Origin of the sequence: Sphingomonas sanxanigenens DSM 19645 = NX02, from assembly GCF_000512205.2 — a bacterium.
GTDB classification, from domain to species: domain Bacteria; phylum Pseudomonadota; class Alphaproteobacteria; order Sphingomonadales; family Sphingomonadaceae; genus Sphingomonas_D; species Sphingomonas_D sanxanigenens.
On the sequence record NZ_CP006644.1, the window covers coordinates 1,575,411 to 1,690,753 of the forward strand.

At 66.7% G+C, this 115,343-nt stretch carries 102 protein-coding genes, 1 pseudogene and 1 riboswitch (1 of these 104 only partly in view); of the genes and pseudogenes, 72 read left to right on the top strand and 31 right to left on the bottom strand.

Translation table 11 applies throughout. From position 1 onward, the window contains the following. Positions 1-141: 141 nt before the first annotated feature. The 8 genes from NX02_RS07285 to NX02_RS32275 all read left to right on the top strand — a co-directional run bounded on the left by NX02_RS07285 (position 142) and on the right by NX02_RS32275 (position 14,014). Positions 142-1,779: a sensor histidine kinase gene (locus tag NX02_RS07285; protein WP_025291535.1), complete on the top strand. Its 1,638-nt coding sequence runs from the start codon at positions 142-144 to the stop codon at positions 1,777-1,779. Positions 1,780-2,230: 451 nt separating this feature from the next. Then, positions 2,231-2,806, top strand: a complete 576-nt coding sequence (locus tag NX02_RS33550) for a helix-turn-helix domain-containing protein (protein ID WP_039996469.1) — start codon at positions 2,231-2,233, stop codon at positions 2,804-2,806. A 12-nt stretch (positions 2,807-2,818) separates the two neighbouring features. After that, a complete protein-coding gene (locus tag NX02_RS07295) occupies positions 2,819-4,510 on the top strand; it encodes a putative 2OG-Fe(II) oxygenase (RefSeq protein WP_158013951.1) in 1,692 nt (563 codons plus the stop codon). Positions 4,511-5,114: 604 nt separating this feature from the next. Next, positions 5,115-8,066 carry a TonB-dependent receptor domain-containing protein gene (locus NX02_RS07300; protein WP_025291538.1) on the top strand — a complete coding sequence of 984 codons (2,952 nt, stop codon included), beginning with the start codon at positions 5,115-5,117 and terminating at the stop codon, positions 8,064-8,066. A gap of 58 nt (positions 8,067-8,124) precedes the next feature. Beyond that, positions 8,125-10,776 carry a M14 family zinc carboxypeptidase gene (locus tag NX02_RS07305; protein ID WP_025291539.1) on the top strand — a complete coding sequence of 884 codons (2,652 nt, stop codon included), beginning with the start codon at positions 8,125-8,127 and terminating at the stop codon, positions 10,774-10,776. 77 nt (positions 10,777-10,853) lie between these two features. Then, positions 10,854-12,464 carry an amidohydrolase gene (locus NX02_RS07310; protein ID WP_245648794.1) on the top strand — a complete coding sequence of 537 codons (1,611 nt, stop codon included), beginning with the start codon at positions 10,854-10,856 and terminating at the stop codon, positions 12,462-12,464. A gap of 138 nt (positions 12,465-12,602) precedes the next feature. Then, entirely contained in the window at positions 12,603-13,841 is a 1,239-nt protein-coding gene (locus tag NX02_RS07315) for a threonine ammonia-lyase (protein WP_025291541.1), read from the top strand. Beyond that, positions 13,838-14,014: a hypothetical protein gene (locus NX02_RS32275; RefSeq protein WP_158013952.1), complete on the top strand. Its 177-nt coding sequence runs from the start codon at positions 13,838-13,840 to the stop codon at positions 14,012-14,014. Before NX02_RS07315 ends, NX02_RS32275 begins: the two co-directional genes overlap by 4 nt. Here NX02_RS32275 and NX02_RS07320 read toward each other — a convergent pair. Beyond that, entirely contained in the window at positions 13,966-14,421 is a 456-nt protein-coding gene (locus NX02_RS07320) for a nuclear transport factor 2 family protein (protein WP_025291542.1), read from the bottom strand. The genes NX02_RS32275 and NX02_RS07320 overlap by 49 nt on opposite strands. Before the next feature lie 253 nt (positions 14,422-14,674). On the opposite strand from NX02_RS07320, the gene NX02_RS07325 reads away from it, so the two are divergent. From NX02_RS07325 to NX02_RS07370, 10 genes are all read left to right on the top strand, one after another. Further along, positions 14,675-16,426, top strand: a complete 1,752-nt coding sequence (locus NX02_RS07325; RefSeq protein ID WP_025291543.1) for an N-acyl-D-amino-acid deacylase family protein — start codon at positions 14,675-14,677, stop codon at positions 16,424-16,426. A 28-nt stretch (positions 16,427-16,454) separates the two neighbouring features. Continuing rightward, positions 16,455-18,206 (top strand): N-acyl-D-amino-acid deacylase family protein, encoded by a 1,752-nt coding sequence (locus NX02_RS07330; protein ID WP_025291544.1) that lies wholly within the window; start codon positions 16,455-16,457, stop codon positions 18,204-18,206. A gap of 296 nt (positions 18,207-18,502) precedes the next feature. Further along, on the top strand, positions 18,503-20,806 hold the full coding sequence (locus tag NX02_RS07335; protein ID WP_047099752.1) for a TonB-dependent receptor: 2,304 nt from the start codon (positions 18,503-18,505) through the stop codon (positions 20,804-20,806). Between the two features lie 29 nt (positions 20,807-20,835). After that, entirely contained in the window at positions 20,836-22,065 is a 1,230-nt protein-coding gene (locus tag NX02_RS07340; protein WP_039997247.1) for an MFS transporter, read from the top strand. 113 nt (positions 22,066-22,178) lie between these two features. Then, a complete protein-coding gene (locus NX02_RS07345; protein ID WP_025291547.1) occupies positions 22,179-23,372 on the top strand; it encodes an amidohydrolase family protein in 1,194 nt (397 codons plus the stop codon). Positions 23,373-23,490: 118 nt separating this feature from the next. After that, on the top strand, positions 23,491-24,426 hold the full coding sequence (locus NX02_RS07350) for a LysR family transcriptional regulator (RefSeq protein ID WP_025291548.1): 936 nt from the start codon (positions 23,491-23,493) through the stop codon (positions 24,424-24,426). Between the two features lie 92 nt (positions 24,427-24,518). After that, complete coding sequence (locus NX02_RS07355) at positions 24,519-25,523, top strand: Rieske 2Fe-2S domain-containing protein (protein ID WP_162232666.1); 1,005 nt, start codon at positions 24,519-24,521, stop codon at positions 25,521-25,523. Positions 25,524-25,606: 83 nt separating this feature from the next. Beyond that, positions 25,607-26,413: an acetoacetate decarboxylase family protein gene (locus tag NX02_RS07360; protein ID WP_025291550.1), complete on the top strand. Its 807-nt coding sequence runs from the start codon at positions 25,607-25,609 to the stop codon at positions 26,411-26,413. Beyond that, positions 26,413-27,270: an SDR family NAD(P)-dependent oxidoreductase gene (locus tag NX02_RS07365; protein WP_025291551.1), complete on the top strand. Its 858-nt coding sequence runs from the start codon at positions 26,413-26,415 to the stop codon at positions 27,268-27,270. Before NX02_RS07360 ends, NX02_RS07365 begins: the two co-directional genes overlap by 1 nt. A gap of 11 nt (positions 27,271-27,281) precedes the next feature. Beyond that, on the top strand, positions 27,282-28,652 hold the full coding sequence (locus NX02_RS07370; RefSeq protein ID WP_025291552.1) for an MFS transporter: 1,371 nt from the start codon (positions 27,282-27,284) through the stop codon (positions 28,650-28,652). Between the two features lie 90 nt (positions 28,653-28,742). Here NX02_RS07370 and NX02_RS07375 read toward each other — a convergent pair whose 3' ends face one another. Then, positions 28,743-29,636, bottom strand: a complete 894-nt coding sequence (locus NX02_RS07375; protein ID WP_025291553.1) for a Coq4 family protein — start codon at positions 29,634-29,636, stop codon at positions 28,743-28,745. 171 nt (positions 29,637-29,807) lie between these two features. Between NX02_RS07375 and NX02_RS07380 the strand changes: the two genes are divergently transcribed. The 3 genes from NX02_RS07380 to NX02_RS07390 all read left to right on the top strand — a co-directional run bounded on the left by NX02_RS07380 (position 29,808) and on the right by NX02_RS07390 (position 31,998). After that, a complete protein-coding gene (locus tag NX02_RS07380) occupies positions 29,808-30,233 on the top strand; it encodes a nuclear transport factor 2 family protein (protein ID WP_039997251.1) in 426 nt (141 codons plus the stop codon). A 111-nt stretch (positions 30,234-30,344) separates the two neighbouring features. After that, a complete protein-coding gene (locus tag NX02_RS07385) occupies positions 30,345-31,016 on the top strand; it encodes an SDR family NAD(P)-dependent oxidoreductase (RefSeq protein WP_025291555.1) in 672 nt (223 codons plus the stop codon). A 109-nt stretch (positions 31,017-31,125) separates the two neighbouring features. Continuing rightward, the gene (locus NX02_RS07390) at positions 31,126-31,998 is read left to right on the top strand and encodes a 3-hydroxyacyl-CoA dehydrogenase family protein (protein ID WP_025291556.1); all 873 of its coding nucleotides are present in this window, start codon (positions 31,126-31,128) and stop codon (positions 31,996-31,998) included. Here NX02_RS07390 and NX02_RS07395 read toward each other — a convergent pair. Genes NX02_RS07395 through NX02_RS07405 form a run of 3 tightly spaced genes read right to left on the bottom strand, consistent with a single transcriptional unit; the run spans position 31,995 to position 36,056 of the window. Further along, complete coding sequence (locus tag NX02_RS07395) at positions 31,995-32,762, bottom strand: SDR family NAD(P)-dependent oxidoreductase (RefSeq protein ID WP_039996471.1); 768 nt, start codon at positions 32,760-32,762, stop codon at positions 31,995-31,997. The two genes, NX02_RS07390 and NX02_RS07395, sit on opposite strands and share 4 nt — an antisense overlap. Beyond that, positions 32,753-33,676 (bottom strand): SDR family NAD(P)-dependent oxidoreductase, encoded by a 924-nt coding sequence (locus tag NX02_RS07400; RefSeq protein WP_025291558.1) that lies wholly within the window; start codon positions 33,674-33,676, stop codon positions 32,753-32,755. Before NX02_RS07400 ends, NX02_RS07395 begins: the two co-directional genes overlap by 10 nt. Continuing rightward, a complete protein-coding gene (locus NX02_RS07405) occupies positions 33,648-36,056 on the bottom strand; it encodes a TonB-dependent receptor (protein WP_025291559.1) in 2,409 nt (802 codons plus the stop codon). The genes NX02_RS07400 and NX02_RS07405 overlap by 29 nt, the downstream gene beginning before the upstream one ends. Positions 36,057-36,406: 350 nt before the next feature. Here NX02_RS07405 and NX02_RS07410 point away from each other — a divergent pair, with 350 nt between their 5' ends. Continuing rightward, positions 36,407-37,174, top strand: coding sequence for an SDR family NAD(P)-dependent oxidoreductase (locus NX02_RS07410; RefSeq protein ID WP_025291560.1), 768 nt, complete (start codon positions 36,407-36,409; stop codon positions 37,172-37,174). Between the two features lie 21 nt (positions 37,175-37,195). Here NX02_RS07410 and NX02_RS07415 read toward each other — a convergent pair whose 3' ends face one another. From NX02_RS07415 to NX02_RS07435, 5 genes are all read right to left on the bottom strand, one after another. Further along, complete coding sequence (locus NX02_RS07415) at positions 37,196-37,960, bottom strand: helix-turn-helix domain-containing protein (protein ID WP_025291561.1); 765 nt, start codon at positions 37,958-37,960, stop codon at positions 37,196-37,198. A 190-nt stretch (positions 37,961-38,150) separates the two neighbouring features. Then, positions 38,151-38,966 carry an SDR family NAD(P)-dependent oxidoreductase gene (locus NX02_RS07420; RefSeq protein ID WP_025291562.1) on the bottom strand — a complete coding sequence of 272 codons (816 nt, stop codon included), beginning with the start codon at positions 38,964-38,966 and terminating at the stop codon, positions 38,151-38,153. Next, complete coding sequence (locus NX02_RS07425; RefSeq protein ID WP_025291563.1) at positions 38,966-39,415, bottom strand: nuclear transport factor 2 family protein; 450 nt, start codon at positions 39,413-39,415, stop codon at positions 38,966-38,968. Before NX02_RS07425 ends, NX02_RS07420 begins: the two co-directional genes overlap by 1 nt. Further along, on the bottom strand, positions 39,412-40,578 hold the full coding sequence (locus NX02_RS07430; protein WP_025291564.1) for a sulfotransferase family protein: 1,167 nt from the start codon (positions 40,576-40,578) through the stop codon (positions 39,412-39,414). The genes NX02_RS07425 and NX02_RS07430 overlap by 4 nt, the downstream gene beginning before the upstream one ends. 20 nt (positions 40,579-40,598) lie before the next feature. After that, entirely contained in the window at positions 40,599-41,372 is a 774-nt protein-coding gene (locus tag NX02_RS07435) for an SDR family NAD(P)-dependent oxidoreductase (protein ID WP_025291565.1), read from the bottom strand. Positions 41,373-41,544: 172 nt separating this feature from the next. On the opposite strand from NX02_RS07435, the gene NX02_RS07440 reads away from it, so the two are divergent. The 21 genes from NX02_RS07440 (at position 41,545) to NX02_RS07540 (ending at position 61,561) form a co-directional block, all read left to right on the top strand. Next, a complete protein-coding gene (locus NX02_RS07440) occupies positions 41,545-42,336 on the top strand; it encodes an SDR family NAD(P)-dependent oxidoreductase (RefSeq protein WP_025291566.1) in 792 nt (263 codons plus the stop codon). Positions 42,337-42,339: 3 nt separating this feature from the next. Further along, a complete protein-coding gene (locus tag NX02_RS07445) occupies positions 42,340-43,101 on the top strand; it encodes an SDR family NAD(P)-dependent oxidoreductase (RefSeq protein WP_025291567.1) in 762 nt (253 codons plus the stop codon). A 160-nt stretch (positions 43,102-43,261) separates the two neighbouring features. Next, positions 43,262-44,503, top strand: coding sequence for an NADH:flavin oxidoreductase (locus tag NX02_RS07450; protein WP_025291568.1), 1,242 nt, complete (start codon positions 43,262-43,264; stop codon positions 44,501-44,503). After that, entirely contained in the window at positions 44,493-45,269 is a 777-nt protein-coding gene (locus NX02_RS07455) for an SDR family oxidoreductase (protein WP_025291569.1), read from the top strand. The genes NX02_RS07450 and NX02_RS07455 overlap by 11 nt, the downstream gene beginning before the upstream one ends. Continuing rightward, positions 45,266-46,357 carry a DUF1214 domain-containing protein gene (locus tag NX02_RS07460; RefSeq protein WP_025291570.1) on the top strand — a complete coding sequence of 364 codons (1,092 nt, stop codon included), beginning with the start codon at positions 45,266-45,268 and terminating at the stop codon, positions 46,355-46,357. Before NX02_RS07455 ends, NX02_RS07460 begins: the two co-directional genes overlap by 4 nt. Then, on the top strand, positions 46,350-46,820 hold the full coding sequence (locus NX02_RS07465; RefSeq protein WP_025291571.1) for a nuclear transport factor 2 family protein: 471 nt from the start codon (positions 46,350-46,352) through the stop codon (positions 46,818-46,820). The genes NX02_RS07460 and NX02_RS07465 overlap by 8 nt, the downstream gene beginning before the upstream one ends. Next, positions 46,817-47,971, top strand: a complete 1,155-nt coding sequence (locus NX02_RS07470; protein ID WP_025291572.1) for an acyl-CoA dehydrogenase family protein — start codon at positions 46,817-46,819, stop codon at positions 47,969-47,971. The genes NX02_RS07465 and NX02_RS07470 overlap by 4 nt, the downstream gene beginning before the upstream one ends. A 12-nt stretch (positions 47,972-47,983) precedes the next feature. After that, on the top strand, positions 47,984-48,688 hold the full coding sequence (locus NX02_RS07475) for an EthD domain-containing protein (RefSeq protein ID WP_025291573.1): 705 nt from the start codon (positions 47,984-47,986) through the stop codon (positions 48,686-48,688). A 104-nt stretch (positions 48,689-48,792) separates the two neighbouring features. After that, a complete protein-coding gene (locus NX02_RS07480) occupies positions 48,793-49,296 on the top strand; it encodes an SRPBCC domain-containing protein (protein WP_025291574.1) in 504 nt (167 codons plus the stop codon). Next, positions 49,293-49,763 carry a nuclear transport factor 2 family protein gene (locus tag NX02_RS07485; protein ID WP_025291575.1) on the top strand — a complete coding sequence of 157 codons (471 nt, stop codon included), beginning with the start codon at positions 49,293-49,295 and terminating at the stop codon, positions 49,761-49,763. The genes NX02_RS07480 and NX02_RS07485 overlap by 4 nt, the downstream gene beginning before the upstream one ends. Further along, positions 49,760-50,299, top strand: a complete 540-nt coding sequence (locus NX02_RS07490; protein ID WP_025291576.1) for a nuclear transport factor 2 family protein — start codon at positions 49,760-49,762, stop codon at positions 50,297-50,299. Before NX02_RS07485 ends, NX02_RS07490 begins: the two co-directional genes overlap by 4 nt. Next, positions 50,296-50,679 carry an EthD domain-containing protein gene (locus tag NX02_RS07495; RefSeq protein ID WP_025291577.1) on the top strand — a complete coding sequence of 128 codons (384 nt, stop codon included), beginning with the start codon at positions 50,296-50,298 and terminating at the stop codon, positions 50,677-50,679. Before NX02_RS07490 ends, NX02_RS07495 begins: the two co-directional genes overlap by 4 nt. A gap of 140 nt (positions 50,680-50,819) precedes the next feature. Further along, the gene (locus NX02_RS07500; RefSeq protein WP_047099753.1) at positions 50,820-52,628 is read left to right on the top strand and encodes a peptide MFS transporter; all 1,809 of its coding nucleotides are present in this window, start codon (positions 50,820-50,822) and stop codon (positions 52,626-52,628) included. After that, on the top strand, positions 52,618-54,027 hold the full coding sequence (locus NX02_RS07505; RefSeq protein WP_025291579.1) for an amidohydrolase: 1,410 nt from the start codon (positions 52,618-52,620) through the stop codon (positions 54,025-54,027). Before NX02_RS07500 ends, NX02_RS07505 begins: the two co-directional genes overlap by 11 nt. Beyond that, positions 54,024-55,340: an amidohydrolase family protein gene (locus NX02_RS07510; RefSeq protein WP_025291580.1), complete on the top strand. Its 1,317-nt coding sequence runs from the start codon at positions 54,024-54,026 to the stop codon at positions 55,338-55,340. The genes NX02_RS07505 and NX02_RS07510 overlap by 4 nt, the downstream gene beginning before the upstream one ends. 75 nt (positions 55,341-55,415) lie before the next feature. Further along, positions 55,416-56,132 (top strand): DUF2490 domain-containing protein, encoded by a 717-nt coding sequence (locus NX02_RS30620; RefSeq protein WP_025291581.1) that lies wholly within the window; start codon positions 55,416-55,418, stop codon positions 56,130-56,132. 238 nt (positions 56,133-56,370) lie between these two features. Beyond that, positions 56,371-56,468, top strand: a riboswitch (glycine riboswitch). A gap of 158 nt (positions 56,469-56,626) precedes the next feature. Continuing rightward, positions 56,627-57,766 carry a glycine cleavage system aminomethyltransferase GcvT gene (gcvT, locus tag NX02_RS07520; protein ID WP_025291582.1) on the top strand — a complete coding sequence of 380 codons (1,140 nt, stop codon included), beginning with the start codon at positions 56,627-56,629 and terminating at the stop codon, positions 57,764-57,766. After that, positions 57,763-58,134 (top strand): glycine cleavage system protein GcvH, encoded by a 372-nt coding sequence (gene gcvH, locus NX02_RS07525; protein WP_025291583.1) that lies wholly within the window; start codon positions 57,763-57,765, stop codon positions 58,132-58,134. Before gcvT ends, gcvH begins: the two co-directional genes overlap by 4 nt. Positions 58,135-58,137: 3 nt before the next feature. After that, positions 58,138-59,496, top strand: a complete 1,359-nt coding sequence (gcvPA, locus tag NX02_RS07530; protein WP_025291584.1) for an aminomethyl-transferring glycine dehydrogenase subunit GcvPA — start codon at positions 58,138-58,140, stop codon at positions 59,494-59,496. Further along, positions 59,493-61,061 (top strand): aminomethyl-transferring glycine dehydrogenase subunit GcvPB, encoded by a 1,569-nt coding sequence (gene gcvPB, locus NX02_RS07535; RefSeq protein ID WP_025291585.1) that lies wholly within the window; start codon positions 59,493-59,495, stop codon positions 61,059-61,061. The genes gcvPA and gcvPB overlap by 4 nt, the downstream gene beginning before the upstream one ends. Beyond that, a complete protein-coding gene (locus tag NX02_RS07540; protein ID WP_025291586.1) occupies positions 61,058-61,561 on the top strand; it encodes a GNAT family N-acetyltransferase in 504 nt (167 codons plus the stop codon). Before gcvPB ends, NX02_RS07540 begins: the two co-directional genes overlap by 4 nt. Positions 61,562-61,642: 81 nt before the next feature. On the opposite strand, the gene NX02_RS07545 is transcribed toward NX02_RS07540, so the two are convergent. Continuing rightward, positions 61,643-63,748: a TonB-dependent siderophore receptor gene (locus NX02_RS07545; protein WP_025291587.1), complete on the bottom strand. Its 2,106-nt coding sequence runs from the start codon at positions 63,746-63,748 to the stop codon at positions 61,643-61,645. Positions 63,749-63,882: 134 nt separating this feature from the next. Here NX02_RS07545 and NX02_RS07550 point away from each other — a divergent pair, with 134 nt between their 5' ends. Further along, positions 63,883-66,420, top strand: a complete 2,538-nt coding sequence (locus tag NX02_RS07550) for a PepSY domain-containing protein (RefSeq protein ID WP_025291588.1) — start codon at positions 63,883-63,885, stop codon at positions 66,418-66,420. Between the two features lie 18 nt (positions 66,421-66,438). Here the strand turns inward: NX02_RS07550 and NX02_RS30625 are convergent, their stop codons facing one another. Together NX02_RS30625 and NX02_RS32280 are read right to left on the bottom strand one after the other, a co-directional pair. Next, entirely contained in the window at positions 66,439-66,942 is a 504-nt protein-coding gene (locus NX02_RS30625) for a GNAT family N-acetyltransferase (protein ID WP_025291589.1), read from the bottom strand. Between the two features lie 31 nt (positions 66,943-66,973). Continuing rightward, positions 66,974-67,714 (bottom strand): LysE family translocator, encoded by a 741-nt coding sequence (locus tag NX02_RS32280; RefSeq protein ID WP_025291590.1) that lies wholly within the window; start codon positions 67,712-67,714, stop codon positions 66,974-66,976. A gap of 76 nt (positions 67,715-67,790) precedes the next feature. On the opposite strand from NX02_RS32280, the gene NX02_RS07565 reads away from it, so the two are divergent. Beyond that, positions 67,791-68,276 carry a hypothetical protein gene (locus NX02_RS07565; RefSeq protein ID WP_158013953.1) on the top strand — a complete coding sequence of 162 codons (486 nt, stop codon included), beginning with the start codon at positions 67,791-67,793 and terminating at the stop codon, positions 68,274-68,276. Between the two features lie 58 nt (positions 68,277-68,334). Here NX02_RS07565 and NX02_RS07570 read toward each other — a convergent pair whose 3' ends face one another. Further along, complete coding sequence (locus tag NX02_RS07570) at positions 68,335-68,733, bottom strand: RidA family protein (RefSeq protein ID WP_025291592.1); 399 nt, start codon at positions 68,731-68,733, stop codon at positions 68,335-68,337. A 126-nt stretch (positions 68,734-68,859) separates the two neighbouring features. On the opposite strand from NX02_RS07570, the gene NX02_RS07575 reads away from it, so the two are divergent. The 4 genes and pseudogenes from NX02_RS07575 to NX02_RS07585 form a co-directional block, all read left to right on the top strand. Then, positions 68,860-69,492 carry a TetR/AcrR family transcriptional regulator gene (locus tag NX02_RS07575; RefSeq protein ID WP_025291593.1) on the top strand — a complete coding sequence of 211 codons (633 nt, stop codon included), beginning with the start codon at positions 68,860-68,862 and terminating at the stop codon, positions 69,490-69,492. Positions 69,493-69,592: 100 nt separating this feature from the next. Further along, a complete protein-coding gene (locus NX02_RS33270) occupies positions 69,593-69,859 on the top strand; it encodes a hypothetical protein (protein ID WP_084717645.1) in 267 nt (88 codons plus the stop codon). A 330-nt stretch (positions 69,860-70,189) separates the two neighbouring features. After that, on the top strand, positions 70,190-71,521 hold the full coding sequence (gene ltrA / locus NX02_RS07580; RefSeq protein WP_047099727.1) for a group II intron reverse transcriptase/maturase: 1,332 nt from the start codon (positions 70,190-70,192) through the stop codon (positions 71,519-71,521). A gap of 127 nt (positions 71,522-71,648) precedes the next feature. After that, positions 71,649-72,251 (top strand): annotated as a pseudogene (locus NX02_RS07585) (glutathione S-transferase family protein); the annotation flags it as partial. 23 nt (positions 72,252-72,274) lie between these two features. Here NX02_RS07585 and NX02_RS07590 read toward each other — a convergent pair. Then, positions 72,275-74,278, bottom strand: a complete 2,004-nt coding sequence (locus tag NX02_RS07590) for a calcineurin-like phosphoesterase C-terminal domain-containing protein (RefSeq protein ID WP_039997260.1) — start codon at positions 74,276-74,278, stop codon at positions 72,275-72,277. Positions 74,279-74,663: 385 nt separating this feature from the next. Between NX02_RS07590 and NX02_RS07595 the strand changes: the two genes are divergently transcribed. Beyond that, the gene (locus tag NX02_RS07595) at positions 74,664-77,672 is read left to right on the top strand and encodes a TonB-dependent receptor (protein WP_025291596.1); all 3,009 of its coding nucleotides are present in this window, start codon (positions 74,664-74,666) and stop codon (positions 77,670-77,672) included. Positions 77,673-77,845: 173 nt separating this feature from the next. After that, entirely contained in the window at positions 77,846-78,571 is a 726-nt protein-coding gene (locus NX02_RS07600) for a DeoR/GlpR family DNA-binding transcription regulator (protein WP_342671310.1), read from the top strand. Here the strand turns inward: NX02_RS07600 and NX02_RS07605 are convergent. From NX02_RS07605 to NX02_RS07615, 3 genes are all read right to left on the bottom strand, one after another. Further along, complete coding sequence (locus NX02_RS07605) at positions 78,504-79,895, bottom strand: POT-type proton-dependent oligopeptide transporter (protein ID WP_158013954.1); 1,392 nt, start codon at positions 79,893-79,895, stop codon at positions 78,504-78,506. The two genes, NX02_RS07600 and NX02_RS07605, sit on opposite strands and share 68 nt — an antisense overlap. Positions 79,896-80,101: 206 nt before the next feature. Continuing rightward, entirely contained in the window at positions 80,102-80,410 is a 309-nt protein-coding gene (locus NX02_RS07610) for an alkylphosphonate utilization protein (protein WP_025291599.1), read from the bottom strand. A gap of 31 nt (positions 80,411-80,441) precedes the next feature. Further along, on the bottom strand, positions 80,442-80,687 hold the full coding sequence (locus NX02_RS07615; RefSeq protein ID WP_039996472.1) for a helix-turn-helix domain-containing protein: 246 nt from the start codon (positions 80,685-80,687) through the stop codon (positions 80,442-80,444). A gap of 235 nt (positions 80,688-80,922) precedes the next feature. Between NX02_RS07615 and NX02_RS07620 the strand changes: the two genes are divergently transcribed. The 3 genes from NX02_RS07620 (at position 80,923) to NX02_RS07630 (ending at position 81,899) form a co-directional block, all read left to right on the top strand. Continuing rightward, positions 80,923-81,156: a hypothetical protein gene (locus NX02_RS07620; RefSeq protein ID WP_025291600.1), complete on the top strand. Its 234-nt coding sequence runs from the start codon at positions 80,923-80,925 to the stop codon at positions 81,154-81,156. A gap of 4 nt (positions 81,157-81,160) precedes the next feature. After that, the gene (locus NX02_RS07625) at positions 81,161-81,388 is read left to right on the top strand and encodes a hypothetical protein (protein WP_025291601.1); all 228 of its coding nucleotides are present in this window, start codon (positions 81,161-81,163) and stop codon (positions 81,386-81,388) included. A 118-nt stretch (positions 81,389-81,506) separates the two neighbouring features. After that, positions 81,507-81,899, top strand: coding sequence for a reverse transcriptase-like protein (locus NX02_RS07630; protein WP_025291602.1), 393 nt, complete (start codon positions 81,507-81,509; stop codon positions 81,897-81,899). Here NX02_RS07630 and NX02_RS07635 read toward each other — a convergent pair. The 5 genes from NX02_RS07635 to NX02_RS07655 all read right to left on the bottom strand — a co-directional run bounded on the left by NX02_RS07635 (position 81,894) and on the right by NX02_RS07655 (position 85,571). Beyond that, positions 81,894-82,313, bottom strand: coding sequence for a hypothetical protein (locus NX02_RS07635; protein WP_025291603.1), 420 nt, complete (start codon positions 82,311-82,313; stop codon positions 81,894-81,896). The two genes, NX02_RS07630 and NX02_RS07635, sit on opposite strands and share 6 nt — an antisense overlap. Before the next feature lie 186 nt (positions 82,314-82,499). Continuing rightward, positions 82,500-83,333, bottom strand: coding sequence for a Coq4 family protein (locus NX02_RS07640; protein WP_025291604.1), 834 nt, complete (start codon positions 83,331-83,333; stop codon positions 82,500-82,502). Then, positions 83,330-83,593 (bottom strand): hypothetical protein, encoded by a 264-nt coding sequence (locus tag NX02_RS07645; RefSeq protein ID WP_025291605.1) that lies wholly within the window; start codon positions 83,591-83,593, stop codon positions 83,330-83,332. The genes NX02_RS07640 and NX02_RS07645 overlap by 4 nt, the downstream gene beginning before the upstream one ends. Continuing rightward, entirely contained in the window at positions 83,590-83,802 is a 213-nt protein-coding gene (locus tag NX02_RS07650) for a hypothetical protein (RefSeq protein ID WP_025291606.1), read from the bottom strand. Before NX02_RS07650 ends, NX02_RS07645 begins: the two co-directional genes overlap by 4 nt. Further along, complete coding sequence (locus NX02_RS07655) at positions 83,799-85,571, bottom strand: N-acyl-D-amino-acid deacylase family protein (protein WP_245648796.1); 1,773 nt, start codon at positions 85,569-85,571, stop codon at positions 83,799-83,801. Before NX02_RS07655 ends, NX02_RS07650 begins: the two co-directional genes overlap by 4 nt. Positions 85,572-85,617: 46 nt before the next feature. On the opposite strand from NX02_RS07655, the gene NX02_RS07660 reads away from it, so the two are divergent. Continuing rightward, positions 85,618-86,211, top strand: a complete 594-nt coding sequence (locus NX02_RS07660; RefSeq protein WP_025291608.1) for a TetR/AcrR family transcriptional regulator — start codon at positions 85,618-85,620, stop codon at positions 86,209-86,211. A gap of 221 nt (positions 86,212-86,432) precedes the next feature. Here NX02_RS07660 and NX02_RS31370 read toward each other — a convergent pair whose 3' ends face one another. Continuing rightward, entirely contained in the window at positions 86,433-87,593 is a 1,161-nt protein-coding gene (locus NX02_RS31370; protein ID WP_245648797.1) for a PDZ domain-containing protein, read from the bottom strand. A gap of 18 nt (positions 87,594-87,611) precedes the next feature. On the opposite strand from NX02_RS31370, the gene NX02_RS07665 reads away from it, so the two are divergent. The 6 genes from NX02_RS07665 to NX02_RS07690 all read left to right on the top strand — a co-directional run bounded on the left by NX02_RS07665 (position 87,612) and on the right by NX02_RS07690 (position 93,054). After that, the gene (locus tag NX02_RS07665) at positions 87,612-88,256 is read left to right on the top strand and encodes a DUF938 domain-containing protein (protein ID WP_025291609.1); all 645 of its coding nucleotides are present in this window, start codon (positions 87,612-87,614) and stop codon (positions 88,254-88,256) included. 83 nt (positions 88,257-88,339) lie between these two features. Beyond that, complete coding sequence (locus NX02_RS07670; protein ID WP_039996474.1) at positions 88,340-88,681, top strand: DUF779 domain-containing protein; 342 nt, start codon at positions 88,340-88,342, stop codon at positions 88,679-88,681. A gap of 59 nt (positions 88,682-88,740) precedes the next feature. Beyond that, positions 88,741-90,138, top strand: a complete 1,398-nt coding sequence (locus NX02_RS07675; protein ID WP_025291610.1) for an ethanolamine ammonia-lyase subunit EutB — start codon at positions 88,741-88,743, stop codon at positions 90,136-90,138. After that, positions 90,131-90,859: an ethanolamine ammonia-lyase subunit EutC gene (gene eutC / locus NX02_RS07680; protein ID WP_025291611.1), complete on the top strand. Its 729-nt coding sequence runs from the start codon at positions 90,131-90,133 to the stop codon at positions 90,857-90,859. The genes NX02_RS07675 and eutC overlap by 8 nt, the downstream gene beginning before the upstream one ends. Before the next feature lie 201 nt (positions 90,860-91,060). After that, positions 91,061-92,668, top strand: a complete 1,608-nt coding sequence (locus NX02_RS07685; RefSeq protein WP_025291612.1) for a hypothetical protein — start codon at positions 91,061-91,063, stop codon at positions 92,666-92,668. Further along, positions 92,665-93,054: a DCC1-like thiol-disulfide oxidoreductase family protein gene (locus NX02_RS07690; protein WP_025291613.1), complete on the top strand. Its 390-nt coding sequence runs from the start codon at positions 92,665-92,667 to the stop codon at positions 93,052-93,054. The genes NX02_RS07685 and NX02_RS07690 overlap by 4 nt, the downstream gene beginning before the upstream one ends. 7 nt (positions 93,055-93,061) lie before the next feature. On the opposite strand, the gene NX02_RS07695 is transcribed toward NX02_RS07690, so the two are convergent. Next, positions 93,062-93,982 (bottom strand): DMT family transporter, encoded by a 921-nt coding sequence (locus tag NX02_RS07695; RefSeq protein ID WP_025291614.1) that lies wholly within the window; start codon positions 93,980-93,982, stop codon positions 93,062-93,064. Between the two features lie 267 nt (positions 93,983-94,249). Here NX02_RS07695 and NX02_RS07700 point away from each other — a divergent pair, with 267 nt between their 5' ends. From NX02_RS07700 to proS, 5 genes are all read left to right on the top strand, one after another. Further along, entirely contained in the window at positions 94,250-95,395 is a 1,146-nt protein-coding gene (locus NX02_RS07700; RefSeq protein ID WP_025291292.1) for an acyl-CoA dehydrogenase family protein, read from the top strand. Between the two features lie 26 nt (positions 95,396-95,421). Beyond that, a complete protein-coding gene (locus tag NX02_RS07705; RefSeq protein WP_025291293.1) occupies positions 95,422-96,474 on the top strand; it encodes an enoyl-CoA hydratase/isomerase family protein in 1,053 nt (350 codons plus the stop codon). Between the two features lie 47 nt (positions 96,475-96,521). Then, positions 96,522-97,295 (top strand): enoyl-CoA hydratase-related protein, encoded by a 774-nt coding sequence (locus tag NX02_RS07710; RefSeq protein ID WP_025291294.1) that lies wholly within the window; start codon positions 96,522-96,524, stop codon positions 97,293-97,295. A gap of 26 nt (positions 97,296-97,321) precedes the next feature. Beyond that, a complete protein-coding gene (mmsB, locus tag NX02_RS07715) occupies positions 97,322-98,215 on the top strand; it encodes a 3-hydroxyisobutyrate dehydrogenase (protein WP_025291615.1) in 894 nt (297 codons plus the stop codon). Between the two features lie 97 nt (positions 98,216-98,312). Then, complete coding sequence (gene proS, locus NX02_RS07720) at positions 98,313-99,842, top strand: proline--tRNA ligase (protein ID WP_025291616.1); 1,530 nt, start codon at positions 98,313-98,315, stop codon at positions 99,840-99,842. Positions 99,843-99,893: 51 nt separating this feature from the next. Here the strand turns inward: proS and NX02_RS07725 are convergent, their stop codons facing one another. Next, on the bottom strand, positions 99,894-100,073 hold the full coding sequence (locus tag NX02_RS07725; RefSeq protein ID WP_025291617.1) for a hypothetical protein: 180 nt from the start codon (positions 100,071-100,073) through the stop codon (positions 99,894-99,896). A gap of 144 nt (positions 100,074-100,217) precedes the next feature. Between NX02_RS07725 and NX02_RS07730 the strand changes: the two genes are divergently transcribed. The 3 genes from NX02_RS07730 to NX02_RS07740 all read left to right on the top strand — a co-directional run bounded on the left by NX02_RS07730 (position 100,218) and on the right by NX02_RS07740 (position 107,083). Continuing rightward, positions 100,218-102,215: an autotransporter assembly complex protein TamA gene (locus tag NX02_RS07730; RefSeq protein WP_025291618.1), complete on the top strand. Its 1,998-nt coding sequence runs from the start codon at positions 100,218-100,220 to the stop codon at positions 102,213-102,215. After that, entirely contained in the window at positions 102,212-106,393 is a 4,182-nt protein-coding gene (locus NX02_RS07735) for a translocation/assembly module TamB domain-containing protein (protein WP_025291619.1), read from the top strand. The genes NX02_RS07730 and NX02_RS07735 overlap by 4 nt, the downstream gene beginning before the upstream one ends. Before the next feature lie 204 nt (positions 106,394-106,597). After that, positions 106,598-107,083 (top strand): CHAP domain-containing protein, encoded by a 486-nt coding sequence (locus tag NX02_RS07740; protein WP_245648798.1) that lies wholly within the window; start codon positions 106,598-106,600, stop codon positions 107,081-107,083. A gap of 34 nt (positions 107,084-107,117) precedes the next feature. On the opposite strand, the gene NX02_RS07745 is transcribed toward NX02_RS07740, so the two are convergent. Next, the gene (locus NX02_RS07745) at positions 107,118-107,942 is read right to left on the bottom strand and encodes a S1 family peptidase (protein ID WP_039996476.1); all 825 of its coding nucleotides are present in this window, start codon (positions 107,940-107,942) and stop codon (positions 107,118-107,120) included. Positions 107,943-107,946: 4 nt separating this feature from the next. After that, entirely contained in the window at positions 107,947-108,360 is a 414-nt protein-coding gene (locus NX02_RS07750) for a DUF350 domain-containing protein (protein ID WP_025291621.1), read from the bottom strand. Between the two features lie 180 nt (positions 108,361-108,540). Here NX02_RS07750 and NX02_RS07755 point away from each other — a divergent pair, with 180 nt between their 5' ends. The 3 genes from NX02_RS07755 to NX02_RS07765 all read left to right on the top strand — a co-directional run bounded on the left by NX02_RS07755 (position 108,541) and on the right by NX02_RS07765 (position 113,449). Beyond that, positions 108,541-109,455 (top strand): dioxygenase family protein, encoded by a 915-nt coding sequence (locus NX02_RS07755; RefSeq protein WP_025291622.1) that lies wholly within the window; start codon positions 108,541-108,543, stop codon positions 109,453-109,455. Between the two features lie 359 nt (positions 109,456-109,814). Next, on the top strand, positions 109,815-112,193 hold the full coding sequence (locus NX02_RS07760; RefSeq protein WP_025291623.1) for a TonB-dependent receptor plug domain-containing protein: 2,379 nt from the start codon (positions 109,815-109,817) through the stop codon (positions 112,191-112,193). After that, entirely contained in the window at positions 112,193-113,449 is a 1,257-nt protein-coding gene (locus tag NX02_RS07765) for an aminotransferase class V-fold PLP-dependent enzyme (protein ID WP_025291624.1), read from the top strand. The genes NX02_RS07760 and NX02_RS07765 overlap by 1 nt, the downstream gene beginning before the upstream one ends. Positions 113,450-113,498: 49 nt before the next feature. On the opposite strand, the gene cobO is transcribed toward NX02_RS07765, so the two are convergent. From cobO to NX02_RS07780, 3 genes are all read right to left on the bottom strand, one after another. Continuing rightward, on the bottom strand, positions 113,499-114,110 hold the full coding sequence (cobO, locus tag NX02_RS07770) for a cob(I)yrinic acid a,c-diamide adenosyltransferase (protein ID WP_025291625.1): 612 nt from the start codon (positions 114,108-114,110) through the stop codon (positions 113,499-113,501). An 87-nt stretch (positions 114,111-114,197) separates the two neighbouring features. Next, entirely contained in the window at positions 114,198-114,701 is a 504-nt protein-coding gene (locus NX02_RS07775) for an EF-hand domain-containing protein (protein WP_025291626.1), read from the bottom strand. A 14-nt stretch (positions 114,702-114,715) separates the two neighbouring features. Continuing rightward, positions 114,716-115,343, bottom strand: the 3' portion of a protein-coding gene (locus NX02_RS07780) for a DUF4198 domain-containing protein (protein ID WP_025291627.1). The gene runs 161 nt beyond the window's last position; only the last 628 of its 789 coding nucleotides appear in the window; its start codon lies beyond the right edge, outside the window — the gene reads right to left on this strand; its stop codon occupies positions 114,716-114,718.

The following is a 115,343-nucleotide window of genomic DNA, read 5'->3' on the forward strand; positions in this document are numbered from 1 at the left end:
CGCTGCCGCGCCCAGGTGGCGATAGACGATGGTATCATCCGGCATGTTGACGCTCGACGCTGGCAGCGCGCTTCGCCATGATCGGGGATTGGTAAAAAATCGGGTAACGGGGTGATCGTGCGGCCGGGGGCGTATCGGTGGATGACGGGGGCCGCGGCGCTGTGCGCGGCAGCGGCGGTGTTCGCCGTAGACATGGTTGCCGGGTTCGACGTGTCGGTCGCCATCCTCTACGCCGTCGTGCTGGCGATCGCCGCGCTCGGGCAGAGCGAACGCGGCATCGTGCTGGCGGCGGCGGGATGCATGTTCCTGGCGGGACTGGGCTGGGCGGCGGTGCATGGATCGTCGCCCGATCTGGCCAGCGTGCTGCGGCTCCTGTTCGCGGCGACCGTGATCTGCCTGACCTGCGCGTTGCTGGTCGGCCGGAAGAATTTGCAGGCGCTGCGCGAGGCGCTGGAGCGCAGCCGCGCCGAACTGCTCGATTTCAACGCGACGCTCGAGCATCGCGTCGAGGAGCGGACCGCCGATCTGCTGCGCACCGAGGCGCGCTATGCCAGCCTGTTCGAGGTCAGCAGCATCACCTTCGCCGAGCAGGATCCGGGCGAGGCGATCGCGATCGTCGCCGATCTGAAGCGTCAGGGTGTCACCGATCTCGCCGTCCATTTCGCAAAGCATCCGGCACTGCTCGACCGTTGCGTGGCGGCGTTCCGCACCGTGCGCGTCAACAGCGCCTGCGCGCGGATGCTGGGCTATGACAGCGTCGAGGAACTGGTCGCGGTGCCGACCGCGTCGCTCTCCGACGACATCGCCAGCGTCGTCCTCCGCCAGCTCGAGATGGTGTTCTACGGCCGCGCGCATATCGAGGGCCGCACCGTGCTCAACGCGCGCGACGGGCGCTGCGTGCCGATCTTCTACACGGTCAACCGCCTGCCCGACGAGCGCCAGCTTTCGAGCCATCTCGACCTGACCGGCCAGGAACGCATCGAGGAGATGCGGCTTGCCGCGCAGGATGAACTGGCGCGCGCCAACCGCGTCGCCACCGTCGGCGCCTTTTCCGCGTCGATCGCGCATGAGCTCAACCAGCCGATCACCTCGATGGTGATGGACGCGCAGACCGGGCTGCGCTGGCTGCGGCGGGCCGAGCCCGATCCGGACGCGGCGATCCGCATCCTCGAACGGCTCGCCCGCACCGCCCAGCGGATGGCCGCGATCGTCGAGCGCACGCGCGACAGCGTCGCCAACGGGGGCAATCGGCGCGCGGTGCCGGTCGATCTCGGCGCGCTCGCCGCCGACACGCGCGACCTGCTGGAACGCGATGCGCGGCGCCGGGATGCGGTGATCGTGCTGGCCTGCGATGCCGAACTTCCCGCGGTGTCCGCCGATCCCGTCGTGCTGCAGCAGGTGCTCGTCAACCTGCTGACCAACGCGATGGACGCCATGCTCGACACCGTGGGGGAGCGCGTGGCGACGCTGTCGATCGCCATGGTCGACGGCCGGGTCGAGGTTTCGGTCGCCGACCGTGGCACCGGCATCGCCGAGGCGGACATGGACCGGCTGTTCCAGCCCTTCTTCACCACCAAGCCCGACGGGGTCGGCATGGGGTTGCAGATCTGCCGATCGCTGATCGAGGGCTATGGCGGCACGCTCACCGCGTCCAATCGGCCCGAAGGCGGCGCACTCTTCACGTTCGCGCTGCCGGTGGGAGCACCGGCCGGCGATATCGGCCGATCATCCGCCGATCGGCATCCGATTGTTTCCGCACGATGTTCAGATCAGCCGTAAAAAGCTAAAACGTAGCCGTTAAATTCTGCTTTAAAGATCCTCTTCCCTTCGGTCCTTCGAGATGCGGCAAGTGTCTCGATGTGTAATGGCGTTCGAACATTGAAGGTGGAGGGTTGCCGACGACTGCTCGTTCGGCGGGAATCAGTCGAAAATCACGCGACTCTGCGCGGGGTGCGGGCAAATCGCGCTGCGGGATTGATTCGACGCACCGTGCCATTTAGGAATCGATGTTCCGGTGGATTTGTGGCCGGCGCCGCCTCGACATGCGCCTGCCGCCAGTTCCTCGTCGCATAGGGGGTCGGGCGGTTTCGGTGTCTCCGGCAAGCACCGTGCCCGCCGGACCTTCGGCAACCCGGTTGCCCTTGCGCGGTCGATAGGCCGGAACCGACGAGTCGTATGGCGTATCCGGCGCGCGTTCCTGCGCCGGGCCTTGAGGATCAGCGACATCTCCATGACCAAAGCGCGTATGAGCCCGCCGGCAATTGGCCCCCTTCTCCAGAAACTGCGAAAGGAAAGAAGCCTTACCCTCGACAAGCTGGCCGCGGCGTCGGGCGTCTCGCGATCGATGCTCTCGCAGATCGAGCGGGGCGAGGCGAACCCAACGCTGGCGACGGTCTGGCACCTCTCGCAGGCGCTGGGCGTGGAGATCGTCGATTTCGTCGGCGGCCAGTCTGCCGAGCGGCGATCGAACATCGAGGTGACGGCCGCCTCGTTCGTGCCCGAAATCCGCAGCGATGACGGCAAATGCGTGATGCGCATCCTGAGCCCGGCCAACGAGGTGGGGCGCACCGAACTCTATCTGCTCAAGGTGGCGCCGGGCGGCACCTTGCAATCCAGCGCGCATGCGCGCGGCGCGTTCGAGCATCTCTCGGTGCTGGAGGGCGAACTCGTCATCGGATCGGGAGATGCGATGGCGGTGATTGGCGTGGGCGGCATCGCGCGCTATCCCGCGGATGTGCCCCATGTGATCCGCAACACCGGAATCGCGGACGCCCAGGCGCTGCTCGTCGTCACCTTGCCGGCCTGACCGGGCGACGCGGTGCAGCCAGGGCTTCCCGACCAGTTGGCGCGCGCGAGCGCGCTGTTGAACGCGCGGCGTTTCGCCGAGGCGGCGGCGCTGCTCGCGCCGCTCGCCCGTCTGCATGCGCGCGTCGGCGCGGTGCGGCACCTCAACGGCGCGGCGCACGCGGCGCTGGGGGATATGGCGGGTGCCGAGCGTGAACTGCGCGCCGCAATGACGCTCGAACCGGCGCGGCATGAGGCGGTGCTGCTGCTGGCGCAACTGCTCGGCGCAGCCGGCCGGCATGAAGACCTGGTGGCATTGACCGATGCGCTGGCGGCGCTGCCACAAGCGCCGGCCGGCGTGTTCGATCTGCGCGCGCGCGCGTTCGAGGCGCTGCACATGCAGGATGCGCGCGTCGCTGCCCGACGCCGGATCGTGGCGCTGCAGCCGGGGCGATCGGTACCCGAGCATAATCTGGCGGCGGCGCTCGGCGACGCCGGCGATGCCGAGGAGGCGGTGCTGCTCGCAAGGCGCGCACTGGGCGCCGCCGACCGGCCGGAAACCTGGCTGGTGCTGGGGCGGGCGCTGCAATCGATGGGCCGGTTCGACGAGGCGGAGCAGGCGCTGCGCGCCGCTGCCCAGCGCCGCCCGGGCTATGTCGATGCGCTGCGCGACCTGGCGCAACTGATCTGGATGCGCGGCGGCGACCTGGCGACGGCGCGGGCGGTGCTGGCGCGCGACGGTTGCGCGCCCGCGGTCGCGGCGCGGCTGCGCGCGGTGGAGGCGCGGCTCATCGAAACCGCGGGCGACGGCGTGGCCGCCTATGCGCTCCTCGCGCGCGAGGGCACGGGCGGCGATGCGGTGGCCGAACTCACCGCTGCGCATCTCGCCATGGCGTTCGATCCCGGGCAGGCGCTCGTTCACGGCCGCCGCGCCGAAGCTGCGGCGCCGGACGATCCCGCGGTCGAGCGCAAGATGATCGAACTCGAACTCGCCGCCGCGCGCCCCGAGGCGGCACTCGCGCGGCTCGATCGCGCGATCGTCCGCCAGCCGCTCGACCAGGGGCTGGTGGCGCTGCAATGGATCGGCTGGCGCCTGCTGGGGGATTCCCGCGCTGCGCTGCTCTATGATTATCGGGCGTTCGTCGGCGCCGCCATGCTCGATTGCCCGCCGGGCTGGACGCGGCTTGAGGATTATATCCGCGATCTGGCGGTGGCGCTGCGCGCCGCCCACGGGCTCCAGCGCCATCCGCTCGATCAGTCGCTGCGCCACGGCACGCAGACCACCGCCGAACTCACCCGATCGCGCGACCCCGCGATCCGGGCGTTCACGATCGCGATCGATGGGCCGATCCGCCGCTATATCGAGGCACTCGGCGCCGGGACCGATCTCGTGCGCCGCCGCCGCGCCCGCGATTATCGGCTGAACGGGCTGTGGTCCGTCCGGCTGCAACCCGGGGGCCATCATGTCAGCCATGTCCATCCGCGCGGCTGGATATCCTCGGCCTGTCATCTCGAACTGCCCGAGACCGATCCGGGATGCGAAGACGGCTGGCTGACCTTCGGGGAACCCGGCATCCCGGTGCGTCCGGCGCTGCCGGCCGAGCATCGCGTGCGGCCGGTTTCCGGCCAGCTCGTCCTCTTCCCTTCCTATATGTGGCACGCGACCGTGCCGTTCCGCTGCCCCGGCAGCCGGCTGACGATCGCGTTCGACGTCGTTCCGGCCTGATACAGGGAATGTTCCGCGGCTCGGCCGCGCCTGGAGGGCACGGATTCAGGCTCCGAGTCGCGCGTGATTCGTTTCATGCAGTTGTAATTTTATTGCGCTGCGGCGCGGGAGAGCATCGTTCGCGAACGCAAAAGGCGCGTCCTCCTGTTTCCTGTGGAGAAATTTCCAATATTTCGGACACGGACCGCGGAAAACAGTGGACAAGACGTTTTTTTGAGACAAGCTTGGGTTGTGAGGAGCGAAACCAGTCGGGGTTATGACTGGCAGTGCGCTCCCAAGTGAAACCTGTTCTGTGTCGATAAACATTCAATGATGTTGTCCAACGGGGTTGGTCGGCAAGCGATGAAATTCGCGCCGGTGAAATCATAAATCAAAAAAGTTCTTCGAGAGGAGGGCTGTTGTGGGCGCACCTTTAAGGGGGAGCTGTGCCATGATCACGATATCTTCTGATACTTGCCGTTTGTCTGCAAAAAATCTTGGCAAGATGAAACTGCTCAAGTCAGTCAGCGGCATTGCCTTTGCCGTTTGCGCCGTTCCGGCGGTTGCGCAGCAGGCCGTCCCGGCAACGGAGGCGCCACAGGACTCGCTCGGAGCGCCCTCCACTATGTCGGAACAGGGGCCGATCGACCCGGGTGCGGAGCCCGCGCGCGAGGAGAGCGGGGACATCATCGTCACAGGGTCGCTGATCGCGCGCCCCGACTATAAATCCAACAGCCCGATCGTCTCGGTCGGCCGGGAATCGCTGGAGGCGACCGGCGAAATCACGGTGGAACGCGCGCTTTCGCAGTTGCCGCAGTTTACCGGCGGCTTCGGTCAGTCGAACACGTCGAGCACCGGCACCGGCCTCAATGGCGGCCAGAGCTATGCGACGCTGCGCGGTCTCGGATCCAAGCGGACCCTGCTGCTGCTCGACGGCAAAAGGCTGCAGCCTTCGAACCCCGATGGTTCGGTCGATCTCAACATCATTCCCGAAGCCTTGATCGGCAATATCGAGGTGATCACCGGCGGTGCTTCCACGGCTTATGGTTCGGATGCGACCGCGGGCGTGGTGAACTTCCGGCTCAAGAACAATTTCACCGGGCTGACGCTGGGCGCGCAGACCGGCATCTCCAACTATGGCGATGGCGCCACCTACCGCCTCACCGCCACCGCCGGCGGCAAGTTCGACGATGGCCGCGGCCGCGTGCTGCTGTCGCTCGACTATTCCAAGCGCGATCGCGCCAAGCGCATCGACCGCCCCTGGTATTCCAACCGCCTGCCACAGACCGGCAACGCCGCCAGCTACCATGGTTCCGCGGTGTTCGCGGGCAATGAGCCGACGCTGGCGGCGGTCAACGATATCTTCGCGGGGCGCTATGGCCTGAATCCGCTGACCACCAGCAATGGCAGCCTGCTCTATTCGGGCGGTGCGCAGATCGGCTTCAACACCGACGGCACCTTGTTCACCGCCAATGGCGTGCCGGCGCTGAATTTCCGCGAACCGGAAACCGACGATGCCTATCTGGTGAACTCGGGCAACACGATCTACGGCCCCTCGCAGCAGATGAAGTTCGGCTTCACCGGTGGCGACGTCAGCAGCAACATGGAACGCTACCAGGCGTTCGGCCGGTTCGATTATGAACTGACCGACGCGATCAAGGCGTTCGGGCAGTTCAGCTATACGACATATGAACAGAATGCGATCGTCAACACGACATTGTCCAACAATGTCTATCTGCAGTCGATGCCCTACAACAACCCGTTCGTGCCCGACGATCTCGCCTATATCCTGGCATCGCGCGCGAACCCGACGGGCGATTTCCAGTTCCACAAGGCGTTCAACGCGGTGGGCAATCGCGGCCAGATCTACGAATATGATGTCTGGCAGTTCATGGGCGGGTTCTCTGGGGAATTCGGCTTCAGGGACTGGACCTGGGAGGTCTATGGCAGCACATCGCGCTCCATCTTCAAGAACACGCAGACCGGCGGCATCAGCCAGAGCCGCCTGACCGACCTTACCTACAGCCCGACCGGCGGCACGGACATCTGCGAGGGCGGTCTCAACCTGTTCGGCAACCTGCCGATCTCGCAATCCTGCATCGACTATATCACCCGCGACACCTTCAACGAGACGGAGATGAAGCAGCATATCGCTTCGGCGACGATGCAGGGCGGCCTGTTCGACCTGCCCGCCGGCGAGATGCGCTTCGCGCTGGGCGCCAGCTATCGCAAGAACAGCTTCTCCTACGATCCCGACGACGCGCTCGACCAGCCCGATGGCACCAGCGACATCATCGGTTTCTCGGTGCTGCGGGCATCGGCGGGCGAAGTGACGGTGAAGGAGGTGTTCGCGGAACTGCTGGTCCCGGTGCTGCACGATCTGCCGCTGATCCAGTCGCTCAACCTCGACCTCGGCTATCGCTATTCGGACTATAATTCGATCGGTGGCGCCAGCACCTACAAGGCCGACATCGACTGGACGGTGTTCGACTGGGTCCGCGTGCGCGGCGGCTATAACCGCGCGATCCGCGCGCCGAGCGTCGGCGAACTGTTCGCGCCGGTTTCGACCGGCAGCATCAGCATCGGCAACCCCGGCGCCAATGTCGTCAGCGGCGACCCGTGCGACATCCGGTCCTCGTTCCGCCTCGGACCGAACGGGGCGCAGGTGCGCAACCTCTGCCTTCAGCAGGGGGTGTCGCCGGCGATCATCGACGGCTTCATCGGAACGCAGCAGATCTTCCCGCTGACCGGCGGCAATCCCAATCTGGAAGAGGAGACGGCGGATACCTTTTCGGCGGGCGTCGTACTCAGTTCTCCATCGGACCATCCGCTGCTGAGCGGGCTGCAACTCTCGGTCGACTGGTACAAGATCGACGTGAAGGACGCGATCGGCGTGCTATCGGTCGTCCAGTCCGTGCAATACTGCTTCAACGTCGGCGGCGCGAATCCCACCTATGATCCCAACAACTATTATTGCTCGCTGCTCGCCCGCTCGCCGCAGGGGCCGCTGGAGCCGCCGACAACCCAGCCCTTGCTGAACCTCGCCACTTTCGGCGTCAGCGGCGTCGACGTCCAGTTCGACTGGACCGCGCGGCTCAGCGATTTCGGGCTTCCCGAAGATGCCGGCCGTATCGGCTTCCGCACCGTCGTCTCCTATCTCGACAGCTTCAAGATCCAGGCGCTGCCGGGCGCACCCACCTATGACTATGCCGGCACGATCGGTGCGTCGGTGGAAACCAATGCCGGCATCACCCACCCGCGCTGGAAGGCGAACACCTCGCTCAACTACGGCAATGACGATTTCAGCATGACCTTCACCTGGCGCTTCATCGACAAGATGAAGAACAGCACCTTCGTGACGTCGCCCACGACCGCGCCGCCGGGGATCAAGAGCTACAACGCCTTCGATCTCAACGCATCGATCAACCTGCCGGAGGAGTTCGCGATGCGGATGGGCGTGACCAACCTCTTCAACAAGGCGCCGCCGTCCTACGGCAACACGCCGCAGACCTATGACGGGAGTTCGTACGACATCGCCGGGCGCTTCTTCTTCGCGTCGGTCACCAAGAAGTTCTGACGAGACGTCGCAAATTGCCGGCCGGTGGCCCGGCGCATCCAACGAAAAGGGACAGGATATGGGCAACAGAAAGAGCCGGGCGACCCATCGCCTGATGGTGACGGTGTCGGCGTTCAGGATGTGCGCGGGTCCGCTGGCCGCTGCCGCGGGGCTGGGGGCTGCGGTCGCGCCGCAGGCGGTGCTGGCACAGGCCGCGGCGCCGACGCCTGAAAGCTTCTTCGGGCACCGCATGGGCGCCGACCGCAAGCTGCTCGATTACGACAAGCTGATGGCCTATTACCGGCAACTCGCAGCGACCAGCGATCGCATCAAGATGGTCGAGATCGGCAAGTCCGTCGAAGGCAAGCCCTTCGTCGCCCTGTTCATCTCCGCCCCCGAGAATCTCGCCCGGCTCGAAGAGTATCGGCAGATGAACGCCAAGCTCTCCGACCCCCGCGGGGTCGCGCAGAGCGAACTGGATCAGATCGTGCGCGACGGCAAGGCGATCATCGTCCAGTCCTATGATCTTCACTCCAGCGAGATCGGTTCCTCGCTGACCGCGGTCGAATATACCTATGACATGGTGACGCGCACCGATGCGGTGGCGATGGGGGTGATGAACAACGTCATCACCATCGTCTTGCCGTCGATCAATCCCGACGGTCACCAGATGATCTACGACTGGTACACCAAGTCGCTCGGCACGCCGTTCGAAGGCGGGCCGATGCCGTGGATGTACCAGAAATATATCGGCCACGATAATAACCGCGACGCCTTCATGCTCAACATGCCGGAATCCCAGAACCTTGCGAAGATCCTGTTCCGGGACTGGATTCCGCAGGCCTATATCGATCATCATCAGATGGGCGCCTATTCGGCGCGCATCTCGATCCCTCCTTATGCCGATCCGGTCCGACCGGGCGCCGATCCGCTCGTGTGGCGCGAGATGATCTGGTTCGGTTCGCAGATGGGTTACGACCTGTCGGCGGCGAAGCTTTCGGGGGCGGCGGGCGATGCGATCTATTCCGGCTGGGGCCATTTCGGGTTCCACTGGATCACGCCGTTCCACAATACCGCGGGCATGCTGACGGAATCCGCCAGCCTCAATCTGGCGACGCCGCTCTACGTCCATCCGGACCAGCTGCAAGGTGGCCAGCGCAACATGCCGGACAATTCGCCGCAGATAAACATGCCCGATCCCTGGCCGGGCGGATGGTGGCGCGCGCGGGACATCGTCGATCGCCAGAAAGTCGCGTCGTGGTCGCTGGTCGAACTCGCTTCGAAGAACCGCGAGACGGTGCTGCGCAACGCCTATCTCAAGGCACAGCGCCAGACGCAGCGCGGGCTGGAGGGTGAGGTCAAAGCCTATGCGATCAGCATCGACCAGCATGATCCGCTGACGATCGGCAAGATGGTCAACGCGCTGCGGCTGCAACAGGTGGATGTGCTGCAGGCGCCGGAGGCGTTCGTCGCCGACGGCCGTTACTATCCGGCGGGCAGCTATGTCGTGCCGATGAACCAGCCCAATCAGGGGCTCGTCCGCTACCTGCTCGGCGAGACGCATTATCCCGACAACGGCTACACCCGTGACAAGGATGGCGCGCCGATCCGGCCGTACGACATGTCGACCGATGCGCTGACCGAATTCATGGGCATCGCGTCCGATCCGATCGGCACGCCGATCACCGCCGCGCTGACGCCGGTGGGCGGCAATGCGATCAAGCCGGGAACGGTCGCTTCGGCGGGCACCTATCGGCTCGACGGCGCGCTCAACGACAGTTTCCACGCCGCCAACCTGCTGATGCGCGCCGGCGCGACGGTGAAGCGTGTCACTGCGGCGAGCGCCACCGCCAAGCCGGGGGACTTCCTCGTCACCGGCGCGACGACGGCCACGGCGCAATCGATCGCGGCGCGCACCGGCGTCAGCTTCGCATCGGGCGACGGCGTGGCGGCCACCGACGCCCCGCTCAAGGCACCCCGCATCGGCTTGTTCAACCGCTATCGCGGCGGCAATATCGACGAGGGCTGGACGCGCTTCCTGCTCGAACAATATGGCTACAACCAGAAGCAGTTGATGGACGCCGAGATCAAGGCTGGCGGCCTCATCAAGAAATATGACGTCATCATCCTGCCGGCGGACGCCACGCATCTGATGACGGGCGAAGCGCCGCCGCCGGGCGGCCGATCCGAATATATGCCCGATCAGAACATGATCCCGCCCGCCTATCGCAGCGGTTTCGGCGACGAGGGCGTCAAGGCGCTGGAGGATTTCGTGAAGGCCGGGGGCCGGCTGATAACGTTCGGCGAGGCGGGCGACCTGCCGATCAAGAAGTTCAAGCTGCCGATCAAGAATATCGTTGCCGGCAGATCGACCAAGGAATTCTGGTCGCCGGGCTCGACGCTGAAGATCAAGGTCAATGACGCCGATCCGCTCGCCTATGGCATGCCGAAGGATGCGCTCGCCATCTTCATCATGGGCAGCCAGGTCTATGAAGTCGCGCCGACGCCGAAGAATGATCAGGTCGATATCGTCGCGACCTATGCAGACGGCAATGTGCTCCGCAGCGGCTGGCTGGACGGCGAGAAGCTGATTGCGGGCAAGGCGGCGATGGTCTCGGTGAAGCATGGTGCGGGCGAGGTTGTGCTGATCGGCTTCAGGCCCCAGCATCGCGCCCAGGCGCATGGCACCTTCAAGCTCCTGTTCGACAGCCTGATCAAACCCGCAGGCTGATCGGACCGGCGCGGCGACACTGTCGCCGGAAAGTGTCGCCGCGCCGGCAATATGTCGTGTTCCCCGGGGGAGTATCCATGATGACGTCGTTTCGTTTCTGCCGCGCCGCCGGCGTGGCCTTGACCGCGCTGGCTCTCGTATCGGTGGCGCCGGTTCATGCGCAGGAAATCACGCCGGAGAAGCTCGCCGCGCTCAAGATCGATGCCGCCGCACGCGTCGACGGCAAGGCCAAGCTGATCCAGGAGATGGTGGATTCGATCTTCAGCTTCGGCGAACTGGCGATGCAGGAGGTGGAGACCTCCCGCTACGTCACCGAGATCCTCGAGAAGAACGGCTTCAAGGTCACCCGCGGCGTCGCCGGCATGCCGACGGCGTGGACGGCGGTATGGAGCAACGGCACCGGCGGCCCGACGATCGCGGTCGGTTCAGACATCGACGGCATCCCCAAGGCCAACCAGAAGCCCGGCATCGCATGGCGCGAGCCGATGGTGCCCGGCGCCCCCGGGCATGGCGAGGGGCATAATTCGGGGCAGGCGGTGAATGTCGCCGCCGCACTCGCGGTCAAGGAGATCATGACGCGCGAGAAGATCGCCGGCACATTGATGCTGTGGCCGGGCGTGGCGGAGGAGCCCGTCGCTGCCAAGGCGTTTTTCGTGCGTGACGGCGTCTTCGCCAATGTCGATGCGGTGTTGTTCACCCATGTCGGCTCCAACCTGCAGACCAGCTATGGCCAGCCGAGCGGCACCGGCGGCGTTTCCGTGCTCTACACCTTCAACGGCGAGTCCGCGCACAGCGCCGGTGCGCCATGGCGCGGGCGCAGCGCGCTCGACGCGGTCGAGCTGATGGATGCGGGCTGGAACTTTCGCCGCGAGCATCTGCGCCCTGAACAGCGCTCGCACTATGTCATCAAGGACGGCGGCGATTTCCCCAACGTCGTGCCTTCGGTCGCAACCGTCTGGTATTATTTCCGCGAGCAGACCTTCGAGAATATCCGCAAGAACTACGAGATCGGCAGCAAGATCGCGCAAGCCGCGGCGATGATGACGGATACGACCGTCACCAGCCGCATCATCGGCACCGCGGCGCCGCAGCATATGAACAAGCCGATGGCGGAGGCGGCTTATGAGAATATCAAGCGCATCGGCCTGCCGACCTGGACGCCCGAGGAACAGACCTTCGCCAAGGCGGTGCAGAAGCTGGTCGGCGGCAAGGAAACCGGGCTCGACACCGAACTGAAGCCGTTGACCCCGCCCGATCCGGAGCCCAAGAGCGGCGGCTCCGACGATATCGGCGACGTTTCCTGGACCAAGCCGACGATCACGATCCGCTTCCCTTCGAACATCCCCGAATTGCCCGGTCACAACTGGTCCAACGCGATCGCGATGGCGACGCCGATCGCGCACAAGGGCGCCGTGGCGGGATCGAAGGCGATGGCGATGACGATCCTCGATCTGATGACGACGCCCAGGCTGCTGGCGGAGGCCAAGGCCTATTATACCGACGTGCAGACCAAGGACGTGAAGTATCAGCCGATCCTGACCAACGAAAAGCCCTATATCGAGATGAACGGCGATATCATGGGAGAATTTCGCGAACGCATGCGGCCGCTTTATTATAATCCGAAGAAGTACAAGACCTATCTCGAGCAGATCGGCGTGACCTGGCCGACGATCGTCAAGCCGAACTGATGCGATGATCCAGCCCATCCCCTTCAGGGAACGGGCTGGGGTGGGGGGAATTGATCACTGGCTCCGTCCTTTGTCGGACGGCCCCCACCCCCGATCGCTTCCTGAAGCGGAGGGGAGACTGGCTGGAGCAGCAATCCGATGAGCGTATCGATCTCCGATGTCCGTCGGGCGCGCGTGCGGCTTGGCGATGCGATTGCGCGGACTCCGTTTCTGCTCTCGCACACCTTGTCCGAACTGGTCGGTGCCGAAATCTGGCTGAAGTTCGAAAACCTCCAGTTCACCGGATCGTTCAAGGAACGCGGCGCGCTCAACAAATTGCTGACGCTCGACGATCATGCCCGCACCCATGGCGTGGTCGCGGTGTCCGCTGGAAATCATGCGCAGGGCGTTGCGCTTCACGCCCGTCGCCTCGGCATCCCGGCGACCATCATCATGCCCTCCACCACGCCGACGGTGAAGGTCTCGCGCACCGAGAGCTTCGGCGCGCGCGTCGAACTGATCGGCCGCAGCTTCGACGAGGCGAGCGCGGAGGTGGCGCGCTTCGTCGCGCGTGGGCTGACCTTCATCCACCCGTTCGACGATCCCGATGTGATGGCGGGGCAGGGGACGGTCGCGCTGGAGATGATCGAGCAGGGGCCGCCGCTCGACATGGTTGTGGCCGCGGTCGGCGGCGGCGGGCTCATCGGCGGCGTCGCAACGGCTTTCAAGAGCGAGGCGCCGGCGACGCAGGTGGTGGGCGTCGAGACCGAACTCTATCCCTCGATGGCACGGGCGATGGGGCGGCATGACGGCCCGGTGCCCGGCGGCGCCACGATCGCCGAGGGCATCGCCGTTACCGAGCCCGGGCACCTGACCCGGCTCGTCGCGCGCGAACGGGTCGACGGCATCGTCGTCGTGCGCGAGGCGCAGATCGAGGAGGCGGTGGCGCTGCTGCTCCAGATCGAGAAGACCCTGTGCGAGGGCGCCGGTGCCGCGCCGCTCGCCGCGCTGCTGACCGATCCGGCGCGTTTCCGCGGCCGGCGCGTCGGGCTGATCCTGGGTGGCGGCAATATCGATGTGCGGCTGCTGACCGCGATGCTCCAGCGCCACCTCGTCCGCGCCGGCCAGCTCGTCCGCTTCCGCGTCGTCACGCCCGACAATGCGGGCTTTCTGGGCACCGTCGCGACGCGGATCGGGCAGCTGGGCGGCACCATATTGGAGGTCGACCATGATCGCGTGTTCGAGGACGGCTCCGCTCAGTCCGCCAGCATGATCTTCACGGTCGAACTGCCCGATCGCGCGCGCGGCGGACGGATCCTGCGCGTGCTGAACGGAGAGGGGTTCCGCGCCAGCCTCGTCGAGACGCACACCCCATATCCGATGAGCGCCGTCGCATGATGACGCGTGCCGCCGCGATAACGATGCTGGCACTGCTCGCCTTGATCCTGCTGTTGACCCTGTCGGGCGGCAAGGATGCGGACGACGGCACCAGGAAGAGCGGGCCGGCGGCGACGACCGCCGTTCAGCCCGCCACCACCGCCGACGGTCCCTCCGTCAGCGCCACCGTGTAGACCCGCCGCGCGACGCGCCATCCGGCGTCCGTCCGCACCAGATCGTCGGCATATTGGCCCCACATCGAATAGAGCGCGCCTTCATGCGCGCCGCGGCCGCGGTGGACGGCGTAGTAATGGACTCTTGCCGTCGCGCTGTCGCCGTCGGTGCGGATGCGGAAGTTGAGCACATTGTGGTGCGTCGCGCCGCAGCTCGATTGCGGGCCGAGATTGGCGTGCATCGAGGCGATCAGGCTGGCCCGGTTGGGGCTGATCACGCCCGGCCCCAGCGCCTGCGTGTAATCGCCCACGGCATCCTCGGTGAACACCTCGTCCATGCGGTCGAAATCCTTGGAATCGACGATCTCGCAGTAGCGCACATAGACTTGGGCAATCGCATCCTTCTCGATCAGGTCGGCCGACGACATTCGATTCTCTCCCGTTCTGATTGCGTAGTGTTTGGCGGCATTGCTTGCCGTTGCGGCGGATCGGGTTCACCTGATATGTGATTCTGCGTCGCCAGATGATCCCATTGGCTGCGCATCATGGGCCGCTTTCTTGCCGCTTGTCCAGCCGGGGGATAGCCTGATCGCGATCGGAAAACGGGCGGTGGGATCGGCGAAGCGCATGCCGGGCCGCGCAAGTCGGCCCGTGCCGGCAGCAGGATCACAGGAGAGAGCAATGGCAGCCATGTTAATCAAGGGCGGTACCATCATCGACGGAACGGGTGCGGATCGCCGGGCGGGCGATGTGCGCGTGGTCGATGGATGGATTGCCGAGGTGGGCGAGGATCTGGCCGCGCAGGCGGGCGACGAAATTTTCGACGCCAGCGGCTGCATCGTCTCGCCCGGCTTCATCGAGGGGCATACCCATTATGATGCGACGATGTGGTGGCAGCCCGATCTCGATCCGCTGCCCGGCGTCGGCGCCACCACCGTGATCACCGGCAATTGCGGCTTCACCGCCGCGCCGATGTCCGACGACAGGGATGCGCAGCTGGAGATGGTCAAGATCTTCAGCTTCTTCGAGGATATCCCGCTGGAGCCGTTCCTCAAGCATGTGCCGTGGGATTGGCGCACCTGGTCCGAATACAAGGCGTCGGTCAAGCAGCGGGTGAAGCTGCCGCTCAACAACGCCGCCTTCGTCGGCCACATCGCGATCCGCATGGCGGCGCTGGGTCTCGAAGCCTGGGAGCGGCCGGCGACCGCCGAGGAGCGGCAGGTGATGGCGGCGATGCTGGACAATGCGCTTGCGAATGGCGCGCTCGGCCTGTCGACCAACCTGCTCGACCATGATGGCGACAACCGGCCGATCCCGACGCTGGTGGCGGACGATGCCGAGTTCGAGGCGCTGTTCGACGTGCTGGAACGCTATCCCGCCACCACCTTCCAGTGCATCATCGACGTGGCGCTGATGCGTGATACCGGCCCGGCACAGACCGACCGGATGGCGAAGCTGCTCAAGGGCCGCAACGTGCGCACCCAGCTCACCGGCGCGATCCCGACCGTCGCCTACCAGAAATATCTGTTGCAGCCGATGCGCGACCGGGTCGAGCAGATGCGCGCCGACGGCATCGATGTGTGGCCGGGCTATGCGCATGTGCCGCTGACCGGCCAGCTCAGCCTCTACAAGTCGCTGATCTTCGCCCAATCCAACGATTATGTCTGGCACGAGGTGGTGAAGGCCGACGGCGCCGAGGCCAAGGAAGCGCTGTTGCGCGATCCCGCTTGGCGGGCGCGGGCGCGCGAGAGCTGGGATACGCAATGCTATCCGCAGTCGCCGATGAACAACCCCAAGATGCTGCTGCTGACCAAGCTCGGCTCCGACAATGGCGAAGGGCCGTTCTGCACCTTGCAGGATTATGCCGAGGAACTGGGCCTGCACCGTTCCGACGCGATGGCCGAATGGCTGCTGAAGAATGGCGTGCTCTCCACGGTGCGCATGGCACCGTTCGACATGGACGACGAGGTGGTCGTCGACATGATCCGCGACCCGAGGACGGTGGGCAACATCACCGATGCGGGCGCGCACCTGCAGATGCTGTGCGGCGGCGGCGAGAACCTCGTCTACCTCACCAAATATGTCCGCGATCAAAAGGCGATCAGCCTCGAGGAGGCGGTGCATTCGATGACCGGCAAGCTCGCGGGCCATTTCCACCTGACCGACATCGGCGAGATCAAGCCGGGCAAGCGCGCGGACATCGTCGTGTTCGATTTCGACGAGATCGAGCAGCACGACATGGAGAAGGTCTACGACGTCACCGACGGCAAGGGCGGCATCACCTGGCGCTACACGCGCAAGGCAGCGCCGATGAAGCTGACGATGGTCAACGGCGAGCCGATCTTCCGCGACGGTGCCTATACCGGCGCCAAGCCCGGTGCCTTCCTGGAACCCGCCAACGACAGCCAGCCGACCGCCATCGCGGCGGAATGACCGGACACAACAGAAACGGAGAGTGATTATGACGGATATGCTCATTCGCGGAGGCCGCGTCATCGACGGCACCGGATCGGCTGCCTATGATGCCGACGTCCGCATCGCCGGCGACCGCATCGTCGAGATCGGCAGCGGCCTGCAGCCGGCGGCGGGCGAGGAGGTGTTCGATGCGGCGGGATGCTATGTCACCCCCGGCTTCATCGAGAGCCACACCCACTACGACGCGACGATGTGGTGGCAGCCCGACCTCGATCCGCTGCCCGGCAACGGCGCGACCACGGTGATCCTGGGCAATTGCGGCTTCACCGCGGCACCGCTTTCGAAGGACAAGGCGGCGCAGCTGGAGATGATCAAGATCTTCAGCTTCTTCGAGGATATCCCGCTGAAGCCGTTCCTCGAGCATGTGCCGTGGGACTGGGAGACGTGGTCCGAGTATCGCCAGTCGATGGCGCGCAACATCAAGGTGCCCGCCAATTATTCGGCATTCGTCGGCCATATCGCGCTGCGCCTCGCGGCGATGGGCGTCGAGGCGTGGGAGCGGGCGGCGACGCCCCAGGAAATCGCGCGGATGGCCGAACTGCTGGAGGATGCGCTGGCCGCCGGCGCGCTGGGCATGTCCGACAATCTCCACGACCATGACGGCGACGACCGCGCCATCCCGACCTTGATTGCGGACGATGCCGAGTTCGAGGCGCTGTTCGCGGTGATGGAGCGCTATCCGGGCACCACCTACCAGTGCATCATCGACACCTTCATGCGGAAGACCGGGCCCGCCAGCCTCGAACGGCTGGGGCGGCTGACCAAGGGCCGCGGCATCCGCATGCAGATCGCGGGCGCGGTGCCGACGCTGGAGTTCCAGAAGGATATCCTGCCGGCGCTGACCGAAACGCTGACGCGCCTCAAGGCGGAAGGCGCCGACATCTGGCCGGGCTATGCGCATGTCTCGCCCACCAGCACGCTCAGCCTGATCAAGTCGCTGATCTTCGCGCAGTCCAACGACTATATCTGGCACGAGGTGGTGCTGGCCGAAACGCATGAGGAAAAGGCGCGGCTGCTCGCCGATCCGGACTGGCGCGCGCGCGCGCGCGAAAGCTGGGACACCAAGGCCTGGCCGCATTCGCCGATGAACAACCCGCAGGATCTCTACCTGCTGGATTCGGAGAATGGGGCGGGGCCCGTCGGCGGCACGCTCAAGGAATTCGCCGAAAGCCGCGGGCTGCACCGGTCGGACGCGATGGCGCAGTGGATCATCGAGAACGGCACGCGCTCGACCGTGCACATGGCGCCCTTCCCCAAGGATGAGGAGCTGACGCTCAAGCTGATGATGGACCCAAAGTCGGTCGGCAACATCTCCGATGCGGGCGCGCATCTGCAGATGCTGTGCGGCGGCGGCGAGAATATCCTGCTGTTCACCAAATATGTGAAGGATGGGCTGCTGAGCCTGGAGCAGGCGATCCACATCAAGACCGGCAAGCTGGCCAATTTCTTCGGCCTGCACGAAACCGGCGAGATCAAGGAAGGCCGCCGTGCCGACGTGGTGGTCTTCGACCTCAGCGAGATCCGCTATCGGGCGATGGAAAAGGCCTATGACGTGCCGGACGGCGAGGGCGGCACCACCTGGCGCTTCACCCGCCAGGCCGCGCCGATGCGGCTGACCTTGGTCAACGGCGTGAAGACCTTCGCGGACGGCGCCTATACCGGCAACAAGCCGGGCGAATATCTGGCACCCACCGCGGCGCCGGTCGAGACGCGGCAGCTGGAGGAAGCGGCCGAATAAGCCCGCTTACGGGAGACTGCGGGGCAGGGCGGCGAGAGCCGCCCTGCCTTTTGCTTTTTTCGGACTGGGGTAGCGGGGCGCTACGCGTCCTCGGCCCGCGCCCCACCGGCAGTCTTGAAACGCGTCGCCGCCTCTCCCCATCGCCGCGCATGTCACGCGTTGCGGTCAACACACTGGACACGCAGAAACCCTTATCGCCGCCGGTCTCCCCGCTAGTGTCGGGATCAGACCGCGACAGCGGCGCCGGAAAGGAAGGGGCATTCCTTCCATCCAGGAGGGGAAGAACATTGCAGACCATGATCCAGCACAGTGCAGGCGTATTGGCGTTGGGGATCGCCATCGCGGCAACCCCCGCCCAGGCGCAGGATAGCGCGCCGACCAGCGGCAGCAGCGCCGGCGCCGAAGACATCATCGTCACCGCGCAGCGGCGCGAGGAGCGGCTGGTCGATGTGCCGATCGCGGTCAGCGCGGTCAGCGCACCGGCGCTGGAGCGGGCGGAGGTGACCTCGGTCGCGAACATCGCCGCGATCGTGCCCAACATCCAGATTAACCAGACGGTCGGCAACAATTTCGGGCCGCTCATTTCCATTCGCGGTCTTGCACCCTCGGCCGACACCAGCCTCGCGCGCGACCAGCCGGTGGGGCTCTACATCGATGGCGTGCCGATCGGCAAATCGACCGGCGCGGCGTTCGATACGGTCGATCTCCAGCGGGTCGAGGTGCTGCGCGGGCCGCAGGGCACGCTCTATGGCAAGAACACGATCGGCGGCGCGGTCAATCTGATCACGCGCGCACCGACCGGGGACTTCGGCGGATCGCTGGTGCTGGGCGCGGGCGAGTTCGGCCGCTTCACCCAGCGGTTGACGGTGGACCTGCCCGCGATCGGCGATTTCAAGGCGAAGGTCGCGGTGGCGGCGCGGCAGAACCGCGGCTATTTCCGCAACACCTTCAACGACACCCATTTCGGCAAGGAAGAGATGGTCGCCGCGCGCGCCGATCTCGTCTGGGAACCGTCACCCAATTTCAGCGCCGCCTATGCCTATGACATCACCGACAGTAAGGGGCTGCCCGCGATCCTGGCGATCAGCGCCGGCGGCTCGGTGCCCGCGACCAGTCCGCTGATCGCGCCCTATATCTACCCCAGCCGGCCCGACGACGGCATCTCCGCGCAGAGCGCGCTCGCCAGCAACTTCCGCGTCAACGGCCATGCGCTGACCTTGCAGTTCGATGCCGGGGAGAGCCCGCTGGGCGATCTGCTGTTCAAGTCGATCACGGCGCGACGGACGATGCACAGCTATTCCGCCAGCGACTTCGACGGTACGCCCAACGACCTGCTGCGTATCATCCTGCAGAATGATTATGAGCAGTTTACCCAGGAAGTGCAGATCATCGGCACGGGGTCGCAATTCCGCTTCACCTTGGGTGGGTTCTATCTCGACGACAATTATGACGTTTTCAATCCGCGCTGGAACTTCCAGTTCGGCGGCGACCGTTTCGATCTGAGCGAGCGCGGCGGCGAATCGAAATCCTATGCGGCCTATGGCCAGCTCACCTGGACGCCGGCCTTTGCCGACGGGAAGCTGGACGTCACCGTCGGCGGGCGCTGGACGCGCGAGGAAAAGCGTGCGCGCGAACTGCTGCTGTCCAACACCAACTATGCCGCCAATCCGCGCGGGGCGACCTCGGGTGTGTTCCAGCGCGGGCCCGACGGCACGCCGATCACCCGCAGCGGCCAGCCCGCGGCCGGCGCGCGGCCGGGCGCGGGCGGGATCGGCCCCAGCGACCTCATCCCGCTGGAGAACGAGGATAGCTGGTCGCAGTTCAATCCCGAGTTCAACATCGTCTACAAGCTGCGGCCGGACTGGTCGTTCTACGGGCGCGTCGCGACCGGCTTCAAGAGCGGCGGCATCAACGACACCGCCGCGACCAACGCCGCCTTCCTGACACCCTACGATCCCGAAGACCTGCTGTCGTTCGAACTCGGCACCAAGATGACCGCCTTCGATCGCCGGGTGTCGCTCAACCTCTCAGTCTATCATTCGATCTACAAGGATTTCCAGGCGGGCGTGTTCGTGCCCGAACTGGTGACCACCAACATCATCAACGCCGGCGAGGCCAAGTTCACCGGTGTCGAGGTGGAGGGCGCGGTGCGGCCGTTCGACGCGCTGACGGTCAATTTCGGCTTCGGCTATGTCGACGCGCGCTATACCGATTTCGTGCTGCCCAACGGTACGGACGTAACCGACAGCTACACCATCCCGCTCTCGCCCAAATACAACTATCTGATCGGCGCGCTGCACCGCCTGCCGCTGGGCTTCGCGACGTTGGAGACCAACCTCAACTATAGCTGGCGCAGTTCGCAATGGGCGACGATCACCGCCGATCCGCTGTCGAAGCGCAAGGCCTATGGCCTGCTCGACGGCCGCATCGCGCTGACCGACATCGAACTCGGCCGCGGCAGCACGCTCGAACTCGCGGTGTGGGGGCGCAACCTGGCCGACGAGAAATATTGGATCAGCGGCATCAATCTTTCCACCTTCACCGTGCGGCAATGGGGCGATCCACGCAGCTTCGGCGCCGAGGCGCGGATCCGGTTCTGAGCGGTTCAGGCGCGCAGACGGGGCGGGCGATGCGACCGACGCTCGATCGCAACGCCTATCTGTGCCTGCTGGCGATCACCTTCGTCACCGCGATCGGCAACACCGGGCTGATCTCGATCATGCCGGCGATCGGCCGGGTGATCGGCATCACCGATGCATTGGTGGCGAGCATCTTCTCGCTTTCCGCGCTGGTCTGGGCGATGGCGTCGCCCTGGTGGGCGGGTATCGCCGACCGGCGCGGGCGCAAGCCGCTGATCCTGCTGGGGCTTGTCGGCTTCGCCGGATCGATGGCGGGGTGCGGGCTGGCGATATTCGCCGGGCTCCAGGGCCTGCTTGCCCCAGCCGTGACATTCGCCTGCTTCTTCATCGTGCGCGCCAGCTACGGCCTGTTCGGGTCCGCGTCTGCGACTGCGGCGCAGGCCTATGTCGCCGATCGTACCGCGGGGTTCAGCCGGGTGCGGGCGCTGACCGGGCAGGCGGGGGCGCTCAGCCTGGGAACGATCGTCGGCCCGGCGCTGGCGCCCTTCCTGATCCTGCCGCCGCTCGCGCTGGCGATGCCGATGTTCCTGTTCGGCGCTGCCGGACTCGTCGTGCTGGCGATGAGCGCGTGGACGATCCCGTCCGAAGTGCGGAAACCGGCGGCCCGCGCGAAAGGCGGAGACGCCGCGGCGCCGCGGATGTGGCGCGACGCGCAGGTCGCGCCCTTCTTCCGGTTCGGCATCATTCTCGCCTCGGCGCAGGCGATGAACCTCTATACTTTGGGCTTCGTGGTGATCGACCGGCTGGGCGGCGGCCCGATCGCCGCACAGAAGGCGGTGGGCCTCGCGATGGTCGGTGGCGCGCTCGCCAGCCTGGTCGCGCAATGGGCGGTGGTCGGCTGGCTGCGGCTGACGCCGACCGCGATGACGCAATGGGGCGGAGCGCTGGCGGCGGCGGGCAATCTGCTGATGATGGCGGGCAGCGACTATGCCAGCCTCGCCGCCGGTTTCGCCATCGCCAGCTTCGGCTATGGGCTGGGCCGACCGGGCTTCGCCGCCGGCGCATCGCTGGCGGCGGGGCCGACGCACCAAGCGCGGGTGGCCGGCACCGTCTCGTCGATCGCCGGCGCCTCGATCGTGGCGCCGCCGATCATCGCGGTGCTGCTGTATGAATGGTGGTCGCCCGCGCCCTTCGTGCTGGCGGGCGCGGCGCTGGTCGCGATCACCGTCTACAGCCTCAGAAATCCGGCGATTTCGGCCGTGCGGGCGAATGTTTCCTGAGGGCGATAATGCGTCCACGGCCTGCGCCTTGTGCCGGCGCGAGCGCGCCACATAACCAGATCATCCGGCGGCCGCGATGCCGCCCATCGAGAGAATCCGCTGGGAGAGTGATTGTGGACAGATATCTCGTGATCTCGTCGGACGGCCATGTCGGCCTGCCGCCGGAGCGCTATCGCACCTATCTGGAGAGCCAATATCATGCGGCGTTCGATGAGGCGATCGAGCGCGAGATCAGGATGCGCGAGGAGCATGAGAAGCGCTTCCTGATCGACGACTTCAACACCAAGTGGCGCGCGCGCGTGGGCGACGGGCTGGAAGGCGCATGGGACGGCACGATCCGCAACCGCGTGCTCGACCAGGATGGCGTCGCCGCCGAGGTGCTGTTTCCGGACGGCATAACCGAACGCAATGCGCCGCCTTTCGGCGCCGACATCGGCCTCAAGCCTTTCGGCACCAGGCCCGAACTGCAGTGGGCGGGCGCCCGCGCACACAATCGCTGGCTCGCCGAGTTCTGCATCGAGGACCCCGCGCGGCGGATCGGCCTCGCCGTCATCCCCGCGCTCTACGACCTCGACGAGACCTTGAAGGAAATCCGCTGGGCGCACGAACATGGCCTGAAAGGTGTGTTCTTCCCGTCGATCACCGATGGCTACGACATGTACAACCACACCAAATATTATCCGGTGTGGGATCTGCTGCAGCAGACGAAGATGCCGCTGCATTTTCATTCGGGCGGCGCGCCCGCTTACGACACGACCCAGCCGGGCTGGATCGGCACCTATCTGTGCGAGTTCGCCTTCTGGATGACGCGGCCGCTGTGGTCGATGACCTTCGGCGGCGTGTTCGAGGAATATCCGCAGCTCAAGGTGCTGTTCACCGAGGCTGGCGGCGAGTTCTGGTTTCCGTGGGTCATGCAGTTGATGGACATCCGTGCCTCCGCCAAGCACACCAGCGGCAAGCTGGGCGACTACAACGCGAACATGACGATGAAGCCGAGCGACTATTTCGCGCGCAACGTGTGGGTCGGCTGCTCGGCATTGCCCGACGAGGAGACCACCGAGAGCTATTACCAGATCGGTATCGACCGCATCCTGTGGGGCACCGACTATCCGCACCCCGAAGGCACATGGCCCTCGACATTGGAGAAGATGGTGCTGAGCCTGGGCGGGCTGCCGGAGGCGGACATCCAGAAGATGCTGGGGGGCAATGCGCTGGACGTTTATGATGTCGACCACGACGCGCTGGCGGAGATCGCCGCGCGGATCGGCCCGGCCAAGTCGCATTTCTACAAACAGGCGGCCGAATAGGCGGCGCCCGTTCTCGACCGACACGCACGAAGCCCGCCCTTCGATCGAAGGGCGGGCTTTGCCAATTCGCGGGGGCACCGATAGGCTCATGCCGGATACGATCAGAAGGGTGGCTGAGATGTCGGCTTGGCGCGGAGTCGAGGAGTTTCTGGCGGTGGTCTCCGCAGGGAGCTTCACGGGCGCGGCCGAGGAACTGGGCGTTTCCAAATCGTTCGTCAGCAAGACGGTGAACGAACTGGAGGCGCGGCTGGGCACGCAATTGCTGATCCGCACCACCCGCCGCCTGTCGCTGACCGCGGCCGGCGAGATCTTCCACGAACAATGCCATGCGCTGCAGGAACGGCTCGTCGAGATCGAGCAGCGCGTCACCCAGTTCCAGTCGGCGCCGGTCGGGCGGTTGCGGATCGGGCTCAGCGACATCTTCGGCACCGACTATATGTCCGCGCTGCTCGCCGATTTCAGCGCGCTGCATCCCGATATCGTCATCGAGCCGGTCGCCTATCTCCACGAATCGGATGTGCAGCAGGAGCGGTTCGACGTCGTCATCCGCTATGGCCGGCTGCCCGATTCGGCTGCCAAGGCGCGGCTGTTCGGCTATCTTTCCTACTGCCTGTGCGCCTCGCCCGACTATGTCCGCGAGCATGGCTGGCCGTCCTCGGCGGAGGAGGTCTCGCAGCACCAGTGCCTGACCGACGCGACCGGTGCGTTCGAGTTCAACGGCGGCGATCGCGTACGGCTGAAGGGGCGGTGGAAGAGCAACAGCGGCGTCGCGCTGCGCTGGGCGGCGCGGCGCGGGCTTGGGCTGGCGCATCTTCCGGTCAGCGTGATCCGCGCCGATCTGGCAGGCGGCAACATCCTCGCCTGCGATGCCGAATGGAGCTTTCACGACAAGGAAGTTTGGGTCGTGTTCTCGCCGGGGATCATGCCGGCGGCGACGCGATCCTTCATCGATTTCCTCGCCGCACGCTTCACCAAGCAGAAGATCCGCCCATGGGATTGGCCGCGCATGTCCCCCACAAACTATCCGCACGGGATTGTCCACGAGCAGGCATGATGCGTTTGCCGCGATGGGCTTTCTCTTTCCGGAGCGCGGTCTAAGCTTCCCAGGACGGCCGCAGCAGACGGCCCCAGCGTAAGGAGGCGAGGTTGCCGCAGGTCGAGCGTTTTCCGATGGGCATTCCCTTCGGCTGGTTCTTCGTCGGCTATTCCGACGAACTCGCGGTCGGTGAGGTGAAGCCGCTCCATTATTTCGGCCGCGATCTGGTGCTGTTCCGCAACGAAGCCGGCGCGCCCGGGCTGCTCGACGCCTATTGCCCGCATCTGGGCGCGCATCTCGGCCATGGCGGAACCGTGGATGGCGAGAGCATCCGCTGCCCGTTCCACGCCTGGGCATTCAAGCCCGACGGCTTCTGCAGCGACATCCCTTATGCCAAGGCCTTTCCGCCGATCGCGAAGCGTGAGCCGATCGCGCGGCCCTATCCGATCCGCGAGGCCAATGGCGTGGTCTGGACGTGGTATCATCCGCTGGGTTCGGCCCCGCAGTATGGCGTGATCGTACATGACGAATTCACCCAGCCCGGCTGGGCGAAGCCGCGCCGCTTCGACTGGCGGTTCGCGAGCAACCCGCAGGAAATCGCCGAGAATGGCGTCGACGTCGCCCATTTCGAGTTTGTCCACAAGATGGACGCGGTGCCCGAGGGCACGACCAGCTATGATGGCCATATCCGCCACAGCCACGCCGCCGGCGAACGCGCCGTGAAGCTGCCGGACGGCACGACGAAGGTCATTCCTTCGAGCGTCACGACGATCCAGAACGGCGCGGGGCAGAAATTCACCCAGCTCACCGGTGTCGTCACCTTGTCGCTGATGGTGCTGGCGACGCCGGTGGAGGCGGACGCGGTGGAACTGCGCTTCTGCTTCACCCATCCCGAGGTGGAGCCCGACAGTTTCGAAGCGCGCGCGATCGACGCGGCGATCGCCAACACCTGTGGCCAGACCGGCGTCGCGGGCGACATTCCGATCTGGCACCACAAGATTCACCGGAAGCGGCCTCTGCTGTGCGACGGCGACGGGCCGATCCTGCGGTTCCGCCGCTATTTCGAGCAATTCTACGCGGATGCGGACACGCCCGGCAGCGTCGCCGCGGCGTGACACGAACAGGGCCGGCGTTCGGACGCGGAAGAAACGCCTTCCGCGAACGGCCGATCGTGCCCGCAAAGACGAGGAGAGAGGATATGAGCCGACTTCGTTATCTTCAGGGGCCTGCTGCGACGCGCTCGGCGGGCGCGCTGCGCAACACCGTGCGCAGCGTCCGCGCGATCTACGAGACCGATGAGGCGGTGGCGCGGGCATTGCTGCCGCAGCCGCTGGTCGGAATCGAGCGGCCCGAGGTCTGGCTGCAGATCGCGCATGTCGCGATGCATGTCGCCGACGACCGCACCGTCGAGATCGGCGCGCTGACGATGGGCATCAACTGCACCTACGAGGGCACGCCCGGCGCCTATTGTTTCCACATGGCGATGGAGGGCGAGACCGTCGTCACCTCAGGCCGCGAGCGCTTCGGGGAGCCCAAGAAGGTCGCCGAGACCAGCTTCGAGCGTCAGGGCGACCATGTCCGCGCGACCTGCAGCCGCCACGGCATCACCTATTTCGCGCTCGAGGGGCGGATCGGGGGGGAGAATGACGCGCCGCGCGCGTTCGAGGAATATCTGTTCTGCTACAAGGCGCTGCCGTCGATCGACACGCCCGGCCAGTTCGATGGCGACGTGTTCCTGACGCGCCTGAACTGGAAGCGCAACTACACCACCCGACGCGACATGACCGGCGAGATCCGGCTGACGGAATCGCCCTATGATCCGCTTATCGACATCCCCGTGCGCCGGCTGGTCGCGATGGAATATGTCGAGGGTGCGACGCAGACCAGCGGGCAGATCCTCCGCACCGTGCCCGGCGACTGGATCGCCCCGCACTGGATCGGCCGTTACGACGAGCCGACCAATAGCGGCATCGATCTTGCCCAGCCGGCGGAGAAGGCGGCCTGATGGAGTCGTTCGCGGGGCGGGTGGCGGTCGTCACCGGGGGCGCCAGCGGGGTCGGCCGCGCGCTTGCCGAGCAGCTTGCGGCGGCCGGCGCGCGCGTCGTGGTCGCCGATATCGATGCGGCGAAGCTCGATACGGTGGCCGCCGAACTGCCCGGAGCGGTGACGGGCATCGCGGTGGACGTCACCAAGGAGGCGTCGGTTGAGGCTCTCGCCGATCAGGTCTTCGACCGTTTCGGCGCGGTGCATCTGCTGTTCAACAATGCCGGCGTCGGGCTGGGCGAGGCGAAGAAGACGATCTGGTCGCTGCCCGCGAACGACTGGCACTGGGGCATCGACGTCAACGTGATGGGTGTCGTCCACGGCATCAAGGCGTTCGTGCCGCGGATGCTGGCCTCGGGCGAGGAGGGGGTGGTGATCAACACCTCCTCCACCAACGGCGGGCTGCGGTCGCTGCCCAACACGCCGATCTACGCTGCGACCAAGGCGGCGGTGACGAGCATATCGGAGGTGCTCCACCAGCAATTGCTGCGTGAGGGCGGGGCTGTGCGTGCCGCGGTGCTGTTTCCGGGGCCGCACACGGTGAACACCGCGATCATGGCTTCGCGGCTCGTGCGCCCGCGCGACTATGCCGGCGCCGAGCCCGAGGAGCCGGTCGCCTATCGCACGATGCAGGACCTGCTGAAGACGACCGGGCTGCAGATGCAGTTGACCGAGCCCGAGGAGGTTGCCAGCTTCGCGCTGGAGGGGGTGCGGAACGGCAGATTCTGGCTGCTCCCCGAAAGCGAGGAGGGGGACAGGATGATCCGTTCGCGTACGGAGACGCTGCTCGCGCGCGCCAATCCGGCATCGGCCTGGTGACGGCGCCGACGATGGCTTCGATCGTGGAAAAGGCGGGCGTCGACCAGGCCGCCCCGGCAAGCGATGTGCGCACGGGCGGCGCCTATCGCTGGTATGTCGTGTTCGTCTTGTTCCTCGCCTACAGCTTCAGCGCGATCGATGCGCGGGTGCTGACCCTGCTGGTGGTGCCGATCAAGCGCGACCTGCAGTTGAGCGATTTCGAGATCAGCCTGCTGCAGGGCTTCGCCTTCGCGATCCTCTACAGCCTGGCGGCAATCCCGATCGGCCGTTTCGTCGATACCAGCCTCAAGCGGACGCGGCTTGTGGTGGGCGGCGTGCTGTTCTGGTCGGCGATGACGATGGTGTGCGGCATGGTGCGCAGCTTCGGCGCGCTGTTCGCCGCACGCGTCGGCGTGGGGGTGGGGGAGGCGACGCTGAGCCCTTCCGCCTACTCGCTGATCAGCGACTATTTCGATCGCGGCCGCCGCGCGCTGGCGATCAGTTTCTACGCGATCGGCTATCCGATCGGCAGTGGTCTCGCGCTGATCCTTGGTGCCGCGCTGCTCGACCATTTCACCGCGCGCGGCCCCATCGAGATGTTCGGCCTGGGTGCGCACCAGCCGTGGCAGATGGTGTTCATCGCCGTCGGCCTGCCCGGTCTGCTGATCGCTGCGCTGGTGATGACGATCCGCGAACCCGAGCGCCGCGAACTGACCGCGACGCATGGCACGCGGATGCCGCTCTCCGCCGTATTCGTCTATCTGGGCGCGCGCTGGCAACTCTATGGCATGCTGCTGGGTTCGACCGCGCTGATCGCCCTGCTCGCGATCGGCACCAGCGTCTGGTACCCCACCTTCCTGATCCGCACCTATGGGATGAGCACCGCCGAGGTCGGCTTCTATTTCGGAACGGTGATGCTGGTGTGCGGAACGATCGGCACATTGACCGGCGGCTGGTTCGCCGGGCGCCTCGTGCGCCGCGGGCAGGCCGACGCCAATATGCGCATCGTGCTGGTCGCGACGATCCTGAAAGGCGTGCCGCTGGTGATCGGCCCCTTGATGCCGACACCACAACTTGCGCTGGCCTTCATCGCGCTGGGCACGTTGGTCGGACAGGCTTCGCAGGGCGTGCTGCTCGCGGCGATCCAGGATGTGACCCCCAACCAGCTTCGCGGCCAGGTGACGGCACTGACGTTGCTCGGCGTCAACCTCGTCGGCATGGGGTTGGGCGGATCGGTGATCGCGGCGATCACCCAGTTCGGGTTCGCCGATGAGGGCGCGCTGCGCTACTCGATCGCGATCACCGGCGCGGTGGTGCTGCCGCTGATCGTGCTGCTGATTGTCGCAGGGATGCCGGCCTATCGGCGCGGGCTCCAGGAGATGATGGGCGCATCCACGGAATAGGCGAATTGCGACGTACGTGCCGTTGCGCCGGCACGCAAACAAAAGGGGCCGGTCCTGCGACCGGCCCCATACCCCCTTCTGCCTGCTTGCTTACTCCGCGGCCGCGGCCATCGCGTGGTCGTCGTTGGCGGAGCGGGGATCTTCGCTGACGGCGGTGGTCCATTCCCATTCGCCCGGCGGCGGCGGGTTGGTGATGCCGAATTCCTCGCGCAGATCCTTGATCTGCCAGTCGAGATAGTCACGGTAGGGGATCAGGAACAGCGGGTGCTTCCACGACCTGCCCTGCGCGGCGCCGATATCTTCGGCGTCCAGTTCGACCTTGAACGCTTCCGGATAGAAGAGGCCGCTCTTCAGCGTCGTCTTGGCCTTCAGGTAGGAACTGACGCGGTTGAAGAAGGCCGCCAGCTCGGGCACGAAATATTGGTACAGCGCGCGCGAATTGGCGGCGAGCAGCGCGACTTCACCAGCATGGTTGGTCTCGAAGCCGGTGATCATATGCTCGATATCGTGGGTGTGCGTCCGCTCTTTCATGTAGAAGTCGAAGTCGGTCTTGATCTCCATTCCCTGGAAGAAATGGTCCATATTGTAGCCGCTGTTGACGACGAAGTCGTAGATCACCGAGCGCAGCGTGCCGGGCTCGGCGCCGGCAAGCTCCTCGGTCTTGAACAGCGAGACCTTGCGGCCGTCGAGCCATTGCTTGAACATCGGCAGCCGCGCTTTTTCTTCCTCGAACAGCTGGAAGATGCGCGGCCAGTTCTCGAGCTCCATCAGGATCTTGACGACATTGGGGATGAAGGCCGTATTGGGCAGGTCCGGCCCGTTCCGGCGCAGCATTTCCTGCGCGATCAGCGTGCGAAGCTCGCCATGGTTGAGATAGGGTGACGAACTGATCAGCGTCGAACTCTCGGTCGTGAATTTCTGGCCGCTGCCGTTGTAATAGGCGAAGTCGGCGTCGCTGACCCGCGACGAGATTTCATTGTCCATGCGCTCTCTCCCAATGGCTGGGGCGCCAGGCAGTCGCTCGTATGCCGCCGGCATCCATTTCGGAACCTAATTCCTTAATTGGTTGACGGCAAGCGAAATGGCGGCGAGATGCTGGCCGTCCGCCGCATTTTGCGTATCATCGGGCGCAGCAGGATAACGCAGGAGGCGGTGATGGAAGCGGATAGGCTGGCGATTGCAAATCAGCTCGGGCGCTTCGCCCGCATCCTCGACGCGCGCGACTGGGCGGCGGTGGGCGAGGTGTTCGCGGAGGATGTCGCGTTCGACTATGGCGACGGGCGCGAGCAGGCCGGCATCGCCGCGATGCGCGAGCAGTTCAGCAGCCATCTCGACGGCTGCGGACCCTCGCAGCACCTGATCGGCAGCGTGATGATCGACTTCGACGATGCCGGCGCAACGAGCCGTGCCTATGTGCAGGCGCGGCATCAGGGGCGGGCGGACCGCAGCGAGCGCATCTTCGATACGCATGGCGACTATGTCGATCGCTGGGAAAAGCGCGCGTCGGGCTGGCGGATCGTGCGGCGCGACGCGCACTGGTCGATGCATATCGGCGATGCCGGCATACTCGGGCCGGGCTGACCGGGACGATCGTCGCCGAGACGTTTCGGATGCGGGCGCGGGGCGGCGGCCTGGCGCTGGCACGGCGGAGACCGGCACGCTAATCGCAGGGCAGAAAGGGAGAGAAGGTTCATGGGGAGCATCATCGTCACCGGCGCGTTCGGCGCGCTCGGCCGTGCGGTCGTGGCGGAACTCGGCGCGCGCGGGTTGGAGGTGGTCGCGGTGGATATCGCACCGGCACCCGATGGTTTCGCGGCGCGGCTGGCGCTGGGTGGGATCGATCTTGCCGACGAGCAGGCGGTGGAGGCCGCCTATGCGACGGCGGCGGCCGAGACCGGCGGCATCGACGGCCTCGTCAACATCGCCGGCGGTTTCGTGTGGCAGCCGGTCGAGGGTGGCGCGCTGGAAAATTGGGACCGGATGTACCGCATGAACCTGCGCACCGCGGCGGTCTCGTCGCGCGCGGCGCTCGCGCATCTTGCGGCACCCGGCGGCGCGATCGTCAATATCGGCGCGGCGGGCGCGGCCCAGCCGGGGATGGGCATGGCGCCCTATGCCGCGTCCAAGGCCGGCGTGCGCGCGCTGACCGAGAGCCTGGCGGAGGAACTGCGCGGGCGCGGTATCCGCGTCAACGCGATCCTGCCGACGATCATCGACACCCCCACCAACCGCGCCGACATGCCCGATGCGGATGTTTCCGCCTGGGTGCAGCCGATCGGTGTCGCCCGGGCGGTCGCCTTCCTGCTCTCCGCCGAGGCGGGCGCGATCACCGGCGCAAGCATCCCGCTGTCGCTGCCGGGCTGAGCCCCACTTGCACATGCGCAGAGGATGGCACGCAAGGGCTGGCATCGGCTCTTGCGCTTGCGGTCGCTCGGGTGGCACGGCGGCCGGGACACGCAAAGGGAGATTGCCGATGGATGTCGTTGGGGTGATTGGCGCCGGCCAGATGGGCTCGGGCATTGCGCAGGTGGCCGCTCAGGCCGGCATCAAGGTGCTGCTCGCGGACATCTCGCTGGACATCGCCAACAAGGGCAAGGCCGGCATCGTCAAGATGCTCGACCGCGCGGTCGATAAGGGCAAGCTGGAGGGCAGCGCACGCGACGCCGCCGCTTCCGCGATCGAGCCGGTCGGCGATCTCGATGCGCTGGCAGGCGCCAAGCTGGTGATCGAGGCCGCGACCGAGCGCGAGGACCTCAAGCGCACGATCTTCGGCAATGTCGGCAAGCTGCTCGGCCCGGATGCGGTGCTGGCGACCAACACCTCGTCGATTTCGATCACCCGGCTTGCGCAGGCGGCGCCTGATCCGGCGCGCTTCATCGGCCTGCATTTCTTCAACCCGGTGCCGCTGATGCCGTTGCTGGAGATCATCCGCGGCCTCGGCACCGCCGATACCACGGTCGCCGTCGCCGAGGCGTTCGGCAAGAAAGTGGGCAAGACGACGATCATCGCCGCGGACAGCCCCGGCTTCGTCGTCAACCGCATCCTGCTGCCGTTGATCAACGAAGCCTGCTTCGCCGTGGGCGAGCGACTGGCCTCGATCCCGGACATCGATGCCGGCGTGAAGCTGGGGCTGGGGCACCCGATGGGCCCGCTGACCCTGGCCGACCTGATCGGGCTCGACACGGTGCTGGAAATCCTGCGCGTGTTCCAGGCGGACTTCGGCGACCCCAAATATCGGCCCGCGCCGATCCTGATGAAGCTGGTCGAGGCCGGCTGGCTCGGGCGCAAGAGCAAGCGGGGTTTCTACGATTATTCGGGCGCGGAGCCGGTGCCTTCGCTGAGCTAGGGTCTCAGCGAGGCGCCGCCGTCGACCGCGATCACCTGGCCGTTGATCCATTCGCCGTCGGGCGAGAAGAGCATGGCCACCATCGCCGCGATGTCCTCGCTTTCGCCCAGCCGCCAGTGGCGGTGGGCGGCGAGCACCCGGTCCTGGAATTCCTGCGGCATCGACTGCTTGATCTGTGCGGTCAGCACCATGCCCGGCGCAATAGCATTGGCGCGGACGCCTTCCTTGCCCCAGCGGCTGGCGATGTGGCGGACCAGCGCGTTCACCGCCGCCTTGGTCATCGCATAGGCGACGCGCTCGGGCTCGCCCATGTGCGCCGCCGAAGAGGAGGTGACGACGAAGGCGCCGCGATTGGCGACGAGGTGCGGCAAGGCGTGGCGCGCGCAACTGAGCGTGCCGCGCATATTGACCGCGACGGTGGCGTCGAACGTGTCGAGCGACAGCGTCATCGCATCGCCATCCTCGCGGATCGCGCGCATGTTAGCGGCGTTGGCGTGCATGAAATCGAGCCGGCCGAACCGATCGACCGCAGCGGCGACCAGCCCCGCCACCGCATCGTCGTCGGCGGCATCATAGGCCATGCCCGCGCACGGGCTGCCGGTTGTCTCGATGGCGGCGGCAGCCGTCACGGCCGAGGCGCCATCGAGGTCGCCCAGCATCACTGCGCAACCTTCGGCGGCCAGCCGCTCCGCGGTCGCAGTGCCGATGCCGCCGGCACCGGCGACGACGGCGACCTTGCCCTCCAGCCGACGCATCAGGCCCATTCCGCCAGTGCGACGATGCCGGGGTGCGACAGCGCGGGCGGCTCGGCGGGCGCCAGCGTTTCGCGCGCGTCGAGCGAGCGCACGGTCAGCTCATGATCGTGCGGCCATTGCATCGAATAGGCGATGCGGCCGGTGCGCGTGGCCGCGGGCAGATGGCACATGGCGAGCACCGTCTCGGCGAGATAGGCGACATCCTCGGTCGGATAGCCCTCCGGGATCAGCTGCGCCGCCCCCGGCGTGCGGATCGCGGTTGACGGCGCGACCACGTTGACGGCGATATTGGCGTCGACCAGTTCGGCGGCGAGGCCCTGGCTGAAGCGGTTGAGCGCCGCCTTGACTGCCGCATAGACGGTGTCGCCACCGGCGCGGGCGTAATCGAGATAGGGACGGATCGGCGGAAGCGCGGTGACCGACCCGATATTGACGATCCAGCCGCCGCCCGCTGCGCGCAGGCGCGGCACGGCGGCGCGGCTGAGCGCGAACGGCACCTCCAGATAGTGCAGCATCGTGCGCGCGAAAGTGTCGTCGGTCATGTCCTCGACCCGCGCATAATCGGCGAAGCCGGCATTGTTGACGAGGATGTCGAGCCCGCCCGCAGCCCCGGCGGCGCGCTCGATCAGCGCCTCGCGCTGTGCGCGGTCCTCGATGTCGGCGGGAAGCGCGATCGCCTTGCCCCCGGCCGCCGCGATCAGCGCCACGGTTTCGTCGAGCGTGCCGGCGACGCGGTGCTCGGCACCGAAGCGCAGCAACGCCGCCGGCGCCGCGACCGAGCGCGCGGTGACCACCACCGTCGCGCCGGCCGCAGCCAGCCGCTGGGCGATCGCGCGCCCGATGCCGCGGCTCGCCCCGGTGACGAGCGCGACGCGCCCGTCGAGCCGGGGAGCGTCAGAAGGCGAAGCCGAGTTCGACGCCATAGGTCCGTCCCCTCTCATAGGTGCCCACCAGCGACAGGACCGGCGCGCCGAAAGCGATATAGTCCTTGTCGAGGAGGTTCTGGCCGAACGCCGAGATCGAGATCTTGCTGCCGCCGATCGGCAGATCGACGAGGCCGACGCGAGCATCGACCAACCAGTAGCCGGGCTGGCGGTTGAGATCCTCCAGGGCCTCCTGGCCGGTGGCGATGTTGATGAACGGCGTGGAGGTCAAATAATAAGCGCTGCGATAGCGGCCTTCGACAAGGCCTTGCAGATGGCTGCCGTTTGAGAATTCCGGCGCGTCATATTGCGCCGCTGCCCGGGCGGTCCACCGCGAGTTGTAGGTCGTGCGGGCCACGTCGGCGACCTCGACGCCGTTCAGGATGAAGGTCTTATAGTTCAGATCGGCGAGGCCGACATTGCCGCTGAGCGTGAGGCCGGGCAGCGGGATCAGGTCGGCCTCGATTTCGAAGCCCTTGATCGATGCCTTGCCGGCATTGTCGAAGAACTGGCGGCCGTTGATGAAGTTCTGCGTCTGCAGATCCTTGTAGTCGCTGTAGAAAGCGGCGACGTTGAGCCGCAGACGGTTGTCGAACAGCTGTGTCTTGGCGCCGACTTCATAGGCGATCAGCGTTTCGGGATCGTAGGGGATGCCGCTGAGGATGCCGCCCGCCACATAGCCGCTGGAGATCTTGCCATAGAGCGTGGCGGAGTTGGTCGGCCGCCAGGTCACGATTCCGGTATAGTTGAGCTTCTCGAAGGAGACCTTGTATTTGCCGATGCCGAGCTGGCCGCCCTGGCCGCCGGCAATGTTGAAGATTTCCAGCTGGCGATCGTCGATCGTGTAGCGCAGCCCCGCGGCGATATCGATCGTATCGCCGATGTGCAGCGTGCCCTGCGCATAGCCCGCCATCGAATCGTTGATCGACAGCGTGTCGGTGGTGCCGCTGCCGAACGCGGCGTCGAGCGGGCTCGGCACCACCCGGCCGCCGGGGATCGGCGAGAGAATGCCGAGCAAATCGACCGCCGGCGAATTCTCGTGGAAGTAGAAGAGACCGGCAGTGAGATCGAAATTGTCGGTCTGCACCTGGAACTGGAGTTCCTGGCTGAACTGCTTCTGCCGCGTGTCACGCGACGTGAGCAGCGAATAGAAATAATCGTTGGGCCCCGGCGCATTGGCCGGGTTGAACAGGATCCCCTGGATCTGCTCCGGCGTCAGCCCCGGCGTGATGAACGCCGCGAACTGGGCGAAGGTGAAGCGCAGGCCGCCGGTCGCCGCAAGATCGTAGATATTGGGATCCTGGCGGAACTTGCGGAAGGCGGTGATGCTCTTCAGCGTCAGCACGTCGTTCGCTTCCAACGTCAAGCTCAGGCTGTGGCCCTGCGTCACGACATGCTCGGTGCTGGTGCCGTTGGCGACCGCATCGAGCCGCTCGTCGGGCGCATAATTGGTGATGCCCCCGAAGAAGGGCTGGAGGTTGACGATCGGCTGGAGCAACTGGCCCGACTGGTCGGGAATCACGCCCAGGCTCTGGATCGCGCGGCCGGTGGTGCGCGCATCGGTATAGTCGAAGCGATAGTCGGCCGTGAGGTTGCCGAACTCACCGCGCACCGCGACCTGCCCGCCGTCGATGTTGCGCATGCCCAGCTTGCGCGCGAAGGTCAGCGTGCCGAAGCGCGGGTCGCGCGCCGACAGGTCGATCGTCTGGCCGCCCAGCAGATTGGTCGCGTCGCCGTCGATCTGGTCGTGCAGATAGGCGAGCTTGATCGAGAAGGGGCCGAACTGCGGCAGGTTGATCACCACCTTGCCGCGCATCGCGTCATAATTGCCGTAGGAGACGTTGCCGCGCACCTCGAACTCGCCGGTGGGCGGTGCGCTGACGAGGCTGATCGCGCCGCTGGTCGCGTTGCGGCCGAACAATGTGCCCTGCGGACCGCGCAGCACCTCGACGCGCTGGATGTCGGCAAGGTCGAAGATCGAACCCACCGTGCGGCCGATATAGACGCCGTCCAGATAGATGCCGACCTTGGGATCGACGGCGTTGTTCGACACGCCCGAGGCGACGCCGCGGATCGCGATCGACGGGTTGCTCTGGAGGCCCTGCGTCTGGATCTGCAGGCTGGGCGCCAGGCCGGCGAGGTTCTTGACGTTGGTGACACGCAACGTGTCCAGCGCCTCCGCCCCGATCGCGGTGACCGCGACGGGCACCCTCTGAAGGCTTTCCTCGCGCCGCTGCGCGGTGACGACGATGTCGGTGAGCGTGGTCTCGCTGACCGGGTCCGCCTGGGGTGCCGGGCCTTGGGCGGCATCCTGCGCGTATGCGACGGTCGAAAACGTGGAAACGCCGGCAAGTGCCAGCGCGACGATTGTGAAGCGCATTAATCCTCTCCTGGATCGACGCCGTTTCTGGACGGCCGCATGTGCGGCCAACCCGGTCAACACGCCCGTATCGGGTTCGCGCTGAACGGGTTTTTGATCATCTCGCCATCCGCGCCGGCTGGTCGCTCTTTGCGCGGTCGGGCGCGGCATTCGCTACGCGGAAAATCCCTTGGCCATCAGCTTGCCCCTCTCATTTGTCTTTATGACTTGCGCTTTATAACACGACGCTCTTTACGCAAACAGTGAAGCGAGTGCTGATTGACTGGCTAAACCAATCAAGCGGGGCGTCAAGAGGGTGATCGACCAAAAGCCCACGCATTGGTGTTTTTATGATCGGGAGAGGCGGGATCATGGGCGATATGGACGGGCGCGTGGCGATCGTGACGGGGGGCAGCGACGGCATCGGCCGCGCGACCGCGGCGCTGCTGGCGCGGGAGGGCGCGCACGTCGTCATCTGCGCGCGGCGGCCAGAGGTGCTGTACGCGGCGCACGATGAGATCGCGGCGCATGGGTCGGTCGAGTCGCATGTGCTCGATGTGGGGGATGCCGCTGCCTTTGCCGCACTCGTCGCCGAGGTTGCGGCGCGCCACGGCCGGCTCGATGCCATGGTCAACAATGCGATGGCGGTCACCTACAAGGATGTGCTCGACCTCGACATCACCGAATGGCGATCCGATTTCCGGGTGAATGCGGACGCGGTGTTCATCGGCACGCAGGCGGCGATGCGGGTGATGATCCCGCGGGGGGCGGGCGCGATCGTCAACATCTCCTCGTTGAACGGGCTGCGCGCGATGCCGGGCATGGCGAGCTATTCGGCGTCGAAGGCCGCGCTGGTCCATTTCAGCGCGGTCGCGGCGGCGGAGGCGGCGCCGCATGGCGTGCGGATCAATGTCGTGGCGCCGGGGCAGGTGATGACGCCCGCGACGATGGCGTTCGCCGCCGCCGATCCGGAGCGCAATGCGCGGGTATCGGAGACGATCCCGATGCGGCGCGGCGGGCGGCCCGAGGAGGTTGCCGAGGCGATCCTGTTCCTGCTGTCGGACCGGGCATCGTTCATCACCGGCGCGTGCCTGCCGGTCGATGGGGGGAAGGTGGGGCAATTGTTCGTGCCGGGGTAGGGGGGGCTGCGCGCGACCGTGCTACGGCCCGATCAATGTCTTCATCGATCGCGCCACCGCCAGCACGGCGTGCCATTCCCCAGGCAACGCCGCCGTGCGCCGATCATCCAGTTCGATCGCACGCAGATCGGCGCGGAACGCCTCGATCCGCTCGCGCATCCGCGCCACGCCAAGCGGTGACAGCTTCACCGTCTCCGCACCGAAAATGGTCTGCGGATCGGCATAGTCGATCGACGAGAAGAACTGCTTGAGGTTGCGCTCGAAATGGCGGCGCATGGGCACGCGCTGCCATGCATGCGCCGGACTCAACCGGGCGCGGACGCGGCCGCCCGGCAGCCGATCGACCAGCGCCAGCCGTTCCAGCTTGGCGACATGGCGTTCGACCACGTCGGGCGGGATGTGGAAGCCTTCGGTCGCCTCGCTCAGCGGCCAGCCCTTCACGATGAGGAAGAAGATCGTCGACAGGTTCGGATCCTGGGTCAGCGCTTCTTCCTGTGCTAGCGTCAGATGATCATTCTCCTGCGCGGCCAGCCGGCTCTCGTCGGTCAGTTCGGCAAGGTTGGTGCCGGCGAGCGTGGCGAGGCGGCCGAGCGTGTTCAGGCTGAGCCCGCGGCCGTGCAGCCAGCGCTTCACCGTCGCGCTCCCCACGCCCAGCTCCGCGGCAAGGCGCGACTGCGTCCATCCCGCGCTGCGGAGTGCGCGGCGGAGCGCGCCGAGCAGTGCGGCGGTCTCGCCGGTCGCTGGATCATCGGAGGACGTGTCGGGGATCGTCGCATGATCCGTCATGGCAGAGTTCGCACGACGCGCGGATGGGGCATGGCTTAGTCTCTCCCTCGCGATGTCCGGGCCGTTGTTCGACGCCAGCGGTCCGGCGTCCAACCCTTGACTGATCCGGCCGCAGGCATTGCCCGCGGCCGGATCTCTTATTTCGCGCTACTCTCGGATTGTTTGAGGCCAAAGGTCAACGACCGATGGATCAGCGACCGCCGTTGGCGGGAATGTCGATGCCGTTGATGAAGCCCGCGCGCGGATCGGCCAGGAAGGCGACGACATGCGCGATATCGGCCGGCTCGCCGATGCGGCCGGCAAAGTTGGAGATCATTCCGTCCTGCACATGGGCGGTGATGGAAGCCCAGTCGTCGTCCCAGCCCTGCGCCTTGGCCATGGATTTCAGCCAGCGGTCCGGCCCGTCCGAATGGGTGAGGCCGGGGCTGATGCTGTTGCTGGTGATGCCGGTGCGCGAGAGCGCCATCGCCAGGCTGCGGGTGAGCGAGCGGATCGCCAGCTTCGCTGCCTGATAATCGGGGATCACCGTCATCGGAAAATCGGCGCTCTCGCTCGAAAGCTGGATGATCCGCCCCCAGCCGCGCTCACGCATGCCGGGCACCGCCAGCCGAACCAGCCGGACGATCGATCCGACATTGGAGTTGTAGGCCTTGTTCCACAACGCCGCATCGACATCGAACCACGGCATCGTGCCGGTGCCTGCCGATTCGCCGCCGGCATTGTTGACGAGGATGTCGATGCCGCCCAGCGCCGCATGGGCGCCGGCGAACACGCCGGCGGCACTCTCGTCGTCGGAGAGAGAACCGCTGACCGCGTGGACCTCGCCGCCGGCCTGGGCGACGCGCTCGCGCGCCGCCGCCAGCCGTTCCTCGTTGCGTCCGTGCAGGCAGACCGCGGCGCCCTCCTGCGCGAGCCGCAACGCGATGCCCTCGCCAAGCCCGGAACTCGAGCCGGTGACGAGCGCGCGCTTGCCGTCGAGCGGGGCGTTCTCGAAGGGACCGGGCATCAGCTATATTCCAGCTTGATGCGGGTCAGCCGCGTCGCCGACATCAGCCAGCGATCGCCGACTTTCGCGTAGCGGTCCTCATAATGGCCCCAGCCATGCATCCGCCCGGCGGGCAGCACCGGATGCCCCTCGGGCACCCAGAGCCAGTCCTCCATCGACCAGATCGCCCTGGCCTCGGTGTCCGAGACGATGTCGATGCGCGGCATATAGCCGAAATGCGCGGTCTTCACCTGGCCGAGCACGAAGGCGTTGTTCTGCGCGAACGCCTTGGGATCGTGCGACAGCAGGTCCGGATTGTGCGGCTCCACTGCCTCGCGCATGTCGGTCTCGGCATCGGCGGTGAAGTTGGCGACCAGCGCCTCCCAGTCCTGCTCGTCGATGCAGCGGAAATATTCCGCCTTGCAGCGCTTGACGCCCTCGATCGCGAGCAGCGTGTCGAGCGGGCTCATGCCGGCACCTTTTCGCCGAGGAAGGCGGCGCGATAGTCGGCGAAATCCTGCTCCACCTGATCGCGGGTGAGGCCGAAATCCTCCAGCGCATAACGGTGCGGCGCGCGCCCCTCGCGCTTGTTGGCCTCGACCCATTCGGCCATGCCCGCGACGATCTCCGGCGTCACCTCGATGCCCGCCTCGGTCAGCACGCGCGTGCCTTCCTCGATCGGCCTGGTGGTGGTGTCGGTGTAGCGGACGTCGATGAAGCTCTCCGGTCCCGCCTTGCTGCGCACCGACATGAACAGGTCGAGCAGTTCGGCGAGGCGCTTTTCCCAGAACGCGCCGATCCGCTCGCGATCGACGGTGGAGGCCATGTGATAGAGCGTCGTCATCATCGAGCAGTAGGAGGGCACGGTCTGCACCGGATCGCGGTGCGTCATCACGATCTTGGCCTCCGGGAAGGTTTCCAGCACGCCGTCCAGCGCCATCAGATGGCCGGGCGTCTTCAACACCCATTTCGCCCCCTTGCGCCCCTTGTCCTGCCACTGGAGCGACTGCAGGATCTCCTTCAGATCCGCATAGCAGCGCGTGCGGCTGTTCTCGACCAGCCAGCGCGCGTAGCTGGGGACATAATACATCCCCTCGATCATCGTCGACGAGAAGAGCAGGCCGAGGATGATCAGTTCCTCGTCCGACTGGTCGATGCTCATCGGATGGATCGACATCAGGTCGGGCGCGTGCTCGAGCATGTAATCGAGATAATATTTGGCGGCGACGCGGCGCGGCTCCGGATCGCCCGCCGCCTCGCCCTCGAACGGCGCGTAGTTCTGCGCTTCCCACCATTTCACGCCGGTCATGCCCGGCGCGGAGGAGAGCATGCGGTGGAGCATCGTGCTGCCGGTGCGCGGCAGGCCGACGACGACGGCCGCGACGTCGATCTCCTCGTCGAGGATCTCGGGATGATCCTTGATGAGCTGGACATGGCGCAGCCGGTTCGAGAGCGCGGTGACGATCATCGTCTCCGCGCCCGCGACGCCGACCTCGGTCAGTTCGGATTCACTGTTGAGCACCGGGATCAGCGTATCGAGATTCTCGAAGATCCACGGATCGCCGAAATCGCTCAATCCGGTCGCTGCCTCGGCGCGCGCGGCGAGCGTTGCGCGGTCGCTTACCTGGCTCATGTTCATTCCCCTCCGCTCGATCAGATGCCGTAGCCACCCGCCACGGCAAGTTGTTGTCCGGTGGTGTAGCCGGCGCGGTTCGAGGCGAGAAAGGAGACGGCGTGGCCGATCTCTTCCGCCTGGCCCCAGCGGCCGAGCGGAAGCTGTGCCTTCACCTCCGCCACCCACTTGTCGTCGAACTGGCCCTGCGCCAGCAGTTCATGGAACATGCCGGCGTCGATCACGCCGACCAGCACCGTGTTGGCGCGAATGCCGTAGCTGCCTTCCTCGCGCGCGATGCCGCGCACGAGCGACTCGTTGGCAGCCTTGGGCGCGACCGACAGCCCGTCCCGCGGCGGCCAGGCGAGATCGCCCGCCGAGCCGAGATGGACGAAGGAGCCGCCGCCCTGCTCGCGGAAATGCGGGATCAGCGCCTGGGTGGCGGCAAAGAAGCCATGGACCTCGACGTCGATCGCGCGCTTCCATTTTTCGAGAGGCGTCTGCGAGAGATAGAGCTGGTCGACCAGCGGCCCCGCCGCCCACACCATCGTGTGGATGCGGTCATGCGCCGCGACCGCGGCGTCGCGCGCGGCATCGATCGTTGCGGGATCGGTCGCATCGACCGCGTGCAGCGAGACGCTGCGGCCCAAGCCGCGCAGTTCATCGGCGATGGCTTCGGCGGCGTCGCGCTTGGAACGGAAGCACAGGGCGATGTCGCTGCCGTCCCGCGCCAGCGCACGCGCCGCAGCCGCACCGAGACCGCCGGTGCCGCCCATCACCATGGCGGCGCCCTGGGGGAAATTCGTTTCCGTCATGCCTGATCCTCTCCGGCTGGCGTCCGCTTCGCATTATGGCGGACTGCTCGTTTCGGCTCGTTAAATTGCAGAATGATGATGGCAAATCAACACGCAAAGCTTGACATATTGCAGTGATATGCCGAGTCTTGCGTAGCAGAGCCGGTGTCAGCCGGCCGACAGGAGGATGCGGATGGGACGACTCGCCGGCAAGGTAGCGATCATCAGTGGCGCGGCACAGGGGATGGGCGCGGCAACCGCGCGACTCTTCGCTTCGGAAGGCGCGAAAGTGGTGCTGGGCGACGTTCTGGAGGAGAAGGGTCGCGTGGTCGCCGCGGAGATCGGCGACGCCGCGTCCTTCCAGAAGCTGGACGTGCGCGAGGAGGCGGATTGGGCTGCGATCGTGGCGCATGCCGGAGAGCGGTTCGGCAAGCTCGACATCCTCGTCAACAACGCCGCGGTGACCCATTTCGGCGCCGCCGAGGAATTGCGCAAGGCGGATGTCGAGCGCGTGCTGGGGATCAACCTGATCGGCACGATGATGGGGGTGAAGCATGCGGTGCCGGCGCTCAAGGCGAACGGCAAGGGCGTGATCGTCAACATCTCTTCGGTGGATGGCCTGCGCGGCTGCAACGGGCTCGTCGCCTATACCGCCAGCAAATGGGCGGTGCGCGGCATCAGCAAATCCTACGCCTATGAATTCGGGCCGTTCGGTATCCGCGTCGTCTCGATCCATCCCGGCGGGGTGAATACGGAGATGGGCAATCCCGCGGGCGAAGCTGCCGAGGCGGTCAATGCGCGCCACTTCCGCCGCGTGCCGCTGCAGCGCATCGGCGAGCCCGAGGAGATCGCGCGGGCGACCCTGTTCGTGTGCAGCGACGAGGCGAGCTACATCAGCGGCGCCGAGATCGCGGTCGATGGCGGCTGGACGGCCGGCCATTACGAGCCGGCGCTGCCCGGTTGCGCACCCAGCCTGCTGGCCTGAGCGATGGGGGCGCTCGACGGCAAGGTGGCCTTGGTCACGGGGGCGGGCCAGGGCGTCGGCCGCGGCATCGCGCTTGCGATGGCCACGGCTGGCGCCCGGGTCGCGGTGGTCGGCCGCACGCAGGCCAAGGTGGAGAGCGTCGCCGCCGAGATCGCCAGTGCTGGCGGGCAGGCGGAGGCGTTCGCCTGCGACGTGAAGGACGCGGCGTCGATCGCCGGGCTGGTCGACGCGGTGGCGGCGACCTTCGGTAGCATCGATATCCTCGTCAACAATGCGCAGGAGGTGCCGCTCGGCCCGCTCACCGACGTGACCGACGAGGCGTTCCAGGCCGGCTTCGCCTCGGGCCCGCTCGCCAGCTTCCGGCTGATGAAGGCGTGCCATCCGCACCTCGCCCGCGCCGCGGGCGGCGTGATCGTGAACCTCGCCACCTCGGCGGCGCGGCGGTGGGACATGAGCGGCTATGGCGCCTATGCGGCGGTCAAGGAGGCGACGCGCGTGCTGACCCGCGCCGCCGCCGCCGAATGGGGCCCGGACGGCATCCGCGCGCTGACGATCGCGCCGCATGCCGATTCGCCGGGGCTCAAGGCATGGATCGAGGCGCGGCCGGATGAAGCGGAGGCGTTTTTCCGGACGATCCCGCTACGCAGGGTGGGGCGCTGCGAGGAGGATATCGGGCGTGCGGTCGCGGCGCTGTGCGGGCCGGAGTTCGGCTACCTGACGGGGGCGACGGTGCCGCTGGATGGCGGTCAGGCGAATTTCGACTGATGGGCGGGGGGATGGTCACAGGCTGGCGAGCAAGCGCACGCTTCTCCTCCTCGAGCGACGTTCGCGCAGGAGATTTTCAGCCGCGCGCAATCCAATGTTTGAATTCGGTCGCGCCCACCCGCCCTGCTGAAGCGGACGGGCTGAGAAGGGAGCCATGCGAATGAGCATCGCCTTCACGCCGGTCAAAGTCGGGCCGGTCACGCTTCCAAACCGCTTCATCCGCTCCGGCGCGAACGAGATGATGACGCGCAACTCGGTGCCCACCCGCGCACTGCTCGAATTCCACCGCCGCCTTGCGGCCGGCGGTGTCGGCATGACCACGCTCGCCTATATCGCGGTCTCGCCCGACGGGCGCACCTTCGCCGGCCAGGGCGTGATGAACGCGACCAGCGTGCCGCACTATCGCGCGATCGCCGATGCGGTGCATGCCGAAGGCGCGCTGATCTCGGCGCAGATCACCCATGGCGGCAGCTTCGTGCAGCACAAGGAATTGTCGACGCCGCGGGCGATGTCGTCCTCGGGCGGCATCGACAAGATGGGCGTGATGATGGGGCGCTTTTTCCAGCGTCAGATGAACCGCGCGGACATGGATCAGGTGCGCGACGAGTTCGTTGCGGCGGCGCGGCTGGCGGCGGAGGCCGGGTTCGATGCGGTCGAACTGCATATGGGCCATGGCTATCTGCTCAACCAATATATCTCGCCGCTCTCCAACAAGCGGCGCGACGAATATGGCGGCACCGCCGAGAAGCGCGTGCGCTTCCCGGCCGAGGTGCTGGCGGCGGTGAAATATGCCGTGGGCGATCGCATCGCGGTGCTTGCCAAGATGAACCTCTACGATGGCGCCAAGGGCGGTGCCACGGTGGAGGACGGCATCGTTACCGCGCGCGCGCTGGAGGCGGCTGGCGCCGACATGCTGGTGCTCTCGGGCGGGCGCAACATCGAATCCAGCTATGTGATGTTTTCCAGCCCGCTGCCCTATGACGATCTGGCGGCGATGCAGCCGGGGTTGCTCGCCAAGCTGCAGTTCAAGCTGCTCAAGATGGCGACGCCCAAGACGGTGCGCTTCTCCGAACTCTACTTCCTCGAAGCGGCGCGGCAGGTGCGCGCGGCGGTGACATGCGGTCTCGGCTACCTGGGGGGCGTGCTTTCGCTGCCGGCGGCCGAACTGGCGCTGTCGGAAGGGTTCGAGGCGGTGGTGATGGCGCGCTCGCTGGTCCATGATCCGGATCTGGTTGCGCGCTGGCGCGAGAACGCCGGGCACCGTTCGGGCTGCACCGCATGCAACCGCTGCGTCGCGCTGATGTATGGCCCGTCGGGCACGCACTGCCCGGTGACGGCGAATGAGATCGACCCAAAACTCAACAGGATATGGGCGGGAGAGGAGATAGCTGATGCTGCTTAAGGACAAGGTAATCGTCGTCAGTGGCGTAGGCCCCGGCATGGGGCAGTCGCTTGCGAAGATCGCGGCCGCGGAGGGGGCGAAGGTCGGCCTCGGCGCGCGCAACAAGGCGTTCCTCGATGAGGTGGTCGCCGACATCAAGGCGAAGGGCGGGGAGGCGATCGCCTTGCCGACCGACGTGACCAACGCCGATCAGTGCCGCGCGCTCGCCAAGGCGACCGAGGATGCGTTCGGTAAGATCGACGGGCTGATCAATTCCGCCTATATGCACGGCGAATGGCTGCCGACCGACATCGCCGATGTCGAGGAATATGCCTCCGTCTTCAACGTCAACTGCGCCGGCGCGCTGCGCATGGGGCAGGCCTGCCTCGAGGCGCTGAAGGCGTCGAAGGGCGCGATCGTCAACGTCTCGACGATGTCGACGGTCAATCCCTTCCCGGGCGAAGGCGCCTATTCCGCCGGCAAGGGCGGCATGAACGCGCTGACCCGGCATATGGCGAAGGATTTCGGCAAATACGGCATTCGGGTGAACGTCACGCGGATGGGCTGGATCGGCGGCGCGCCGGTGTGGGGCCATATCGATCGCGAGGTGGCGGGCGGCCGCGACCGCGACGAGGTGATCGGCGAGATCACCGCGCGCATCCCGATCGGCATCATTCCGCCAGAAGAGGATTGCGCCAAGGCGGTGCTGTTCATGGTTTCCGACTATGCCAAGGTGGTCTCCGGCGCGTCGCTCGACGTCAACGGTGGCCAGTATATGGCGCCATGAGCGGAAATGGGGATCGCGTCGCGCCGGGTGAAGCCTGGCGCGACTTCTGCCGCCGGTTGGAGAAGACCGGCGAGTTGGTGTTCAACGCCGAGGTCGCCGGCACGCCGATCGATCAGGCGGAGGGCTATCGCTATCTCTCGCGCCTGCTGCGCATCGCCCTCGACATGCATATGGAGAATGCGGACACCGACTTTCCGTCGTTCTACCAGGCCTCGCATCCGACCGCGAAGATCGGTGCCGACAATCCGGACAATCTCTACCTCAACGCCTCGATCGACGGCGCGCGGCGCTATCGCATCACCGGCAAGCGCGGCACCGTGCCGATCCTCAGCTTCGGCACCAAGGCCAATCGCTATGCCGTGGACGGAACGATGGCCTCGACCGGCGAGATCGATTCCGCCGACATGCATTTTGAGGCGGACGGCAGCTTCGAGATCATCGCCTCGAAGGATCATGCCAATGGCAACTGGCTGAAGCTGGCCGACGACAGTTCGATGCTGCTCGTCCGCCAGACCTTCCTCGATCGCGACAGCGAGGTGCCGGCGACGGTGAAGATCGAGGCGATCGATCCGCCGCGCGCGACGCCCGAGCCGCTGACGCTCGGCAAGCTCGAACAGGGCTTCACCAAGGCGATCGCCTTCGTCGAGGGCACGGCCAAGACCTTCCTGCGCTGGACCGACATGTTCAAGGCGGAGCAACTCAACCAGCTCGCCACCACCGACCAGACGATGTTCTTCAAGGCCGGCGGCGATCCGACGATCTTCTACCTGCACGGCTATTGGAAGCTGGAACCGGGCGAGGCGCTGGTGATCGAGACGCCGGTACCGGAGTGCAGCTTCTGGAACTTCCAGCTCGATAATATCTGGATGGAATCGCTCGATTACCGCTTCCACCGCGTCCATGTGAACAAGCATAGCGCGACGCCCAATGCGGACGGATCGGTGACGATCGTCGTCGCCGAGCGTGATCCTGGACATGGCAATTGGGTGGATACGGCGGGGCATGACCAGGGCACGATGCTGCTGCGCTGGACCGGCGCCAGCGAACATCCCGTACCCCAGACCAAGGTGGTGAAACTCGATGGCTGATCTGGAAACCCGCATCGCGCGGCTGGAGGCGGAGAGCGAGATCCGCAAGCTCAAGGCGCGCTATCTCAACGCCTGCGATGCCAAGGATGTCGAGGCGATCCGCGCCTGCTTCACCCCTGACGCGGAACTGGACTATCAGCCGGTCGGCAAGTTCGGGCCGGACGGGCTGATCGAGGCGTTCACCCAGATCGCGGTCAACAGCCCGATCGTCGATGTCCACCAGATCCACAATGGCGAGATCGAGATCGTCGATGCCGACACCGCGACGGCGCGGTGGAGCCTGGGCTTTTCCACCTATGATCCGCGTGCGGGCAGCTTCCGGTTGATCGGCAGCTTCTATCACGACGAATATGTCCGCACGCCCGAGGGCTGGCGCGTTTCCAAGTCGACCCATGAGCCGCGCACGATCGTTGACGGCACGATCGGCGAGGGGGGCGTCTCCGCGCGGTCGATCCTGGGATGAGCGGCCTGCTCGATGAGGCACGGGCATGGCTGACCGCCGCGCTCGACGGGCCGTTCGCGGACGTCCGCGGCGTCGCCGATCTTTCCAGCGCCTATGATCGGCGCAAGCAGTGGGAACGGGCGCTGGGCGAGGCGGGGCTCGGCGCGGTCGGCTGGCCGACCGACCATGGCGGGCGGGGGGCGACGATCGCCGAGCAGGTCGCGTTCGCCGAACTCTATGCGCGGCTGCGCGCGCCCTCGCGGCTCAGCCATATCGGCGTCGAGCTTGCAGGGCCGACGATCATCGCCTTTGGCACCGAGGCGCAGAAGCAGCGCTTTCTGCCCGGCATCGCTTCGGGCCGCGAACTTTGGGCGCAGGGCTATTCCGAGCCCAATGCGGGATCCGACCTCGCCAATGTCCGCACCCGCGCGCGGCTGGTCGATGGGCGCTGGGTGATCGACGGGCAGAAGATCTGGACGTCGCTGGGAATGATTTCCGACTGGGCGTTCGTCGTCGCGCGGACCGAGGAGGGAAGCAAGGGCCCCAAGGGGCTCTCCTATCTGCTGGTGCCGCTCGATCAACCGGGCATCGTCCGCCGTCCGATCCGGCAGATGACGGGCGAAGCGGAATTCGCCGAGCTCTTCTTCGACGGCGCGGTGACCGATGCCGACAACATCGTCGGCAGCGCGGGCCAGGGCTGGGGGATCGCGATGGCGACATTGGGGTTCGAGCGCGGCGTCTCCACGGTCGTCCAGCAGATGCAGTTCGGCAACGAGCTCGCTGCGCTGATCGCCACCGCGCGCGCCAATGGCGCCGATCGCGATGCAGGCCTGCGCCGCCGCATCGCCGATGCCTGGATCGGGCTGGAGGTGATGCGCCACGGCCTCGTCCGCACATTGTCCGACGAGTCGACCGAGGAACTGGGCGAGGAGGCGCTGACGTCCAAGCTCTATTGGTCGCGCTGGCACCGCGACCTCGGCGATCTCGCGATGGACGTGCAGGGGCTGGCGGGGCAGGTCTCCGACAGCGACGAGTATCGCTTCGACGCGCTCACCCACATGTATCTCGCGAGCCGCGCGGACACGATCTACGCGGGATCGAGCCAGATCCAGCGCAACCTGATCGCGGAGCGCGGACTGGGGCTGCCGCGGGAGCCGCGCGGGAACCGGTAGGAAGGGCAGAACATGGAAAAACTGATCTACGCCCTCTGGCGCGACGATGCCGAGCCGCGCGATGCGTTCAACGCCCGCCTGCTCGGTGCCGTCGCCGACGAACTCGCGCCGCACACGCACGCGCTGCGCATCAATGTGCAGGACGAAAGCGTCGCCGCCGGCACCAGCCCGCATTTCATCGTCACCCAGCCGCAGATGGAGGCGGTGGTGCAGATGTGGGTCGATACCGCCTATCCGCCCGCGCGTGCGCCGATCGAGGCGGCATTGGGGCGGGTGGCGTCGCGGATCGAGGGGTGGCTGGTCAGCGAGTCGGTGCCCTTGCCCAATCGCGCCTGCCCACCGGGCCTGCCGACCGACGGCTTCGCGCAGGTGGTGTTCATCGAGAAGCCTGCGGCGCTGGATCATGAGACGTGGCGGCGCAACTGGCAGGATGGCCACACCGGCGTCGCGGTCGAGACGCAGAGCAATTTCGAATATGTCCAGAACCTCGTGGTGCGGCCGCTGACGGACGGTGCGGCGCCCTGTGCCGCGGTGGTCGAGGAATGTTTCCCGCTGGCGGCGCGCGCCGACAGGGCGCTGTTCTACGACGCGGTGGGCGAGCCGGCGAAGCTGGAGGCCAACGAGGCGCGGATGATGGCGAGTTGCGCCAACTTCATCGGCGAGAAGGGGTGCGACTGCATCCCGATGCGGCAATATCAGATCAAATCACTTGCGTAGATGGACTTGCGGCCGCGTTACGCAAAGCGTTGACGCGTAACGCGGATGGTCTGACGATCGAGCGAAAGGCCGGCACAAGCCGGCGTGGCGAGGAGATGATGCACATGGCCGACGATCTGAACCTGCCCGATTATCCCGAAGACAGCACCGTCCGCTCCGACGTGGTGACGATCGATGCGCCCGCCTCGGTGGTGTGGGAGGTGCTGACCGACATGCCCAACTATGGCGCGTGGAACCCGTTCTGCATCGCGGCGGAATCGACGCTGGAATTGGGCGCGCCGGTGAAGATGACGCTGGCGAACTATACGATGCCGGGCGAGACCGCGCTGAACGTCGAATATGTCTGCGCGAAGATCCCCGAGCGGCTGATCTCGTGGGAATTGCAGGACGATCCCGCGTGGCCCTATCCGGCGCGCCGCGACCAGATCATCGAGGCGCTGGGGCCCGATCGCTGCCGCTACTGGTCGACCGACGCCTTTTTCGGCCCCAACGGCATCCATGTGATGCGGTTCTGCGGCCCCTGGGTGACCCGCGCGTTCAACGACACGGCGCGGGCGCTGAAGGCGCGCGCCGAGGCGATCCATGCCGAGCGGCGGGCCGCGGCATGAGCCTGCGGCTGGAGGATATCGAGCTCATCCGCCGGCTGAAATGCACCTATTCGCGGGCGATCGACACCGGCGACATGGCGACGGTGGAGCGCCTGTTCACCGAGAATGCGACGATCGACTATCGCGGCGGCAGCTATCATGTGCAGCTTTCCGGCCGGGCGGCGATCGTCGAGGCGCTGCGCGGCATGTTCGTGCCGAGCTTCGTCGGGTCGCACACCGTCCATATGCCGGTGATCGACGTTTATGACGACGATACCGCAGACGGCACGTGGACGCTGATCGACTATGCGCTGAACCTGGCGGAGGGCAACAAGACCACCGTCGGCACCGCCATTTATCGCGATCGCTATGCAAAGCAGGATGGCCGCTGGCTGATCGCGCACAGCGAATATGACCGGGTCTACGAGCGCGTCTATACCGACCCCGCGCCCGGCCTGACCGCGCATTTTCTGGGGGAGCACGTATGAGCCCCGATCCCGCCGCGCTGCAGGACCTGATCGACCGCGAGGCGATCCGGCAATTGATCACCACGTATTGCAACGCCGCCGACCGGCACGACCATGTGAAGATGCGCAGCCTCTATCATGAGGACGCGATCGACGAGCATGGCCATATGTCGAAGGGGCCGGCGATGGATTTCATCGACAAGCTGCCCGAGATCCAGGCGCCGATGGAGATCCTCCACCACAACGTCACCACCATCAACATCGCGCTGGATGGGGATCGCGCCGAGGGCGAGGTCTATCTGATCGCGCTTCATCGGGTGAAGGGCGCGGACGGGCCGTTCGACGTGCTGGTCGGCGGACGCTATTTCGACAAATATGAGCGGCGCGACGGCCGCTGGAAGTTCGCGCACCGCGCGATCGTGGCCGACTGGGCGAATATCCACTCGCCCTCGATCGTCGATCTGGAGCATCCGTTCCTGCACGGTGCCTATATCGGCAAGCCGGGGCCCGAGGATCCCTCCTACGCCTTCTTCGGGCTGCTGGGGCGCGGCGCGTGATCAAGTCGATCGCGCTGCTGCGCCGCCGCGCCGACCTCAGCCGCGAGGCGTTCGTCGATTATTATGAGCGGCACCACGCGCCCTTGATCCTCTCGCTGATGCCCGGAATCGTCGATTATCGCCGCAACTTCGCGGTGTTCGACGGCGCGTTCGTCAATGAGGGCGCGGCGCCGTTCGACTTCGATGTGGTAACGGAATTGTGGTTCGCCGATCGGGCCGCCTATGACGCCGCGATCGCGGTGGCGACCGCGCCGGACGTGGCGGCGCGGATCGCCGCGGACGAGGAGAATTTCCTCGACCGCACGGGCACGCGGATGTTCGTGGTGGAGGAGCGGCGGAGCGCGACGGCGCCAGCCATGCCGGCCTCCTGTCACCCCTGAGCGGCGAGAGGGAAGCGGTGCCGCGTTGTTCCAAAGCGGAGCAACAATATTCTTCACAGACGCAATTTCGTCGCTAGGCTACCCGACATGCACCGGCCGGAAAAAGGCCGGAAACAATGGAATTCGGGAGTCGCCACTACATGGCAGAAACGAAAGGGGGGGCAGGTACGCCTCCGGTCGAGTTGTCCGCTGTTCCTCTGGACGGCGGGCGGACCTGGTTCGGCCACCCGCCGCAGCTTGCCCGCCTGTTCACGATCGAGATGTGGGAGCGGTTCGGCTTCTACGGCATGCGCGCGCTGCTGACGCTCTATCTCGCCAACCACTTCCTCTTCTCGCAGGGCACCTCCAACGGCCTTTATGGCGCCTATACCAGCCTCGTTTATCTCACCCCGCTGATCGGCGGCTGGGTGGCGGACCGCTATCTCGGCTCCAAGGGCGCGGTGAAGCTGGGCGCTGTGCTGATGTCGATCGGCTATTTCACGCTGTGCTTCGGCGGCGAGCAGGCCAAGCCGCACGCGATCATCGACGGCCAGCGTTACGAGGTGGTGATCGGTGGCGAGCGCGGCCAGGAAACGCCGCCGCAATATGCGGTGATCGACGGCCGGCAGCTCCAGATCCGCGGCAATGATGACAAGACGGTGTCGCTGCTGGCGGCGGACGGCAGCGAGGCACGCAAGGTTGCGGCCGGCAGTTTCCGCTCGGACGCGGATCGCTCGCCCTTGTTCGTGCTGGTGATGCTGCTCGGCCTGTCGGCGGTGTCGATCGGCAACGGCTTCTTCAAGCCCAACATCTCGACGGTGGTCGGCACGCTCTATGCCCCCGGCGACCGGCGACGCGATGCCGGTTTTACGATCTTCTACATGGGCATCAACGTCGGCTCGCTGCTCTCGCAATTCGCCTGCCCGCTGCTTGCGGTCTATGTCGGCTGGTGGGCGGGCTTCCTGCTCGCGGCGGTCGGCATGGTGTGCAGCTGGGCGCTGGTGCAGTTCGATGGCGGCAAGCTCGACGGCTATGGCGAGCCGCCGGCGGGCGTCGCGGATCGGCGGCTGCTGATCATCATCCTCGCGGTGCTCGCGATCCCGCTGATGTACCTGCTGTTCTCCAACGTGCTGGCGAGCGGCGATGCCGCGACCAAGGCGGCGCGGGAAGGCGCGGGCGTGCTCGGCTATATCGCCTCGCTGCCGGTGCTGGGGCAGCTGATGTTCGGCAGCTTCCTGCTCGCGGTGATCGGCATCCCGGTCTGGGCGTGGCGGATCGGCAACCGCCAGGAATTCCAGATGATGATGGTCGCGATCATCCTGGTCGTGTTCAACGTCGTCTTCTGGACATTGTTCGAGCAGGCCGGATCCTCGCTGACCTTCTTCGCGCAGAGCAATACCGAGCTCGACATCGGCGCCTACACCATGCCGGCGGCGCAGGTGCAGGTGTTCAACCCGCTGTTCATCGTGATGTTCGCGCCGGTGATGGGCTGGCTGTGGGGCGTGCTCGGCCGCAAGCGGCTCGAACCCTCGATCCCGGTCAAGTTCGCGCTGGCGCTGGTCGGCGCCGGCGCCGGCTTCCTCGTGCTGGTGTTCGGCACGCAGTTCGCCGGCGACAACTTCAAGGTGGCGCTGGTGTGGGTCGCTGCCACCTACCTGATCCACTCGATCGCCGAACTGTGCATCTCGCCGGTGGGGCTCTCGATGATCACCAAGCTGTCGATCGCCCGCGTCGTCGGGCTGATGATGGGCACCTGGTTCCTGTCGATCGCGGTTGCGCAATATGTCGCCGGCATCGTCGCCCAGTTCGCCAGCGTCGAGACGGTCGGCGGGCAGGTGACGAACCTCAAGGTCTCGCTTGATACCTACACCGGCGTGTTCCAGACGATCGGGCTGATTTCGGTCGGCATCGGCGTCGTCCTCCTCATCCTCTCGCCGCTGATCAAGAAGTGGATGCACGGTGTCCAATAAGCTCACCACCTTTCTGGCGATCGCCCTGCTGGTCGGCGGTCCGGCGACGGCCGCGAAGAAGAAGGACGACTCCTCAAGCCGCGCCGAGCGCGAGGCACGGGTGCCCAACCCCGATCCGTTCCCGTCGACCTACAAGCGCTATCCCAACGCGCCGACATTGGTCACCAACGTCAAGATCTTCGACGGCGAGGGCGGGCGGATCGACAACGGATCGGTGCTGTTCGCCGACGGCAGGATCGTCGCGATCGGTGCCGACGTGACGGCGCCGGCCGGCGCCACGGTGATCGACGGGCGCGGCAAGGTGCTGACGCCTGGCATCATCGACGTCCACAGCCATCTCGGCGACTATCCCTCGCCGGGCGTCGAGGCGCTGTCGGACGGCAACGAGGCGACCGGGCCGGTCACCGCCGACGTGTGGGCCGAACATAGCGTGTGGCCGCAGGATCCCGGATTCAGCCGCGCGCTCGCCAATGGCGGCGTCACCACGCTGCAGATCCTGCCCGGCTCGGCGAACCTGTTCGGCGGCCGTTCGGTCACGCTCAAGAATGTGCCTGCGCGCACGATGCAGGGGATGAAATTCCCCGGCGCGCCCTATGGCCTCAAGATGGCGTGCGGCGAGAACCCCAAACGCGTCTACGGCGCCAAGGGACGCCAGCCCTCCACGCGGATGGGCAATGTCGCGGTCGACCGGCAGACCTGGGCGAAGGCGGCCGAATATAAGCGCAAGTGGGACAAATATCTCGATGAGGGCGGCGATCCGCCGAGCCGCGACATCGCGATGGATACGCTCGCGGGCGTCCTCGCGGGGGACATCCTCGTCCATAACCATTGCTACCGCGCCGACGAGATGGCCATCGTCATGGATATGGCCAAGGAGTTCGGCTACCGCGTCACCGCGTTCCACCACGCGGTGGAGGCCTACAAGATCGCCGATCTGCTCAGGGCCAACGAGGCCTGCGCGGCGGTGTGGGCCGACTGGTATGGCTTCAAGATGGAAAGCTATGACGGCATCCGCGAAAATCTCGCGCTGCTGCAGAACCAGGGCGCCTGCGCCATGATCCATTCGGACGATCAGGACGGTATCCAGCGCCTGAATCAGGAGGTCGCAAAGGCGCTGTTCGCCGGGCGCCGCATGGGCATCGACATTTCCGACGAACTGGCCTGGACGTGGCTGGCGATCGCCCCGGCGAAGGCGCTGGGCATCGCCGACCGCACCGGCAGCCTCAAGGCGGGCAAGATGGCGGACGTCGTGCTATGGAACGGCGATCCGTTCAGCGTCTACAGCCGTCCCGAAAAGGTCTGGGTCGATGGTGCGCTGCTCTATGACAGCAGCGATCCCAAGCGCCGTCCGGTTTCCGACTTCGAACTCGGCATGCCCGGTGAGGGAGATGTGAAATGAAGCCCGCGCTTCTCGCCGCCGCCGCGGCGCTGACCGTCGTCGCCAGCGCCGCCACGATCGTCCCCGCCGCCGCGCAGACCATCGCCTTCACCGGCGGCACGGTGGCCGTGGGCGATGGCTCCGCGCCGATCGAGGGCGGCACCGTCGTCATCAGCAACGGCAAGGTCGTCGCCGCGGGCAAGGATGTGCCGGTGCCCGCCGGCGCGAAGGTGATCGACGCTACCGGCAAATGGGTAGCGGCAGGCATCGTCGCGGGGATGAGCACGCTCGGCATCTCAGAGGGCTATGGCGTCGACACGATCAACGATGCCGTCGCGGCCAAATCGCCGTTCAGCGCGGCGATCGACGTGGTGCCCGCGATCAACCCGGCCTCGCCGCCGATCGGCAACGAACGCGCCGGCGGCGTGACCCGCGCGATCATCGCACCGGCCACGGCCAGCTCGATCTTCGCGGGCATGGGCGCGGTGATCGACCTGGGGGCGGACAGCGATCCGGTGACCCGCGGCCGCGCCTTCCAATATGTCGAGCTCGGCGAGACCGGCAAGGAGGCCGCCGGCGGCAGCCGCGCCGCCGCGCATGTGCTGTTCCGATCCGTGCTGCAGGAGGTGCAGGACTATCGCCGCGCGCCCGCCGCGTTCGGGCAGAACGGCCAGATGCTCAAGCGCGCCGACGCCGCGGCGCTGGTGCCGGTGCTGGATGGCACGATGCCGTTGCTCGTCCATGTCGAGCGTGCCAGCGACATCCGCCAGACATTGGCGCTGAAGAAGGCGTTTCCGACGCTCAAGCTGGTGCTGGTCGGCGCCACCGAGGCCTGGCTGGTCGCATCCGAGATCGCGGCGGCGCGCGTGCCGGTGATCGCCGCTGCGCTCGCCGACCTGCCGGCGTCGTTCGAGATGCTGGCGGCAACGGAATCCAATGTCGGCCGCCTGACCCGCGCCGGTGTGGTGACAGGCATCTCCACGCTCGACATCGGGCCGCCGCCACAGCAGCGCAACCTCACCCAATATGCCGGCAACCTCGTCGCGATCACGCGGGTGCCGGGGGCCACCGGGCTGGATTGGGGCGCCGCCTTCGCGTCGATCACGTCGAAGCCGGCGGCGGCGGTGGGCCTCGATGGCGAGATCGGCTCGCTGCGTCCCGGCCGCCGCGCGGACGTGGTGGTGTGGAGCGGCGATCCGCTGGAATTCTCGTCCGAGGCCGAAGCCGTGTTCATCGACGGCGTCCAGCAGCCATTGAACAGCCGCCAGCACAAGCTGCGCGATCGCTATCGCAGCGCCACGGAAGGCGATCTGCCCAAGGCCTATGAGCGCTAGAAGACGCAACCTCTTTTAACGTCACCGGCCGGGCGAATGGCGTACAACGCCGCGGGGTTGCCCGGCAGGTGACGCATGCAGGCCTTGGATGTCGCGCCATCCTTCGGGATGGCGCCAGCGCTTTCGATCCTTGCGGCGCTCGGCGCCTTGCTGTGCCCGGCGCAAGCCGGCGCGCAGACGGTGGACAGCGACGCGCAGGCCTGGCCGTCGCTGACGGTGATCGTGCCGATTGCGAGAGGGCTCGATCTCAGGGCCGACGCGGTCCTGCAACTCACGGACGATGGATCGCATCTCGGCCGGCAGCTCTATCGCGCTGTGCTGCTGGCGAAGCTCGATGACGATCTGTCGATCGGCGGCGGCTACACCTGGACGCGCATCGACCCCGGGACGGCGCCGGCGCAGGTGGAACATCGCGCGGTGCAGGACATCGTGTTCCGCAAGGCGGTGGCACCGGGCGGACTGACGTTGATGCTGCGCACGCGGCTCGAAACGCGGGTGCGCGAGGCGCGCAATGGCGTGTCGTGGCGGCTGCGGCAACTGACCAGGCTAGAATTGCCGGTGACGGCGGGCGGCGTGAGTGCGGTCGCGTGGAACGAATATTTCCATGGCTTCAACACCACCGAATGGTCGGGGCCGTCCGGCTCGGCGCTGATGCTGACCTTCATCGGCGTGCAGGTGCCGGCGGGGCGGCGGATCGTCGTGGAGCCGGGCTATCTCAACCAGACCGGCTTCGATGCCGGGCGCAACAGCGTGCGTCATGTCGCATCCTTAACCATGGTTCTGCGCCTGTGACGATCGTTGTTCCGTTCGTCCGCGTGAAGCCGAAGGGCGGACGGCCGCAAGCGGGTATCCGATGCAGGCGGGATCGCACATCTTCCTTCATCGCGCGGCTTCGCTCGGCGCGGACGGAGGTTGGGGATGGGCAGGGGCGCACCAGCCCACCGCCCGCTCACACCGCGTCGCAACATCGCGATTGACTCGAATCATGCGCCGGGCCAAGCGTCGGCGCGTCGCCATCGGGCAACCGGTGGATGGACGCGCGGGAGAGCGTGGTGCCGGTTCGCCGGTATCGCCGCCGAAGGAGCAACCGCCCCGGAATCTCTCAGGTCAAAGGACCGCGCGGACAGTCGACACTCTGGAAAGCGTCCGGTGAAAACCGGGCCACCGAAGGGGTAAGCCCGGCACGTCCGGGTCAAAGCTCTCAGGTCCCGTGACAGAGGGGGTATCGGATCGTTCGGACGGCTCGGCCGTCCTGTGTCCGGTGACCTGCTGACATGGAGACGCACGTGGCGGACGTAGCCGAAGACGATATCGAACAGCCGATCCTGCCGCTCGACGGCTGGCACCGTGCGCAGGGCGCGCGGATGGTGGATTTCGCGGGCTATCAGATGCCGATCCAGTATGAGGGCATCCTCGCCGAGCATCTGTGGACCCGCGCGCATGCCGGCCTGTTCGACGTCAGCCATATGGGCCAGCTCTTCCTTTCCGGCGAAGGGCTGGACGCGGCTCTCGAGGCGCTGCTCCCCGCCGATGTCGCCGGACTGAAGCTCGGCCGGATGCGCTATTCGCTGCTGCTCGACGAGAGCGGCGGCATCCTCGACGATCTCATGCTCAGCCGCTGGGCCGATGGCGTCTACATCGTCGTCAACGGCGCGGTGAAGCATGAGGATATCGGCTGGCTGCGCGAATATCTGCCCGACGAGATCAACATCAACCATCTCGAAGACCGTGCGCTGCTCGCGCTGCAGGGCCCCGAGGCGGCGGCGGCGCTCGCCCGCCACGTCACCGGCGACCATGATCTGGACGCGCTCAGCTTCATGACGGGCGGCCGCTACACGATCGCCGGCGTCGATGCCTGGATCAGCCGCTCGGGCTATACCGGCGAGGACGGGTTCGAGATTTCGATCCCCGCCGAGGCAGCCGAAGCCGTCGCGACGCTGCTGACCGGCGAGCCCGAAGTGAAGCCGATCGGCCTCGGCGCGCGGGATTCGCTGCGCCTCGAAGCCGGGTTGCCGCTCTACGGCCATGACCTCGACCCCGGAACGACGCCGATCGCCGCCGATCTCGGCTTCGCGATCTCGAAGCGCCGCCGCGAGGAAGGCGGCTTCATGGGTGCGGATCGCGTGCTCGCCGAGCTGGCCGATGGCGCAACCCTGAAGCGCGTCGGCCTGTTCGTCGACGGGCGCCAGCCGGTGCGCGAGGGCGCCGCGGTGGTCGACGCGGAGGGCAGCGAGGTTGGCCGCGTCACCAGCGGGGGCCATTCGCCCAGCCTCGGCCGGCCGATCGCGATGGCCTATGTACCCATTGCCAGCGCCGTGCCCGGCGCCACGATCCGCGTCAGCCAGCGCGGCAAGCTTCATGATTGCACGGTCACCCCGATGCCGTTCGTCCCGCATAATTATCGCCGCAAGGGAGCAGCCAAATGAGCCGTTATTTCACTGATGAGCATGAGTGGATCGACGTCGACGGCGAGGTCGCGACCGTAGGCATCACCGATTATGCCCAGAGCCAGCTCGGCGACATCGTGTTCGTCGACGTGCCCGAAGCCGGCAAGACCGTCGCCAAGGGCGACGACGCTGCGGTGGTGGAATCGGTGAAGGCCGCGTCAGACGTCTATGCGCCGGTTTCCGGCACGGTGATCGAGGGCAATGCGGCGCTCGCCGACGAACCGGCGCTGGTCAATTCCGATCCCGAGGGCGATGGCTGGTTCTTCAAGCTGACGCTGGCGGATGCCAGCGAGCTCGACGGGCTGATGGACGAGGCCGCCTACCAGGCGTTCGTCGAGAAGCTCTGATCGATGCGTTACCTTCCCCTCCAGCAGGCCGATCGCCAGGCGATGCTCGCCAAGGTCGGCGCCGCCTCGATCGAAGACCTGTTCATGGACGTGCCCGAAGAGGCGCGGCTCGACGGCCCGGTGCCGGGCCTGCCGAACCATGCCAGCGAGATGGCGGTCGAACGCCACATGTCCGCGCTCGCGGCGAAAAACCTGTCGGCGGGGCAGGCGCCCTTCTTTCTGGGGGCCGGCGCGTATCGCCACCATGTGCCGGCGACCGCCGACCACATCATCCAGCGCGGCGAGTTCCTGACCGCCTACACGCCCTACCAGCCGGAAATCGCGCAGGGCACCTTGCAGGTGCTGTTCGAGTTCCAGACGCAGGTCGCGCGGCTGTTCGGTTGCGACGTCGCCAACGCCTCGATGTATGACGGGTCGACCGCCTGCTGGGAGGCGATCACGATGGCCCGCCGCGTCACCAAGCGCGGCAAGGCGATCCTCTCCACCGGCCTGCACCCCCATTATGTGTCGGTCGCGAACACGATGGCGCGCTTCACCGGCGATGAGCTGGTCACCGGCGCGCCGAGCCTGACCGCCGAGACCGACACGCAGGCGCTGTTCGACGCGATCGACGGCGGGACGAGCTGTGTCGTCGTCCAGTATCCCGACATTCTCGGCCGCATCACCGACCTCGCGCCGATCGCGGCGCGCGCGCACGAGAAGGGCGCGCTGCTGGTCGCGGTGGTCACCGAGCCGCTGGCGCTGGGCGCGATCCGGTCGCCGGGCGAGATGGGTGCCGACATCGTCGTCGGCGAGGGCCAGTCGCTCGGCGTCGGCCTGCAGTTCGGCGGGCCCTATGTCGGGCTTTTCGCGTGCAAGGAGAAGTTCGTCCGCCAGATGCCCGGTCGCCTGACCGGCGAGACGGTGGATGCGGAAGGCAAGCGCGGCTTCGTGCTGACGCTCTCCACCCGCGAACAGCATATCCGCCGCGAGAAGGCGACCTCGAACATCTGCACCTCCAGCGTGCTGTGTGCGCTGGCGTTCAGCGTCCACCTGACCCTGCTCGGCGAGAAGGGGCTGCGCGCCCTTGCGCTGCTCAACCATGGCCTCGCGGTGCAGGCGGCGGAACGGCTGGCGAAGGTGCCGGGCGTGACCCTGGTCAACGAGACCTTCTTCAACGAGTTCACCGTGCGGCTCGGCAAGGAAGCGCGCCCGATCGTCCGCAAGCTCGCGGACGAGGGCGTGCTGGCGGGCGTCTCGCTCGGCCGGCTCTATCCCAAGGAGTCGGGGCTGGCCGACGGCCTGATCGTCGCGGTCACCGAAACCGTCACCCCTGAAGATATCGAAGCCCTGGCCGCTGGCCTTGAGGAGGCGCTGGCATGACGATCAACCAGAGCGGCTGGCGTCCCGAAATGGGCAACGCCGAGGGCGGTGGCATCGCCGGCACCTTCACCGGCAATCGCGGGCTGATGCTGGAAGAGGCGCTGATCTTCGAGATCGGCGACACCGCGACTACTGGCGTCGATCTGGCGGATGCGCCCACGGTGGCGTCGCGTCTCGGCGGGCTCGATCGCAATCGCGAGATCGGGCTGCCGGGCCTCACCGAGCCGGAGGCGATGCGGCATTATCCCCGCCTCAGCCGGCAGAATTATGCGATAGACCTCGGCCTGTTCCCGCTCGGCTCGTGCACGATGAAGCACAACCCGCGGCTGAACGAGAAGGTCGCGCGACTGCCCGGCTTCGCCGATCTCCACCCGATGCAGCCGATCGACACGATCCAGGGCGCGCTCGGCGTGATCGACCAGCTCGCGCACTGGCTGAAGACGCTGACCGGCATGCCGGCAGTGTCGATGAGCCCGAAGGCCGGCGCGCATGGCGAACTGTGCGGCCTGCTCGCGATCCGCTCCGCGCTCGAAGCGCGCGGCGATCCGCGCGCGGTGATCCTGGTGCCGGAAAGCGCGCATGGCACCAACCCGGCGACCGCGGCCTTCTGCGGCTACAAGGTCGAGAATATCCCGGCGACCGCCGCGGGCCGCGTCGATCTCGCCGCGCTCGAGGCGCGGCTGGGGCCGGACGTGGCGGCGGTGATGATCACCAACCCGAACACCTGCGGCCTGTTCGAGCCGGACATGAAGAAGATCGCCGACGCCGTGCATGCGGTGGGCGCGTTCGTCTATTGCGATGGTGCCAACTTCAACGCGATCGTCGGCCGGGTGCGGCCAGGCGATCTCGGCATCGACGCGATGCACATCAACCTGCACAAGACCTTCTCGACGCCGCATGGCGGCGGCGGGCCGGGCGCCGGGCCGGTGGTGTTCTCCGAAGCGCTGGCGCCGTTCGCGCCGCTGCCCTTCGTCGAACAGACGGATCATGGTCTCGTGCTGGTCGAGGAAGAGACGGCGGGGGAGCATCATGCGCAGAGCTTCGGCCGCATGGTCGCCTTCCACGGCCAGATGGGCATGTTCACGCGCGCGCTGACCTACATCCTCAGCCATGGTGCGGATGGCCTGCGCCAGGTGGCGGAGGATGCGGTGCTCAACGCCAATTACATCCTGCGCAGCCTCGACGATCTGCTCGACGCGCCGTTCGGCGAGAGCGGCCCGTGCATGCACGAGGCGCTGTTCAGCGATAACGGCTTCGCCGAGGGCTTCTCGACGCTGGATGTCGCCAAGGGGCTGATCGACGAGGGCTTCCACCCGATGACGGTCTATTTCCCGCTCGTCATCCACGGCGCGATGCTGGTCGAACCGGCCGAGACCGAGAGCAAGGCCTCGCTCGACCAGTTCATCGGTGCGTTCCGCAGCGTCGTGGAACGCGCGAAGGCGGGCGATCAGGCGCTCAAGAGCGCGCCGCACTTCGCCCCGCGCCGCCGCCTCGACGAAACGCTCGCCGCGCGCAAGCCGGTGCTGGTGTGGAAGGAAACGCAGGTGGCCGCGGCGGCGGAATGACCGCCCGGCTGGAACCGCTGACGCCGGCGGACTTCGCGTCGGCCGGCGCGCTGGCGCGGACCATCTGGCACGCGCATTACGGCCCGCTGATCGGTGCAGCCCAGGTCGATTACATGCTCGACCGGCGCTTCACCGCGGCGGGGCTCGCCGCCTATGTCGGCGCCGCGGATCGCGGCTTCGACCTGCTGCGCGATGGCGATGCGCTGATCGGCTATTGCAGCTATGGTCCTGGTGGCGAGCCCGGCGAACTGAAGCTGGAACAGCTCTATCTGCTGCCCGACCGGCACGGGCAGGGGCTGGGCCGGCTGATGCTGGGCCATGTCGAAGCCCGGGCGCGGGCGCTGGGCTGCGACCGGATGATGCTGATGGTCGCGAAGGCCAACACGAAATCGAAGGCGGTCTATGAACGCGCGGGCTTCACCGTACGCGGACCGGTGACGGTGGATATCGGCGGCGGGTTCGTGATGGATGATTATGTGATGGAGAAACGGCTGGCGTAGAGGGGGCTCCACGCGACCCGTACCCTTGTTCCGTTCGTCCCGAACGGAGGTTCGGGAGCGCTTTGAACGCCCCCATCGCCTTCAGAAATCCATGCTCGCCGAGAATCTTACCTGCCGCGCCAGTCCGACGTAGAACACGCTGCCACCCGTCGACCAGTAGCGCTTGTTGGTGATGTTGTCGCCATTCACCCGGAAGGTGATCGCCCGCTCTCCGTCCAGCCGCAGCTTGTAATTCGCGCCCAGGCTGTAGGTCGTATAGGCGGGCAGTTCGAATGTGTTCAGCGCATCGGCATAGCGCAGGCCGGTGTAGTAGACACCGCCGTTGATCCCGAAATCGGGAAGCGCCTCGGGCCGATATTCCGCGAACACCGATCCGCCCCAGCGCGGCGTATTGTCCACGCGCAGGCCGTTCTGCGCGGCGACGCCGGTGTCGCGCTGGGTCGCCTTCAGATACTGGCCGGCGATCGCGACCGAGAGTTGCGGGGTGAGGTTGCCCTGCAGCGAGGCCTCGACGCCTTCATGGATGGCGGTGCCATCGACAACATAGAGATTGTCGGCGTCGATATAGCCGAGTGCGCGGTCGATGCGGAAATAGGCGAGCGACGCCAGCGCGCCCAGCACCTCGATGCGCCCGCCTGCCTCGATCTGCTTGGAGACCACGGGGCGCAGGATGTCGCCCTCATTCTCGGTGCCGGCGGGCGCGGTGCCCGCGCTTTCGAGGCCCTCGATATAGGTGAAATAGAGGCTGGTCTTCGGCGTCGGGCGGAAGACGATGCCCGCGGTCGGCGTCCACGTCTTGATCGTGTAATCCTCGCCGGCTTCCTCGGTGTCGTAGATCACCCGGCGTACGCCGCCGATCAGCAGGATCTTCTCGCCGACATGCGCGATATCGAGCGCGTAGAGGCCGGTATCGATATTGACGCTGCCGGGCTGCAGCCGGGTAGTGGTGAAGACGAGATCGTCGAACGAGATCCTGACCGGATCATAGATGTTCTGCGCCACCGCGGCATAGCTGCGCTGGTTCTGATCCTTTTGGATCTGGCGGTTGCGGGCGACGCCGAACAGCAGTTCATGTTCGATGCCGAACGTGTCCAGCTTGCCGGCCAGTTCGGCGCGCAGATACTCGTTCCGATATTCCTGGTCGGGCGTGTAATTGCCGCTGATCCGGCCGATGCCGGTGGTCGGTCCCGTAGTAGTGGACGTGAAGCTGAAATCGGCGCGGCTGCGCTGGCGGCGCGACGTGGCCAGCCCGGCTTCGGCGCGCAGCGACCAGCTTCCGCCCAGAACATAGTCGGCGCGGCCGAGAATGTTGGTGGACCAAGTGCGATAGGGCGCGTCGGCCGGCGCATAGCGGTGGTGCGGATCGGGGATCTCCGTCAGCAGCCGCGCCGCGGCGAGTGCGATGCCGCCGGGTTCGTCGGTCGCGCGCCGATAATGCTCCACGTCGAGCTTCAGCGACAGCCGCTCGCTGACCTGCCAGTCGAACGCGCCGCTGGCGAGGTAGCGATAGCCGTCGACGCCGTCGATCGGCGTTTCGACATGACTGGCATAGCCGTTGAGGCGCACGCCGAACTGGCCGTCCGGCCCGAAGGTGCGGCCGATGTCGAGGCCGCCGCCGACGCTGCCCTCGGCATCGCCGTTGACGTAGACATTGGTCACCGGCCGGTCGCCCGCGCGCTTGGCGACGACGTTGACGATGCCCGACGGCGTCGAGAGGCCATAATAGAGCGCGGACACGCCCTTGAGCAGTTCCACGCGCTGCTTGTTCTCGATCGGCACCGGGCTGAGGTTGATGATCTGCAGCGCGCCGTTGAGGCGATAATTGGTTCGGGCGTTCATCAGCACGCCGCGATTGACGAAATTGTTGCTCGTCGTCGGGCTGGTCGCCTGCTGGGTGACGCCGGGCGTGTTGCGCAGCGCCTCCTCGAGGCCGGTCGCGCCCTGCGCGTCGAGCAGCGCCCGCGAGATCACCGCGATGCTCGACGGCGTATCGAGGATCGACTGGTTGCGGAACGCGCCGACCTGGACGACCTCGGTCTTGAAGGAAGGGCGCTGGCCGATGACGACGATCTCCTCGTCGAGCTTGCGCTCTACGGTTTCGCCGCCCGCGCCCTGTTCGGATGCTGGCTCGGGGGCGGGGGCTGCGGACGGCGCGGCGACGGCAGCGGCGATAAGGAGAATATTCATTGGATCCCCGAAACGATTTTGATTCTGCGTTGCGGCGCCCATAGGATTAATGATAATGGATCGCAATTGCGTTCTTTAATATTTTCATACAAAAAGGACGGCATGGGAGAGGGTGCCGAGCCTGCGGGGGTCGCGTGACGAGACAGATCTTCTTCCAGATTCACTGGTTCCTCGGGATCAGCGCCGGGATCGTGCTGGCGCTGATGGGCATCACCGGTGCCACGATGAGCTTCGAGGACGAGATCGGCGAGGCGCTGTCGCCGCGCATCTACGTCCCCGGCGTGCCCGCCGGGCCCGACCTCTCGCCCGACCGGCTGATCGCGAAGCTGGAGGCGGACAATCCCGGCTATTATGTCGCGCGGCTCGATTGGGAAGCGGATCGCGCGCGCTCGTTTCGCGTGCGGATGAATGCCGGCGAGGGGCGGGGCCGCAAGCAGGGGCAGGTCGACCGCGCGACCGGTGCATGGCTCGGCGATTCGAGCGCCGAGGGCTTTTTCCGCACGATGGACGAATTGCACCGGTGGCTGGCGCTGCCCGGCGGCAGCAACGGCATCGGCCGCAAGATCACCGGCTTCAGCGCGATCTCGTTGATCTTCTTCGCGCTTTCCGGCCTTTATCTGCGCTGGCCGCGCAAGGCGCTCGACTGGCGTTCATGGCTGGTGCTCGACCTGCGCAAGACCGGGCGCAACCTGTGGCGCGCGCTGCACGTCAGCATCGGCACCTGGGTGCTGTGCTTCTACCTGATCAGCGCGTTCACCGGGCTGTGGTGGTCCTATGACTGGTATCGGAGCGGTGTCACCTACGCGCTGACCGGCAAGGTGACGAGTGAGGGCGAGGGGCGGCGCAAGCGCGGCGGCAAGCCCGCGCCGCGCCCGCCGATCGCCCCGAGTTGGGCGACCTTCATCCGCGACAACGGCCAGGATTATGCCTGGGCGCGCCTGACCCGCCCTGCGCCGGGTGCGCCGATGAAGACGGTCAACGTCGATGCGCGTCCCCAGGGCGCGCGCCACCTGCGCCAGACCGACAGGTTCAGCTATGATCCTAGGACGGGAGCGCTCAAGAAGACCGACCTCTATGATCGCCGGCCGCTAGGGCAGGTGATTACGCAGAGCATGTTCGAAATCCACCGCGGCGCGTTCTTCGGCTTGCCCGGGCGGATCATCATGCTGATAACCAGCCTCACCATGCCGATGTTCACCATCACCGGCTTCATGCGTTACCTGTCGCGCCGCAAACGCAAGCGAGAGGCGAAGGCGCTCGCCGCCGAGGCCGAGGCCGGTGCCGGGACGGGGCCGGGCACTGGCAGCGGCGATGGCGGCTTCCTGATCGTCTACGCGACGCAGACCGGCAATGCCGAGCTCAGCGCGCGCGGCGCAGCGCGGGCGCTTGGCGCAGGCGGCGTATCGGTGGAGGTCGTCGCGATCGCGGCGTTGACGCAGGAGATGCTGCGCCGCGCCAACCGCGCGCTGTTCGTCGTCAGCACCTATGGCGAGGGCGATCCGCCCGATGTTGCGCGTGGTTTCGCCCGCGCGATGATGCGCAAGCGGTTGAAGCTCGGGCATCTCGACTATGGCGTGCTGGGGCTCGGCGACCGCCAATATCCCGATTTCTGCAATTTCGGCGTCGAACTCGATGCATGGCTGGCGCAGTCCGGTGCGCAGCGGCTGTTCCCGCTGATCAAGACGGATGGCAGTGACAGCCGTGCCTATGCCGCGTGGCGCCGGGAACTGGTTCGCCTCGGCGCGGCCGAGAAGGGCAATGAACCCGCCGCGGATGCCTTCCGCCGTTGCCGGCTCGTCACGCGTAAGGTGCTGAACGGTGCCAGCGGCCATGCCAAGGCGTTCCACCTCAGGCTGGAGCCGCTCGATGGCGGTGCCATGGCTTGGGAGGCGGGCGACATCGTCGAGATCCAGCCGCGTAACGCCCCGGCGGATGTCGAGGCGCTGCTGCAGCAGGCCACGCCCGACGGCGAATTGCTGGAGGATCTGTCGGCGCTGCGCGAGCAACTCGCCGCGGCAGTGCTGCCCGAGGACGGCATGTTCGCGCGCGACGGAGCGGTGACGCTGCGCCCGCTGTCGACGCGCGAATATTCCGCCGCCTCGATCGCGGCGGATGGTGCGATCGACCTCGTCGTGCGGCAGGTGCGTCGCGACGATGGCCGCTTCGGTATCGGATCTGGCTGGCTGACCGCGCATGTGTCGCCCGGCGAAACGGTGATGCTGCGCGTGCGGCCCAATCCCGGCTTCCGCCTCTCCGGTTTCGGCGGGCGGCTGATCCTGATCGGCAACGGCACCGGCATTGCCGGGCTGCGCGCGCATCTGCGCGCGCAGGCGCATACCGGACGCCAGGGGCATTGGCTGTTGTTCGGCGAGCGCGAGCGCGCGCACGCCTTCTTCGACGCCGAACTGGAGGGCTGGCTGGACGATGGCACGCTCACCCGCCTCGATCGAGCCTTCTCGCGCGATGCCGATTGCGGTCGCTACGTTCAGCATCTGCTGCAGGCGGCGCGTGCGGACGTGCTGCGCTGGGTGGATGATGGCGCCGCGATCCTCGTCTGCGGCAGCCTTGCCGGCATGGCGCAGGATGTCCACGCGACGCTGGGGGAGATCATCGGGGAAGAGCGGCTCGAGGCGCTGATCGAAAGCGGCCGTTACAAGCGCGACGTCTATTGATGGCGGCGCGGGCGGGCGTCAGGGCTCAATCTGCTTGACGAAGACATGGCCGGTCATGTGGAAGCCTTCGCGCTCGAAGAATTGATGTGCGCGTTCGTTGCGCAGGCCGCTTTCGAGGAAGAGCCACGCGACGCCGCGCTCCTTCACCCTTTCCTCGACCAGACGGACAAGCTGACCGCCGACCCCGCTTGAACGGTTGAGCGGCGCGACCACCATATCTTCCAGCACGGCGAAGCGCCGCCGGCTGCTTTCCTCCCACGCCAGGATTGCAATGCCGGCAATGCTCCCGTCCGGGGTGCGGGCGATCAGAAGATCGCGCTCCTCGCCGAAGTCGGCGAAATCGCTGGCATAGAGGCGGGCGAGATCCGGCGCCCAATGCGCACCATCGATGCTGAGCCCGGTCTGGATCTCGCCATGGCTGATATAGGCGGTATCCTGTCCGATTATCGCCGCAGCGAAGGATGCCGCCGCCGCGGCGCTGGCGGGCGACTTGTCCCATGCGAATGTCAGGTCGGTCTGCATGGGCGCACCTTGTTTCGGATCGGGCAGCGGGTCAATCAGCCGGTTCGCCGGGTGCCTCGGTGGGCAGGTCGTCAATGAAGGTGTCCTGATAATATTTGGCGCATTCCTCGATATAGCCATAAGTCTCAATGCTGTAATATTCGAGGATATAGGTTTTGAAAACGTCCTGCGCGTGGGCGTCGAACTTGCGCTGGCCATTTTTCGGGTTGATGATGCGATGGCAGTAAAAAGTCAGATCTCCGAATAATTTTTTGTCTATATTTGTCGATCTTAGATCGGTTACGGTCTGCTGGATGATCGAGAGGAAGACGTCGAAGCATGTCCGGTAGGTGTAGAGGTCGGCATCTTCCCAATTGGCATTCTTCACGATCGGCAGCGCTTCCACGAAACGCTCCCAGTTGATCCGCATGATCTCGGGCGAGATCTGGTCTGGCATCGGGTTCGCGGCGAAGAAGGGTTTCAGATCCGCCGGGATCAGCGCCGGCCCGTCACGCCAGTCGAGAATGCGGAAGATCAGCGCGACCTTGGGGTCGTTCGACATGTCGGACAGCAGCTTGCGGACGAACTCGGACCGACGCCACGCCGTTTCTTCCTCATGGCGTTCCGCCGTCTGCTGGAGTTGCTTTCGCGCATGCCTGAGTTGTGAGAAGGCAAAATAGAATCCTCCGCCCGCGACCGTCGCGCTGACGAGCGATCCAATGAATGTCGGGCTGTTGATGAGCGCAACGGCCCATTCTCCCAGCGTTGTGGCATGTTGCACGGCATCGCTCATTCATACCCCCATATGTGAGCGTTGATTCGCTTCATACTATCTGGCCTTTACATGTCAGCGTCTTGACGGCTGGCGCATGGGCCGCGCAGCGGATCGAAAATTTTCAGATCGCGGCAAATGGTTGCTGTTGCTAGTGGAAGAAGGTCGGCACGATGCCGGCAGGAGGGGGAGTGCGATGATGAAGGGCTTTATCGCAGGCGTGGCACTGCTTGCGGCCACCGGTGCGTGGGCGCAGGCCGCGGCACCGGGCGCGGCATGTCCGGCCGGCACGCGCTATGGAACGATCCGGCACAGCCTGATCAAACCGGGAAAGCTGGCCGTGTTCGAGAAGGCCGTGGCCGCGCACAACGCCTGGTATGTCGACAAGAAGAACGCCACGAGGACGCGCCTGATGCGGTTGGTCGACAAGCGCGCGCTGATGGAGAGCGAGGCCGCGACGATTACGCTCTATGCCGATACGCCGATGCCCGAGCGCGATGCCGCCTTCGAGGCGTTCACCGCGCTCTATCGTGACAGTTCGACGTTGAAGGATGAAATGCGCGGCTGTTTGCCGGCGCTGTGATCGGCTTTGCGGCTGCACGCCCAACCGCCGCCGATCGGCGGCGGTTGGGTACGCCGGTTCAGTCAGCGGCAGGAATGCGCGCGACCACCTTGATCTCGAAATCGAATCCGGCCAGCCAGGTTACGCCCACCGCGGTCCAGCTTGGGTAGGGCGCTTCGCTGAAGACCTTGTCCTTCGCTGCCAGCACCGTTTCGAACTGCTGCTCGGGGTCGGTGTGGAACGTGGTCACGTCGATGACGTCGTCGAAGCCGGCACCCGCCGCTTTCAGCACCGCGCCGAGATTGGCGAAGGCGCGTTCCACCTGCTGCGCGAAGTCCGGCTCGGGCGATCCATCCTCGCGGCTGCCGACCTGCCCGGAAACGAACAACAGGTCGCCCGAACGGATCGCCGCCGAGTAACGGTGGATGTCGTACAGCGCCTGGCGGCCCGCGGGGAAGATTGCGTCACGCTTTGCCATGATGTCACTCCATTGATGTGGTGGGCGCTCGGTCATTGATATACGCGCCGTATGTCCGCATATTGGAGCGTACGAGGCGTATGTCAATTAGCATACGCAGCGTATGTAGATGTGAGGAGATGAGTGGTGGCCGCGCGACGTCGAGCAGACATGGTGGAGGAGACGCGCGCCAAGCTGATCGCTGCCGCGCGCCGCGCATTCGCGACCAAGGGGTATGCAGCGGCATCGATGGACGAACTCACCGCCGAAGCGGGGCTCACGCGAGGCGCGCTGTACCATAATTTCGGGGACAAGAAGGGACTGCTTCAGGCGGTGATCGGCCAGATCGATGCCGAGATGCTCGCCCGCCAGCACGCGGTGCAGGCCCGTGCGCCGACGCGCTGGCAGGGGCTGCTCGACGAGGGTGTCGCCTATATCGAGATGTCGCTCGATCCGGAGATCCAGCGGATCGTCCATCTCGATGGGCCCGCTGTGCTGGGCGATCCCTCGCGCTGGCCCAACCAGACCGCCTGCCTGCGTGCCACCACCGATACGGTCCAGGCGTTGATCGATGAGGGTGTCGTCCAGCCGGTGGATGCGGAGGCGGCGGCGCGGCTGCTCAATGGCGCGGCGCTGAATGCGGCTTTGTGGATCGCCGCGGCGGAGGATCCGGCGGCGGTAATGGTGCGCGCGGTCGATGCGTTTCTGCGTCTCGCGGCGGGGCTGCTGCGCGCGGAAGATCCCGGCACCGGGGCGCTTATGTCATTGCCGCGATCATGATCCTTCGATCTCTCCCGATCGCCTCGACTTGCCGGCGGCGATATGGTGTCGTCGATGATGGCCGCCGTGCCGGGCAGGCCGGTCCGCAGGAGACGATATCTTGACCCGATCCCTCGACGATTTCGCGATCACGCGACGCTGGCCGGCGCAGCACCCCGATCGGCTGCAACTCTATTCGCTGCCGACGCCCAACGGCGTGAAGGTCTGTGCGCCGTGCCAAGGCGGCGCTTTCCAGTGGGTGAAAGCCCCACCCGGCAACATGCTCCAGCCGGAAGCAACCGGGGCAGGCATGGAGGTGACGAAATGTCTGAAGCCCCCGGATGACGGTCACATAGGTGACCGTGCGAGTGTGCAGGCCGCAACGTGAGTGAACGCTGAGCAAACCTCGAAAATGCCGATGTGTGGGCCGACCCGGCCGGACTTCCGGGGAAGGCTGATACGGATGGGGGAGTTTGAGCGACGCTGAACCCATCCGCCACACCGGGGTAGTGGCGGCAGCATGTACACAAGGAAAGCGCACGCAACACGGGAAGCCCCATCACGTGCTCGGGGACGAGCAACCGGACGCCCGCGAGGGATGGGACGGGCGCGGTGGGGTGGCGGAGAGGCCCGTAGTACCGGGGAAGCCGGGTAATGCCGGTGGAGGGAAGGAGCCTCAGTTCAAGGCGAACGCACCAAGTAGTGAGGGACCGCGAGATTGGGAAACCTATCAACTCCGAAAAGCGTCCAGAAACTGCAGACGGCGTTGCACGCGAAAGCGAAGGTGGAAGCCGGCTACCGCTTCTACGCGCTGTACGACAAGATCAGCCGCGACGACATTCTGGCTCATGCCTATGCCCAGTGTCGCTCCAATAAGGGCGCACCGGGGATCGACGGTCAGGACTTCGCGGATATCGAGGCGTACGGCGTCGAGCGGTGGCTGGCGGAACTGACGCTTGCCATCAGAGAGGAGACGTATCGACCGGAACCGATCAGACGGGTCCATATACCGAAAGCCAACGGCAAACTCAGGCCGCTGGGCATTTCCACCGTGCGGGATCGGGTCTGCATGACAGCAGCGATGCTGGTGCTGGAGCCGATCTTCGAAGCCGACCTTCCGCCAGAGATCTATGCCTACCGAACTGGGCGTAACGCCCAGCAGGCCGTGATCGAGGTGGAAGACCAGCTGTTTCATGGCCGTCCCGATGTCGTGGACGCCGACCTCGCCGACTATTTTGGCAGCATTCCCCATCCCGAACTGATGAAGTCCGTCGCCCGCCGGATCGTCGATCCGCGCGTGCTGCACCTGATCAGGTTGTGGCTGGACTGTGCTGTCGAGGAAACCGACGACAAAGGCCGGAAGACACGAACGACGGCGGCCAAGGATCAGCGACGCGGCATCCCGCAAGGCTCACCCATCTCACCCTTGCTGGCAAATCTTTACATGCGCCGGTTCGTGCTGGGATGGCGGAAGCTCGGTCTTGGGCAACGCCTCGGCGCTCGGCTCGTCACTTACGCTGATGACCTCGTCATCCTATGCCAGAAGGGCAACGCGGAAGCCGCGCTCGATCATATGCGCAGGTTGATGGGCAAGCTGAAGCTGACCGTGAACGAGGAAAAGACCCGCATCTGCAAGGTGCCGGACGAGACGTTCGACTTTCTGGGATACACCTTCGGTCGGATGTACTCTCCGACGACAGGAAGGGCCCGCATGGGCTACCGACCGTCGAAGAAGAGCATCAAGCGCACCGTGGATAAAATCCACGCGCTGACCGAGATGACGTCGACATGGCAGGATCCCGCAGTACTGATAGCGAAGATTAACCGGGCGCTACGCGGTTGGGCCAACTACTTTTCGGTCGGCACAACAAGCAAGGCGTACCGGGCCGTCGACAGCTACACGTTGGTGCGGGTGCGTCGGTGGCTGCGTATCAAACATCGAGGCAAGCGACGCAGGGCTCGGGTTTATCCAGACGAGTACCTCTACGAGACCATTGGACTCGTACGCCTGACCAGACTTGGACGTAGCTCGCCATGGGCGAAGGCGTGATGTCTTGTTCGAGAGCCGGGTGCGGGAAATCTGCACGCCCGGTTCGCCGAGCGGGGGGTGAAAACGGAACGTCTGGTAAGCCCTACAGGCGCACCGCACGTCACCGCGTCACCTCCCGACTCTACCGATCATGATGGAAGAGACCGGGTTGCCCTACGAGGTCCACCGTATCGATTTCGGGAAGGGCGAGCAGCGCACGCCCGAATTCCTCAGCCTCAACCCCAACGGCAAGATCCCCGCGATCCTCGACCCGAACGGGCCGGGCGGTGAGCCCCTGGCGCTGTTCGAGTCCGGCGCGATCCTGCATTATCTCGCGGAGAAGACCGGCAAGCTGCTGCCCGCCGATCCGACCGGGCGCTGGGAGACGATCCAGTGGGTCTATTTCCAGGTCGGCGGCGTCGGGCCGATGTTCGGGCAACTCGGCTTCTTCCACAAGTTCGAAGGCCGTAGCTGGAACGACAAGCGTGCGCTCGACCGCTACGTGGCCGAGAGCCAGCGGCTGCTGGGGGTGATGGACGCGCATCTGGCGAGCCGCGACTGGTTCGTCGGCGGCGCCTTCAGCATCGCCGACGTCTCGATGCTGGGCATGGTGCGCAACCTGATCGGCTTCTACGATGCCGCCGCGCTGGTCGGCTTCGATCGCTATACGCACGTTGCGCGCTGGCTGGATCGCGGGCTGGCGCGCCCGGCGGTCCAGCGCGGCGTGACGATCCCGGGCGCCGCGGGGTAGGGCGCCGCGCCCCTGGGGCGGGGTTATTCCGGCACGCGCGGCCCGTCCTTCACCGAATTCCACACATCGAACCGAAAGGTCCGCGGCGGGCGTTCGGGGCGGACCTCTAAGATCAAGGTCTCGCGCGCGGACGAACCCTGGGGTCGTGCCACCCGCACGGTCGCGGTGTGCATCCCGGGTGCCAATGTCGCGGGCAGAGCGAAGCGCCAAAGGTGGGCGCTATGATCCGCCACCGACCCCTGCGGCTGCGGGGGGGCGGGCGGGGTGCGGGTCTGGCGGCCCTGGATGAAGCCCTGCGCCTCGGCATCGCCCGAACCGCTCTCGAACGCGGTTCGCGCCACGCTCAACTGGCGCTGCAGTGCGAACGGATCGGCATGTTCGGGGCCGTTGCGGCTGGGCTCGCCACGCGCCTCCTGCGTGTGCGTCATCGCCACGGGCGCCGTGCCGTCGATCGAGACAGTGACCTGCGTCGCGCTGTCGCCCAGCCAGACATTGGCGGTCAGCCAGCTTCCTGCGCCCAGGTCCGCCGGGGTGAGCAGTTTCTCGTCGGGCAGATCCTGCACGCTCAGCGGCGGCACGCGGCCGCGCGTCGCCGGATCGGCGTTGCGCCAGTCGAGCAGCTTCGCTGCCCAGCCGCGGAAGGCCGGCGTGCTGACCGATAGCCACATCGCCCGGTCCGCGGGCTCGCCGGTCGCGCGATAGTCGAGATCATAGTCGGTGCCGCTGACCCGCATGTCGACATAGCCGCGCGGCGAGCCATCGCCCTGCAGGCTCATCGGAATACCCTCGACATCGAAGTCTCCGCCCCACCAGTCGCCCGCCACCGCGCCCGCGACGACATGGCGGAAGGGAATGCTGGTCACGCCCACCGCGTCCTTCCACCCCTCATAGGAATCGCCCGGCGCCAGATTTTCCAGCGTGTGACTGTGGCCGGACAGGTCGAGCGCCTTGCGCCCCTCGAGCAGGGCATAGACCTCCGGCGCATTGTCGGTCTGGTGCGCCCATTCCTTGCGATTGTCGAAGCCGACCAGCGGGATGTGGTGGCCGAGCACGATCAGCTTCGCCGGATCGGTGTTGGCGATCAGATTCTTGAGGAACGCCATCTGATCGTCGGTGAAGCGGCCGTTGTAGCTTTTCTGCGGATATTCGACGCAGAAGGGACGGGCACCCTTGCGATTGTCCGCCTCGCCACACGGATAGACGACATTGTCGAGGCCGACGAACAGCACATTGCCCATCTCGAACGCGTAGGTGGCGGGGCCATAGGTACGCCGCCAGGTGTCCGAAGCGTCGGCGTCGCGATCGGCGTCCGAATCATAGTCGTGATTGCCCTGCACCCACCATTGCGGGATCCTGAGCGCCCCCAGCACCTCTTCCAGCCGCGGGATCAGCCCGAGGTCGTCGCCCACGAGATCGCCCAGCGCGAACAGGCAGGCGGGCGGGGGACCCTTGCGGTCGGCGAGTTCGCGCACGATCGAGTCGCGCGCATAGCCGATCTCGTCACCCGAATAGACCTGCACGTCGCCCAGCACCGCGCAGTTGAAGTCCGGCCCGACCGTGCTCGGCGCGAGCGGGAAGTTGATCGCCGCGGGCAACGGCCCGGTATCCGGCAGCCCGCCGAAGCGCAGCTTGCGCGGCGAGCCGCCAAGTTTGTGCTCATAGGCGAAGCGGGGGACGAAGTTGCGATCGGTCGGCACGCGCCAGCCGCTCGGCTGGACCACCGACACGCTCATATCCCTGCGCGCGGGCAGCACATAGCGGCCGTCAGCGCCGGTCTTCACCACCTCGCGCCCGTTGGAGACGTTGACCCCGGCGAGGCCGTGCTCGCCGGCGTCGAGCCGGCCGTTGCGGTTGGCGTCATCGAACACGATGCCGCGCACGGTCTTCGCGTCGCGCGCCTTGCCCTTCACCACTTCGATGTCGGCGAACCAGGGCGCATCCGCCGGCGCCCCCGCCCGGGCGATGCCGCCGGCCAGCGCGGCGGCGCACGCCGCCGTCAGCCACAGGGACTGCGAAACCTTGGTCATAAAGCCCTCCCGCATCGAACCGCGCGCCGGCGCCCGGTTGGCGGCCGCACGCAATTCAACAAAAAATCCACAAACCATTCGCCACATGGCGAGCGTTGATGACAGATTGATGTAAGCTGGGATCCGACCATGAATCTGCATGAGCCGCCGCATTGTCGAGAATATGGTGGCGTAACCGCCCGTATTGCCCGGATCTCTGGGGCTATCCAACAGTATCAGCATTAACGAGATGTTGTATCATTCAGTTCGAATTTATGCTGGTTTGTTGTTTTGTTGACCGATTGTCACAAAAAATCCACGCAGCCCGCCTAGGCGCCAGATCGCACCGGGCTGGCCGCAGGGAGGCCCGGCACCGCCAGCCCAAACCATAATCGGGGGACTTATCGTGACGAGCCTTTCGCGAACCGCGCGGCGTGCCGCGTTCATCCGTGCTGCGCTGCTGCTCGGCGCCGCGCTGCCCGCAACCGTCGCGCTCGCGCCGGCCGCGCATGCGCAGGATTATACCAACATCACCGCTTCCGGCCGCGTGACCAACGAAAACGGCGCGCCGATCGCCGGCGCGACGGTGACGATCAAATCGTCCGACCGCGGCATCGAGCGCACGACGACGACCAACGACGCCGGCTCCTACAGCTTCGACCAGCTCACCCCGGGCGCCTATGATTTCAGCGTCAGCGCCACCGGCTTCGCTGCCTATACCGAACAGCGCGTGCTACTGACCGCAGCCAATGGCGGCGGCAACAGCTTCCGCCTCGTGCCCGACCAGCGCGACGGCGACATCGTCGTGCAGGGCCAGCGCATCGTCACTGCCGACTTCAACGATGCGACCACCGGCGCGGTGATCGAGCTGGCGGATATCGACAAGCGTCTTCCCGTCGCGCGTACCTTGCAGGATGTGGTGATGCTGGCGCCGGGCGTGACCCGCGGGTCCAGCACCAACGGCACCTTCGCCAACCAGGTGACGATCAACGGCTCCACCTTCACCGAAAACGCCTATTTCGTGAACGGCCTCGCCATCACCAACTTCCGCATCGGCCTGGCGCCGGTGGAGGTGCCCTATGACTTCTACGAGACGATCGAGGTCAAGACCGGCGGCTATCCGGCAGAATTCGGCCGTGCCACCGGCGGCGTGATCAACGCCGTCACCAAATCCGGTTCCAACGACTATCATGCCAGCGTGCTCGGCACGTGGGAGCCCAACGGCCTGCGTTCCAACTCGCCCGGCACCGTCGAGCTCGACAATGAGGATGCCACCCGCACCCGGCGCGAACTGGTGCTGCAGGCGAGCGGCCCGATCATCAAGGACCATCTGTTCGTCTACGGCCTCTACAATTTCCGCGAGTTCGAGAGCTTCACGCCGGATGCCGACCAGGACAATGCGACCCGCGTCCGCAACACCAGCCCGTTCTGGGGCGTGAAGGTCGACGGCTATGTCACCGACGACCAGCACCTCGAATTCACCTATTTCGACAGCAGCAACGACACCCACACCCGCAGCCTGGTCTATGATCGCGCGACGGGCGAGAAGGGCGCCGAGACCGGCGGCACCGACCAGCGCGCCGGCGGCGAGAATTTCGTCGGCCGCTACACCGGCACCTTCGCGCCCTGGCTCACCGTTTCCGCCGCCTATGGCCAGAACAAGCTGCGCGACGGCACCCTGCCGCTCGACATCACCAATGAACGCGTCCTCGACTATCGCGAGAATCCGGCGGGCACCGACATCGGCCTCAACCGCATCACCGATGCCTATGGCCTGACCAACGACAAGCGTGAATTCTACCGCGCCGATGTCGATTTCAACTTCGAGATCTTCGGCGCGCACCACCTGCGCGTGGGCTATGATCATGAAACCGACACGTCCAGCCAGATCCACCAGACGATGGGTGGCGGCTTCTACAAGATCTTCACCGCCGGCACGCAGGATTCCGCCGACCTCGGCATCCCGCTGGGCACCGACTATTACACCACCCGCGTGTATCGCAACAATGGCGAGACCACGGTCAAGAACGAAGCCTTCTATATCGAGGATGACTGGTCGCTGTTCGACGACCGTGTGAAGTTGCAGCTCGGGCTGCGCAACGACCGGTTCAGCAACCAGGGGGTCGACGGCAAATCCTATTACAAGTCCGGCAACCAGTGGGCGCCGCGCCTCGGCGCCTCGTTCGACGTGTTCGGCGATCGCCGCACGAAGCTCTACGGCTTCTTCGGCAGATATTTCCTGCCGATGTCGGGCGATATCAACCTGAACGTCGCCGGCGGCACCGTCACCTACACGCGCTACAACCTGCTCAACGGCATCAACAGCGCCGATGGCACGCCGAATGCCGGCGCGCCGATCCTCGGCGGCCTTGGCCTCACCGCCTGCCCCGATACCGGCGTCGCCAACTGCATCGTCAGCCGGGACGGCAGCACCGCCGATTACTCCTCGTCGATCGCGCACAACCTCAAGCCGCAATCGATCGACGAGTTCATCTTCGGCGGCGAGCATCGGCTCGGCGACGGCATCAAGCTGGGCCTCTATTACACCCATCGCAGCCTCAACGACGCGATCGAGGATATCTCGGCGGATTATGGCGCGCGCGCCTATTGCGTCCGCGCTGGGTTCAGCGAGGCTGATTGCACCGCCCAATTCCCCGGCGGCTCGATCTGGCCGATCGCCAATCCCGGGCGTGACACGGTGATCAACATCACCTTGCCGGACGGCACCAACGAAGTCGCCACCTTGCGCGCCGAGGATCTGCGTTACCCGAAGCCCAAGCGCAATTTCGACTCCGTCACGCTCACCTTCGATCGCGCGTTCGACGGCGTGTGGGGGCTCTCCGGCTCCTACACCTGGGCGATGAACAAGGGCAATTATGAGGGCGGCGTGCGCTCGGAGAACGGCCAGCTCGCGGTCAACCGCTCGGCCGACTTCGACTCGCCCGGCTTCCTCAGCGGCGCCTATGGCTATCTGCCCAACGATCGCCGCCACACGCTCAAGCTCTATGGCAGCTATCGACCGCTGAGCTTCCTCGATCTCGGCGCCAACCTGCTGGTGCAGTCACCGAAGCATTACAGCTGCATCGGCACCGTGCCGTTCGACGTGGACCCGACCGCCTACGGCTATCATGGCTATAGCTATTATTGCGGCGGCGAGGTCGTGCCACGCGGCTCCGCCTTCAAGGGCGACTGGCTGAAGTCGATCGACGTCAGCGCGGTGGTCAACATGCCCAAGACCTGGGGTATCGACGCCTCGCTGCGCTTCGACGTGTTCAACCTGTTCAACAGCAAGTCGGTGACCGCCTTCAACGAAGCCGGCGAACTTGGCAACGGCACCCCGAACCCGCTCTATCGCACCCCGCAGGCGTATCAGACGCCCCGCTACGTGCGCATGCAGTTCCGCGTCGGGTTCTAAAGGACGGAGCATGTTTCCTCCCCGAGCTCTGCTCGGGGAGGACGAAAGGAGCCACCGCGGGTATCTGCCGATCCGCCCGCAATTGACCATTCCACCACACACAGGGCACCCTCAGCCCTCACCGCCGCCCAAGGAGATCCACCATTTTCAAACGATCCGAGCGTCAGCGCGAAATCGTCGCGCGGTTGCGCGGGGGTGTGGCGTTGTCGGTGAACGGCCTCGCCGCCGACCTCAACGTGTCCGACGAAACGATCCGCCGCGAACTGCGCATCCTCGAGGAACAGGGGGCGATCATCCGCGAACATGGCGGTGCGCGCCTCGCCGCTCCCGTCTACGAAGGCCCGCTCGTCCAGCGGATGGAGGAGCATGCCGACGCCAAGCTGCGCATCGCCCGCGCCGCCGCCGAGTTCGTGCCCGACGGCGCGATCCTCTTCATCGATAGCGGCACCACCTCCTGCTATGTCGCGCGGCAGCTCGTCGACCGGCGGTCGCTGACGGTGATCACCAATTCGCTGCAGGTGGCGAACGACCTCGGCAGCATCAACAACAACCGCCTGTTCCTCGCCGCCGGGCAAATGGATCCGGATTATCGCGCCTTCTCCGATCACACCGCGCAAGCCTATGTCGCCGGCTTCACGCCGCATCTGGCGATATTGTCGGTCGGCGCGATCAGCCTCGATCGCGGGCTGATGGATTATCATCCGGGCGAGGCCGCGATGAGCCGCATCGCCTACGCCACGTCGGAAAAGGTGTTGCTCGGCGCCGATTCCTCGAAATTCGGCCGCTACGGCCTGATGCACACCGCCGCGCTCACCGATGTCGACCTGCTGGTTACCGAGGCGCCGCTCGACGAGGAATTCGCCCGCGCCTTCGACCATGCCGAGGTGGTGATCGCCTGACCCACGCACCGGCGCCCGCCGCTGCCAGCGCCACGCCGGCGCCGGCCGCGGCGAGCAGCGCGTGCAGCGCCCAGAATTGCGCGGGCGCCATCCGCTCGTAGAAGGCGCCGCCGAAGCCGACCCACAAATTGGCGAAGAAGCCGTGGAGGTAGAAGATGCCCACCCAGAGCCCGGTGAAGCGCGCCGGCGCGGAGGCAGTGACGAGGCTGAGCCCCGCCGGCCAGACGAGGACGATCGCAACGTCGATCAGCAGCAGATAGGCGAGCGGCGCCACGATCGGCACCGCGCCGGTGCCGATCGTGGCCGATGCCGCCAGCACCAGATTGCCGAGCGCGCAGGCCGCGCAACCCAATGCGATCTGCCCCAATGCGCCCAGCGCCAGCCCGCGGCGGGCCAGCGCCTTGAGCCCGATCTGCGTCAACGGCACGAGCGCGAGCGTGAACAGCCCGTCGAGCGAGAGCAGCCAGGGCACCGGCAGCCGCCAGCCGAACGCCTCCAGCGCCACCTGCGTCCGCGCCCAGACCAGGAACATGTTGCCGATCTGTTCATAGGCACCAAAGCACAGGAACACTGCGAGCAGCGCCGCGACGACGCGCGCCAGGTCTCCCGCGCCCGCAGGGTCGCGCGCGTCGGCGGGAGAGGGGGCGGGTGACCGCTTCGCCGGCGCCGCCACCGCGATCCGCCGGGCCGCCAGATGATAGCCTGCCAGCCCGATCGAGACCGCAACCGCCGCCGCCATCATGCTCCAGCGCCAGCCGCCCACCACCGCGAGCGCACCGCAGACGAAGGGGCCGCAGATCACGCCGGCGTTGAGGACGCCCAGATAGCAGGCAAAGCCGCGCCTTCGCGCCGCATCGTCGTTGAACAAGGTGCCGACGACGGTCGAGAGATTGCCCTTCAGCGTCCCCGCGCCTGTTGCGAACAATATGAGCCCCGGCAGGAAGAACAGCCGCGTCGGCATCAGCAACAGCCCCGCGACCATCGCCCCGCCGCCGAGATAGACGGCGCCCCGCGGCCCCGCGACCCGATCCCCCAGCAACCCGCCCAGCGGCACCGAAAGATACAGCAAGGCGTTGGCCATGCCATAGATCTGCGAAGCGAAGCCGGCGGCCGAAAGCGGCCCGAACCAACCCTCCAGCGCCCGCTCCGCCGCGCCGGACCCGAACACGTCTGCCCGCCCCACGACATGATCGATCAGCACGAGGGTGAGCATCGACTTCACCCCGGCGAGGGCAAACCGCTCCCAGAACTCCGTCCCCGCGAGCGCCAGAAACCCCTCGGGCAGCCCGAACCGCCGCCTCACCGACTTCATCACGCCCGTCATTCGTTCCGCCTCGCCGCCGACGGGGCTTATCCGCGGCATTGGTGGCAGGGCGATGACAGGGGATGGGCGCGCACCGGCGGGGCCGGCCAAATCCCTTGGGTGGCTTTCGATGTGTTGCCGGTCGTCAGGGGCGATGCTTCTCCATCGAGGAATGGACCCGCAGCTTGTTCAACCGGCGCCGGACGGCACCGCGATCCGGCGCATTGTCAACGCTTGCGGACGAACTCCGCCCGCAGCACCAGCCCCTTGATACCATCGAACTTGCAGTCGATCTCCTGCGCGTCGCCGGTCAGGCGGATCGATTTGATCAGCGTGCCACGCTTGAGCGTCTGCCCCGCGCCCTTGACGTCGAGATCCTTGATGAGGGTGACCTGGTCGCCGTCCGACAGGAGATTGCCGACCGCATCGCGGACTTCGGGCTGCGCGGCGCGGCGCTGCCGCTCGGCGCGTTCGGAAGCGGGCAGCCATTCGCCGCTCTCCTCGTCATACACATAATCGTCGTCGCTGTCCGTCATCTGCCCCTGTCCGTCATCTGCCCTTGTCCGTTCACTGTCTCAACCGCACGCCGCGTCCGCCGCCCGGGCTGGGAAGATTCTCCCCGATCAACTCGATGCCTTCGCGCTCCAGGGCCGAGATGACCTTGACCAGCGTCTCGACGACGCCGCGCACCTGCCCGTCCGACGTTTCCATCCGCTGGATCGTCGGCAACGATACACCCGCCAGCGCCGCAAGGCGCTTCTGGTCGATCCCCAGCAGGGCGCGCGCTGCCCGCAGTTGCTGAGAGGTGATCATATGGGTTCCTATGATGTACAGAACATCATAATTCAATCCTGAAATGCCGTTATCGATGTCCAGGCTACCACTTAGGCCAACGATAACCGCTATGCCGTTCGGGCTGGCGACAGTCCGATATGTCTGGCTGATCGGCGGGCGATGCCCTAGGAGGGATCATTATCGGCGCGGGTTCCGCAGGCTGCCGATGACTGAGAGACCGGCTCGTGCTCCCGCTTGCGACAGGAGCGCCGCCATGACCGTTGCGGCCGGTGAGTCCGACCATATCCTTCGTACATGGCATGAGTGGGAGATCAACGGTCGCGAACGATCGGTGATCCTCGTGATCGAGACCGACGCAGAGATGTGCGCCGGTGAGCCAGGCTATGATGCAATGCTGCTCGAACAGATCCGCAGCGCCGCCGTCAGCCGATTGAATGCGAGCGCGACAGCGATCGACCGGATCCGCATCGTGCCGGTTCGGTACTGAGGCGGTGTCGCCTGCAGGTGCGAATGGCGCGGCGGATTTCTACCGCCGCTGGTCGTCGCGCGCGGCCGATCTCGCGCTCGCCGAGACGCAGCCCAACATCAAGCGCCGCTGCGCGCGTTCGGCGGGCATTTGGGCGCAGATCGCCGACGCGATCGAAGCGGGCGACAGGGCTGGCGTGGCGCGGCTGACCGCCAACATCATCTATATGGAGAACGCGCCGGCCGTGGGCTGAGCGCCGCCGCGGGGCTTCGCGCGGTTCCGCGCAGAGAACTGCCCGGCATGGCGCGGATCGGCGAATCGCGAACGGCGAAGGCAGACATCCGGCCGAAATCGTGGCTAATGAAGCCGGGATGAGCGGGCGAATGACCTTCTATTTCGATGGTGGCTGCCGGCCCAATCCTGGGCCGATGGAGGCCGCTGTGGTGGTCGGGGGCTCCGTCCATCTGCGCGACGGGCTGGGTATCGGCGACAATAATCAGGCCGAGTGGCTGGCGCTGCTGTTCGCGGCCGAACTCGCGGTCGCCGCAGGGGCGACCGATGTGCTGTTCGTGGGCGATTCGACGCTCGTCGTCGAGCAGGCACGCGGACGGTGGCGGTGCCGCAGCGCACAGCTGCAGCCCTATGTCGCGGCGTTCGGCGTCGCGGCCGCAGGCATATCGCGGGTGCGGCTGAAACAGGTGCCGCGGTCGAAGAACCTCGCCGGAATCGCGCTTGCGCGGCGGTGGGAACGGGCGCCCCTATAAGGAGAAGAAGGTCGGGAACCGCTTCAACAATTCGGCGATCTCATTGTCGGAGATGTTGAATTCGAACCCCTCCTCATCGCCCTTGCGGCGATAGCCATAGATGTTGAGCCACGACCAGCCGGGCGTGCCATCCTGGGGGAACACCTCCCAGGTCAGGTGGCACAGCGCCGCATCGTTGGAGACAGGGACGACCTTGTAGTCCTTGAGCCGGATATCGGTGCCGACACCGGAGCGGCCGAAGCGTGCGACCTGCTGCGTGCAGGCCTCGTCCGCGGTGGCGCGGTCTTCGAAGCTGTGGACACCGCCCAGCGTGAAGGAGATGTAGGGAAAGAGATAGTGGCCCGCGATCGCGCGGCCATCCTTGTCGAGCATGGCCTGGCCGTAGCTCTCGCAGAGTTGGTCTGGTCCCTTCATGCGATTCTCCCATGTCTTGTTCTCAGCCCGTCCCCTTCGGGGGCGGGCGCGGTTTCCGACGTGGTCGGAAGTGCGCTGCGCTCGCCTCCACCCCGACCCGGCATCGGGTTGGACTGCCCCGGGCAGTCCAGGTCCAGTCCGGGGGACTGGATGATCCCGATGCCCCGAAGATGAGGTGCTAGAGGGTCACCCCTTGAACTCCTGGAATACCCAGTCCCAATATCCCGGCTCGGGTCCGTCCTCGAACCCGAATTCGGCGCGGATTTCCGCCAGCGGGCGGTTGAGATGGTCTTCCCAGCGGATCATGAACAGCGGCTTTTCCTGCCGCGCGCCCAGCGCATAGCCCCGCGAAATGCCTTCCAGCAGCGCGGGCAATGTTTTTGGGTAATGCAGCCCCGACCGGCTGAGCGAGGTGGCCATCAGCACGGTGCCGTAGAGGTTGAGCTCATGCGCGAAGTCGACCGAGAAATAATTGGTGTTGGCCATGGTGTTGGCCGCGATCAGCGCGATTTCCCCGACCTGGCTGGGGCAGAGGCCGGTGACCATATGCTCGATGTCATGGTTCTGCGCGCGGCGCTTGATCAGGAATTCATAGTCGGTGCGGGGCGCCTCCTTGAACAGGAAGTCGATCGCATAGCCGCTGTCGGCGATGAAGGCGCGGATGCGCGCGCCGAGCGTGCCTTCGGCGCAATGCGCGACCTGCTCGACGGTGAAGTCCGAGATGAAGCGCTCGTCCAGCCAGGCGGCGAATTCCGGCAGGCGCTCGCGCTCCGCCGCCAGCAATGCGTCGATGCGCGCTGGATCGGTCACCTCGCCCATCGCGCGTGATAAGGTGGGGATCAGATAGGCGTCGGGCAGGTCGTGCCCGTCGCGCTTCAGCCCCATCTGCGCATAGACGTCGCGAAACAGCGGGCTGTTGAGATATTTGGAATTGCTGATCAGCACGCTCGAGGTCGCAGGTTCTGCGCCGCCCATCAGATAGGCGGCCTCGTCTGGCGCCAGCTTGGTTTCGGCATTCATGCCACGCTCTCCCTTTTGTCCGTTGTCGCGGCGCCGAGAAAGGCGGGCGTCTTCACGTCCAGCACCGTCCAGCATCGGCCCACCAGATCCATCGCATTGCCGACACCGGCGTTCGCCATCACTGCGCGCGCCTCGTCCGCGGCGATCTGCACGTTGGACCGGCCGCCATTGGCGAAGCGGAGGCCGATCACCAGCGCCGCCTCGCCATCATGCGTCGGCGTCAGCCGCACGGTGTCGATGACGGCGCCGTTCGCGCTCATCGTGTCCGCGGCGGCTCGACGAACATCACGTCCGAAGGCGTGATCACGCTCACCGGACGAAAGGCGAGGTGGAGGTTCCAGCTCTTGAGCTGGGCGATCGCCTCATCAGGGTCGGCATCGGGCATCAGCCGGTCGGCGATGCTCGCCCAGTCGTCGCCCGACAGCGGCTGGATGAAGCGGCGGACGGGGGGCAGCGCGGACGCGCTCATGCCGCGATCCGCTCGGCAACCATGCCCGAGCGAGCCGGCGCGTAACCGGTGGCGCGGCTGTAGGCGAGCGCGCCGTTGACGAACACGCGCATCACGCCCTTGGCGCGGCGGATATAGCGGAAGCCGGGGGCGGGGAGGTCGTCCACCGCGATCTCGGGTCCACGATCGATCTTCTCGGCATCGAACAGCACGATGTCCGCAGCATAGCCGGGGCGCAGCAGACCGCGATCCTTGAGGCCCCAGACGGTCGCGACATCATGCGTCAGCTTGCGCACCGCATGCTCCAGCGGCATCGCGCCGAACCCGCGGACGTAGCGGCTGAACAGATAGCCCGTATCGCCATAGGTCGCGAAGTTGGTGACATGCGCGCCGCCGTCGCCCGCGCCGATGCCGATCAGCGGATCGGCGAGGAGACCGGCGATCTTCGCGGCATCGTCATGCCCGATCGCGTCGAGCCCGAACGCGGTCTCCAGATCGTCGGCGAGCGAGATGTCGATGATGGCCTCGGCGATGTGGCAGCCGCGTTCGGCGGCGATATCGCCCACGCGGCGGCCCATCAGCGCCGGATCGGGGCGGCCCATCCGCTTCACATAGGCATCGGCGAAATCGATCTTGAGGCCGATCGGCATCATGAAATGATCCATCTCCCCCGCCAGCACGCGGCGCCGCTCCGGATCGGCGAGCAGCACCAGCTTCTCGTCGCGCGGCAGCAAGGTCATCGCCCACCAGGCGGGCAGGGTGGCGAAGGTGGACATCGGCGCGGTCAGGTCGAACGAGAGGTCGATCGGCCGCGTCTGCATCTGCGGCGTCACCCGCGCGCCATGCGCAGTCTGCAGCCGGATGCGATCGAGCGCGATGCCGACGAGTTCGGGCGCTGCATTGCTGTCGAACAGCGGCGAGAAGGTGGTGGCGATGCCGTGGCGGCGCGAGAGGTCTGCGAGCAGGTCGATGCGTGCGCAAAGAAGGTCTGCGTCCCAGAACTCGGGGACGATCTGGAGGATGCCGCCATGCGCGCCCAATGTGGCGCACAGCGCGTCCAGTTCCTTCGGTTCGGCGAGCCGGGCGGCGACCGGGCGGTTCTCATGATCGATATCGACCCAGGATCCGCTCATCCCCACCGCGCCAGCATCGAGGCATTCGGCCAGCAGTCCCTGCATCGCGACGATCTCGTCATCGGTCGCGGCGCGTTCGCGCGCCGCCTCGCCCATCACCCACAGCCGCACGAGGCTGTGGCCGACCAGCGGCGCGACGTTGACGCCAAGCTGGCCGCGAATCGCCGCGAGATACTCGGCGAAGCTCTCCCACGTCCAGGACAAGCCCGCGTCGAACGCGTTCTTGGGCATTTCCTCGATCTTGCGGAAGGTGGCGCCCAGCAGTTCGCGATGCTCGGCACGCAGCGGCGCGAGGCTCAGCGAGCAATTGCCCGGCATGATCGTGGTGATGCCATGTTCGAGGCTGGGCTGCGCCAGCCCGTCCCACACCAGTTGCGCGTCATAATGGGTGTGCGGATCGATGAAACCGGGGGCGATCACCAGCCCGGTGGCATCGACCGACTCGCGCGCACGGCCTGCAACCTCGCCGATCGCGACGATCTTGCCATCGCGCATGCCGACGTCGCCGCGAAACGGCGGCGCGCCGCTTCCGTCGCAAATCAACCCGTTACGGATCACCAGATCGAGCATCCATCCCCTCCATCGCCGCCGGTGGCCTCTGCGGGCCGTCCGTGCGGCTAAAAAGGTACAGTCTGTTCCGAAAACTGCAAGCGGCAATCATGAGGGTCTGGACAGGCGCTGGCGCGGCGGGCCACCAAGCGCCATGGCAGCGAGCATCAGGAAAGCGCGGGGCCGCCCGCGCGACGCCGACATCGATCGCCGGATCCTCGATGCCGCGCGCAGCCTGCTTGCCGAAGGCGGCTTCCGCGCGCTCTCTTTCGATGCGATTTCGCAGATGGCGGAGGTTCCGCGCTCGATGATCTACCGGCGCTGGCCGACCAAGGTGCACATCGCCAATGCCATCGCGACGGGCGGCGAGGGGCGTTTGCCGGACGTGATCGATACGGAGGGGCTCGAGGCACAGGTGCTGGCGCTGGTCGAGCAATTGCTCGATCGCTACCAGCGGCCGGACATCGGCGCCGCGGCGGTCGGCGTAATCGCGGTGACGCAGGGCGACCGCGCGTTGCAGCGGGAATTGCAGGCGGAGTCCGAAACCGCCGCGCGCGCGACCTTGGCGGATATCGTCGCGCGGGGTCAGCGCGCCGGGCTGATCGCGGATGGGGCGAGCGCGGATGCGTTGTTCGATCTGGTGATCGGCAGCCTGATCTATCGCGTGCTGTTCAGCCTCGAACCGCTGCCGGAAGGCTATGCGGCAAGCGTGACGCGGTTGCTCGTGGACGGACTGGCGCGGCGTTGACCCGTCGACGATTGCATTCTGAAGGCCTTCTCCCGCCCGCGCGAAATTAGGGCCGATAATGAATGCCTATCGGGCTCGACTCAGGATGCTGCGAAGAGAACCACCTTGCCCGAAGCTTGCCTTTTCCACGGCAGGATCCAACGGTTGTTGCAGTGGAGACGGCGATAGTCTGGGCCGCGCAATTAATGCATGCTCCACGGGGCGATCCGTATATCGAACATCTATCGTGAAAGCAATTTGGCTTTCTGTTGGTCGAACTCAGTTTGTGTAATTAGACCACTATCCTTAAGTTTGGCTAGCTTTTCAATTTCGTCCGCGACGGAGAGAGTAGACGCCGCATTCACAATGCTCACTGCCATCGGCGCGACGACTGCTGGTGTTACGGTTTCGGTGTACGCTGCGCGAAATACCCGAGCCACATCCAATTTGACTGCTTTTCCAGCGCGCATCACTTCGATCTGATAGACTGGCGTTTTTGCTGCCTTCGCAGTCGCATCCAGCAAATCGTCTCCATCCTTAAAGCGCTTCTGGGCTATAGAGTTGATAACATCGCCGACTTGAACACCTGCCTTTGCAGCAGCCGAATCGTCCGTGACCGACGTGACACGCATTTGTGTGTATTTGCCGTTTGCAACCGGGTCTAATTGGAGTCCGAGCACGACGTGGTTAGGAAACGTTGTTCCGACCGGCGGCTTTCCTCCCATACTGCCGAGAATGTTCATTGCGCTGTTGTGAAAGGGCGCACCGGCAAAATCTGTCCGGCGCATCTGTCCAAAAGCCATTTGAAGTTCCATCCAGCCAGACGCTTGGACACGAGACACGTTATTGACGCTCGCAACGCTATATTTGAAGAATCGTCGTGGAGGTGTGGAGTAACTATTTCCCATGAGTAACTGTCCCATGAGGGACTGCCCAAAATTCATCGGAGCTTCGCAAATGACATCGTTGGCCGTTGATGACGCAATGCTCCAGCCCATGTCGATACATTTCGCGGATAGCTTGCCGACCACTTCGGAAGGCGGCTCTGCAAAAATCATTTCGGTTGCGCCCGATGGCGTAACGGCGAAAAACTCATCTGCACGCGCCGGCACAGATGTGAGTGCTGCGGCAAAGGCAGTCGCAATCAGAAATTTTCTCATTGAAGACCCATGCACACCGTTGATGGCCCCGTCGGCGCCCATGTTAAACATTTGCGGATATCGCGATGGAATCTCCTGCCGACGGATGTCCGTTGATCTCTGTAGCGCGAAATCATTAAAAATGTGATTACACCGGTTACGGAAATGCACAAATTGGCGAATACCTACTTCTGACAGAAGATGGGATGTTGGACGTTCTTGCTTTCTCGAACCAATAATCCGGCTAGTGCCCCTGCTCGCCACTCTGCTATTCCTCTCCCCATGACAGAAGGCCCCTGGATCGCCGCTGAAGCTGGCCCCGAAGATCGTCGCCACGCGCCGGCGACCTTGCGCAACCGCGACGCGATCCTCGCGGTGTTGCGCGAGGTGTTGCCTCCGCAGGGGCTGGTGCTCGAGATCGCCAGCGGCAGCGGCGAGCATGTCGCCTGGTTTGCCGGCCAGTTCCACCGCCTCGTCTGGCAGCCGAGCGATCCCGACGAGGCGGCGTTGCGGTCGATCGCATCCTGGTCGGCGGAGGCGGGGCATGTCAATTTGCGGCCGCCGGTGCGGATCGATGCCGCGGCGGCGGACTGGCCGGTGGAGGCGGCGGACGCGTTATTGTGCATCAACATGATCCACATCAGCCCGTGGACCGCGACCGAGGGACTGTTCGCGGGCGCGGCGCGGCTGCTGCCGGCGGGGGCTCCGCTTTATATCTACGGGCCGTTCGTGCAGGCCGACGTGCCGACCGCGCCGAGCAACCTCGCCTTCGACGAGTCGCTGAAGGCGCGCGATCCTGCCTGGGGGCTGCGCGCGGTGGAGGATGTCTCCGCGCTGGCCGCCGGGCATGGCTTCGCGCTCGACCGGATCGTGCCGATGCCGGCCAACAATCTGTCGCTGGTCTATCGCCGCGCCGCACAGGGCTGATGCGGATCGGCGCTGTCCACAGGACCAACGGCGATGCGGGGCGGTAGCGCTCGTCATGCGCACAACCGGAGAGGAACGGATCGATGGCCGACAGGAAGGAACGCGTGGTCGCCACGCCCGCGGCGCTGGCGCTGATCGAGGAGATCCGGGCGGAGCATGGCGACGTCCTGTTCCACCAGTCCGGCGGCTGCTGCGACGGATCGGTGCCGATGTGCTATCCCGCCGGTGAATTCCGCATCGGCGACAATGACATATTGCTCGGCATGGCCGGCGGTGTTCCGGTCTATATCGGCGCGGCGCAGGGCGAATTGTGGGCGCACACGCAACTCATCCTCGATGCGGCGCCGGGCCGGGGCGGAACGTTCAGCCTCGACAATGGCCGCGGCACCCGCTTCGTGACGCGCGGCCGCGTGTTTACCGATTGACGGCGTAACTCCCTCTCCGCCAAGGCAACAGGGCCAGTAGGAAGAAGGCTAGCAATGCTTTGACCGCCTATCGCGTCGACCTTGCCGGCACCCGCCATGTCTTCCGTGACCTCGGCCATGTGCTCGCCGCGTCATCGCCGCTGCGGTCGGGCGATGTGCTCGCCGGCATCGCAGCCGAAAGCGCCGAGCAGCGGGTCGCCGCGCGCTATGTGCTGGCGGACCTGCCGCTCGCGCATTTCCTCAATACGGCGGTCATTCCCTATGAGGCGGACGAGGTCACCCGGCTGATCGTCGACCGCCACGACGTGCAGGCCTTCGCGCCGATCCGCCATCTCACCGTCGGCGGCTTCCGTGAATGGCTGCTCGATCCCGCCACCGACGACGCGGCGATCGCTGCCGCCGCGCCCGGCATCACCCCCGAAATGGCGGCGGCGGTCTCGCGGCTGATGCGCAATCAGGATCTGGTCGCGGCGGCGCGGCGGATCCGTGTGGTGACCGCCTTCCGCACCACGATCGGGCTGCCCGGGCGGCTCTCGGTGCGGCTGCAACCCAATCATCCCACCGACGACCCCGCCGGTATCGCCGCCTCGATCCTCGACGGGCTGCTGCTGGGCAGCGGCGATGCGGTGATCGGCATCAACCCGGCGGGCGACAGCGTCGATCAGGCGGCGCGGCTGCTGACCTTGCTCGACGAGGTGCGGCAGGGCTGGCGCATTCCAGCGCAAAGCTGCGTTCTCACCCACGTCACCAACACGCTCGCGCTGGTGCAGCGCGGTGCCCCGGTCGACCTCTGCTTTCAGTCGATCGCCGGCACCGAAGGCGCCAATCGCGGTTTCGGCATCGATATCGCGCTGCTGGCGGAGGCGCATGCCGCGACCGCGGCGCTGAAGCGCGGCACGGTCGGCAGCAATGTCATGTATTTCGAGACCGGGCAGGGATCGGCGCTCTCGGCCGATGCGCATCACGGCATCGACCAGCAGACGCTGGAGGCGCGCGCCTATGCCGTCGCGCGGGCGTTCGATCCGCTGCTGGTCAATTCGGTGGTCGGTTTCATCGGCCCCGAATATCTCTATGATGGCAAGCAGATCCTGCGCGCGGCGCTGGAGGATCATTTCTGCGGCAAATTGCTCGGCCTGCCGATGGGGCTGGACATCTGCTACACCAACCATGCCGAAGCCGATCAGGACGATATGGACATGATCCTGACGATGCTGGGCGTGGCCGGCATCAACTTCGTGATGGGCGTACCCGGCGCCGACGACGTTATGCTCAACTATCAGTCGACCAGTTTTCATGATGCACTCTACCTGCGCGAGGTGCTGGGGTTGCGGCCGGCGCCCGAGTTCGAGGCATGGCTGGCCGATGTCGGGCTGATCGGCGCCGACGGCCGTATCGCCGATGCGCCGGCGGCGCTGCCGCTGCGCGCGGTGCCGGCGCTGGCGCAACTCGATGGCTGACCTCCCCGATCGCGCCGCGCGGCTGCGTGCGCTGACGCAGGCGCGGGTGGCGCTGGGGCGGGTCGGGCATGCGCTGCCGACCACGCCGATGCTCGATTTCCAGCTTGCGCACGCCCGCGCGCGCGACGCGGTGCATGCCGAGCTGACGGTGGAGGGCTTTGCCGAGGCGATCGGCCGGCCGGTGGTGGAGGTGCGCAGCCGCGCCCCCGATCGCGCGACCTATCTGGCGCGGCCCGATCTCGGCCGCCTGCTCGACGAGGCGGATATGGAGGCGCTGCAGCCGGCGGAGGCCGATCTCGCGATCGTCGTGGCGGACGGGCTGTCGGCAGCGGCGGTGCATGCCCATGCGGCGTCGCTGGTGGTGGCGCTGGTCGAGCGGCTGCGGGGCTGGCGGATCGCGCCGGTGGTGCTGGCCCATCAGGCGCGCGTCGCGCTGGGCGACGAGGTGGGCGCGGCGCTGGGCGTCGATCTGGTCGCGGTGCTGATCGGCGAGCGGCCCGGCCTTTCCGCGGCCGACAGCCTCGGCGCCTATCTCACCTGGGCACCGAAGTGCGGGCGGCTCGACAGCGAGCGCAACTGCGTTTCCAACATCCGCCCGCCGCATGGCCTCTCCTACGATCACGCGTCGGCGCGGATCGCCTGGCTGCTGAAGGCCGCGCGGGAACGGCGTCTGACGGGCATCGGTCTGAAGGATGAGGCCGCGCTGGGCCATGGCGGCTGAGGCCCGCGCCCCGGATCGGTATGAACGGGCCTGGCGCTTTCGCAAAGGTCGGCCTCTCGCCCGCCTGGCGGGAGATGGACGTCGTGACCGATCGATGACTCTCTGTATTCGGCCTGTCACGAAAAAAGTGGAATTGGCGCTGGTGCGGCCGGCGGGGGCCGGCGAGCGGGGAGACCGGCCATTTATCACAGTGGTCCACTGGTGGCGGCAGGCGAAGAGCGGCGGCTGAGCGAGATATTGATCCATCTGCTGGCGGCACTGCTGTTGTTCACGCTGCTGCGCCAGGGAACGGATTTCGTGGCCGATGCGTCGCCCGGACATATCTGGCTGTGGGCGGGGATCGTGGCCGCGCCCGCGCTCGGCTTCGGCTGGGTCGGCTATCGCGCGCTGCCGGCGTTCGCGGTCAGGGCGATGCGGGGCGCCGCCTGCTTCCTCACGCTCTACTTCCTCGCCGAGCCCTTCGCGATTCCCTATGCTGCGCTCGGGCCGGAACATCCTGCCAGCCTGTTCCACGCGCATGCGCGCTGGGTCGGCGCCGCGCTCGCGCTGGTCGGCTTCTGGCGGCCTTCCGCGATCTTCGCGGCGGCGATGATCCTGTGGATGATGCGCGAGCTGCAGACCGGCATCACCGGCTTCTATTTCTCCACGCTCGATATCCGCAACGTCGCCGAGGTGATCGCCTTCTGGGCGATCGGGTTCGTCGTGATCGGATCGGCGCGGGCGATCCCGCGGGTTCGTGCCGCGCTGGGCGTCGACGAGGCGGTGCTGGGGCGCGCGGCACTGACCATCTTCGCGGCGGGCGTCGGCGCGCATCTCGCCAATTATTTCTGGTCGGGGCTTGCCAAGCTCACGCTCGACGGCGGGCCGCTCTCATGGCCGCTCGGCAACCGGCTGGCGGATGGCGTACCGGCGGCGCTCGAGAAGGGGACGATGCCCTTCGCCGCCTGGCCCGGCGCGGTGCAACTGATCCACGACGTGCTGGTGTGGACCGCGATCCCGGTCAACCTGCTCGCGCTCGGCGTGCAGCTGATCGCGATCGCGGCACCGCTGCGCCGGCGCTGGCTGCTGCTCGCGACCCTGTCGTTCGACCTGTTCCACATCATCGTCTGGGCGAGCCTCGGCCTGCTCTTCTGGAAGTGGATCGCGCTCAACCTGATCATCGTCGCGGCACTCACCCGCGTCGACGAGCGCGACTGGACCGCGCTGCCGCGCTGGACCTGCATCGCCTTCGTCATTGCCGGCATGGCGATGTTCCGCACCGCGACGCTCGCCTGGTACGAGACGCCCGGCTTCGCCACGCCGCATTTCGAAGCGGTGATGGACGATGGCACGCGCCACCGCATCCCCAACGCCTATTTCAACTCATCCTCCTACCAGGTCTCGCAGGGGCGGTTGTGGTGGCCGGGCGGAAAGGATCATTTCAACCCGTCGATCTGGGGATCGGTGCTCCATTGGGACGATGCGCTCGCCGGCCGCAATTGTCGTGTGCCGGAGCGGGCCGCGCCCGCCGCGCCCGAGTGGGGCCCGACCGACGCGCTCGCGCGCTTCGTGCAGGCGCATCACCGCCAGATGCTGCCGCGCCTCGATGCGGCGGGGCGCAGCAACTATTATCTCGTGCCGCACCATCATGTGCCGTCGGCGTTCGTCGCGGATCGCTTCTCCGCACTCGATAAGCGCCGCATCGCCACCTACATCTACGTCATGGATTCGGTCTGCCTCGGCCTCGATCATGGACGGCTCACCCGCCGGGTGGTCGCGCATACCGAATTGCCGCTCTACGACGCGAAGCATGATCGGGTGCTGCCATGAGCCGGCCCGGGATCGACATCGTCTATGACGGCGAATGCCCGTTCTGTTCCGCCTATGTGAAGATGGTGCGGCTGCGCGAGGCAGCGGGGCCGGTGCGGCTGGTCGATGCGCGCAGCGATGATCCGCTGGTGGGCGAGATGCGCCGGCGCGGCTTCGACCTCGACCAGGGCATGGGGATGCGCATCGGCGACGATTATGTCCATGGCGATCAGGTGATGCAGCGCATCGCGATGATGAGCAGCGCGTCCGGCGCGCTCAACCGGCTGCACGCCTGGATCTTCCGCGATGCTCGCCGCGCGCGGCTGCTCTATCCGGGGTTGCGCGCCTGTCGCAACGCGACGTTGCGGCTGCTCGGCCGCAAGCCGATCGGGGCGGGAGCGGGATAGGCCACGCTCACTCCACCGCGGCGGCGGCCTCGGTCACTTCCCTGTTCCGGCGATGCTCGCGCCAGACGATGTAGAGGCCGCTGGCGATGATCAGCGGGGCGCCCCACCAGGTGCTTTCCACCGGCAGCATGCCGAACACCAGCCAGCCGAACACCGTCGCCCACAGCAGGTTGATGTAATCGAACGGCACCACCAGCGAGACCGGGGCCCAGCGCAGAGAGGCGGTGAGGGCGATCTGGCCCATGCCGCCCAGCGTGCCCATCGCCAGCAGCAGCGCCCAGGTGCCGCCGTCGTGCCAGCGGCCGGTGAACGGCAGCAGCATTCCCAGCGGCAACACGGATAGAAAGCTGAACCAGAAAACGGTGGTAAGCGCCGATTCGGTCTTGCCGATCTGCCGCAACAGCACCGAGATCAGCGAGATCATGAAGGCGGAGGCGAGTGCCACGAGAGCGCCGACCATCGGGATATGGCTCTGGCCCGGCTGCACGACGACGAGCACGCCGATGAACCCCAGCAACACCGCCCCCCAGCGATGGATGCCGGCATGCTCCTTCAGCAGCAGCACCGACAGGACCGTCGCGAAGATCGGCACGGTGAAGCCGATCGTCGTCGCTTCGGCGAGCGGCAGCAGCAACACCGCGCCGAACGTGGCTGACATGCCGATCAGCCCCAGCACCGCGCGCGAAAGATGCGCGCCGAAGCGCTGCGTGCGGATCGTACCGAGCCCGGGGCCGAGCATGATCGCGCCGACGACCACGGGCAGCGCGAAGAACTGGCGGTAGAACATCGCCTCGGGCAAGGAGACGCCGCGATCGCCGGTCAGCTTCACCATGGCGGACATCGAAGCGAGGCACAGCGTCGCCAGCAGTCTCAGGCCGATCGCGTATAAGCGCCGTTCGCCTGCCCCATAGCCGTCCGATCCGCTCACGCCGTCTCCGCCCGGTTACCCTCGGACGTGCGGTTGGAGCGCGTCCGGCGGCGCGTCAAGCCATTCGACTTGCCGATGGCTGTCTGCGGGATATCGTCGCAGCGGCGCAAGCGGGCAGCGGAGACATGGCCTCGGGCGATCAGGCTGGCTATGGAGGCGTCCACGGTTCGGCGCCGGACGGGTTGGACCCGTCCCGACCGCGGAGCGCGAGGGGCGTGTCCTTCCGCGTTTCGGGCGCCCGAATGCAATGGAGAGGAAGCCGGCGGAATGACCGCACTATTCGACCTGACCGACGAACAGCGCGAGATTCAGGACCTCGCACGGCGCTTCACCGCCGATGCCATCACCCCGCACGCCGCGGCGTGGGACGAGAAGCATATCTTCCCGCGCGACACGATCCGCGCCGCCGCCGAACTCGGCTTCGGTTCGATCTACGTGTCCGAGGCGTCGGGCGGCATCGGGCTGGGCCGCCTGGAATCGGCGCTGATCATGGAGGCGATGGCCTATGGCTGCCCTTCGACGAGCGCCTTCATCTCGATCCACAACATGGCGTCCTGGATGATCGATCGCTTCGGCGGCGAGGCGGTGAAGGCGCGTTACCTGCCGTCGATGGTGACGATGGAGCGGATCGCGTCCTATTGCCTGACCGAACCCGGATCGGGATCCGACGCGGCAGCGCTCAAGACAAGGGCGGTGCGCGACGGCGACGATTATGTCGTCACCGGCACCAAGGCGTTCATTTCGGGCGGCGGCGAGAACGACATCTACGTGGTGATGGTCCGCACCGGCGAGGATGGCCCCAGGGGGATCAGTTGCCTGGTGATCGAGAAGGACATGCCTGGCGTGTCCTTCGGTGCGCAGGAGCGCAAGCTCGGCTGGCACTCGCAGCCGACCGCGCAGGTCAATTTCGATGCTGTGCGTGTTCCTGTGGATAATCTTGTGGGCAGCCTGGGGGAAGGCTTCCGCATCGCGATGATGGGGCTGGACGGCGGGCGGCTGAACATCGGCGCCTGCTCGCTGGGCGGGGCGCAGCGCTGCCTCGACGAGGCGATCAACTACACCAGGGAGCGCAAGCAGTTCGGCCAGGCGATCGCCGATTTCCAGAACACCCAATTCATGCTGGCGGATATGGAAACCGAGCTGCAGGCGGCGCGCTGCCTGCTCTACACCGCCGCCGCGAAGGTGACCGCCGACGCGCCGGACAAAACGCGCTTCGCGGCAATGGCCAAGCGCTTCGCGACCGACACCGGATCCAGGGTGGCCAACGATGCGCTGCAGCTCCATGGCGGCTATGGCTATCTGATGGATTATCCGATCGAGCGCTTCTGGCGCGACCTGCGCGTCCATTCGATCCTCGAAGGAACGAACCAGGTGATGCGGATGATCATCGGGCGCGAACTGACCCGCCAGTGAGCGTAGCGATCCTGCCAGGAGGACATGTGACAGACGCGTTGATCATCCGGACCGAAGGCGGCGCCGGCCGCATCCGCCTCAACCGGCCCAAGGCGATCCATGCGCTGACCGCCGGCATGGCCGAGGGCATATTGCATGCCCTGGAAAGCTGGCGCGGCGACGGCGCGGTCGAGGTGGTGATGTTCGATCACGCCGAGGGGCGCGGATTCTGCGCGGGCGGCGACATCCGCCTGATCGCGGAGAGCGGAGCGGGGGACGGCGTGGCGGCGCGGCGCTTCTTCCACCTCGAATATCAGATGAACCACCGGCTGTTCACTTATGCCAAGCCGACCGTGGCGTTCATGGACGGCATCACGATGGGCGGCGGCGTCGGCATCTCGCTGCCCTGCAAGTATCGCGTCGCGACCGAGAACACCCGCTTCGCGATGCCCGAAACCGGGATCGGCCTGTTCCCCGATGTGGGTGCAGGCTGGTATCTGTCGCGCCTGCCCGGGCGGGTGGGGCAATATCTGGCGCTGACCGGCGCGCGCATCGACGGTGCGGACTGCCTCGCGCTGGGCCTCGCGACCCATTATCTGCCCACCGCCGCGCTCGACGAGGCCAAGGCGCGGATCGCGTCGGACCCGCGCGCGATCGAGGAGATCCTCGCGTCGCTCGCCGTCGCGGCGCCGCCCGCGGCGATCGAGGGGCAGCGCGCGGACATCGCCCGGCTGTTCGCGTCGGACGTCCTGGAGGATGTCTATGCCGCGCTGGAGGCCGATGGCGGCGAATGGGCGGCCGCGCAGCGCGCGACGCTCGACGGCAAGTCGCCGCAGACGATGAAGGTATCGCTCAGGCTGCTCGCGAACGGCGCGCTGTTCCAGGATTTCGCCGACGAGATGCGGCAGGAATATGCCGTCGCCTGCCATGTCGTGCAGCGTCACGACTTCATCGAGGGCGTCCGCGCGGTGATCATCGACAAGGACAATGCGCCGAAATGGAACCCGGCGACGCCCGAGCAGGTGAGCGATCATCTGATCGACACGATCTTCGCGCCGCTGCCCGAACATGAGGCGTGGCAGCCGGCGCGGGCGGGCTGACCGGCAAGCGAGATCAACGATATGGGCATGAAGGAGCAGCGCGTTAGATGAGCTACGAGACTTTGCTGGTCGAGACCCGCGGGGCGGTGACCCTGGTGACGGTGAACCGGCCGCAGGCGCTGAACGCGCTCAATTCGCAGGTGCTGGCGGATCTGATCGCCGCTTTCGCCGCCTATGATGCCGATCCGGCGCAGCGCTGCCTGGTGCTTACCGGCAGCGAGAAGGCGTTCGCGGCGGGTGCCGACATCAAGGAGATGCAGGCGAAGGGCTTCGCGCAGATGTTCGGCGAGAATTTCTTCGCCGGGTTCGAGCGGGTGACGGCCACGCGCAAGCCGTGGATCGCCGCGGTCTCGGGCTATGCGCTGGGCGGCGGCTGCGAACTGGCGATGATGGCCGATTTCATCATCGCCGCCGACACCGCGAAGTTCGGCCAGCCCGAGATCAAGCTTGGCGTCGCGCCGGGGATGGGCGGATCGCAGCGCCTGACCCGCGCGGTGGGCAAGGCGAAGGCAATGGACATGTGCCTGACCGGGCGGATGATGGATGCCGCCGAAGCGGAGCGCGCCAGCCTGGTCAGCCGGATCGTGCCCGCGGCGGATCTGGTGGCCGAGGCGCTGAAGGCGGCCGAAGCGATTGCGGGCATGCCGCCGCTCGCCGCCATCGCCAACAAGGAAATGGTCAACACCGCGTTCGAGACGGGGCTCGCCACCGGCATCCTGTTCGAGCGCCGCCTGTTCCACGGCCTGTGCGCGACCGCGGACAAGGCGGAAGGCATGGCCGCGTTCGTCGAGAAGCGGCCGGGCAACTGGACGGGGAAATAAAGCAACCCGCGCGACAAGGAGAGGATATGGCACGTATCGGTTTCATCGGGCTCGGCAATATGGGCGGCGGCATGGCGGCCAACCTCGCGCGGGCGGGGCACGCCGTCCGTGCGTTCGACCTTTCGGATGCGGCGCTGGCGCGTGCTGGGGAAGCCGGGTGCGCGATTGCCGCCTCCGCCGCCGCGGCGGCCGAAGGCGCCGAGGCGATCGTCACGATGCTGCCGGCCGGCAAGCATGTCGAACAGGTCTATGGCGATGCGCTGTTCGGGGCGGCGGCGGTCGGCACGCTCCTGATCGATTGCTCGACCATCGACGTGGCGACCGCGCGGCGTGTGGCGGATGCCGCGGGCATCGTCGGGCTGGTCGCGGTCGATGCGCCGGTCTCGGGCGGCATCGCCGCCGCCAATGCCGGCACCCTGACCTTCATGGTCGGGGGGACCGACGCGGCGTTCGGCCGCGCCGAACCGATCCTCGCGCGCATGGGCAAGGCGGTGATCCGCGCCGGCGGCAACGGCGCCGGGCAGGCGGCGAAGATCGCCAACAACATGCTGCTCGGCGCGACGATGGTCGCGACCTGCGAGGCCTTCCTGCTTGCCGACAAGCTGGGGCTCGATCTCCAGACCTTCTACGACATCTCGTCCAAGGCCTCCGGACAGAGCTGGTCGATGACGAGCTATTGCCCGGTGCCGGGCGTGGGGCCGCAGACGCCCGCCGACAATGGTTACAAGGGCGGCTTCGCGGCCGGGCTGATGCTGAAGGATCTGAAGCTTGCGGTCGAGGCCGCGAGCGACGTCAATGCCAGCGTGCCGATGGGGGCGAATGCGCTGGCGCTGTACCAGGCGCTGCAGAATGCCGGCGGCGGCGGGTTCGACTTCTCGTCGATCATCAGACTGCTGAACGGGGACGCGGTGCCGGAGTAAGGGCGTTGCGGTTTGGTGCCTGGCAGGGCATGTGCGCCAACACGCCCAAGCCCTCCCCCGACCCCTCCCGAAAACAGGAGGGGAGAAGAAGAAGATCATGAAGCACGCCCTTTCCGTTACCCGTGAGCAGGATTTCGCCGCCTGGTATCAGGCCGTCGTCTCGGAAGCCGACATGGCCGAGGAATCGGGGGTGCGCGGCTGCATGGTCATCCGGCCGTGGGGCTATGGCGTTTGGGAACGCATGCAGGCGCTGCTCGACAAGGCGATCAAGGAAACCGGCCACGAGAACTGCTATTTCCCGCTGTTCATTCCGCTCAGCTATTTCGCGAAGGAAGCCGAGCATGTCGAAGGCTTCGCCAAGGAGATGGCGGTCGTCACCCATCACCGGCTGAAGGCCGAGAACGGCACCCTGGTGCCCGATCCCGAGGCGAAGCTGGAAGAGCCGCTGGTCGTGCGCCCCACTTCGGAGACGGTGATCGGCACCGCCTTCTCGCGTTGGACCCAGTCATGGCGCGATCTGCCGCTGCTGATCAACCAGTGGGCCAATGTCGTGCGCTGGGAGATGCGCACGCGCATGTTCCTGCGCACCACCGAGTTCCTCTGGCAGGAAGGCCACACCGCGCATGCGACGCGCGGCGAGGCGGTGGAAGAGACGCTCAAGATGCTCGAAGTCTATCGCCGCTTCGCGGTGGACGCGCTCGCGCTGCCGGTGATCGCGGGCGAGAAGCCCGAGAACGAACGCTTCCCGGGTGCCGACGCGACCTATTCGATCGAAGCGATGATGCAGGACGGCAAGGCGCTGCAGGCCGGCACCTCGCACTTCCTGGGCCAGAATTTCGCGCACGCGCAGAACATCCGCTTCCAGGATCGCGATGGCGAACTCGCTTATGCCTGGACGACGAGCTGGGGGGTTTCCACGCGCATGATCGGCGGCGTCATCATGACGCATGGCGATGATGACGGGCTGCGCCTGCCGCCGGTGGTCGCGCCGCAGCAGGTGGTGATCATCCCGATGCTGCGCGACACCGAAGAGGATGACGCGGTTCTTGCGCATTGCCGCGCGCTTGCCGCCGAACTGCGCCAGCAGAGCGCTTTCGGCGAGGCGCTGCGCGTGCAGGTCGATGCCAAGGATATCAAGGCCTCGAACAAGCGCTGGGCGTGGGTGAAGAAGGGGCCGCCGCTGATCGTCGAGGTCGGCCCGCGCGATATCGCCAATGGCGCGGTCTCGGTGGTCCGCCGTGACCGGCTCTATGGCGACAACGGCAAGCTCGCCTCGGCGGCGACGCCGCGCGGCGACTTCGTCGCGGGTGCGGCGGCGCTGCTGGAAGAGATCCAGGCCGGCCTGCTTGCGGAGGCAACCGCGCGGCGCGACGCGAATATCCACGATGGCATCACCACCGTCGAGCAGCTCACCGCCTTCTACGAGAAGGGTGGCAAGTTTCCCGGGTGGGTCTCGGTCGGCTGGTCGCGCCCGACCGGGGCGGCGCTCGAGAAGGTGGTCGAGACGCTGAAGGGGCTGAGGCTGTCCATCCGCAACGCGCCGACCGGGGCGGCGCCGGCGGAGGGCAACTGCCTGTTCACCGGTGAGCCGGCGGTCGAGCGCGTGCTGATCGGGCGCGCCTACTGAGCCCTGGCTATCGCGGTGCGGCGCGGCCGGCCACGCGTTGAACGGCCCCGCTCAACGCCGCCGCCGGTCGCCCAGCCACAGCGCCACGGCAACCAGCACGCCGAGGCAGATGCCGCCCAGCAGCCCCGCCGAGGGCTGGCCGAGCACAGCGCCCAGGACCGCGCCGGAAATGGTGAGCAGCGCGATCGCGGCACCGGCGCCGCGCGGTTCGGGGGGGCGTGAATTGATCATTGCCAGCGCATAGACGATGCTCCGCGCCAAGCGAACGGGTTTTCGATCGTGGCGGCGGCACGGCCCGCCGACGATCGGCGACTTGGTGGCCGGCGGGAGCGAAGGCCGCTGGCGGTGCTCGCAACGAGCGGCTAAGCGACGGAAATGTGTCGCGTCCCATCCGCGGGCAAGGGAAATGCTGCGGCGGCCTTTCTGATCTTGGCGGCTTCGCTTGCGTCGATGGCGCGCGCGCAGGAGCAAACGCCGGCTGCCCAATCGCCCTCGGCCGGCACCGGCACGCTCGATCCATCGTCGCCGCTCGACGAGATGCCCGATATCGGCGTCGATTGGCCCGATCTGTCGCGCGACGATGGCCAGACTGCCGGCGCGCCCGTGCCGGAGCGCGCGCAGCAGGCGACCGAAATCGCTGCCGAGCAACGCTATAGCCTGGCCGTGGAAGGGCTGGACGATCTCGCGCCCGATGATGTCATGCGGTTGCGGCAGCGCTTCGATGCGCTTTCGACGCTGAAGGCCGGAGAGAACAAGCCCGCGAACGTCGCGCAGATCGACCGGCGCGCGCGCGAGGATGCGGAGCTGATGGCGCAATTGCTGCGCGCCGACGGCTATTATAGCGCGAGCGTCGAGCCCGTCGTCGCCGCAGACGCGGCGCGTCAGCAGATCATCGTCACGCTCGATGTCAGGCCCGGGGACGTCTACACGCTGCAGACGGTCGACCTGCCGGGGCTGGATGCGGCCGGAGAGAAGAGTGAAGGTTTGCGCGACGCCTTCGGCGTTAAGCCCGGCGCACCGGCGGATGCAGACGATATCGTGAAGGGCGAGGATGCGTTGCGCGCGCGGATCGGCGCCGATGGCTTCCCCTTCGCCCAGGTTTCCGAACCGGAATTGATCGTCGATCACGAAACGCGCACCGCGCGGCTCAAGATGGACGTGGAACCCGGCGAGGCGAAACGGTTCGGAACGATCCGCATGGCCGATCGCCGCATCTTCGGGCCGCGTCATGTGATGCGGATCGCGCGGTTCGAGACCGGTCAGCCCTATGACGCGCGGATGATCGAGGATCTGCGGCGCGCCCTGATCGCAACCGGGCTGGTATCGTCGGTCAGGATCGAGGCCGTGCCGACCGGCGAGGATGTCGTGGACATCGCCGTTGCAGTCGAACCCGCGCCACCGCGAACCGTCGCCGCCGAGGCCGGCTATGGCACGGGGCAGGGCATCCGCGCGGAATTGAGCTGGCAGCACCGCAACCTCATCCGCCCCGAAGGTGCGGTCACCTTCCGCGGCGTCGCCGGCACGCAGGAACAGTTGATCGGCGCCAGCCTGCGGCGCAGCAATTTCCGCGCGCGCGACCAGGTGCTGACCGCACAGGCGAGCCTCGCCAACATCAACCGCGATGCCTATGACGCGCGCACCTTCAGCGTCGGGGCGGGCATCGAGCGGCAGACCAACATCATCTGGCAGAAGACCTGGACATGGTCGGCGGGCGTCGAACTGCTCGCGTCCGACGAGCGCGACACGGTGGGGCAGGAGGCGGCGCCGCGCCGGCGCACCTTCCTGATCGGCGCGCTGCCGGGCATGCTCGCCTATGACGGCACCGACGATCTGTTGAACCCGCAGCGCGGCTTCCGCCTGTCAGGCCGGTTGTCGCCCGAATTGTCGTTGCAGTCGGGCGTGTTCGGCTATGCGCGCGCGCAGATCGATGCCAGCGCGTATCAGCCCGTCAGCGAGCGGGTGGTGGTCGCCGGGCGGGTCCGGCTGGGCACCATCCTGGGCGCGGGGCGGGACCGGATCGCGCCGTCGCGGCGCTTCTATGCCGGCGGCGGCGGTTCGGTGCGCGGCTATGGCTATCAGGATATCGGCCCGGTCGATCCCAACGGCGATCCGATCGGCGGCCGCAGCCTCACCGAATTCTCGCTGGAGGCGCGGGTGCGCGTCGGCGATTTCGGCATCGTCCCCTTCGTCGATGCGGGCAACATCTATACCTCGCCGCTGCCGAGGGCGAACGACCTGCGCTACGGCGCCGGTATCGGCGCGCGCTACTATACCAGTTTCGGACCGATCCGCGTCGATGTCGGCACGCCGCTCAACCGCCGGTCGGGTGATCCGCGCATCGCGGTCTATGTTTCGCTGGGGCAGGCCTTTTGAGCGGGGAGGACCTGCTGCCACCGCCCGATCCGGCACCGGCGCAGCGCAGCCGGCGCGGGCTGTTCGGCTGGCTGTGGCGGCTGCTGCTGATCCTCGTCGGTTTCGTCGCCATATCGCTGTGGCTGATCGATACCGGCCCGGGGCATCGGCTGATCATCGACGGCATCGCGCGCATCGAGACGCCCACCGGCCTGCGCTTTCGCGTCGGCCGGATCGACGGATCGATCTATCGCCGCGCGACGCTGCGCGAGGTGAAGATCCTCGATCCCAAGGGCGTCGTGTTCAGCACGCCGGAGGCGCGGCTCGACTGGCGGCCGACCAAATGGCTCGCCAACCGGCTCGAGATCCGCAGCCTGACGATGGCGCAGGCGACGCTGCACAAGCTGCCGGAGCTCCGCCGCACCGGGCGCGCGGGGCCCATCCTGCCCGGCTTCGACATCCGCATCGGCGCGTTGCGCGTCGACCGGCTTCGCATCGCCGCCGGCGTCGCCGGGCCGGCGCGAACCGGGCGGCTGGCCGGCACGGCGGACGTCCGCAGCGGCCGCGCGATGGTGCGTCTCAACGCCACCATCGGCCGCGGTGACCGGCTCAACCTCGTGCTCGACGCCGAGCCGGATCGTGACCGCTTCGACCTCGATGCGCGGCTGGCGGCGGAGGCGGGCGGCGTCTTCGGCAAGCTGCTCGGGACCGACCGAACGGTCGCGGCGCGGATCGTCGGCGACGGGCGCTGGACGGCTTGGCAGGGGCGTGCGCTGGTCGATATGTCGGCGATGCGCGTCATCGACCTGTCGCTGGGCGTGCGCGAGGGCGCATATAGCCTGTCCGGCAGCCTCTATCCGTCACGCGTCAGTCAGGGCAAGCTGATGCGGCTGTCGGCACCGCGCATCCTCGTCGATGGTATGGCGACGCTGGCCGCGCGGCGGCTCGACGGGCGCCTCGCGCTGCGGTCGCAGGCGGTGGTGGTGGAGACCGAAGGGCGCGTCGATCTCGGCGCCGGCGCCTATGACGATCTGCGGATCGATATCCGCCTGCTGCGGCCGTCCGCCCTTTTCCCGAACATGACCGGGCGCGACGTGCGCGGCCGCCTGCGCCTCGACGGCCCGTTCGCGACCGCGCGGTTCGATTATCTGCTCACGGCGCCGCGGCTGGCATTCGACAACACCGGCTTCGAGACGGTGCGCGCCGAAGGCCGCGGCCGGCTTTCGCCGGCGCCGATCGCGGTGCCCATCAAGCTCAGCGCCCGGCGCGTGACCGGCGTCGGCGACGTGGCGGGCGGCATCCTTGCCAATCTGCGCGTCGAGGGTCTGCTCAAGCTGACCGCCAAGGCGTTGACCGGGGATGGGCTGCGCGTCCGTTCGGACAAGCTGAACGGCAAGCTTTCGCTGTTCGTCGACCTTATCACCGGCCGCTACGATGTCGGGCTGGCGGGCGGGCTTACCTCTTATCTGATCCCCGGGCTGGGCGTGGTCGACGTCAAGACCGAGCTGAAGGTCGTTCCCGGGCCGGGCGGGCGCGGCACGATGGTCGTCGGGCGCGGACAGGCATGGGTGCGGCGCTTCGACAATATGTTTCTTCGCTCGCTTGCCGGCGGGCTGCCCTATCTCGATACGCGGTTGGAGCGTGGGCCCGATCGCGTGCTGCACTTCAAGGGGTTGAAGCTCACCGCACCGGAACTGCGCCTGACGGGCAACGGCTATCGTCGCGTCGATGGCAGCTTCTTCTTCGAGGGCGGCGGCGAGCAGGCCAGATATGGCCCGGTCAAACTGACGCTCGACGGGCGGATCGAACGCCCCAAGCTGGATATCTTCCTGCCCAAACCGCTCGACGCGCTCGGCCTGGCGGACGTGCGGCTGTTGCTCGATCCGACCGCGCAGGGGTTCGACTATCGCGCCGCCGGCGGATCGACGCTGGGGCCGTTCACCAGCAATGGCCAGATCCTGCTGCCCAGCGGCGAGCCCGCGGTGATCCGCGTCGCCGACGTCACCGTGTCGGGCACGCATGGGCGCGGCGACATCCGCTCCGATCCGGGCGGCTTCACCGGCCGCATCGACCTGACGGGCGGTGGCGTATCCGGACCGTTGCTGTTCGGGGTCGAGCGCGAACTGCAGCGCATCGAGATGCAGTTGCGCGTCGAGGATGCGCGCTTCGCGGGGCCGCCGGCGATCAGCATCCGCCGCGGCAATGCGAATATTGTGTTCCTGCTCGATCCGGACGGCATCTCGATCAAGGGCAGCGCGACCGCGCGCGGGCTGCGGCGCGGCGGCGTCAGCCTCGCGCGGTTCGCAGGCACCGCCGACCTCAAGGGTGGCAGCGGCACCGTGACCGCCGCCTTCGCCGGATCGCGGGGTCGCGCGTTCGACATCCAGACCAGCGCGCGCGTCTCCCCCGATCGGATCGAACTCAGCGGGCAGGGGACCGTCGATCGCCGGCCGATCGCGCTCAAGCGCCCAGCGGTGCTGACCCCGGAAGATGGCGGCTGGCGGGTGGCGGAGGCGGCGCTGGCCTTCTCGGGCGGCGATGCGACGCTTTCCGGCCTGTTCGGCGCGACGCGCACCGAGGTGGAGGCGAAGCTTACCCGCATGCCGATGACGGTGCTGGACATCGGCTATCCCGGCCTCGGGCTCGGCGGCTATGCTTCCGGTTCGCTCAGTTACCGCCAGGCGGAGGGCGGGCAGCCATCGGGGCGGGCGGACCTCACGATCCGCGGGCTCAACCGGTCCGGGCTGGTGCTGTCGTCACGGCCGATCGACGTGGGCGTGGCGGCGGTGCTGACCGGCGGTTCGGCCGGCGTCCGCGCAGTCGCGGCGAGCGGCGGGCGCACGATCGGGCGCGCGCAGGCGCGGCTGGCACCGCTGCCGGGAAGCGGCGATCTCTTCACCCGCCTTTCGAGCGCGCCGCTGTTCGCACAGCTCCGCTATGACGGCGCCGCCGACACGCTGTGGCGGCTGACCGGTGTCGAGAGCTTCGACCTGTCCGGCCCGGTCGCGGTCGCTGCCGACGTGCACGGTACGTTCGACAATCCGCGCATCGACGGATCGGTGCGGACGACGGGGGCGCGGCTGGAAAGTCCGGTCACCGGCACGGTCGTCAGCAACATCCAGGCGACGGGGCGCTTCAACGGCTCGCAATTGGTGCTGGATCGCTTCACCGGCGTGGCAGGGCAGGGCGGGACCGTGACGGGCACCGGCGCGTTCGATTTCGCAGCGGCCAATGGCCTCGGCATCGCGCTCGACCTGCAGGCGAACCATGCAGTGCTGCTCAATCGCGACGATATCGGCGCGACCATCACCGGGCCGCTGCGCATCCTCTCCGATGGCGCCGGCGGCACGGTCAGCGGCAATGTTGCGATCGATCGCGGCCGCTTCCGGCTGGGGCGTGCCGTCGCCGCCGAAGCGGTGCCGCGTCTCAAGGTGACGGAACTCAATCGTGCGGGCGAGGAGATCGAGCGTGCGGCGCCGCCGGCGCCCTGGAACCTCGATGTCCATGCCACCGCGCGCAACCGGCTGATGGTGACGGGGCTCGGGCTGGACAGCGAATGGCGCGCCGACCTCGACATCAAGGGCGAAGCGACGGCGCCGGCGATCGGCGGGCGCGCCGACCTGGTCGAGGGCGGCTATGAATTTTCGGGGCGCCGCTTCGACCTCGAGCGCGGTTCGATCCGCTTCACCGGCAGCGTGCCCGCCGACCCGGTGCTGGACATCGTCGCGATCGCCGACATCCAGGGGCTGAATGCGTCGATCCGGGTCTCGGGCACCGGGCAGAAACCGGATATCGCCTTCACCAGCACGCCGGCGCTGCCGGAGGACGAACTGCTTTCACGCCTGCTGTTCGGCACCTCCATCACCAATCTTTCGGCGCCCGAGGCGCTGCAACTTGCCGCGGCGGTCGCCTCGCTGCAGGGCGGCGGCACGGGGCTGAACCCGATCAACGCGGTGCGGCAGGCGGTGGGGCTCGATCGGCTGCGCATCCTGCCCGCCGACGTGACGACGGGGCAGGGCACATCGGTGGCGGCGGGCAAATATTTGACGCGGCGGACCTTCGTGGAGGTGATTACCGACGGACAGGGCTATTCCGCGACGCGGGTGGAGTTTCAGGTGACGCGCTGGCTGTCGCTGCTGTCGAGCATCTCGACGATCGGCCGGCAGAGCGTCAACGTCCGCGTCTCGAAGGATTATTGAGCCCGGCTGTGATCGGTTCCACACGGGCGATCGATTCATCTCACCCGCTCAACCATTCGCCGCAATGCAGCACCGGCCCCCTATCCAGAGGCCGAACCTGCCGCCAGACATAGCCTCGACAAAGGGTCGAACGGGGGTTTCTTCATGGTCCGGACTGTACGCGCTGCGTTTGCGGCGGCGGCTTTCTGCGCTCTGGCGATCGCGATGCCTGCGCAGGCACGCTTCTGGCAGTGCGCTCCGTTCGCCCGTGAAGTTTCCGGTATCCAGATCTTCGGCAATGCCGGCACCTGGTGGGACCAGGCAGCGGGCCGCTACGATCGCGGCCATGAACCGGAAATCGGTTCGGTCCTGGTGTTTCGCCCGCACGGCAAGATGCGCATCGGCCATGTCGCGATGGTCAGCCAGATCGTCGACGCCCGCCACGTGAAGCTCACCCACGCCAACTGGTCGCGCCGCGGCGGCGTGGAGACCGATGTCGAGGCGGTCGACGTCTCGGAAGCCGGTGACTGGAGCAAGGTGAAGGTGTGGTACGCCTCGCAGCAGGGCCTGGGCCTCACCAGCTACCCCACCTTCGGCTTCATCTATGCCGTGCCCGGTGCGCCCGCGCTGCCCGCGATCGACATCAGCCCGGCCCCCGCGCCGGTCATCCTCGCTGATGCCGGCGCGGCGATGACGGCGCTTCGCCGCTGATCGACGGCGGGCGCGCACGGCACTCCGGCCAATCTCAATCGACGTCGCAATAGATCTGCCGGATCGTCCCGTTCGCCAGCCAGCGTTCGAAGCGCTGGATCGCATCACCGGGACCCGCGATCGGGCGCGCAGCCCCGCCAGCGCTTCCGGCCAGCATCCTCAGCGCATCGGGGCGCGTGGTCAACACGCGGCCCCGCCGGTCGCTTCCGGCTGAATTGACCCCGACGACGCGGCCATCCGCATCGAGCGTCGGGCCGCCGCTGATGCCCGACAGCGTCGTATCGAATTCGGGGAAGCGCGCTTCTTCCGCCCAGGCGAGCGTCGGTTCGGCGCGCCCGCCTTCGCCGCGCAGCGCGTTTGCCGAGCCGATCAGGCGGCTCTCGACGACCGCGGGCCGACCGCCGGGGAAGCCCATATGATAGCCGACCGATCCCACCGGCGGCACGCGCGACGCGAGCGGCAGCGCTTCGGGAGCGGGCAGGCCGTCCTCGATCAACGCCGCGTCGGCGCTGGCGCTCTCGACGACGCGGAAGCTCTGTTCGGCCTGTCCGGGGCCGAGCGCGAGGCCCAGGCGGTCGCAGCCGTCGACGACATGCTGGGCGGTCAGCCAGCGGCCGCGGCGATCGACCGCGAACCCGGTCCCGAAGCTGTCCTGCACGCGGCCGGTCTGGTCGATCACATATTCGGGAAGGTCGCCGTCCGCTGGCGGGCGGCGGGGATTGCCGCCATCGATCACGCTGCGTTCGATCCGGCGCTGGCCGCCGGTACCGCCCTGGAACTGCGTGTAGAGCGCGACGAAGATGGTGAGCAGCACCAGCGGCAGGCAGCCGCAGCCGCCGCGCGGCGAAGATCGTGCCATGGGTTCAGCCGGCGAACGCCGCGGCGGCGAACAGGCCGACTGCGAGCTTGATCGACGCCAGGAACAGCGCCGGGCCGATCTCGTCACGTTCGATCCGCTTGGGCAATTCGCGCAGGAACAGGTCGGTGGCGCGGAAGGCGGCGACCTGAACGATCAGGATCGCGACACCCCAGATGATGATGTCGATCAGGTTGACCGACGCGTGGAGCGAGGCGGCCATCGGCATCGCCAGCCCCACCGCGGCGCCGCCCAGCGAGATCGCCGCCGCGCGATTGCCCGCGCGGATCAACGCCATCTCGTCATGCGGTGTCGTCCACATATAGATGGCCAGCGCCGCGACGAACACGGCGAGCGCCGCGGCAAGCTGGACCAGCAGTACGGGCAGGCCGTTGAGCAGGCTGTTGACGATCGGTTCCATCAATCCCCCTTGTGACGCATCCGTAGGCTCCATGCCGCCGGCGCGTCGGGCTGGCAAACGCGCAGTGTCGCGACGCGTTGCAGCGGTGGGCCGACGGACATATTGCCGCAACATCCCGAAATATGGTGGCAAGCGCGGGCGGCGATGCCGTGGTTCCATGCCAGAAGGAACCAGAGCCGAATGAGCATTCGCAGCCAGCCCCCCATTGCCGTCGAGCCGCACGATCGCGGCCTCGCCTTCGACCTTGCCACGATCGAGCGCCGCCGCATCGATCGCCGCCGCGCGCTCGGCCTGTTCGCCAGTGCCGGCAGCTTCGCGCTGGTCGGTTGTGGCGGCGACGGGAGCACGGAGGCGGACGGTACGGTGGTCGTCACGCCCACCCCGACGCCGACGCCCACACCAACCCCGACACCAACCTCGACACCCACGCCATCGGGCACCTGCACCGCCTATGCGACCGAGACCAACGGCCCCTATCCGGCGGACGGCACCAACACCTCGAGCGGCGCGACTTCGAACGTGCTGACGCTGAGCGGCGCGGTGCGCAGCGACATCCGCTCCAGCTTCCTGTCGTCGACGGCGACCGCCGCCGGCGTCCCCGTCACGCTGACGATCACCGTCGTCGATGCGAACAACGGCTGCACCCCGCTCGGCGGCTACGCGCTCTATCTGTGGCACTGCGACCGCGACGGCAATTATTCGCTCTACGACCTGCCGGCAGAATCCTGGCTGCGCGGCATCCAGGTGACCGACGCCAACGGGCAGGTGACCTTCACCACGATCTTCCCCGGCTGCTATGCGGGGCGCTTCCCGCACATCCATTTCGAACTCTTCACCAGCCTCGCCAACGCGACCGGCGGCCGTTACGCGCGGCTGATCTCGCAATTCGCGATGCCGTCGGCGGCGTGCACCACCGTCTATGCGACCGCGACCGGCTATACGAGCAGCGCCAGCCGGTTCGCCGCGGCCTCGATCGCCAGCGACAATGTGTTCGGCGACAACAGCAGCGCGCAGATCAGCGCGATGACCTTGACGATGAGCGGCAGCGTCGCGGCGGGCTATACCGCGACAGCGACGGTAGGCGTGGCGACGTAGATCCTGCGCATTGTCGCGCTAAGCGGGGCGAAAGTGACACATGTTACAGTGGAACGCGGCTTTTCCAGTCCGCGAATTGGTGGCGTGCGGGCTGTCAGTTGCTGATTCGCCATGGGCTGGCGCCTGTGCCTGACCGAGCAATGCGCCGGCGTGAATCGAGGACGGCGGGGTTCGCCGCGGCCGAAAAGCGCCGATTGCGACCGCGCTTGCCCAAGCGATCTCCCTGCGCGGACAAGAAGGCTTTGCGCCGCGCTTTCCTCAAACCATCGCCATTCCGTCACGCTCCTGTAAGACAGCGACCCTAGCCCCCGCGCGAAACCCGGCGGTTCCAGCCGGTAGCAACGACCGCAGGGGAAACCATGAAATTCACCACCGCCGGCGCGCTCGTCGCGCTGACTTTCGCTTGCGCGCCTGTCATGGCGCAGACCGTCGAACAGGCGCCGGCGCCCGATGCTGCCGATGCCGGCGACGCGATCGTCGTCACCGGCACCCGTGAGCGGTCGCGCACGCAGTTCGAGACGATCGCGCCGGTCGATGTGTTGCCTGCGGCGATCGTCAAGTCGAGCGTCTCGGGCGATCTCACCGACAATCTCGCGCAGCTTCTCCCCTCGTTCAACGTCCAGCGGCTGCCCGCCGCCGACGGCCAGGCCTTCGTCCGGCCGGCAACGCTGCGCGGCCTCTCGTCCGACCAGACGCTCGTACTGGTCAACGGCAAGCGCTATCACCGTTCTGCGCTGCTCGGCACGCGCGGCGCGCAGGCGCCCGACCTCGCCAGCATTCCGACCCTGGCGATCAAGCGCATCGAGGTGCTGCGCGACGGCGCGTCCGCGCAATATGGTTCGGATGCGATCGCGGGCGTGATCAACATCATTCTCGAAGACCAGCCGGGGATGGAAGCGTTCGCGCAATTCTCGCAATATTACGAGGGCGACGGCGAAGAGTATCGCGGCGGCGCGCGCGGCGGCGTGCCGCTGGGGGACCGCGGCAGCATCGTCTTCACCGCGCAGTACGACCATAGCGATGCGACCTCGCGCACCCGCCAGCGGCCGGACGCGATCGCCTTTCAGGATGCCAACCCCAATCTCGTCGTGCCCAACCCCGTCCAGCGCTGGGGCCAGCCCGATGAGGAGCGGATCCGCGGCGCCATCGACGCGCGCTACGAACTGGCGGAGGGCGCGACGCTCTACGCGTTCGGCACCACCCAGTCGGGCGAGGGTGTGACGGACTTCAACTGGCGCAACCCGGTCGGCACCGGCAGCGTCTACAACCCGAGCAGCGCCTTTCCGGGCTTCTCGTTCAACACGCTGTATCCGGTCGGTTTCACCCCGCGCTTCGGCACCCGCTTCAGCGACCTGCAGGCCAATGGCGGGGTGCGCGGCGATATCGGCGAGAATTTCAGCTACGATCTGAGCGGGTCGTTCGGCCGCAGCCGCATCGCCTATGAAATGAGCGAGAGCCTCAATGCCTCGCTGGGGCCGGACAGCCCGACCAGCTTCTATATCGGCGAACTGGAACAGCGCGAGTTCAACCTCAACGCCGATTTCGTCTACCGCCTGCCGGTCGGCACGGCCGAGCCGATCAACATCGCCTTCGGTGGCGAGCGCCGGCGCGAGACCTATCAGGTGTCGGAGGGCGATCCGGCATCCTACGCGATCGGGCCGGGCGCGGCGACTGGGCTTGCCCCCAATTCCAACGGCTTTCCGGGGTTCAGCCCGGATATCGCCGGCACCTTCGCACAGACCAGCTATGCCGGCTATGTCGACGTCGAGTGGCAGCCGGTGACGATCCTGACGCTCGGCGCCGCGGGCCGGTACGAGGATTTCTCGGCGTTCGGCGACACCTTCAACTACAAGCTTTCGGCGCGGCTGGAGCCGGTGCGGGGCATCGCGGTGCGCGGTACCTATTCCACCGGTTTCCGCGCGCCGACGCCGGCGCAGCTCAACACGCGCCAGACGACGCAGGGCCTCGATACCACCACATTGACCATCTTCAACCAGGGCCGGCTGTCGCCCAGCGATCCGCTTGCCATCGCGTTCGGCGCCAAGCCGCTGACCCCCGAGGAATCGACCAGCGCCACTGCCGGGCTGACCTTCCAGACCGGCATCGGCTTCAGCGGCAGCATCGATCTCTACCAGATCGACGTCGATGACCGGTTCAGCCAGTCGCGCACCTTCGCGGTGCCGGCAAGCGTGCCCAACCCGCAGCGTTTCACCTCGATCAGCTATTTCACCAATGATTTCGATACGCGCACGCGCGGGATCGATGCGGTGCTGAGCTATACCCATCCGCTGGCCGGCGGCCGGGTGAACGCCAGCATCGCCTACAACTACAACCAGACCGAGGTGCGCAGCGGCACCACCGCTGCGATCCCCAACGAGACGCAGCGGCGGGTGTTCGAGGATCGACTGCCGCAGCACAATGGCACCGCGACGCTCGGCTATGACATCGGCGGCCTCTCGCTGCTCGTGCGTGGCCGCTATTACGGGTCGTGGACCGACGTGTCGGGCAATGCCACGGGCGAACTGTTCCAGGATTTCGGCGGCATCGCGCTGTTCGACGTTGCGGCCTCCTACCGCTTCGACGATCATTTCACGATCCGCGTGGGGGCCGAGAACGTGTTCGATACCTATCCCGACGAAGCGACCAACCAGGCGGTGCGCGGCCTGATCTATTCGCGCAACGCGCCCTATGACACCGATGGGGGCCAATATTATGTCCGCCTGGGCGTGAATTTCTGATGGCGCCGCCCGTCGTCGATCGCCGTACCGTGCTGGCGGGTGCCGCGGCGCTCGCGCTGCCGGCCGGTGCCGCGACGGCTGGCGCCTCCGCCGATGACGACGCCTATTGGCGCGGCCTCGCCGCCCAATATGACGTGACCCGTGACGTCATCCAGCTCGAGAACGGCAATTGGGGGATGATGGCGCGGCCGGTGCTCGCCGCCTATGAGGCGCATCTCGCGCGGGTCAATCGCGACACGAGCTATTACACGCGGCGCGGTTTCGGCGCGGACTGGATGGCGGCGCGCGCGGCGCTGGCGGCGGAACTGCGTGTGCCGGCCGACGAGATCGCCTTCACCCGCAACGCCACCGAGGCGCTCAAGGCGCTGATCCTCGGCTATAACCGCATCGAACGCGGCGATGCGGTGCTTTACGCCGATCTCGATTATGACAGCATGCAGGCCTGCATGGAAAGCCTCGCGAAGCGGCACGGCGCCCGGGTCGTCCGCATCGCATTGCCCGAGCCGGCGTCGCGCGAGTCGTTGATCGCCGCTTACACGCAGGCATTCGACGCCAATCCGCGGTTGCGGCTGGTGTTGCTGACCCATCTCAGCCACCGCACCGGGCTGGTGCTGCCGGTGCGCGAAATCGCCGCGCTGGCGCGGGCGCGGGGGATCGATGCGATCGTCGACGCGGCGCACAGCTGGTGCCAGATCGAGACATCGCTGGCCGATCTCGATTGCGATTTCGTCGGCCTGAACTGCCACAAATGGCTGGGCGCGCCGCTGGGCGTCGGCGCGATCCACATCCGCAAGGCGGCGCTCGGCCGCATCGATTATGATCCGGCGAACCTCGAGGGCGACCGCGACACGGTGATGGCGCGCATCCACACCGGCACGAGCGATTTCGCTGCGATCCTCAGCGTGCCGGCGGCGCTGGCGTTCCAGCAGGCGATCGGTGCCGAGCGCCGCGCGGCGCGGTTGCGCGCGCTGCGCGATCGCTGGGTGGGCCAGGTGCGGGATGTCCCCGGGATCGAGGTGCTGACGCCCGACGATCCGGCGCTGCACGGCGGCATCACCGCGTTCCGCCTCACCGGGCAGACGAGTGACGAAGCCAATGGCGCGCTGGCCAAGCGATTGCTCGATCGCCACCGCATCTTCACCGTCGCGCGCGATGGCGTGGCGAAGGGCGCTTGCGTGCGGGTGACGCCGGCGCTGTTCACGACGATGGCGGAAGTGGACCGGCTGGCGGCGGTGTTGAAGGCGGAAGTGGCGTAGGGCGGCTGGTTTTCCCTCCCCGACGCGCAGCGTCGGGGAGGACAATGGCTTACAGATCTATCCCGTTCTGCGCGCGCACGCCGGCGCGAAAGGCATGTTTTTCGTCCTTGATCACGCTCACCGTATCCGCCGCCGCGATCAGCGCATCGTCGGCGGCGCGACCGGTGATGACGACGTGCTGCATCGCCGGGCGGGCGAGGATCGGCGGGAGGATCTCGTCGAGTGCGAGATAGCGGTAGCGGATCAGATAGGTCAACTCATCGAGGACGACGAGGTGGATGGCAGGATCGGCGAGTGCGGCGCGGGCCTTGTCCCAGCCGGCGCGGGCGGAGGCGATGTCGCGTTCGCGGTTCTGGGTTTCCCAGGTGAAGCCTTCGCCGCATTTCTCCCAGATGACATCCGGGTGGTTGGCGAAGAAGGCATGCTCGCCCACGTCCATCGCGCCCTTGATGAACTGGAACACCGCCGCCTTGCGGCCATGGCCCAACGTGCGCGCGACCATGCCGAAGGCGCTGGAAGACTTGCCCTTGCCGTTGCCGGTGAGGACCAGCAGCAGCCCCTTGTCGATCTGCGCCGCGGCGATGCGCGCATCGACCACTTGCTTGTGCTTCACCGCGCGGGCTTTGTGCCGGGTCTCGCGGTCGTCGGTTTCGGTGGTCACGCTCTTGGTCCTCCCGAGCCCGATTAGGTTCGGCGGGGAGGGCGCGCAAGCCGGCACGGCAGCGTGCCGCGCCGGCTGCACTTCGGCTTATTGTTCGCTCTTCTCGCGCTGCTCGCGTTGCGCAGTGCGGCGGGCCGCGGTGGCGGCCACGTCGGCCGCAGTGATCGTGCCGTCCTTGTCGGCATCCTGTTCGGCGAAGCTGCGTTCGGCGATCGCGTCATATTCGGCGCGGTCGATCTTGCCGTCCTTGCTGGTGTCGATGACGCCGAAGCGCACGCGCGTCTGGCGGATCTGGCGCTGGCGCGCCTCGGCCTTCTTCTCCTCGCCGCGATCGAAGCTGGCGAGTTCGCGTTCGAGCCGGTCCGAATATTCGGCGACATATTCCGCTTCGGTGATCGTGCCGTCGCCATCGGCGTCGGTCGCCTTGAAGCGTGCATCGCGGCCGGCATCATATTCGGTGCGGGTCAGGCTACCGTTCTTGTCGGCATCATAGGCGGCGACGAAGGCGTTGCCGGCGTGCTGGGCGAAGGCGGGCGTTGCGGCGGCACCGGCGGCGAGCAGGCCGGTGGCGAGGATGATGCGCAGGGTCATGGGCTGATCTCCGTTCAGGCGGCGTCGAAGGCGAGGGTGTAGGTGTAGCTGCGATAGGGCGTCTCGCTGCCCGCTGGTGCCGTCGTCCGATGGCGGACGAGGATCAGATAGAGGCCGGCATCCCTGGGCCGCAGTGCGAAGCTGCCGTCGGCACCGCTGTCGATCTGCGCGGCGACCTTCTGCCCGTCATAATTGCCCGCCGCGCGGAACATTGTGATGCGGGTGCCGGCGAGCGGCTTGCCGTCGAACAGCAGGCGGAAGCGGGCATCGGTGCCGCTGGCGATCTCGGCCGGATGGGTGATCGGCTCGATCTCAAGCGCGGTGCCGACAGGCTTGAGCGCGCCACGCGTCGCCTGGCCGCGGGTGACGAAGGCTTCGGCGCGCGTGGTGCTCTGCACGTCCACCTCGCGCGCGCCGACGGGCGGATTGCCGTCCTCGCCGCGCATCAGCCACTGCCCGTTCGCTTCGAACATCTTGCCCTTGCGGCCGAGCCGCTGGCCGGTGGTCAGACGATAGGTGCCCTCTGTCTTGAGGTCCGCCTCGAAGATCGAAAGGTCGCGCAGATAGGTGGCGGGGCCGACGCTGCCCTTGCGGCCATCCGGCCCGACCAGATGGAAGGGCGCGTCGCGCATCGCGACTTCG

Bases quoted from the DNA above. Each gene is read 5' to 3' on its own strand.
- NX02_RS07285 (WP_025291535.1), top strand. From the start codon at position 142: ATGACGGGGGCCGCGGCGCTGTGCGCGGCAGCGGCGGTGTTCGCCGTA.
- NX02_RS33550 (WP_039996469.1), top strand. From the start codon at position 2,231: ATGACCAAAGCGCGTATGAGCCCGCCGGCAATTGGCCCCCTTCTCCAG.
- NX02_RS07300 (WP_025291538.1), top strand. From the start codon at position 5,115: ATGTCGGAACAGGGGCCGATCGACCCGGGTGCGGAGCCCGCGCGCGAG.
- NX02_RS07305 (WP_025291539.1), top strand. From the start codon at position 8,125: ATGGGCAACAGAAAGAGCCGGGCGACCCATCGCCTGATGGTGACGGTG.
- NX02_RS07310 (WP_245648794.1), top strand. From the start codon at position 10,854: ATGATGACGTCGTTTCGTTTCTGCCGCGCCGCCGGCGTGGCCTTGACC.
- NX02_RS07315 (WP_025291541.1), top strand. From the start codon at position 12,603: ATGAGCGTATCGATCTCCGATGTCCGTCGGGCGCGCGTGCGGCTTGGC.
- NX02_RS32275 (WP_158013952.1), top strand. From the start codon at position 13,838: ATGATGACGCGTGCCGCCGCGATAACGATGCTGGCACTGCTCGCCTTG.
- NX02_RS07320 (WP_025291542.1), bottom strand. From the start codon at position 14,421: ATGTCGTCGGCCGACCTGATCGAGAAGGATGCGATTGCCCAAGTCTAT.
- NX02_RS07325 (WP_025291543.1), top strand. From the start codon at position 14,675: ATGGCAGCCATGTTAATCAAGGGCGGTACCATCATCGACGGAACGGGT.
- NX02_RS07330 (WP_025291544.1), top strand. From the start codon at position 16,455: ATGACGGATATGCTCATTCGCGGAGGCCGCGTCATCGACGGCACCGGA.
- NX02_RS07335 (WP_047099752.1), top strand. From the start codon at position 18,503: ATGATCCAGCACAGTGCAGGCGTATTGGCGTTGGGGATCGCCATCGCG.
- NX02_RS07340 (WP_039997247.1), top strand. From the start codon at position 20,836: ATGCGACCGACGCTCGATCGCAACGCCTATCTGTGCCTGCTGGCGATC.
- NX02_RS07350 (WP_025291548.1), top strand. From the start codon at position 23,491: ATGTCGGCTTGGCGCGGAGTCGAGGAGTTTCTGGCGGTGGTCTCCGCA.
- NX02_RS07360 (WP_025291550.1), top strand. From the start codon at position 25,607: ATGAGCCGACTTCGTTATCTTCAGGGGCCTGCTGCGACGCGCTCGGCG.
- NX02_RS07365 (WP_025291551.1), top strand. From the start codon at position 26,413: ATGGAGTCGTTCGCGGGGCGGGTGGCGGTCGTCACCGGGGGCGCCAGC.
- NX02_RS07370 (WP_025291552.1), top strand. From the start codon at position 27,282: ATGGCTTCGATCGTGGAAAAGGCGGGCGTCGACCAGGCCGCCCCGGCA.
- NX02_RS07375 (WP_025291553.1), bottom strand. From the start codon at position 29,636: ATGGACAATGAAATCTCGTCGCGGGTCAGCGACGCCGACTTCGCCTAT.
- NX02_RS07380 (WP_039997251.1), top strand. From the start codon at position 29,808: ATGGAAGCGGATAGGCTGGCGATTGCAAATCAGCTCGGGCGCTTCGCC.
- NX02_RS07385 (WP_025291555.1), top strand. From the start codon at position 30,345: ATGGGGAGCATCATCGTCACCGGCGCGTTCGGCGCGCTCGGCCGTGCG.
- NX02_RS07390 (WP_025291556.1), top strand. From the start codon at position 31,126: ATGGATGTCGTTGGGGTGATTGGCGCCGGCCAGATGGGCTCGGGCATT.
- NX02_RS07395 (WP_039996471.1), bottom strand. From the start codon at position 32,762: ATGGGCCTGATGCGTCGGCTGGAGGGCAAGGTCGCCGTCGTCGCCGGT.
- NX02_RS07400 (WP_025291558.1), bottom strand. From the start codon at position 33,676: ATGGCGTCGAACTCGGCTTCGCCTTCTGACGCTCCCCGGCTCGACGGG.
- NX02_RS07405 (WP_025291559.1), bottom strand. From the start codon at position 36,056: ATGCGCTTCACAATCGTCGCGCTGGCACTTGCCGGCGTTTCCACGTTT.
- NX02_RS07410 (WP_025291560.1), top strand. From the start codon at position 36,407: ATGGGCGATATGGACGGGCGCGTGGCGATCGTGACGGGGGGCAGCGAC.
- NX02_RS07415 (WP_025291561.1), bottom strand. From the start codon at position 37,960: ATGACGGATCATGCGACGATCCCCGACACGTCCTCCGATGATCCAGCG.
- NX02_RS07420 (WP_025291562.1), bottom strand. From the start codon at position 38,966: ATGCCCGGTCCCTTCGAGAACGCCCCGCTCGACGGCAAGCGCGCGCTC.
- NX02_RS07425 (WP_025291563.1), bottom strand. From the start codon at position 39,415: ATGAGCCCGCTCGACACGCTGCTCGCGATCGAGGGCGTCAAGCGCTGC.
- NX02_RS07430 (WP_025291564.1), bottom strand. From the start codon at position 40,578: ATGAGCCAGGTAAGCGACCGCGCAACGCTCGCCGCGCGCGCCGAGGCA.
- NX02_RS07435 (WP_025291565.1), bottom strand. From the start codon at position 41,372: ATGACGGAAACGAATTTCCCCCAGGGCGCCGCCATGGTGATGGGCGGC.
- NX02_RS07440 (WP_025291566.1), top strand. From the start codon at position 41,545: ATGGGACGACTCGCCGGCAAGGTAGCGATCATCAGTGGCGCGGCACAG.
- NX02_RS07445 (WP_025291567.1), top strand. From the start codon at position 42,340: ATGGGGGCGCTCGACGGCAAGGTGGCCTTGGTCACGGGGGCGGGCCAG.
- NX02_RS07450 (WP_025291568.1), top strand. From the start codon at position 43,262: ATGAGCATCGCCTTCACGCCGGTCAAAGTCGGGCCGGTCACGCTTCCA.
- NX02_RS07455 (WP_025291569.1), top strand. From the start codon at position 44,493: ATGCTGCTTAAGGACAAGGTAATCGTCGTCAGTGGCGTAGGCCCCGGC.
- NX02_RS07460 (WP_025291570.1), top strand. From the start codon at position 45,266: ATGAGCGGAAATGGGGATCGCGTCGCGCCGGGTGAAGCCTGGCGCGAC.
- NX02_RS07465 (WP_025291571.1), top strand. From the start codon at position 46,350: ATGGCTGATCTGGAAACCCGCATCGCGCGGCTGGAGGCGGAGAGCGAG.
- NX02_RS07470 (WP_025291572.1), top strand. From the start codon at position 46,817: ATGAGCGGCCTGCTCGATGAGGCACGGGCATGGCTGACCGCCGCGCTC.
- NX02_RS07475 (WP_025291573.1), top strand. From the start codon at position 47,984: ATGGAAAAACTGATCTACGCCCTCTGGCGCGACGATGCCGAGCCGCGC.
- NX02_RS07480 (WP_025291574.1), top strand. From the start codon at position 48,793: ATGGCCGACGATCTGAACCTGCCCGATTATCCCGAAGACAGCACCGTC.
- NX02_RS07485 (WP_025291575.1), top strand. From the start codon at position 49,293: ATGAGCCTGCGGCTGGAGGATATCGAGCTCATCCGCCGGCTGAAATGC.
- NX02_RS07490 (WP_025291576.1), top strand. From the start codon at position 49,760: ATGAGCCCCGATCCCGCCGCGCTGCAGGACCTGATCGACCGCGAGGCG.
- NX02_RS07500 (WP_047099753.1), top strand. From the start codon at position 50,820: ATGGCAGAAACGAAAGGGGGGGCAGGTACGCCTCCGGTCGAGTTGTCC.
- NX02_RS07510 (WP_025291580.1), top strand. From the start codon at position 54,024: ATGAAGCCCGCGCTTCTCGCCGCCGCCGCGGCGCTGACCGTCGTCGCC.
- NX02_RS30620 (WP_025291581.1), top strand. From the start codon at position 55,416: ATGCAGGCCTTGGATGTCGCGCCATCCTTCGGGATGGCGCCAGCGCTT.
- gcvH (WP_025291583.1), top strand. From the start codon at position 57,763: ATGAGCCGTTATTTCACTGATGAGCATGAGTGGATCGACGTCGACGGC.
- gcvPA (WP_025291584.1), top strand. From the start codon at position 58,138: ATGCGTTACCTTCCCCTCCAGCAGGCCGATCGCCAGGCGATGCTCGCC.
- gcvPB (WP_025291585.1), top strand. From the start codon at position 59,493: ATGACGATCAACCAGAGCGGCTGGCGTCCCGAAATGGGCAACGCCGAG.
- NX02_RS07540 (WP_025291586.1), top strand. From the start codon at position 61,058: ATGACCGCCCGGCTGGAACCGCTGACGCCGGCGGACTTCGCGTCGGCC.
- NX02_RS07545 (WP_025291587.1), bottom strand. From the start codon at position 63,748: ATGAATATTCTCCTTATCGCCGCTGCCGTCGCCGCGCCGTCCGCAGCC.
- NX02_RS30625 (WP_025291589.1), bottom strand. From the start codon at position 66,942: ATGCAGACCGACCTGACATTCGCATGGGACAAGTCGCCCGCCAGCGCC.
- NX02_RS32280 (WP_025291590.1), bottom strand. From the start codon at position 67,714: ATGAGCGATGCCGTGCAACATGCCACAACGCTGGGAGAATGGGCCGTT.
- NX02_RS07565 (WP_158013953.1), top strand. From the start codon at position 67,791: ATGGGCCGCGCAGCGGATCGAAAATTTTCAGATCGCGGCAAATGGTTG.
- NX02_RS07570 (WP_025291592.1), bottom strand. From the start codon at position 68,733: ATGGCAAAGCGTGACGCAATCTTCCCCGCGGGCCGCCAGGCGCTGTAC.
- NX02_RS07590 (WP_039997260.1), bottom strand. From the start codon at position 74,278: ATGACCAAGGTTTCGCAGTCCCTGTGGCTGACGGCGGCGTGCGCCGCC.
- NX02_RS07605 (WP_158013954.1), bottom strand. From the start codon at position 79,895: ATGACGGGCGTGATGAAGTCGGTGAGGCGGCGGTTCGGGCTGCCCGAG.
- NX02_RS07610 (WP_025291599.1), bottom strand. From the start codon at position 80,410: ATGACGGACAGCGACGACGATTATGTGTATGACGAGGAGAGCGGCGAA.
- NX02_RS07615 (WP_039996472.1), bottom strand. From the start codon at position 80,687: ATGATCACCTCTCAGCAACTGCGGGCAGCGCGCGCCCTGCTGGGGATC.
- NX02_RS07620 (WP_025291600.1), top strand. From the start codon at position 80,923: ATGACCGTTGCGGCCGGTGAGTCCGACCATATCCTTCGTACATGGCAT.
- NX02_RS07630 (WP_025291602.1), top strand. From the start codon at position 81,507: ATGAGCGGGCGAATGACCTTCTATTTCGATGGTGGCTGCCGGCCCAAT.
- NX02_RS07635 (WP_025291603.1), bottom strand. From the start codon at position 82,313: ATGAAGGGACCAGACCAACTCTGCGAGAGCTACGGCCAGGCCATGCTC.
- NX02_RS07640 (WP_025291604.1), bottom strand. From the start codon at position 83,333: ATGAATGCCGAAACCAAGCTGGCGCCAGACGAGGCCGCCTATCTGATG.
- NX02_RS07645 (WP_025291605.1), bottom strand. From the start codon at position 83,593: ATGAGCGCGAACGGCGCCGTCATCGACACCGTGCGGCTGACGCCGACG.
- NX02_RS07650 (WP_025291606.1), bottom strand. From the start codon at position 83,802: ATGAGCGCGTCCGCGCTGCCCCCCGTCCGCCGCTTCATCCAGCCGCTG.
- NX02_RS07660 (WP_025291608.1), top strand. From the start codon at position 85,618: ATGGCAGCGAGCATCAGGAAAGCGCGGGGCCGCCCGCGCGACGCCGAC.
- NX02_RS07665 (WP_025291609.1), top strand. From the start codon at position 87,612: ATGACAGAAGGCCCCTGGATCGCCGCTGAAGCTGGCCCCGAAGATCGT.
- NX02_RS07670 (WP_039996474.1), top strand. From the start codon at position 88,340: ATGGCCGACAGGAAGGAACGCGTGGTCGCCACGCCCGCGGCGCTGGCG.
- eutC (WP_025291611.1), top strand. From the start codon at position 90,131: ATGGCTGACCTCCCCGATCGCGCCGCGCGGCTGCGTGCGCTGACGCAG.
- NX02_RS07690 (WP_025291613.1), top strand. From the start codon at position 92,665: ATGAGCCGGCCCGGGATCGACATCGTCTATGACGGCGAATGCCCGTTC.
- NX02_RS07700 (WP_025291292.1), top strand. From the start codon at position 94,250: ATGACCGCACTATTCGACCTGACCGACGAACAGCGCGAGATTCAGGAC.
- NX02_RS07710 (WP_025291294.1), top strand. From the start codon at position 96,522: ATGAGCTACGAGACTTTGCTGGTCGAGACCCGCGGGGCGGTGACCCTG.
- mmsB (WP_025291615.1), top strand. From the start codon at position 97,322: ATGGCACGTATCGGTTTCATCGGGCTCGGCAATATGGGCGGCGGCATG.
- proS (WP_025291616.1), top strand. From the start codon at position 98,313: ATGAAGCACGCCCTTTCCGTTACCCGTGAGCAGGATTTCGCCGCCTGG.
- NX02_RS07725 (WP_025291617.1), bottom strand. From the start codon at position 100,073: ATGATCAATTCACGCCCCCCCGAACCGCGCGGCGCCGGTGCCGCGATC.
- NX02_RS07730 (WP_025291618.1), top strand. From the start codon at position 100,218: ATGTGTCGCGTCCCATCCGCGGGCAAGGGAAATGCTGCGGCGGCCTTT.
- NX02_RS07740 (WP_245648798.1), top strand. From the start codon at position 106,598: ATGCCTGCGCAGGCACGCTTCTGGCAGTGCGCTCCGTTCGCCCGTGAA.
- NX02_RS07745 (WP_039996476.1), bottom strand. From the start codon at position 107,942: ATGGCACGATCTTCGCCGCGCGGCGGCTGCGGCTGCCTGCCGCTGGTG.
- NX02_RS07750 (WP_025291621.1), bottom strand. From the start codon at position 108,360: ATGGAACCGATCGTCAACAGCCTGCTCAACGGCCTGCCCGTACTGCTG.
- NX02_RS07755 (WP_025291622.1), top strand. From the start codon at position 108,541: ATGAGCATTCGCAGCCAGCCCCCCATTGCCGTCGAGCCGCACGATCGC.
- NX02_RS07760 (WP_025291623.1), top strand. From the start codon at position 109,815: ATGAAATTCACCACCGCCGGCGCGCTCGTCGCGCTGACTTTCGCTTGC.
- NX02_RS07765 (WP_025291624.1), top strand. From the start codon at position 112,193: ATGGCGCCGCCCGTCGTCGATCGCCGTACCGTGCTGGCGGGTGCCGCG.
- NX02_RS07775 (WP_025291626.1), bottom strand. From the start codon at position 114,701: ATGACCCTGCGCATCATCCTCGCCACCGGCCTGCTCGCCGCCGGTGCC.